Source organism: Streptomyces sp. NPDC048696, assembly GCF_043198895.1.
Lineage (GTDB): Bacteria > Actinomycetota > Actinomycetes > Streptomycetales > Streptomycetaceae > Streptomyces.
On the sequence record NZ_JBICVJ010000019.1, the window covers coordinates 1 to 115,343 of the forward strand.

General features: G+C 71.3%; 86 protein-coding genes, 1 rRNA gene and 1 other RNA gene (1 of these 88 running past the window's edge). 57 read left to right on the forward strand and 31 right to left on the reverse strand.

Annotation, left to right across the window (positions count from 1 at the left end; translation table 11 throughout):
* Positions 1-91, forward strand: a 5S ribosomal RNA gene (gene rrf, locus ACGFRG_RS30800); the annotation flags it as partial.
* A gap of 139 nt (positions 92-230) precedes the next feature.
* On the opposite strand, the gene ACGFRG_RS30805 is transcribed toward rrf, so the two are convergent.
* The 5 genes from ACGFRG_RS30805 to ACGFRG_RS30825 are packed head-to-tail and all read right to left on the reverse strand — an operon-like array spanning position 231 to position 5,702.
* Entirely contained in the window at positions 231-1,541 is a 1,311-nt protein-coding gene (locus ACGFRG_RS30805; RefSeq protein ID WP_393269195.1) for a DUF58 domain-containing protein, read from the reverse strand.
* Between the two features lie 10 nt (positions 1,542-1,551).
* Entirely contained in the window at positions 1,552-2,535 is a 984-nt protein-coding gene (locus ACGFRG_RS30810; protein WP_393269197.1) for an AAA family ATPase, read from the reverse strand.
* Positions 2,532-3,746, reverse strand: a complete 1,215-nt coding sequence (locus tag ACGFRG_RS30815) for a DUF4350 domain-containing protein (protein ID WP_361430326.1) — start codon at positions 3,744-3,746, stop codon at positions 2,532-2,534. Before ACGFRG_RS30815 ends, ACGFRG_RS30810 begins: the two co-directional genes overlap by 4 nt.
* Positions 3,743-4,459 carry a DUF4129 domain-containing protein gene (locus ACGFRG_RS30820; protein WP_393269199.1) on the reverse strand — a complete coding sequence of 239 codons (717 nt, stop codon included), beginning with the start codon at positions 4,457-4,459 and terminating at the stop codon, positions 3,743-3,745. The genes ACGFRG_RS30815 and ACGFRG_RS30820 overlap by 4 nt, the downstream gene beginning before the upstream one ends.
* 4 nt (positions 4,460-4,463) lie before the next feature.
* Entirely contained in the window at positions 4,464-5,702 is a 1,239-nt protein-coding gene (locus ACGFRG_RS30825; protein WP_361430329.1) for a glycerophosphoryl diester phosphodiesterase membrane domain-containing protein, read from the reverse strand.
* Positions 5,703-5,857: 155 nt separating this feature from the next.
* Here ACGFRG_RS30825 and mtnA point away from each other — a divergent pair, with 155 nt between their 5' ends.
* The 7 genes from mtnA (at position 5,858) to ACGFRG_RS30860 (ending at position 14,509) form a co-directional block, all read left to right on the forward strand.
* Positions 5,858-7,006 carry an S-methyl-5-thioribose-1-phosphate isomerase gene (gene mtnA, locus ACGFRG_RS30830; protein ID WP_393269202.1) on the forward strand — a complete coding sequence of 383 codons (1,149 nt, stop codon included), beginning with the start codon at positions 5,858-5,860 and terminating at the stop codon, positions 7,004-7,006.
* A gap of 4 nt (positions 7,007-7,010) precedes the next feature.
* Entirely contained in the window at positions 7,011-7,700 is a 690-nt protein-coding gene (gene mtrA, locus ACGFRG_RS30835; protein WP_188278465.1) for a two-component system response regulator MtrA, read from the forward strand.
* A gap of 1 nt (position 7,701) precedes the next feature.
* Entirely contained in the window at positions 7,702-9,750 is a 2,049-nt protein-coding gene (gene mtrB / locus ACGFRG_RS30840) for an MtrAB system histidine kinase MtrB (RefSeq protein WP_393269206.1), read from the forward strand.
* A gap of 82 nt (positions 9,751-9,832) precedes the next feature.
* On the forward strand, positions 9,833-11,635 hold the full coding sequence (locus tag ACGFRG_RS30845) for an LpqB family beta-propeller domain-containing protein (RefSeq protein ID WP_361430396.1): 1,803 nt from the start codon (positions 9,833-9,835) through the stop codon (positions 11,633-11,635).
* Between the two features lie 132 nt (positions 11,636-11,767).
* A complete protein-coding gene (locus ACGFRG_RS30850; protein ID WP_361430333.1) occupies positions 11,768-12,529 on the forward strand; it encodes a ComF family protein in 762 nt (253 codons plus the stop codon).
* Between the two features lie 313 nt (positions 12,530-12,842).
* On the forward strand, positions 12,843-13,532 hold the full coding sequence (gene hpf / locus ACGFRG_RS30855) for a ribosome hibernation-promoting factor, HPF/YfiA family (protein WP_361430335.1): 690 nt from the start codon (positions 12,843-12,845) through the stop codon (positions 13,530-13,532).
* 224 nt (positions 13,533-13,756) lie between these two features.
* A complete protein-coding gene (locus tag ACGFRG_RS30860) occupies positions 13,757-14,509 on the forward strand; it encodes a response regulator transcription factor (RefSeq protein ID WP_361430336.1) in 753 nt (250 codons plus the stop codon).
* A gap of 58 nt (positions 14,510-14,567) precedes the next feature.
* On the opposite strand, the gene ACGFRG_RS30865 is transcribed toward ACGFRG_RS30860, so the two are convergent.
* Both ACGFRG_RS30865 and ACGFRG_RS30870 read right to left on the reverse strand, forming a co-directional pair.
* Positions 14,568-15,746, reverse strand: coding sequence for a winged helix-turn-helix domain-containing protein (locus ACGFRG_RS30865; RefSeq protein WP_393269211.1), 1,179 nt, complete (start codon positions 15,744-15,746; stop codon positions 14,568-14,570).
* 217 nt (positions 15,747-15,963) lie between these two features.
* Positions 15,964-16,563, reverse strand: a complete 600-nt coding sequence (locus ACGFRG_RS30870) for a GNAT family N-acetyltransferase (protein ID WP_393269214.1) — start codon at positions 16,561-16,563, stop codon at positions 15,964-15,966.
* Positions 16,564-16,780: 217 nt separating this feature from the next.
* Between ACGFRG_RS30870 and secA the strand changes: the two genes are divergently transcribed.
* Positions 16,781-19,633: a preprotein translocase subunit SecA gene (secA, locus tag ACGFRG_RS30875; protein ID WP_393269217.1), complete on the forward strand. Its 2,853-nt coding sequence runs from the start codon at positions 16,781-16,783 to the stop codon at positions 19,631-19,633.
* A gap of 16 nt (positions 19,634-19,649) precedes the next feature.
* Here secA and ACGFRG_RS30880 read toward each other — a convergent pair whose 3' ends face one another.
* Positions 19,650-20,114: an Rv3235 family protein gene (locus ACGFRG_RS30880; protein ID WP_361430342.1), complete on the reverse strand. Its 465-nt coding sequence runs from the start codon at positions 20,112-20,114 to the stop codon at positions 19,650-19,652.
* Between the two features lie 267 nt (positions 20,115-20,381).
* Between ACGFRG_RS30880 and ACGFRG_RS30885 the strand changes: the two genes are divergently transcribed.
* Positions 20,382-20,888 carry a DUF6912 family protein gene (locus tag ACGFRG_RS30885; protein ID WP_393269220.1) on the forward strand — a complete coding sequence of 169 codons (507 nt, stop codon included), beginning with the start codon at positions 20,382-20,384 and terminating at the stop codon, positions 20,886-20,888.
* Between the two features lie 80 nt (positions 20,889-20,968).
* Positions 20,969-21,640 carry an HAD family hydrolase gene (locus ACGFRG_RS30890; RefSeq protein ID WP_393269222.1) on the forward strand — a complete coding sequence of 224 codons (672 nt, stop codon included), beginning with the start codon at positions 20,969-20,971 and terminating at the stop codon, positions 21,638-21,640.
* 170 nt (positions 21,641-21,810) lie between these two features.
* On the opposite strand, the gene ACGFRG_RS30895 is transcribed toward ACGFRG_RS30890, so the two are convergent.
* Positions 21,811-22,377, reverse strand: coding sequence for a DJ-1/PfpI family protein (locus tag ACGFRG_RS30895; protein ID WP_361430345.1), 567 nt, complete (start codon positions 22,375-22,377; stop codon positions 21,811-21,813).
* Positions 22,378-22,940: 563 nt separating this feature from the next.
* On the opposite strand from ACGFRG_RS30895, the gene ACGFRG_RS30900 reads away from it, so the two are divergent.
* Complete coding sequence (locus tag ACGFRG_RS30900) at positions 22,941-27,911, forward strand: NAD-glutamate dehydrogenase (protein WP_361430346.1); 4,971 nt, start codon at positions 22,941-22,943, stop codon at positions 27,909-27,911.
* Between the two features lie 191 nt (positions 27,912-28,102).
* On the opposite strand, the gene ACGFRG_RS30905 is transcribed toward ACGFRG_RS30900, so the two are convergent.
* The 3 genes from ACGFRG_RS30905 to ACGFRG_RS30915 all read right to left on the reverse strand — a co-directional run bounded on the left by ACGFRG_RS30905 (position 28,103) and on the right by ACGFRG_RS30915 (position 31,165).
* Positions 28,103-29,356 carry a glycosyltransferase 87 family protein gene (locus tag ACGFRG_RS30905; RefSeq protein ID WP_393269226.1) on the reverse strand — a complete coding sequence of 418 codons (1,254 nt, stop codon included), beginning with the start codon at positions 29,354-29,356 and terminating at the stop codon, positions 28,103-28,105.
* Between the two features lie 26 nt (positions 29,357-29,382).
* Complete coding sequence (locus ACGFRG_RS30910; protein WP_361430398.1) at positions 29,383-30,132, reverse strand: ABC transporter ATP-binding protein; 750 nt, start codon at positions 30,130-30,132, stop codon at positions 29,383-29,385.
* 91 nt (positions 30,133-30,223) lie between these two features.
* Positions 30,224-31,165 (reverse strand): ABC transporter permease, encoded by a 942-nt coding sequence (locus ACGFRG_RS30915; RefSeq protein ID WP_393269228.1) that lies wholly within the window; start codon positions 31,163-31,165, stop codon positions 30,224-30,226.
* Between the two features lie 201 nt (positions 31,166-31,366).
* On the opposite strand from ACGFRG_RS30915, the gene ACGFRG_RS30920 reads away from it, so the two are divergent.
* Positions 31,367-31,996, forward strand: coding sequence for a TetR/AcrR family transcriptional regulator (locus ACGFRG_RS30920; protein WP_361430349.1), 630 nt, complete (start codon positions 31,367-31,369; stop codon positions 31,994-31,996).
* A 172-nt stretch (positions 31,997-32,168) separates the two neighbouring features.
* Here the strand turns inward: ACGFRG_RS30920 and ACGFRG_RS30925 are convergent, their stop codons facing one another.
* Both ACGFRG_RS30925 and ACGFRG_RS30930 read right to left on the reverse strand, forming a co-directional pair.
* Complete coding sequence (locus tag ACGFRG_RS30925) at positions 32,169-33,788, reverse strand: hypothetical protein (RefSeq protein WP_393269232.1); 1,620 nt, start codon at positions 33,786-33,788, stop codon at positions 32,169-32,171.
* 95 nt (positions 33,789-33,883) lie between these two features.
* Positions 33,884-35,947: a glycosyltransferase family 2 protein gene (locus ACGFRG_RS30930; RefSeq protein ID WP_393269235.1), complete on the reverse strand. Its 2,064-nt coding sequence runs from the start codon at positions 35,945-35,947 to the stop codon at positions 33,884-33,886.
* A gap of 99 nt (positions 35,948-36,046) precedes the next feature.
* Between ACGFRG_RS30930 and ACGFRG_RS30935 the strand changes: the two genes are divergently transcribed.
* From ACGFRG_RS30935 to ACGFRG_RS30945, 3 genes are all read left to right on the forward strand, one after another.
* Positions 36,047-38,143 carry a CDP-glycerol glycerophosphotransferase family protein gene (locus tag ACGFRG_RS30935; protein ID WP_393269237.1) on the forward strand — a complete coding sequence of 699 codons (2,097 nt, stop codon included), beginning with the start codon at positions 36,047-36,049 and terminating at the stop codon, positions 38,141-38,143.
* Positions 38,144-38,223: 80 nt separating this feature from the next.
* Entirely contained in the window at positions 38,224-40,497 is a 2,274-nt protein-coding gene (locus ACGFRG_RS30940; RefSeq protein ID WP_393269240.1) for a glycosyltransferase family 2 protein, read from the forward strand.
* Entirely contained in the window at positions 40,485-41,096 is a 612-nt protein-coding gene (locus ACGFRG_RS30945) for a dTDP-4-dehydrorhamnose 3,5-epimerase (RefSeq protein ID WP_361430355.1), read from the forward strand. The genes ACGFRG_RS30940 and ACGFRG_RS30945 overlap by 13 nt, the downstream gene beginning before the upstream one ends.
* Before the next feature lie 29 nt (positions 41,097-41,125).
* On the opposite strand, the gene rfbD is transcribed toward ACGFRG_RS30945, so the two are convergent.
* From rfbD to ACGFRG_RS30960, 3 genes are read right to left on the reverse strand one after another with little or no spacing between them, the layout of a single operon-like run.
* Positions 41,126-41,980: a dTDP-4-dehydrorhamnose reductase gene (gene rfbD, locus ACGFRG_RS30950; RefSeq protein ID WP_393269366.1), complete on the reverse strand. Its 855-nt coding sequence runs from the start codon at positions 41,978-41,980 to the stop codon at positions 41,126-41,128.
* Positions 41,981-42,012: 32 nt separating this feature from the next.
* Entirely contained in the window at positions 42,013-43,002 is a 990-nt protein-coding gene (gene rfbB / locus ACGFRG_RS30955) for a dTDP-glucose 4,6-dehydratase (RefSeq protein ID WP_361430357.1), read from the reverse strand.
* On the reverse strand, positions 42,999-44,066 hold the full coding sequence (locus ACGFRG_RS30960; protein ID WP_361430358.1) for a glucose-1-phosphate thymidylyltransferase: 1,068 nt from the start codon (positions 44,064-44,066) through the stop codon (positions 42,999-43,001). Before ACGFRG_RS30960 ends, rfbB begins: the two co-directional genes overlap by 4 nt.
* A gap of 202 nt (positions 44,067-44,268) precedes the next feature.
* Between ACGFRG_RS30960 and ACGFRG_RS30965 the strand changes: the two genes are divergently transcribed.
* The 3 genes from ACGFRG_RS30965 to ACGFRG_RS30975 are packed head-to-tail and all read left to right on the forward strand — an operon-like array spanning position 44,269 to position 47,491.
* A complete protein-coding gene (locus tag ACGFRG_RS30965; protein ID WP_393269244.1) occupies positions 44,269-45,498 on the forward strand; it encodes a glycosyltransferase 87 family protein in 1,230 nt (409 codons plus the stop codon).
* A 30-nt stretch (positions 45,499-45,528) separates the two neighbouring features.
* The gene (locus tag ACGFRG_RS30970) at positions 45,529-47,067 is read left to right on the forward strand and encodes a methyltransferase domain-containing protein (protein ID WP_393269246.1); all 1,539 of its coding nucleotides are present in this window, start codon (positions 45,529-45,531) and stop codon (positions 47,065-47,067) included.
* Positions 47,068-47,116: 49 nt separating this feature from the next.
* Complete coding sequence (locus ACGFRG_RS30975) at positions 47,117-47,491, forward strand: EamA family transporter (RefSeq protein WP_361430362.1); 375 nt, start codon at positions 47,117-47,119, stop codon at positions 47,489-47,491.
* Here the strand turns inward: ACGFRG_RS30975 and ACGFRG_RS30980 are convergent.
* The 6 genes from ACGFRG_RS30980 to ACGFRG_RS31005 form a co-directional block, all read right to left on the reverse strand.
* On the reverse strand, positions 47,463-49,685 hold the full coding sequence (locus ACGFRG_RS30980) for a CDP-glycerol glycerophosphotransferase family protein (RefSeq protein ID WP_393269248.1): 2,223 nt from the start codon (positions 49,683-49,685) through the stop codon (positions 47,463-47,465). The two genes, ACGFRG_RS30975 and ACGFRG_RS30980, sit on opposite strands and share 29 nt — an antisense overlap.
* 68 nt (positions 49,686-49,753) lie before the next feature.
* A complete protein-coding gene (locus ACGFRG_RS30985; protein WP_393269250.1) occupies positions 49,754-51,994 on the reverse strand; it encodes a CDP-glycerol glycerophosphotransferase family protein in 2,241 nt (746 codons plus the stop codon).
* A 69-nt stretch (positions 51,995-52,063) separates the two neighbouring features.
* Positions 52,064-52,945, reverse strand: a complete 882-nt coding sequence (locus tag ACGFRG_RS30990) for a carbohydrate ABC transporter permease (RefSeq protein ID WP_361430365.1) — start codon at positions 52,943-52,945, stop codon at positions 52,064-52,066.
* A 97-nt stretch (positions 52,946-53,042) separates the two neighbouring features.
* On the reverse strand, positions 53,043-54,395 hold the full coding sequence (locus tag ACGFRG_RS30995) for a carbohydrate ABC transporter permease (RefSeq protein ID WP_393269252.1): 1,353 nt from the start codon (positions 54,393-54,395) through the stop codon (positions 53,043-53,045).
* Positions 54,396-54,402: 7 nt separating this feature from the next.
* On the reverse strand, positions 54,403-55,803 hold the full coding sequence (locus ACGFRG_RS31000) for an ABC transporter substrate-binding protein (RefSeq protein WP_393269254.1): 1,401 nt from the start codon (positions 55,801-55,803) through the stop codon (positions 54,403-54,405).
* Between the two features lie 190 nt (positions 55,804-55,993).
* Positions 55,994-59,383 (reverse strand): FHA domain-containing protein, encoded by a 3,390-nt coding sequence (locus ACGFRG_RS31005; protein ID WP_393269257.1) that lies wholly within the window; start codon positions 59,381-59,383, stop codon positions 55,994-55,996.
* 393 nt (positions 59,384-59,776) lie between these two features.
* Here ACGFRG_RS31005 and ACGFRG_RS31010 point away from each other — a divergent pair, with 393 nt between their 5' ends.
* The 4 genes from ACGFRG_RS31010 (at position 59,777) to ACGFRG_RS31025 (ending at position 65,363) form a co-directional block, all read left to right on the forward strand.
* Positions 59,777-61,456, forward strand: coding sequence for a protein kinase (locus ACGFRG_RS31010; RefSeq protein WP_393269259.1), 1,680 nt, complete (start codon positions 59,777-59,779; stop codon positions 61,454-61,456).
* Between the two features lie 164 nt (positions 61,457-61,620).
* Positions 61,621-62,853 carry a serine/threonine-protein kinase gene (locus tag ACGFRG_RS31015; protein WP_393269262.1) on the forward strand — a complete coding sequence of 411 codons (1,233 nt, stop codon included), beginning with the start codon at positions 61,621-61,623 and terminating at the stop codon, positions 62,851-62,853.
* 70 nt (positions 62,854-62,923) lie between these two features.
* Entirely contained in the window at positions 62,924-64,027 is a 1,104-nt protein-coding gene (prfB, locus tag ACGFRG_RS31020; protein ID WP_361430373.1) for a peptide chain release factor 2, read from the forward strand.
* Positions 64,028-64,322: 295 nt separating this feature from the next.
* A complete protein-coding gene (locus ACGFRG_RS31025) occupies positions 64,323-65,363 on the forward strand; it encodes a hypothetical protein (RefSeq protein WP_361430374.1) in 1,041 nt (346 codons plus the stop codon).
* A gap of 116 nt (positions 65,364-65,479) precedes the next feature.
* Here ACGFRG_RS31025 and ACGFRG_RS31030 read toward each other — a convergent pair whose 3' ends face one another.
* Positions 65,480-65,671 (reverse strand): hypothetical protein, encoded by a 192-nt coding sequence (locus ACGFRG_RS31030; RefSeq protein ID WP_361430375.1) that lies wholly within the window; start codon positions 65,669-65,671, stop codon positions 65,480-65,482.
* Between the two features lie 280 nt (positions 65,672-65,951).
* On the opposite strand from ACGFRG_RS31030, the gene ftsE reads away from it, so the two are divergent.
* From ftsE to ssrA, 5 genes are all read left to right on the forward strand, one after another.
* On the forward strand, positions 65,952-66,641 hold the full coding sequence (gene ftsE / locus ACGFRG_RS31035) for a cell division ATP-binding protein FtsE (RefSeq protein ID WP_361430376.1): 690 nt from the start codon (positions 65,952-65,954) through the stop codon (positions 66,639-66,641).
* Positions 66,642-66,689: 48 nt separating this feature from the next.
* Complete coding sequence (gene ftsX / locus ACGFRG_RS31040; RefSeq protein ID WP_361430378.1) at positions 66,690-67,607, forward strand: permease-like cell division protein FtsX; 918 nt, start codon at positions 66,690-66,692, stop codon at positions 67,605-67,607.
* A 68-nt stretch (positions 67,608-67,675) separates the two neighbouring features.
* A complete protein-coding gene (locus tag ACGFRG_RS31045; protein WP_393269268.1) occupies positions 67,676-68,857 on the forward strand; it encodes a S41 family peptidase in 1,182 nt (393 codons plus the stop codon).
* 18 nt (positions 68,858-68,875) lie between these two features.
* Positions 68,876-69,373 carry an SsrA-binding protein SmpB gene (smpB, locus tag ACGFRG_RS31050; protein WP_361430381.1) on the forward strand — a complete coding sequence of 166 codons (498 nt, stop codon included), beginning with the start codon at positions 68,876-68,878 and terminating at the stop codon, positions 69,371-69,373.
* An 83-nt stretch (positions 69,374-69,456) separates the two neighbouring features.
* Positions 69,457-69,826: a transfer-messenger RNA gene (gene ssrA, locus ACGFRG_RS31055) on the forward strand.
* Positions 69,827-69,975: 149 nt separating this feature from the next.
* Here the strand turns inward: ssrA and ACGFRG_RS31060 are convergent.
* Positions 69,976-71,292 carry an MFS transporter gene (locus ACGFRG_RS31060; RefSeq protein ID WP_393269271.1) on the reverse strand — a complete coding sequence of 439 codons (1,317 nt, stop codon included), beginning with the start codon at positions 71,290-71,292 and terminating at the stop codon, positions 69,976-69,978.
* Between the two features lie 98 nt (positions 71,293-71,390).
* Between ACGFRG_RS31060 and ACGFRG_RS31065 the strand changes: the two genes are divergently transcribed.
* The 12 genes from ACGFRG_RS31065 (at position 71,391) to ACGFRG_RS31120 (ending at position 87,314) form a co-directional block, all read left to right on the forward strand.
* Positions 71,391-72,350: a LysR family transcriptional regulator gene (locus tag ACGFRG_RS31065; RefSeq protein ID WP_361430385.1), complete on the forward strand. Its 960-nt coding sequence runs from the start codon at positions 71,391-71,393 to the stop codon at positions 72,348-72,350.
* A 279-nt stretch (positions 72,351-72,629) separates the two neighbouring features.
* Positions 72,630-73,763: a hypothetical protein gene (locus tag ACGFRG_RS31070; protein WP_393269275.1), complete on the forward strand. Its 1,134-nt coding sequence runs from the start codon at positions 72,630-72,632 to the stop codon at positions 73,761-73,763.
* Between the two features lie 35 nt (positions 73,764-73,798).
* Positions 73,799-75,928: a bifunctional polysaccharide deacetylase/glycosyltransferase family 2 protein gene (locus ACGFRG_RS31075; RefSeq protein WP_393269369.1), complete on the forward strand. Its 2,130-nt coding sequence runs from the start codon at positions 73,799-73,801 to the stop codon at positions 75,926-75,928.
* Entirely contained in the window at positions 75,925-77,127 is a 1,203-nt protein-coding gene (locus ACGFRG_RS31080) for an acyltransferase (protein ID WP_361430387.1), read from the forward strand. Before ACGFRG_RS31075 ends, ACGFRG_RS31080 begins: the two co-directional genes overlap by 4 nt.
* A gap of 316 nt (positions 77,128-77,443) precedes the next feature.
* Positions 77,444-78,775, forward strand: a complete 1,332-nt coding sequence (locus ACGFRG_RS31085) for a nitrate/nitrite transporter (protein WP_393269278.1) — start codon at positions 77,444-77,446, stop codon at positions 78,773-78,775.
* A 127-nt stretch (positions 78,776-78,902) separates the two neighbouring features.
* Positions 78,903-80,048, forward strand: coding sequence for a uroporphyrinogen-III synthase (locus tag ACGFRG_RS31090; protein ID WP_361430389.1), 1,146 nt, complete (start codon positions 78,903-78,905; stop codon positions 80,046-80,048).
* A gap of 122 nt (positions 80,049-80,170) precedes the next feature.
* Positions 80,171-80,740: an ABATE domain-containing protein gene (locus tag ACGFRG_RS31095; RefSeq protein ID WP_361430390.1), complete on the forward strand. Its 570-nt coding sequence runs from the start codon at positions 80,171-80,173 to the stop codon at positions 80,738-80,740.
* A 246-nt stretch (positions 80,741-80,986) separates the two neighbouring features.
* Positions 80,987-81,550 (forward strand): sigma-70 family RNA polymerase sigma factor, encoded by a 564-nt coding sequence (locus tag ACGFRG_RS31100; protein ID WP_101388525.1) that lies wholly within the window; start codon positions 80,987-80,989, stop codon positions 81,548-81,550.
* Complete coding sequence (locus tag ACGFRG_RS31105; RefSeq protein WP_361430392.1) at positions 81,547-82,305, forward strand: zf-HC2 domain-containing protein; 759 nt, start codon at positions 81,547-81,549, stop codon at positions 82,303-82,305. Before ACGFRG_RS31100 ends, ACGFRG_RS31105 begins: the two co-directional genes overlap by 4 nt.
* Positions 82,306-82,422: 117 nt before the next feature.
* Entirely contained in the window at positions 82,423-84,852 is a 2,430-nt protein-coding gene (locus ACGFRG_RS31110) for a UvrD-helicase domain-containing protein (protein WP_361430393.1), read from the forward strand.
* Positions 84,853-85,276: 424 nt separating this feature from the next.
* Entirely contained in the window at positions 85,277-86,692 is a 1,416-nt protein-coding gene (locus ACGFRG_RS31115; RefSeq protein WP_361430394.1) for an NAD-dependent malic enzyme, read from the forward strand.
* A gap of 340 nt (positions 86,693-87,032) precedes the next feature.
* Positions 87,033-87,314 (forward strand): HU family DNA-binding protein, encoded by a 282-nt coding sequence (locus ACGFRG_RS31120; protein WP_156726700.1) that lies wholly within the window; start codon positions 87,033-87,035, stop codon positions 87,312-87,314.
* 488 nt (positions 87,315-87,802) lie between these two features.
* Here ACGFRG_RS31120 and murA read toward each other — a convergent pair whose 3' ends face one another.
* Positions 87,803-89,143, reverse strand: coding sequence for a UDP-N-acetylglucosamine 1-carboxyvinyltransferase (gene murA / locus ACGFRG_RS31125; RefSeq protein ID WP_283143278.1), 1,341 nt, complete (start codon positions 89,141-89,143; stop codon positions 87,803-87,805).
* A gap of 228 nt (positions 89,144-89,371) precedes the next feature.
* On the opposite strand from murA, the gene ACGFRG_RS31130 reads away from it, so the two are divergent.
* From ACGFRG_RS31130 to ACGFRG_RS31155, 6 genes are all read left to right on the forward strand, one after another.
* Positions 89,372-89,932 (forward strand): YqgE/AlgH family protein, encoded by a 561-nt coding sequence (locus tag ACGFRG_RS31130; RefSeq protein WP_188273894.1) that lies wholly within the window; start codon positions 89,372-89,374, stop codon positions 89,930-89,932.
* A 30-nt stretch (positions 89,933-89,962) separates the two neighbouring features.
* The gene (locus tag ACGFRG_RS31135) at positions 89,963-90,250 is read left to right on the forward strand and encodes a DUF3039 domain-containing protein (RefSeq protein ID WP_078966510.1); all 288 of its coding nucleotides are present in this window, start codon (positions 89,963-89,965) and stop codon (positions 90,248-90,250) included.
* 106 nt (positions 90,251-90,356) lie between these two features.
* Positions 90,357-92,012 carry a beta-N-acetylhexosaminidase gene (locus tag ACGFRG_RS31140; RefSeq protein WP_361427635.1) on the forward strand — a complete coding sequence of 552 codons (1,656 nt, stop codon included), beginning with the start codon at positions 90,357-90,359 and terminating at the stop codon, positions 92,010-92,012.
* A gap of 286 nt (positions 92,013-92,298) precedes the next feature.
* A complete protein-coding gene (locus ACGFRG_RS31145; protein ID WP_361427638.1) occupies positions 92,299-93,198 on the forward strand; it encodes an FAD binding domain-containing protein in 900 nt (299 codons plus the stop codon).
* A complete protein-coding gene (locus ACGFRG_RS31150; protein ID WP_393269286.1) occupies positions 93,195-94,961 on the forward strand; it encodes a 2Fe-2S iron-sulfur cluster-binding protein in 1,767 nt (588 codons plus the stop codon). The genes ACGFRG_RS31145 and ACGFRG_RS31150 overlap by 4 nt, the downstream gene beginning before the upstream one ends.
* Positions 94,958-97,288 (forward strand): xanthine dehydrogenase family protein molybdopterin-binding subunit, encoded by a 2,331-nt coding sequence (locus tag ACGFRG_RS31155; protein WP_393269288.1) that lies wholly within the window; start codon positions 94,958-94,960, stop codon positions 97,286-97,288. Before ACGFRG_RS31150 ends, ACGFRG_RS31155 begins: the two co-directional genes overlap by 4 nt.
* Positions 97,289-97,728: 440 nt before the next feature.
* Here the strand turns inward: ACGFRG_RS31155 and ACGFRG_RS31160 are convergent, their stop codons facing one another.
* Positions 97,729-97,938: a hypothetical protein gene (locus tag ACGFRG_RS31160; RefSeq protein WP_393269291.1), complete on the reverse strand. Its 210-nt coding sequence runs from the start codon at positions 97,936-97,938 to the stop codon at positions 97,729-97,731.
* Positions 97,939-98,179: 241 nt separating this feature from the next.
* Between ACGFRG_RS31160 and ACGFRG_RS31165 the strand changes: the two genes are divergently transcribed.
* Positions 98,180-99,430: a helix-turn-helix domain-containing protein gene (locus ACGFRG_RS31165; RefSeq protein ID WP_393269294.1), complete on the forward strand. Its 1,251-nt coding sequence runs from the start codon at positions 98,180-98,182 to the stop codon at positions 99,428-99,430.
* 65 nt (positions 99,431-99,495) lie between these two features.
* Here the strand turns inward: ACGFRG_RS31165 and ACGFRG_RS31170 are convergent, their stop codons facing one another.
* Both ACGFRG_RS31170 and ACGFRG_RS31175 read right to left on the reverse strand, forming a co-directional pair.
* Entirely contained in the window at positions 99,496-100,491 is a 996-nt protein-coding gene (locus ACGFRG_RS31170; RefSeq protein WP_393269297.1) for a hypothetical protein, read from the reverse strand.
* Between the two features lie 3 nt (positions 100,492-100,494).
* The gene (locus tag ACGFRG_RS31175; protein ID WP_393269300.1) at positions 100,495-102,771 is read right to left on the reverse strand and encodes a hypothetical protein; all 2,277 of its coding nucleotides are present in this window, start codon (positions 102,769-102,771) and stop codon (positions 100,495-100,497) included.
* A 291-nt stretch (positions 102,772-103,062) separates the two neighbouring features.
* On the opposite strand from ACGFRG_RS31175, the gene ACGFRG_RS31180 reads away from it, so the two are divergent.
* The 9 genes from ACGFRG_RS31180 (at position 103,063) to ACGFRG_RS31220 (ending at position 113,481) form a co-directional block, all read left to right on the forward strand.
* Positions 103,063-103,620 (forward strand): hypothetical protein, encoded by a 558-nt coding sequence (locus ACGFRG_RS31180; RefSeq protein ID WP_393269302.1) that lies wholly within the window; start codon positions 103,063-103,065, stop codon positions 103,618-103,620.
* A gap of 57 nt (positions 103,621-103,677) precedes the next feature.
* Positions 103,678-105,285 (forward strand): hypothetical protein, encoded by a 1,608-nt coding sequence (locus ACGFRG_RS31185; protein WP_393269305.1) that lies wholly within the window; start codon positions 103,678-103,680, stop codon positions 105,283-105,285.
* Positions 105,286-105,345: 60 nt separating this feature from the next.
* Positions 105,346-106,527 (forward strand): type VII secretion-associated serine protease mycosin, encoded by a 1,182-nt coding sequence (gene mycP, locus ACGFRG_RS31190; RefSeq protein WP_393269306.1) that lies wholly within the window; start codon positions 105,346-105,348, stop codon positions 106,525-106,527.
* Positions 106,528-106,725: 198 nt separating this feature from the next.
* Positions 106,726-107,151: a hypothetical protein gene (locus tag ACGFRG_RS31195; protein ID WP_393269309.1), complete on the forward strand. Its 426-nt coding sequence runs from the start codon at positions 106,726-106,728 to the stop codon at positions 107,149-107,151.
* A gap of 62 nt (positions 107,152-107,213) precedes the next feature.
* A complete protein-coding gene (locus ACGFRG_RS31200; RefSeq protein WP_393269312.1) occupies positions 107,214-109,523 on the forward strand; it encodes a DUF6571 family protein in 2,310 nt (769 codons plus the stop codon).
* Positions 109,524-109,564: 41 nt separating this feature from the next.
* On the forward strand, positions 109,565-110,104 hold the full coding sequence (locus tag ACGFRG_RS31205; RefSeq protein WP_393269315.1) for a hypothetical protein: 540 nt from the start codon (positions 109,565-109,567) through the stop codon (positions 110,102-110,104).
* A gap of 500 nt (positions 110,105-110,604) precedes the next feature.
* Positions 110,605-112,302, forward strand: a complete 1,698-nt coding sequence (locus ACGFRG_RS31210) for a DUF6119 family protein (RefSeq protein ID WP_393269318.1) — start codon at positions 110,605-110,607, stop codon at positions 112,300-112,302.
* A 151-nt stretch (positions 112,303-112,453) separates the two neighbouring features.
* A complete protein-coding gene (locus ACGFRG_RS31215) occupies positions 112,454-112,900 on the forward strand; it encodes a GntR family transcriptional regulator (protein ID WP_393269321.1) in 447 nt (148 codons plus the stop codon).
* Between the two features lie 11 nt (positions 112,901-112,911).
* Positions 112,912-113,481 carry an HD domain-containing protein gene (locus tag ACGFRG_RS31220; protein WP_393269324.1) on the forward strand — a complete coding sequence of 190 codons (570 nt, stop codon included), beginning with the start codon at positions 112,912-112,914 and terminating at the stop codon, positions 113,479-113,481.
* On the opposite strand, the gene ACGFRG_RS31225 is transcribed toward ACGFRG_RS31220, so the two are convergent.
* Positions 113,469-113,942: an NUDIX domain-containing protein gene (locus ACGFRG_RS31225; protein ID WP_393269327.1), complete on the reverse strand. Its 474-nt coding sequence runs from the start codon at positions 113,940-113,942 to the stop codon at positions 113,469-113,471. The two genes, ACGFRG_RS31220 and ACGFRG_RS31225, sit on opposite strands and share 13 nt — an antisense overlap.
* Positions 113,942-114,709: a helix-turn-helix domain-containing protein gene (locus ACGFRG_RS31230; RefSeq protein ID WP_393269330.1), complete on the reverse strand. Its 768-nt coding sequence runs from the start codon at positions 114,707-114,709 to the stop codon at positions 113,942-113,944. The genes ACGFRG_RS31225 and ACGFRG_RS31230 overlap by 1 nt, the downstream gene beginning before the upstream one ends.
* A 520-nt stretch (positions 114,710-115,229) precedes the next feature.
* Here ACGFRG_RS31230 and ACGFRG_RS31235 point away from each other — a divergent pair.
* Positions 115,230-115,343, forward strand: partial view of a hypothetical protein gene (locus ACGFRG_RS31235; protein ID WP_393269333.1) — the 5' portion only. The gene runs 339 nt beyond the window's last position; 114 of the gene's 453 nt are visible here — the first part of the coding sequence; its start codon is at positions 115,230-115,232; its stop codon lies beyond the right edge, outside the window.

Sequence of the window (115,343 nt, forward strand, 5' to 3'; positions counted from 1 at the left end):
GCCCGGTTACATTCCGAACCCGGAAGCTAAGCCTTTCAGCGCCGATGGTACTGCAGGGGGGACCCTGTGGGAGAGTAGGACGCCGCCGAACAAATTTTAGCCTCAGTCCCCGGCCTTTATGGTCAGGGACTGAGGCATTTTTGCGTTCTGGGTCTTTGCGTCCAGGGCCCCTCCTCCTTTGGGCTGCATGGTCCGCGCTCCGCGCGGCCCTCCGCTGACAGAGCGCTCTGTCAGAGTCGCCCCGCCGCCTTCAGCTCCAGATACGCATCGGCGAGAGCCGGTGCCAGTTCGTCCGGGGTGGCGTCCACGACGGTGACGCCGTGACGCATCAGCTGTTCAGCTGTTCGGCGACGCTGTTCCTGGGTCCTGCTGGCTGAGGCGGCATCGTAAACGGCGTCCACAGTGCCACGAGCCTCCGCCATTTTCTTGATGTGGGGGTCGGCAACAGCCGCGACCACGACCGTATGGCGCTGGGTGAGCTGAGGGAGCACGGGAAGCAGCCCCTCTTCGACGGGTGCTGCGTCCAGGCTTGTCAGGAGCACGATGAGTGAGCGGCGGGGAGCGTTGGCCAGGGCTGCGGCGCTCAAGCCGCGGGCATCCGTCTCCACCAGCTCGGGTTCGAGCGGTGCGAGCGCGTTGACCAGCGCGGGCAGGAGCTCGCCGGCGGCGCGGCCCTGGACCTGGGCGCGCACACGCCGGTCGTACGCCAGGAGGTCGACGCGGTCGCCCGCGCGGGACGCGAGTGCGGCGAGGAGCAGGGGCGCGTCCATGGCGGCGTCGAGCCGGGGCACGTCTCCGACGCGGCCCGCCGACGTTCGCCCCGTGTCGAGGACGACGAGAATGTGGCGGTCGCGCTCGGGGCGCCAGGTGCGTACGGCGACGGCGTTCTGGCGGGCGGTGGCGCGCCAGTCGATGGAGCGGGTGTCGTCGCCGGGGACGTAGGGGCGCAGGCTGTCGAATTCGGTCCCTTCGCCTCGGGTCAACACGCTCGTGCGGCCGTCGAGTTCACGGAGCCGCGCCAGCCGGGACGGCAGGTGTTTGCGGCTGGTGAAGGGCGGCAGGACGCGTACGGTCCACGGGACGTGATGGCCGCCCTGCCGGGAGACGAGTCCGAGCGGGCCGTACGACCGGACGGTGATCCGCTCGGAGCGGCGGTCGCCCCGCCGGGTCGGGCGCAGACTCGTCGTGAGACGGCGGCGTTCGCCGGCCGGGACCTTCAACCTGTGCCGGGAGGCGTCCTGTTCGGCGCCGGACGGCCAGCTGCTGGGCGGCCAGGCGTCGCGAAGTTCGGCGCGCAGGGGGCGGCCCGAGGGATTGGTGATGGTGAGGACGACCTCGGCGGCGTCACCCAATCGAACTGACGTATCACCGTTTCGGGTGAATTGGAGCTTTCGCACTGGCGCGGCGAGGGCGTAGTCGCACATCATTGCGAGTGTGAGGGGGGCGTTGACCGCGAGCATTCCTGCCCAGCTCGGGGCCAGCACGCCAACGGGGAGAGAGCCGAGTGCGGCGAGCAGAGCGGTGCGTCCGGTGAGAGCCACAGTCGTCGCCTCAGCGGGGGACGGGGACGTGGGCGAGGACTGAGGTGATGACGGAGTCGGCGGTGATGCCCTCCATCTCCGCCTCGGGCCGCAGCTGGATGCGATGGCGAAGTGTGGGGAGGGCCAAGGCCTTCACGTCGTCGGGGATGACATAGTCCCGGCCCGTGAGCCAGGCCCAGGCGCGAGCGGTGGAGAGCAGAGCGGTGGCGCCTCGGGGGGAGACACCGAGGCTGAGTGAGGGGGATTCACGCGTGGCACGGCAGATATCGACGACATAGCCGGTGATCTCGGCGGAGACCGAGGTCTTGGCGACGGCAGCGCGCGCCGCTTCCAGATCGGCGGCGCCCGCCACCGGGCGGACTCCGGCGGCCCGGAGGTCGCGAGGGTTGAAGCCTTCCGCATGGCGGGCGAGGACATTGATCTCGTCCGCGCGGGAGGGGAGAGGCACCGTCAACTTCAGCAGGAAGCGGTCCAGCTGGGCTTCCGGCAGGGGATAGGTGCCCTCGTACTCGACCGGGTTCTGCGTCGCCGCGACCAGGAACGGCTCGGGGAGCGGTCGCGGCGTGCCGTCGACGGTGACCTGACGCTCTTCCATGGCCTCCAGGAGAGAAGACTGCGTCTTCGGCGGGGTGCGGTTGATCTCGTCCGCGAGCAGGAGGTTCGTGAACACCGGGCCGGCCTGGAAGGAGAACTCGGCAGTGCGGGCGTCGTAGATGAGCGAGCCCGTGACATCACTGGGCATCAGATCGGGGGTGAACTGCACGCGCTTGGTGTCGAGTTCGAGAGAGGCGGCGAGCGAGCGCACGAGGAGTGTCTTGGCGACGCCGGGAACTCCTTCGAGCAGTACGTGGCCACGGCAGAGCAGGGCCACGACCAGGCCCGTGACGGCGGAGTCCTGGCCGACCACGGCCTTGGCGATCTCGGTGCGCAGAGCCTCCAGGGAGGCGCGGGCGCTGTCCGGGTTCGCTCCGGTCACCGGGGTTCGGTCGCTCATGAGGTGCGTACCTCTCTTTCGAGGGCGTCGAGTTCGTCCGCGAGGCGGACAAGTGCGGCATCGTCGGCCGGCGCCGGGCCGAACAGCAGGACCTGAAGGTCCCGTTCGGTGGCGGGGAGCCGGGCGGAAACGGCGGGGACGAGGAGTTCGGGCGCGTGCGCCGCTGAGGCGGGCACGCCGAGGAGGGGAGCCAGCCGTATGCGGGTGGCCGAGCGCAGGGCGTCGGCCGCGCGGTCGCGGGCGTTGGCCTTGCGGTAGAGACGGGCGCGGCCCTCGGTCGCCTCGGACGCGCGGACGGCGACCGGGAGTTGCTCGGTCACCAGAGGTCCCAGGCGCCGGGCGCGCCAGACGGCGGCGAGGGCTGCCGCGAGGGCGAGTTGAAGGGTGGCCCAGAGCCAGCCGGACGGGATGAGGTCGAAGAAGCTGCGGTCGCCGCCGTCGGTGGCCGAGACATCACCGAGCGAGGGGAGGTACCAGACCAGATGGGGACGGGAGCCGAGGAGCTGGAGGGCGAGCGAGGCGTTGCCCTGCTTGTCGAGCCGGTGGTTGTAGAGGATGTCCGGGGCGCCGAGCAGGACGGTGTCACCGTTGGCGGGTGTCTCCATCCGGAGCAGGGTGGGCAGACCGTCGGCCGGGTAACAGGCGTCGCTGCCCTGGCCGTTGGCCGAGTAGCGGACGCCGCCGGTGTCGGCGCTTCCGGCGCGTACGGCCGGGGCCAGCGAGCAGGCGGGCTCGCGGGCACTCACGGAGGCCGATCCCTCCTCGTGTACGCCGGGGGCGAGTACGGGAAGGGAGGCCGACCGGGGCGACAGCAGGAGCGTGCGTCCGCCGGACTCGGCGGTGGCCGCGTGCAGTTGGCGTTGCTGGGACTCGGTGAGCAGGTCGGGGACGGTGACCAGGAGTGTGGTGTCGGGGCCGACGGCCCGGGTGGCCTCGTCGAGGGTGGTGACCACACGCGTGGAGACGCCCTGGTTCTTGAGGAGTTCGGCGACCGCGCGGCTGCCGTAGCGGTCCGCGGAACGGGGGTCGAGGCGGCCGTGCTGGTCGCCGGAGCGGACAGCGGCGAGGGCGATGCCGGCGGTGACGAGGATGACCGCGGCGAGCAGCAGCCCGCGCGTGCGCGTCCAGATCTGACGGGGTGTCGCGTCGGTGGACGTGCGGCCGGAGGAGGAGGCCGGAGGAGCGGCCGCGGAGGCCTGTGCGTCGGTCACTCCGCGGCTCCCCGAGTAGCCACCTGCGCCGCGGGAGCCTGGGTGAGGGCGCTCAGCTCCGGTTGGGTGCGTTCCAGGTCGGTGTCGAGGTCACGGAGACGGTGGTATGCGGCCTCGTTCGCCGTACGGCCTCCGTATGTGACGTCGTCGAACTCGCGGGCCGCGGCGCGGAGTCGGTCGGCGTGGCCGGGCAGCGGTCGGGCCGCCTCGGCTGCTGCCTCGTCGGCGGTACGGCCGGGGCGCGGGTCGAGGAGGGCGCGCTCCTCCAGGGAGCGGACGACGGCCCGCATCCGTTCCTGGACGGCTTGCGTCCAACGGCGGGCGGCCGCATGGGCCTCGGCGGCGGCGCGGTGCTCGGCGGCGCTGCGCGGGCGGTCCTCGAAGACCGAGCCACCGGCCGACGCGGCGCGCTGCGGGATGCCGAGCCGCCACCACAGGGCCGCGACGAGTGCCAGGACGACGAGCACGATGACGACCAGGCCGAGCGTGCCGCCTGGCGCCGCGCCCGAAGCCGCGTCGAAGAGGCCGCCGACCCACTTCCAGAAGCGGTCGAGGGCGCGTTCCAGGAGGTTCGGGTCGTTCTCGTGGTACATCGGCTTGGACAGTTCGTGCTGCGCCGCCTCGCGGGCGGGCACACGCGGAGTGTCCACCGGCGGCCCGCCGCCCCCATGGAGCAGCAGTCGCACCATGGTTGTGCCCCCCGTCGCGGACACCGCATCAGCTCCCGGGAGTCTCGTGGCCCGGCAGGTTCGCGGCGCGGGCGAGGTCGAGGTCGAGCGCCTCGCGGCGGATGCGCTGGTCGATGTAGAGCAGCGCCGCGACGCCGGCGGAGATCGGGTAGGTGATGGCCGAGCCGATGACCGCGCCGATCCCGGTGATGATCAGGAACGGCCAGCCGTAGTCGGAGGTGGCTCCGCCGAAGAGGTTGTTGGCGCCGCCGTCATCGACGATCGTGCCGATCACGGTGAACGGGATCGCGATGATCAGCGAGACGATGAAGGTCAGGAGCAGCGTCAGGAGCGTGATGCCGAAGATCCGCCACCACGCCCCGCGCACCAGCTTGGCCGACCTGCGCAGGGACTTGACGAGACCCTGCCGCTCCAGCATCAGCGCGGGGGCGGCGAGGCTGAACTGGATCATCAGCCACACGACGGCCACGAAAGCGGCCAGCCCGCCGAGCACGGCCAGGCCCACACCCGCGCCGGACCCGATGAGCAGGCCGGGAAGGATGCCGATCCCCACGATCGCACCTGCCATGAGCGGCATCAGTACGAGGAGGCCGAGCAGCGTCATCAGGCGGGGGCTCGCCTCGGCCCATGCCTCCCGCAGGGTCACGGGCCGGCCCAGCACGGAGCGGCTGACCACGACGGTGAGCACGGCCGTGACGAACAGGGTGCCGATCAGGCTGAGGACGGCGATGGGCAGCATGCCGAGCATGCTCGACCGCAGGGAGTCGAAGGCCTGGTTGAGGGCTTCGGTGCCCGTGGCGTTGGGATCGATCTCGGGTGCGGCCGGGAGCAGGTAGCGCTGGGCGAGGATGTTCCCGATCTCGGTGATCACGGCGACGGTGAGCGTCAGGCCCAGGACCGTGCGCCAGTGCGCACGCATCGTCGACACGGCGCCGTCGAGGATCTCGCCGACGCCGAGCGGGCGCAGCGGGATGACGCCGGGCTTGGCGGCCGGCGGCCGGCCCCAGCCGGAGTTCCAGCCGCCCGGAGCAGGTGGCTGCCCCCATCCGCCGCCCTGGTGGGGTCCTGGGCGGCCCGGCGGAGGCGGCGGAGGACCCTGGCCCGGTACGGCGGCCGGAGGCGACCACTGGCCCGCCGGAGGCTGGTTCCGGGACCACTGCGAGGTCGCGCGGGCCCGGTCGGAGGGCTCGGGCGGGCGGGGCGCGCCGGAGTCCTCGCCGTCGGAGGGGGCCGATCCGGGCGAAGCCCAGCCCGGAGAGTCGTTCACGGTCGTCCACCTCGTGGCTTGGTCGCGGGACCGGCTCGGGGAGCCGGCTCCTTCGGGTTGGCAGCCATCGTGCCATGCGGTCCGGGGCAGCGGACCGGGCCCGGTATCTCGCCGGCACCTTCATTTGTCGGCGGCTCACCGGGCAGACTGGGCGAATGGCTGATCAGGACGCGCGATCCACCGCAGGTGCAGAGCCGCCGGGGCTGTCCCAGCTGCGCTGGGACGAGCCGCCCGAAGGGCCGGTGCTGGTGCTCCTCGACCAGACCCGGCTCCCGGCGGAGGAGGTCGAGCTGGTCTGTACGGACGTGCCGGGGCTGGTGCGGGCGATCCAGACGCTGGCGGTGCGCGGGGCGCCGCTGCTGGGGATCGCCGGGGCCTACGGAGTGGCGCTGGCCGGGGTACGCGGCTTCGACGTGCAGGAGGCCGCGGCTCTGCTGGCGGGGGCGCGGCCCACCGCGGTGAACCTCGGGTACGGGGTGCGGCTGGCGCTCGGGGCGTACCGGGCGGCCGTCGAGAAGGGCGCGGGCCCGCAGGAGGCCGGGGCGGCGGCGCTGGCGGCCGCCCGGGCACTGCATCGGGCCGATGCGCAGGCCAGTGCCCGGATGGCGGCGCACGGGCTGGCGCTGCTCGACGAGCTGCTGCCCGGCGGCAGCCACAGCGTGCTCACGCACTGCAACACCGGGCGGCTGGTGTCGGGGGGCGAGGGCACCGCGTTCGCGGTCGCGCTGGCCGCGCACCGGGCGGGCCGGCTGCGGCGGCTGTGGGTGGACGAGACACGGCCACTGCTGCAAGGGGCCAGACTGACCGCGTACGAGGCGGCGCGCAGTGGAATGGCGTACAGCTTGCTGACTGATAATGCCGCGGGTTCACTGTTCGCGGCGGGAGAGGTGGACGCCGTTCTGATCGGGGCGGACCGGATCGCCGCCGACGGCTCGGTGGCGAACAAGGTGGGAAGCTATCCGCTCGCAGTTCTCGCCAAGTACCACCACGTGCCGTTCATCGTGGTGGCGCCCGTGACGACGGTGGATCTTCAGACGCCCGACGGGGCGGCGATCGAGGTCGAGCAGCGGCCCGGGCAAGAGGTGACGGAGCTCACCGGACCGCAGATTTCCGCGGCCGGGTGGGGGACCGGCGTCGGACTGCCCGTGGCGCCGCTCGGAACGCAGGCGTACAACCCCGCCTTCGATGTGACACCACCCGAGTTGGTGACGGCGATCGTCACCGAGGAAGGTGTGCTCTCCCCGGTGACCGGGGGCGGGCTGAGAGAGCTGTGTGCCAGGTCACGCCAGGTAACGATTAGCTAATGGGATGATGACGTTTATGAAGGGACGCGTCCTTGTCGTCGACGACGACACCGCGCTGGCCGAGATGCTCGGCATTGTGCTGCGTGGAGAAGGTTTTGAGCCGTCGTTCGTAGCGGACGGCGACAAGGCACTGGCGGCATTCCGTGAGGCCAAGCCGGACCTGGTGCTGCTGGACCTCATGCTGCCCGGACGGGACGGCATCGAGGTCTGCAGGCTGATCAGGGCTGAGTCCGGTGTGCCGATCGTCATGCTCACCGCGAAGAGCGACACCGTGGATGTGGTGGTCGGCCTGGAGTCCGGGGCGGACGACTACATCGTGAAGCCGTTCAAGCCGAAGGAGCTCGTCGCCCGTATCCGGGCGCGGCTGAGGAGGTCGGAGGAGCCGGCGCCGGAGCAGCTGGCGATCGGCGATCTGGTGATCGACGTGGCCGGTCACTCCGTGAAGCGGGACGGGCAGTCCATCGCCCTGACCCCGCTGGAGTTCGACCTGCTGGTCGCGCTGGCCCGTAAGCCGTGGCAGGTGTTCACCCGTGAGGTGCTCCTGGAGCAGGTGTGGGGGTACCGGCACGCGGCGGACACGCGGCTCGTCAACGTGCATGTCCAGCGGCTGCGCTCGAAGGTCGAGAAGGACCCGGAGCGCCCGGAGATCGTGGTGACCGTCCGTGGTGTCGGTTACAAGGCCGGACCGAGCTGACATGTCCCGCGGCGGTGCTGCTCCGAAGCCCGGGAAGCCCGGGGTCCGTGGGGGGCGGGCTGCTGGTGAGGGACGGAAGACGTCTTGGGGCGGGCGGATCCTCCAGGAGGGGACGCCCGGCAGCCCTGTGCTACGGCTTTTCGTGCGCTGGGTGCGGCGTCCGCTGCTGCCCGCGGTGCGGCTGTGGCGGCGCAACATCCAGCTGCGGGTGGTCGCTTCCACCCTGCTGATGTCGCTGGGTGTGGTTTTGCTGCTCGGGTTCGTTGTCATCGGTCAGGTGCGCAACGGACTTCTGGTCACCAAGGAGAAGGCCGCCGAGAGCCAGTCGGCGGGCGGCTTCGCCGTGGCCAAGGACAAGGCCAGTGCTCCGGCGGCGCCGGGCGGACAGGACGACGGCAGCCCGGACGGGCGGGCCGGCAGTTCGGTGACCTGGCGCAGTGAGCTGGTGACCCAGCTCGCCAGTGGCGGTCAGGGCGCGTTCTACGTGGTGGCCCTGAGCGCCGACTCCGAGGACTCGGGGTCCAGCAACCGCGGGCCGCGCGCCTCCGGCGGCGTGGACCCGGTCGCGAGCGTGCCGAAGAGCCTGCGGGACTCGGTCGACGTGGGGACGGGCGCGTACAAGACGTACGCCTCGATCAAGTACCTCGACGGGCAGGAGCCCAAGCCGGGTCTGGTCATCGGCACCCGGCTGAAGGACGTCGACGGACAGGCGTACCAGCTGTACTACCTCTTCCCGCTGGCGCAGGAGGAGAAGACGCTGAGCCTGGTCAAGGGCACCCTCGCGACCGCGGGGCTGTTCCTTGTGGTGCTGCTCGGCGCGATCGCCTGGCTGGTGGTCCGGCAGGTCGTGACACCGGTGCGGATGGCGGCGCAGATCGCCGAGCGGCTTTCGGCCGCCAAGCTCCAGGAACGGATGAAGGTCACCGGCGAGGACGACATCGCGCGGCTCGGCGAGGCCTTCAACAAGATGGCGCAGAACCTCCAGCTCAAGATCCAGCAGATGGAGGAGCTGTCGCGGATGCAGCGGCGGTTCGTCTCGGACGTCTCGCACGAGCTGCGTACACCGCTGACGACCGTACGGATGGCGGCGGACGTCATCCATGAGGCGCGGGTCGACTTCGATCCGGTGACGGCGCGGTCGGCCGAGTTGCTCGCCGGGCAGCTGGACCGGTTCGAGTCGCTGCTCGCCGATCTGCTGGAGATCAGCCGCTTCGACGCGGGCGCGGCGGCGCTGGAGGCCGAGCCGATAGACCTGCGTGATGTCGTACGACGGGTGATCGAGGGCGCCGAGCCGCTGGCCGAGCGCAAGGGCACCCGGATACGGGTGGTCGGCGACGACCAGCCGGTGGTCGCCGAGGCGGACGCCCGGCGCGTCGAGCGGGTGCTGCGCAACCTGGTCGTCAACGCCGTGGAGCACGGCGAGGGCCGGGACGTGGTGGTGCGGATGGCGACGGCCGGCGGGGCCGTGGCGGTCGCCGTGCGCGACTACGGCGTGGGTCTGAAGCCCGGCGAGGCGACCCGTGTGTTCAACCGCTTCTGGCGGGCCGACCCCGCGCGGGCCAGGACAACCGGCGGTACGGGACTGGGACTGTCGATCGCGGTCGAGGACGCGCGGCTGCACGGCGGCTGGCTGCAGGCCTGGGGCGAGCCCGGTGGCGGCTCCCAGTTCCGCCTGACGCTGCCGCGTACGGCCGACGAGCCGCTGCGCGGGTCGCCCATACCGCTGGAGCCGGAGGACTCGCGCTCGGCCCGGGAGCGGGCCCGCCAGGGCGCGGCCGCCGGGCAGGGCAACGGGCTGCGGCTGACGAGCGTGCCCGTCCAGCCGGCCGCCGACCGCTCCTCGCTGCCCGTGCCGCCCCGGCCCCCGATACCGCCCAGGACGTCGGGTCCGGCAGCCGATCCGACCGCGCTGCCCGGTGGCGGCGGGGCCCGGGTGGTGCCCCGGGTCGCGGACGGGCGCGCCGACGGCGAATCCGTACCATCGCAGGCTGCTGACGCAGCGGCTGCCCCGGCAGCCGCCGACCAGGAGGAAACGGCTCGTGGGCGCTGATCCGGGGAGGGGGCGCGGCCGTCGGCTGCGGTCCGCCGCGCTGCTGGGCTGCGGCGGTGTGCTGGTGGCGGGCTGTGCGTCGATGCCCGACAGCGGGGATGTGCACGCGGTGCAGGCCTCGCAGCGCGCCGACTCGCAGGTGCAGGTGTACGCGGTGCCGCCGCGCGAGGGGGCGGCCGCCGACGAGATCGTCGACGGCTTCCTGGAGGCGATGACCAGTGACGACCCGCAGTTCGCGACGGCCCGCAAGTATCTGACGCCGCAGGCCGCGCGCGCGTGGAAGCCGGATCTGGCCACCACGGTGCTGGCCGACGGGCCGAACCCGGAGCCGAACCGGGCCAACGACAAGGGGGACAGCGCGAGTTTCACCTTCACGGTGACCGGAAAGCCGGTGGCCGTGGTGGACAAGCAGCACGCCTACCAGCCGGCCAGGCCCAAGTCGACGTACAACGAGACGATCCATCTCGTACGCGAGAGCGGGCCCGGCGGCAAGGAGTGGCGCATCGACTCGCTGCCCGAGGGGCTGCTCCTGGGGCAGTCGGACTTCCAGCGCATCTACCGTTCCGTCAACAAGTACTACTTCGCGTCCGGTCAGGAACGGCTGCTGGTCGCCGACCCGGTGTACGTGCGTCAGCGCAACGACCCCGAGACGCAGATGAACCTGGTGACCCAGACGGTCATGGCCGTCCTTGAGGGCCCGACCAACTGGCTGCGTCCGGTGGTGAGTTCACGCTTCCCGAGCGGTACGGAGCTGAAGGACGGCACCACGGCGCTGTCGTTCGACGACCGCAACGCGCTGAAGGTGCCGCTCAACGAGCGGGCGTCCAATGTCGGCGGGGCGCAGTGCCGCAAGATGGCCGCCCAAATCCTGTTCACCCTGCGGGATCTGACGGCGACCCGGGTCAGTCAGGTGGAGCTGGACCGGGCCAACGGCTCGCAGCTCTGCGTGCTCGGCGGCGACCAGGCCGAGGACTACGCGCCGGACCGCATCTCGCCCAAGCCCGGGCAGTACTTCCTGGACACGCAGGGGCGGCTGGCGCGGATGCGGGACGCGGTGCGCGACGGTACGGACAGCACCGACGCCAGCGGCAGCGCGGACGGCGACGTGGTGACCGAGCAGGTGGCGGGGCCGCTGGGCCGGGGCGAGCAGAAGCTGCGTACGGTCGCGGTGGCGCGGGACGAGCGGCACGCGGCGGGCGTGACGTCGGACGGCCGCTCGCTGTACGTGGCGCCGATCGTGTCCGACGGCGAGCTCGTCAAGACGCTGGTCACCAGCCAGAGCAAGGACCCGGCGAAGGACGGGCTCTCGGCGCCGAGTTGGGACGGGCGCGGCGACCTGTGGGTGGCCGACCGGGACCCGGACCACTCCCGGCTGCTGCGCCTGGAGAAGGGCGCGGGCCAGCCCCAGGAGGTCGATGTCGCCGGTCTGAACGGCGCGCGCATCGAGCAGGTGCGGATGTCGGCGGACGGTGTGCGGATCGCGCTCCTGGTGGCCGAGGGCGGCCACACCACGCTGCGGATCGGCCGCGTGGAGCGGATCGGCGACCCGGAGCACCCGCAGGTCTCCGTGGTGGAACTGCGCCCCGGCGCGCCGCAGATGGAGGACGTGACGGCCGTGTCGTGGGCCGGGCGCAGCCGCCTCGTCGTGGTCGGCAAGGAGTCCGGCGGGCTCCAGCAGCAGCTGCGTTATATGCAGACCGACGGCTCGACGTCGGCCGCGGGCAATGTGCCGGGCGCCAACCGGGTGACCGAGATCGCCGCCGCGGACGACGAGCGGCTGCCGCTGGTGGCGCACTCGAAGGAGGACGGCATCGTCCGGCTGCCGCCCGGTGCGAACTGGAAGACCGCGGTCAAGACGGGCTCCTCGCCGGTCTACCCGGGCTGACGAGCGCGCCTTCCGCACCGGGAACGCGCCTTCGATGCAGGGAGAACGAACCCGCCCCGCTGTCCACAGGACGGCGGGGCGGGTTTTCCACAGGGGTGGCCGGGTCGCCCTCCTGTTGGCAGAGTGGGGGCCATGCGGGGATGGTGGCAGGAGATCTCCGAACTGGTGCTGCCTGTCGCCTGCGGTGGCTGCGGCAGCCCCCGTACGGCGCTGTGCGAGCGGTGCGCGGCGGCGCTGCTGGGCGCGCGGGCGCGGCGGGTGCGGCCGGCCCCCGAACCCGCGGGGCTGCCGGTGGTGTACGCGGCGGCCGAGTACGAGGACGCCGTACGGGCGGTGCTGCTCGCGCACAAGGAGCGCGGGGCCCTGGGGCTGGCCGGGGTACTGGGGCAGGCGCTGGCGGGCGCGGTGCGCGCGGTCGCCGGGGCGCCCCGGGACGGAACGTTGCTGCTCGTACCGGTTCCTTCGGCGCGCCGGGCGGTGCGGGCGCGCGGGCATGACGCGGCGCGGCGGATCGCCCTGGCGGCGGCGGGCGAACTGCGGCGCACGGGGACGGACGCGCGCGTGGCGGCCGTGCTGCGGCAGCGGCGCGCGGTGCGGGACCAGGCGGGGCTGAGCGCCCCGCAGCGGCTGGCGAATCTGACCGGAGCACTGGAGGTGTCGGCGGGCGGTGACAGGCTCCTGGAGGGCGGTCGGGTGGTCCTGGTGGACGACCTCATGACGACCGGGGCGTCGTTGGTGGAGGCGGCGCGTGCGGTGGCCGTCGCGGGGGCGGCGACCGTGCCCGGGGCGGTCGGGGGTGCCTCGGGGTACGCCGTTGGGGGAAGCGCGCAGCGGTCGGCGGCGGCCGCTGTCGTGGCCTCGACGCCGGCCTCGTTCGAAATAAACCGGAACTGACAGCGAACCTGCATCGTTGCAGGTAGTGAGAGGGAGGAAACACCTGAACGGAGGTACGTGCGGGTAGCGGGTGCCGACATCCGTCCGACCGAGCTATGTTCGGTTGTGAGGAATGGCGAGAGCCGGCCTCGCTGAATGCACTGCCTCGCGTCCGGGTAGGTGCCCGGCCCCGAGGTTGGTGGGGTGGCGATCTTCCCGACGGGGGAGGAGGAGGTGAAAGTCGCCCAGTCCGAGGCTCCGGTGCCACCGGAGTCTGGTGCAAGAGGGAGATGCTCCGCAGTGAAGGCGGAGTGATCCGGGAACGGAGTTCTGCGTGGACATCGTCGTCAAGGGCCGCAAGACCGAGGTGCCCGAGCGGTTCCGCAAGCACGTGGCCGAGAAGCTGAAGCTGGAGAAGATCCAGAAGCTCGACGGCAAGGTAATCAGCCTCGACGTCGAGGTGTCCAAGGAACACAACCCGCGGCAGGCCGACCGTTCCGACCGAGTGGAGATCACGCTGCACTCGCGTGGCCCCGTGATCCGGGCGGAAGCGGCGGCAGGCGACCCGTACGCAGCCCTCGACCTGGCCACCGGCAAGCTGGAGGCGCGGCTGCGCAAGCAGCACGACAAGCGTCACACCCGCCGGGGCAATGGGCGGCTGTCGGCCTCCGAAGTGGCCGACGTCGTGCCGGGCGTGGCTCAGTTGAACGGAAGCGGTGAGCCGGTGGGCGGTTCGCTGGAGGAGCGCGTTCCCACCACTCGGATGGGCTCGCTCGAAGTGCAGGGCGAAGGCCCGCTGGTGGTCCGCGAGAAGACCCACCTGGCAGCCCCGATGACGCTCGACCAGGCGCTCTACGAGATGGAGCTGGTCGGGCACGACTTCTACCTCTTCGTCGACTCCGAGACGAAGCAGCCCAGTGTCGTCTACCGACGGCACGCCTACGACTACGGCGTCATTCATCTGGAAAGTGACCCGCTCGCCGGTGAGGACGCGAGCGGCGCCGGCGGTGCGCTCGGCGGATGACCAGGTGGACGGCGCGCTGAACGGACGCGTGCGGCGCGCCGTACAACAGTGTGGTGGTGCCCCGGGAGTGCTTGTGCGCCCCCAGGGGCACCACTGTGCGACCACTGGACCACCGCTCTGTCGGCCGGGCATGAAATCATGGCGTCGCACGCCAACCGCTGCTTCGCGGAGCGAGGTTGGTGCAGCCACACCAACTCGGGCCATGGCCTTCAGGGGGAGGAACGATGGCGGACAGCTTCGGGCCGGTGCAGGACGGGTCGGCCCCGGACGGTTCTGACGGGGCTCCCACCGGCATGGAAGCGGCCGGGTCCCGCAAGGAACCGATCCGTGTCCTGGTCGTCGACGACCACGCGCTCTTCCGCCGGGGACTGGAGATCGTGCTGGCCGCGGAGGAGGACATCCAGGTCGTCGGCGAGGCGGGCGACGGCGCCGAGGCCGTGGACAAGGCGGCGGACCTGCTGCCCGACATCGTCCTGATGGATGTACGGATGCCCCGGCGCGGCGGCATCGAGGCCTGCACCTCCATCAAGGAGGTGGCCCCCAGCGCGAAGATCATCATGCTCACGATCAGCGACGAGGAAGCCGACCTCTACGACGCGATCAAGGCGGGTGCGACGGGCTACCTGCTCAAGGAGATCTCCACGGACGAGGTGGCGACCGCGATCCGGGCGGTGGCGGACGGGCAGTCCCAGATCAGCCCGTCGATGGCGTCGAAGCTGCTCACCGAGTTCAAGTCGATGATCCAGCGCACCGACGAGCGCCGGCTGGTGCCCGCGCCGCGGCTCACCGACCGTGAGCTGGAGGTGCTGAAGCTGGTGGCGACGGGGATGAACAACCGGGACATCGCCAAAGAGCTGTTCATCTCCGAGAACACCGTGAAGAACCACGTCCGCAACATCCTGGAGAAGCTCCAACTGCACTCCAGGATGGAGGCGGTGGTGTACGCGATGCGCGAGAAGATCCTGGAGATCCGCTAGCCGTCAGCGCCGCCCATCAGGGCCGGGCCGCAACCGGCCCCTCCTCATGGCGTTCCGGTCAGCCCGCCGTGACCGTCGCGACCGCCGCGGTCAGTGCACGGGCCAGCTCCGGGGTGTCGGTGCGCTCGATGCGTACGGCGTCGCAGCCCACCCAGCTCGCCGCCTCCCACAGTGCCTGGGCCATGGGTTCTATCGCCTTCGGGGACTCCAGGGAGACCTGCTTGGCCACCAGGGTGCGGCCCTCGCGGGCGGGGTCGACGCGGCCCAGCAGCCGGCCGCCCGACAGCAGGGGCATCGCGAAGTAGCCGTACACCCGCTTGGGCTTGGGCGTGTAGGCCTCCAGACGGTGGCTGAAGCCGAAGATCCGCTCGGTGCGCGCGCGGTCCCAGATGAGCGAGTCGAAGGGCGACAGCAGTGTCGTGCGATGGCGGCCGCGCGGCTCGGCGGCCAGCGCCTCCGGGTCCGCCCAGGCGGCCTTGTCCCAGCCCTGCACGGTGACCGGCACCAGACCCGACTCGGCGATCACCGCGTCCACCTGCTCGCCCTTGAGGCGGTGGTAGTCGGCGATGTCCGCGCGCGTGCCGACGCCCAGGGACTGGCCCGCCAGCCGTACGAGCCGGCGCAGGCACTCGGCGTCGTCCAGCTCGTCGTGCAGGAACGCGTCCGGGATGGCGCGCTCGGCCAGGTCGTACACCCGCTTCCAGCCGCGCCGTTCGGTGCAGACCACCTCGCCGTACATCAGCGCGCGCTCGACGGCGACCTTGGAGGCGGACCAGTCCCACCACTCGCCCTTGTTCTTGGCGCCGCCCAAGTCCGTCGCGGTCAGCGGGCCTTCGGTCTGGAGCTGCTTGATCACCTGCTCGTACGAGCCGTCCGGCAGCTCGTGGTTCCAGTGCGGGCGGGAGCGGTAGGCGCGGCGGCGGAAGGCGAAGTGCGGCCACTCCTCGACGGGCAGGATGCAGGCCGCGTGCGACCAGTACTCGAAGGCGTGGCCGTCCTTCCAGTACGCCGCGTCCACCGCCTTGCGGCCGACGGCGCCGAGGCGGGCGTAGGGAATCAGCTCGTGCGACCGGGCGAGCACGGAGATGGTGTCGAGCTGCACCGCGCCCAGGTGCCGCAGCACGCCGCGCACTCCGCCCCGGCGGTCGGGGGCGCCGAGGAATCCCTGGGCGCGCAGGGCGATGCGGCGGGCCTCGTCGGCGGAGAGTTCGGCGGTGGGGCGCGGCAGGCTGGTCATGTTCCGCACGATAGACGGCGGCACTGACAACGGGCCCTGGCGCAGGCCGCCCAGGGGGCGGAACCCCTGACTCCGCCCGCTCGCCCGCGCGCGCCAGTCCGGCCCGGCTCAGGCACGCGCGCCTGCTCTCAGCCGGTGCCCGTCCGCTCGGGCCCCGGCACGCGGGCACCCTCTGCCCCCACTCCCGCACCGCCGCGAGCGCGCACGTACGCGCGCGTCAGTCCCGCGACGGCAGGTACGCGCGCGTAGTGGGCAGGCCCAGGTCGCCGGGGAGGAGGCCGCCCACCCAGCTGTCGCGGCGGGTGCCGCCGTGGACGAGGGCGGCGCGCAGGGTGCCCTCGATGGTGAAGCCCGTCTTCTCGGCCACCGCGCGCGAGGCCGCGTTGCCGACCTCCGCGCGCCACTCCAGGCGCTCGACCCCGGCCGACTCGAAGGCCCAGCGGGCGGCCGCCAGCGAGGCCTCGGTCATATAGCCCCGCCCCCGGTGCTCCTTGGTCGCCCAGAAGCCCAGCTCGGCGACGCCCTCGCCGCGCCGCATCACGCCGACCATCGCCACCAGCGCGCCCTCGCGCGCGTTCCCCTCGCCCTGGGACGTGTCCCGCAGGCGCACCGCGAACGTGTAGTCGGAGTCGTCCCGCCAGCCGCCCGGGCCGAAGGTCTCGGTGAAGGAGGTCGCGTGTTCGCGCAGATACGGCGAGGGGACGGTGGTCCAGCGCTGGATGTCGGGGTCCTGACAGGCCGCGTACGTCTCGTCCGCGTCCTGCGGGCCGACGGGCCGCAGGATCAGGCGCTCGGTGCTGAGGGTGAGTGGGTCCATCGGCTGATTCTCCGTGCGGGGCCGGAACGGGCGCCAGGGCTTTTCACACGTTCCCGGCACTTCCGGGCACCTTCCCGGCACCTTCCGGGCCCGCTGTCCGTTGTCGTAATGGCAGACCTCCCGGCGCGGGCGGGTCCTCGCATACGATGGCCGTTGCTCAGAAGTAATCAACCGTACTCGACCGCGCCAGGCCCGACCGGCAAGGAGACCAACCCCCGTGTCCGTCCTTTCAAAGCTCATGCGTGCAGGCGAAGGCAAGATCCTGCGCAAGCTGCACCGCATCGCGGACCAGGTCAACTCCATCGAAGAGGACTTCGTAAACCTCTCCGACGCCGAGCTCCGTGCCCTCACCGACGAGTACAAGGAGCGGTACGCGAACGGGGAGAGCCTGGACGACCTGCTCCCGGAAGCCTTCGCCACCGTCCGCGAGGCCGCCAAGCGCGTCCTCGGCCAGCGTCACTACGACGTACAGATGATGGGTGGCGCGGCCCTGCACCTCGGCTATGTCGCCGAGATGAAGACCGGTGAGGGCAAGACCCTCGTCGGCACGCTGCCGGCGTACCTCAACGCGCTGTCCGGCAAGGGCGTCCACCTGATCACGGTGAACGACTACCTGGCCGAGCGCGACTCCGAGATGATGGGCCGAGTGCACCGCTTCCTCGGCCTTGAGGTCGGCTGCATCCTGGCCAACATGTCGCCCGCCGAGCGCCGCACGCAGTACGCCTGCGACATCACGTACGGAACGAACAACGAGTTCGGCTTCGACTACCTGCGCGACAACATGGCGTGGTCCCAGGACGAGCTCGTCCAGCGCGGCCACAACTTCGCGATCGTCGACGAGGTCGACTCGATCCTGGTCGACGAGGCGCGTACGCCGCTGATCATCTCCGGCCCGGCCGACCAGGCCACCAAGTGGTACGGCGACTTCGCCAAGCTGGTCACGCGCCTCACCAAGGGTGAGGCGGGCAACCCGCTCAAGGGCATCGAGGAGACCGGCGACTACGAGGTCGACGAGAAGAAGCGCACCGTCGCCATCCACGAGCCCGGCGTGGCCAAGGTGGAGGACTGGCTGGGCATCGACAACCTCTACGAGTCGGTGAACACCCCCCTCGTCGGCTACTTGAACAACGCCATCAAGGCGAAGGAACTGTTCAAGAAGGACAAGGACTACGTCGTCATGGACGGCGAAGTCATGATCGTCGACGAGCACACCGGCCGTATCCTCGCCGGCCGCCGCTACAACGAGGGCATGCACCAGGCGATCGAGGCGAAGGAAGGGGTGGACATCAAGGACGAGAACCAGACGCTCGCCACGATCACCCTGCAGAACTTCTTCCGCCTCTACAAGCGCCACGACCAGGAGGGCAACGAACAGCCCGGCCTGTCCGGCATGACCGGTACGGCGATGACCGAGGCCGCCGAGTTCCACCAGATCTACAAGCTCGGCGTCGTCCCGATCCCGACCAACCGGCCGATGGTCCGCAAGGACCAGTCCGACCTGATCTACCGCACCGAGGTCGCGAAGTTCGAGGCGGTCGTCGACGACATCGCCGAGAAGCACGAGAAGGGCCAGCCGATCCTGGTCGGCACCACCTCGGTCGAGAAGTCCGAGTACCTCTCGCAGCAGCTCTCCAAGCGCGGCATCCAGCACGAAGTGCTGAACGCCAAGCAGCACGACCGGGAGGCGACGATCGTCGCCCAGGCGGGCCGCAAGGGCGCCGTCACGGTCGCCACGAACATGGCCGGCCGAGGCACCGACATCAAGCTCGGCGGCAACCCGGACGACCTCGCCGAGGCCGAGCTGCGCCAGCAGGGCCTGGACCCGGTGGAGCACGTCGAGGAGTGGGCGCACGCGCTGCCCGCCGCCCTGGAGAAGGCCGAGCAGGCCGTCAAGGCGGAGTTCGAAGAGGTCAAGGAGCTCGGCGGCCTGTATGTGCTGGGCACCGAGCGGCACGAGTCGCGCCGTATCGACAACCAGCTGCGCGGCCGTTCCGGCCGTCAGGGCGACCCGGGCGAGTCCCGCTTCTACCTGTCGCTCGGCGACGACCTGATGCGGCTGTTCAAGGCCCAGATGGTCGAGCGCGTCATGTCGATGGCCAACGTGCCGGACGACGTGCCGATCGAGAACAAGATGGTGACGCGCGCGATCGCGTCCGCCCAGTCCCAGGTCGAGCAGCAGAACTTCGAAACGCGTAAGAACGTTCTGAAGTACGACGAGGTGCTGAACCGGCAGCGCGAGGTCATCTACGGCGAGCGCCGCCGCGTCCTGGAGGGCGAGGACCTGCACGAGCAGGTGCAGCACTTCATGGACGACACCATCGACGCGTACATCCAGGCGGAGACCGTCGAGGGCTTCGCCGAGGAGTGGGACCTGGACCGGCTGTGGGGCGCCTTCAAGCAGCTCTACCCGGTGAAGGTCACCGTGGAGGAGCTGGAGGAGGCGGCGGGCGACCGCGCGGGCATCACCGCCGAGTTCATCGCCGAGTCCATCAAGGACGACATCCACGAGCAGTACGCGGCGCGCGAGGAGCAGTTGGGCTCCGACATCATGCGTGAGCTGGAGCGGCGCGTGGTCCTCTCGGTGCTCGACCGCAAGTGGCGCGAGCACCTCTACGAGATGGACTACCTCCAGGAGGGCATCGGCCTGCGGGCGATGGCCCAGAAGGACCCGCTGGTCGAGTACCAGCGCGAGGGCTTCGACATGTTCAACGCCATGATGGACGGCATCAAGGAGGAGTCCGTCGGCTACCTGTTCAACCTGGAGGTCCAGGTCGAGCAGCAGGTCGAGGAGGTCCCGGTCGAGGACGCCGAGGTGAAGGCCTCGCTGGAGAAGGAGGACGCAGTGCCCGCCGGCGGGGTCGCGCGTCCCGAGATCCGGGCCAAGGGTCTGGACGCCCCGCAGCGCCCGGACCGGCTGCACTTCTCGGCGCCGACGGTGGACGGCGAGGGCGGGGTCGTCGAGGGCGACTTCGACAACGGCGACGAGCCGTCCCGCTCCGAGGCGGACGGGATGACCCGCGCCGAGCGCCGCAAGGCCCAGAAGGGCGCCGGCCGCCGCCGCAAGAAGTAGCCGCGAGGCTTGTGAGTCACCGGGTGGGGCCGGGCACCGCATGGGTGCCCGGCCCCACTTCCACTGCCGCGCAGCGCCAGCGCAGGTCGGCGCCCTGCTCCAGGCGGAAGGCCATGGCGCGGACGCGGTCGCCCGCGCCGATCCGGGCGAACGCCTCGATGACGCCGGCCTGCGGCACGTACTCGTCGCAGTGCCGCACCACCGGCTGGGAGGCGGCCCCCAGGGGGCTCGCCGGGGCGAGGAGCACCAGCTGCTCGTACGCCTCGCCGACGGTGTGGCCCAGCATCCAGTGCACCGGCCGGCGGCCGCTGAGCACGGCGAGCAGGCGCTCGGCGAACCAGTAGCGGGGCAGCCGCTGGCGCCGCGCGTAGGCGCCGGCGGGTCCGCCGGGCCTGGCGGGGCCGACCCGGTCGTGGCGGCCCGCGGGCCTGGCCCGGTCCGTCCGCGCCGCGCCCGCTCGTGTCCTGTCGGTCCTGTTCATCTCCGTCGCCCCCTTTGATACCGGCGAGTAGCTTTCTGTTGGGGATCTTGTACGGGGGCGGCGACGCGGGTCGCAAGGGCGGCGGGGCGGGCGCTCGGGGCCCTCGGAGATTCACCTATCTGGGTGATGAAGGGCCTCGCGGAGCCGGTGAGGGCCGGGCGTACACCTGTCGGCCCTGCGATCCCTCAGCCCCCGTACGGGCAACCCGAAGGGGGACTCCCGCACGTATCCTGAGTGCGTCTTCCGACGAGAAAAGAGCGGCCTGTCATGCGCGTGTACCTCCCCCTGACCCTCCCTGGTCTCGCGACGGCGCACACGGCGGGAGAGCTCGGCTCCGGGCCGCTGACCGCCTATGCCGTCACGCCCGGACTGCGTGAGTGGTACGTCTCGGACGACATCGAGGAGCTGGAGTACGCGGCGCTCAGCCGGGCCGCCGCGGCGTCGCTGCGGCTGCTCGCCGGGGACCCGCAGGCCGCCCGGCGCCGGGTCGTGGTCGCCCTCGACGTGCCGGACGGGGCCGCCTCGGCCGACCCGGACCGGGGCCTGGACGCGAGTGCGCTGGGCGAGGTGCGGATCGCCGGGCCGGTGCCGCTGGGCAAGGCGGCCGCGGTGCACGTGGACTCCGACGACGCGGTCGTGGACGTGGCCGCGGCGGCCGACGCGCTCGGCGCGGCGGACCAGGGCGACGACGACGCCCAGTTCGCCGTCGACGGGGCCGAGGACCACGAGCTGCTGTGGTTCGGGGTGCAGGAGATTCCCAACCTGATCGGCTGACAGCCTGACTGACCTGCGGTCTTCGCCTGCGGGAGCGGCCTGTGCGGTCCGTTGTCAGTGGGGGTGGGTACCGTTCTGGCATGGGGAAGCGCACGCATCTGGTCTGGGACTGGAACGGCACACTGCTCGACGACATCGGCGCGGTCATCGAGGCGACCAACGCCGCCTTCGCGGAGCTCGGCCTGGAGCCGATCACGCTGGAGCGGTACCGCGAGCTGTACTGCGTGCCGATCCCCCGCTTCTACCAGCGGCTGATGGGGCGGCTGCCGACCGAGGCGGAGTGGCTGGTCATGGACGAGGCCTTCCACAAGCACTACTGGCTGCGGGCGGACGCCTGCGCGCTCACCCAGGGCGCGGCCGAGCTGCTCGCCGACCGATCGGCGTCCGGGCTCGGCCAGTCGCTTCTGTCCATGGCGCCGCACGAGCATCTGGTGCCGATCGTGCGGCGGCACGGCATCACGGAGCACTTCCTGCGGGTGGACGGGCGCACCGGCCCCTCCCACGGCAGCAAGGCCGAGCACATGGTGCGGCATCTGACCGCGCTGCGGGCGGCGGACGAGGCGATATCCGCCGACCGGATCGTGGTGATCGGGGACGCGGTGGACGACGCCGTGGCCGCCGCGCACATCGGGGCCCGGGCGGTGCTGTACACCGGGGGATCGCACAGCCGCGACAGCCTCGCGGAGGCGGGGGTGCCGGTGGTGGACACCCTGGCGGAAGCGGTGGCAGTGGCGGAACGCCTGGCGGGCTGAGGCGGACGGGGACACCCCCGGACCCTCAAGGCGGCGAGCAGAGGCCACCCCAGCCCTCAAGGCGGACGCCGCCCGCAGGCACGCCCGCGAACCGGGCCGACGCCGACGGGGACCTGTGTCCGGCGCCCCGGCGGGCGTCTCGGCCCGGCCGCCCCGCCTCGCCCCGACGCCTACGTCACCGGCGCCTTCGCCCGCAGCACCGTCAGGAACTCCCGCATCCATGTGGAGTGGTCCGGCCAGGCGCGGGCGGAGACCAGGGTGCCGTCGACGACCGTCTCCGTGTCGCGGAAGGAGGCGCCGGCGGACTGCATGTCGAGTTCGAGGGCGGGATACGCGGTGACCCGGCGGCCGGTGAGGCCGCCGATGGCCGCGGTCAGGAGGGGACCATGGCAGATCTGTGCGACCGGCTTGTCCGTGTCGAAGAACGTCTTGAGGATCTTGCGGAGCTCGGGGTCGTTGCGCAGGTATTCGGGGGCCCGGCCGCCCGGGATCACCAGTGCGGCGTACTGGCCCGGGTCGACTTCGGAGAAGGCCAGGTCGGCCGGCCAGGTGTAGCCGGGCTTCTCGGTGTACGTGTCGAAGCCCGGCTCGAAGTCGTGGACCACGAACTGGAGCCGCTTGCGGGCGGGGGCGGCGATATGGACCTCGTAGCCCTCCTCGCGCAGCCGCTGGTAGGGGTACAGGACCTCCAGCGACTCCGCCGCGTCGCCGGTCACGATCAGGATCTTGGCTGCCATGGGTGCTCCCGGAGTCGACCATGCGTACGCGATGCGTACGGGAATCGTGGTGCTGTGCCACATGCTCCGCGATGCGCCGCGCGTCACGGTGCGCGCAATGCTTCGCTTGGCGCGAAATCCGCTGTCCGGCGGAGCGCCCACGGCGCTGCCCACCGTGCCGCTCCGCACACCGTGCGTACGCCGCCAACGTGCCCCTGCCCGGCCCGTTTGCCAAGAGTGCGGACTCGGCCGCCGCGTCGCTGTCCAGAGTGTCAAACTTCGGGGCCTGCTTTTGTACACATACGGCTCATGACGGGTCGGGGGGGCGGGGCGATAGCCTTGACCCGTGATCAGCGCGATATCCCGCAGGGGCACTGACGCCCCTGCCCTGCGCCCGGAGTGCCACAGTGCCCGGGCTCTCGCTGATTCCCGCTACCCGGGCCCTTCGCCGAAGATGGCCAATAACGACCCGGGCATCTCTCATCGCGGCATAACGTCGACTCCGACCGGACACCCCGCGTCGAGGCGTTGCGTCGCTTCGCATACCTACGTCACGCAACGGCGCGCGACAGGAGCCAGAGGACATGCAGACCAAGCTGGACGAAGCCAAGGCCGAGCTGCTCGCACGGGCCGCCCGGGTAGCTGAGAACAGCCCGGTGGGGGGTCCCGGCGGTCTGGGGGGCGCCCCCCAGGACCGGGCAGCCACTACCGGGTCCACGGGGGAGGAAGGTCCGGGCCAGGACGCCGTTCTCGGGTTCCTCCAGCGCTACTACCTGCACACCGCTCCGGAGGACCTGGCCGACCGCGACCCGGTCGACGTCTTCGGCGCGGCTCTCTCGCACCACCGGCTGGCCGAGATGCGCCCGCAGGGCACCGCGAACGTCCGGGTGCACACCCCGACGGTCGAGGAGAACGGCTGGACGTGCAGTCACTCGGTCGTGGAGGTCGTCACCGACGACATGCCCTTCCTGGTGGACTCGGTCACCAACGAGCTGTCCCGCCAGAGCCGCGGCATCCATGTCGTCATCCACCCCCAGGTCGTCGTCCGCCGTGATGTCACCGGCAAGCTGATCGAGATCCTGGAGACCGGCGCCCAGACCGGCGGTCTGCCGCACGACGCGCTCGTCGAGTCCTGGATCCACGTCGAGATCGACCGCGAGACCGACCGCGCCGACCTGAAGCAGATCACCGCCGATCTGCTGCGGGTGCTCTCCGACGTCCGCGAGGCCGTCGAGGACTGGGAGAAGATGCGCGACGCGGCGCTGCGCATCGCCGACGAGCTGCCCAAGGAGCCCAAGGCCGGCGACCTGCGCGACGAGGAGGTGGACGAGGCCCGGGAGCTGCTGCGCTGGCTCTCCGACGACCACTTCACCTTCCTGGGCTTCCGCGAGTACGAGCTGCGCGAGGACGACTCGCTGGCGGCCGTGCCCGGCACCGGTCTCGGCATCCTGCGCGCCGACCCGCACCACGCGGGCGACGACAGCCACCCGGTCAGCCCGTCCTTCGAGCGGCTGCCCGCCGACGCGCGCGCCAAGGCCCGCGAGCACAAGCTCCTGGTGCTCACCAAGGCCAACAGCCGCGCCACCGTGCACCGGCCGTCCTACCTCGACTACGTCGGGGTGAAGAGGTTCGACGAGGACGGCAACGTCGTCGGCGAGCGCCGCTTCCTCGGCCTGTTCTCGTCCGCCGCGTACACCGAGTCGGTGCGCCGGGTGCCGGTGGTGCGCCGCAAGGTCGACGAGGTGCTGCGGGGCGCGGGCTTCTCGCCCAACAGCCACGACGGCCGCGACCTGCTCCAGATCCTGGAGACCTACCCGCGCGACGAGCTGTTCCAGACCCCGGCCGACCAGCTGCGCGCCATCGTGACCTCCGTGCTCTACCTCCAGGAGCGGCGCCGTCTGCGCCTCTACCTGCGCCAGGACGAGTACGGGCGCTACTACTCGGCGCTGATCTACCTGCCCCGCGACCGCTACACCACGGGCGTGCGGCTGCGGCTCATCGACATCCTCAAGGAAGAACTCGGCGGCACCAGCGTCGACTTCACCGCCTGGAACACCGAGTCGATCCTCTCCCGCCTGCACTTCGTGGTGCGGGTGCCGGCCGGCACCGAGCTGCCCGACCTCACCGACGCGGACACCGAGCGCATCGAGGCCCGCCTCGTGGAGGCCGCCCGCTCCTGGGCCGACGGCTTCTCGGACGCGCTGAACGCCGAGTGCGGCGAGGAGCGCGCCGCCGAGCTGCTGCGCCGCTACGGACACGCCTTCCCCGAGGGCTACAAGGCCGACCACTCGCCGCGCGCCGCCGTCGCCGACCTGGTCCACCTGGAGCAGCTGACCCACGGCCGCAGGGACTTCGCGCTCTCGCTGTACGAGCCGGTCAACGCGGCCCCCGGCGAGCGCCGCTTCAAGATCTACCGGATCGGCGAGCAGGTCTCCCTGTCGGCCGTGCTGCCGGTGCTCCAGCGGCTCGGCGTCGAGGTCACCGACGAGCGCCCGTACGAGCTGCGCTGCGCGGACCGTACGCACGCGTGGATCTACGACTTCGGTCTGCGGCTGCCCAAGAAGATCAACGGCAACGGCGACTACCTCGCCGACGACGCCCGCGAGCGCTTCCAGGAGGCGTTCGCCGCCACCTGGACCGGGGCCGCCGAGAACGACGGCTTCAACTCCCTGGTGCTGCGCGCCGGGCTCAGCTGGCGCCAGGCGATGGTGCTGCGCGCGTACGCCAAGTACCTGCGGCAGGCCGGTTCGACCTTCAGCCAGGACTACATGGAGGACACCCTCCGCGACAACGTCCACACCACCCGGCTGCTGGTCTCGCTCTTCGAGGCGCGGATGTCGCCGGACCGCCAGCGCGCCGGCACCGAGCTCATCGACGGGCTCCTGGAGGAGCTGGACGGGGCGCTCGACCAGGTCGCCTCGCTCGACGAGGACCGCATCCTGCGCTCCTTCCTCACCGTCATCAAGGCGACGCTGCGGACGAACTACTTCCAGAAGACCGCCGAGGGCAACCCCCACGCGTACGTCTCGATGAAGTTCGACCCGCAGGCGATCCCGGATCTGCCGGCGCCCCGCCCGGCCTTCGAGATCTGGGTGTACTCGCCGCGCGTCGAGGGCGTGCACCTGCGCTTCGGCAAGGTCGCGCGCGGTGGCCTGCGCTGGTCCGACCGCCGCGAGGACTTCCGTACGGAGATCCTGGGCCTGGTCAAGGCGCAGATGGTGAAGAACACCGTCATCGTGCCGGTCGGCGCCAAGGGCGGCTTCGTCGCCAAGCAGCTCCCGGACCCGTCCGTGGACCGCGACGCGTGGCTGGCCGAGGGCATCGCCTCGTACAAGACGTTCATCTCGGCGCTGCTCGACATCACCGACAACCTGGTCGCGGGCGAGGTCGTCCCGCCGGCCGACGTGGTGCGCCACGACGAGGACGACACCTACCTGGTGGTCGCCGCCGACAAGGGCACCGCGACCTTCTCCGACATCGCCAACGAGGTGGCCGTCTCCTACGGCTTCTGGCTGGGCGACGCCTTCGCCTCCGGCGGCTCCGCCGGATACGACCACAAGGGCATGGGCATCACCGCGCGCGGTGCCTGGGAGTCCGTCGAGCGCCACTTCCGCGAGCTCGGCCACGACACCCAGACCGAGGACTTCACGGTCGTCGGCGTCGGCGACATGTCCGGTGACGTGTTCGGCAACGGCATGCTCCTGTCGGAGCACATCCGGCTGGTCGCGGCCTTCGACCACCGCCACATCTTCATCGACCCGAACCCGGACGCGGCGCCCTCCTACGCCGAGCGCCGCCGGCTGTTCGACCTGCCCCGCAGCTCCTGGGCCGACTACAACAAGGAGCTGCTGTCCGCGGGCGGCGGCATCCACCCGCGTACCGCCAAGTCGATCCTGGTCAACGCCCATATGCGCGCGGCCCTCGGCATCGAGGCGGGCGTCACCAAGCTGACCCCGGCCGACCTGATGAAGGCGATCCTCAAGGCGCCGGTGGACCTGCTGTGGAACGGCGGCATCGGTACGTATGTGAAGTCGAGCGCCGAGTCGAACGGGGACGTCGGCGACAAGGCCAACGACGCGATCCGGGTCAACGGCGAGGACCTGCGGGTCAAGGTCGTCGGCGAGGGCGGCAACCTGGGTCTGACCCAGCTCGGCCGTATCGAGTTCGACCGCAACGGCGGCAAGGTCAACACCGACGCGATCGACAACAGCGCGGGCGTGGACACCTCCGACCACGAGGTGAACATCAAGATCCTGCTCAACGGCCTGGTCGCCGACGGCGACATGACCGTCAAGCAGCGCAACAAGATCCTCGCCCAGATGACCGACGAGGTCGGCAAGCTGGTGCTGCGCAACAACTACGCGCAGAACGTGGCGCTCGCCAACGCGGTCGCGCAGTCGCCGTCGCTGCTCCACGCGCACCAGCGGTTCATGCGGCGCCTCGGCCGCGACGGGCACCTGGACCGCGGCCTTGAGTTCCTGCCGAGCGACCGCCAGATCCGCGAGCTGCTGAACAGCGGCAAGGGCCTGAGCCAGCCGGAGCTCGCCGTCCTGCTCGCGTACACCAAGATCACGGTGGCCGACGAGCTGGTCCACACGGCGCTGCCGGACGACCCGTATCTGCAGCGGCTGCTGCACGCGTACTTCCCGCAGCAGCTGCGCGAGAAGTTCCCCGAGGCCATCGACGGACACGCGCTGCGCCGCGAGATCGTCACCACGGTTCTGGTCAACGACACGGTCAACACCGGCGGTTCGACCTTCCTGCACCGCCTGCGGGAGGAGACCGGCGCGTCCCTGGAGGAGATCGTCCGGGCGCAGACCGCGGCCCGCGCGATCTTCGGCCTGAACGCGGTGTGGGACGCGGTCGAGGCCCTGGACAACAAGGTCGACGCCGGCGTCCAGACCCGGATCCGGCTGCACTCGCGCCGCCTCGTCGAGCGCGGTACGCGCTGGCTGCTGAACAACCGGCCGCAGCCGCTCCAGATCGCAGAGACCATCGCCGACTTCAGCGAGGGCGTCGAGAAGGTCTGGTCGGAGCTGGCGAAGCTGCTCAAGGGCGCGGACCTGGAGTGGTACCAGTCGATCCTGGACGAGCTGACCGCCGCCGGGGTGCCCGATGAGCTCGCCCGCCGGGTCGCCGGGTTCTCCTCGGCGTTCCCGACGCTCGACATCGTGGCGATCGCGGCGCGCACCGGCAAGCAGCCGCTGGCCGTCGCCGAGGTGTACTACGACCTCGCCGACCGGCTGCGGATCACCCAGCTGATGGACCGGATCATCGAGCTCCCGCGGGCCGACCGCTGGCAGTCGATGGCCCGCGCCTCCATCCGCGAGGACCTGTACGCGGCGCACGCGGGGCTCACCCAGGACGTGCTCTCGGTCGGCAACGGCAAGTCGTCGCCCGAGCAGCGGTTCAAGGCATGGGAGGAGAAGAACGCGGCGATCCTCGGCCGGGCCCGCACCACGCTGGAGGAGATCCAGGGCTCGGACGCGTTCGATCTGGCGAACCTGTCTGTGGCGATGCGGACGATGCGGACGTTGCTGCGGTCGCACAGCTGATACGGGCTGTACGCGCGCGTACGTGCGTGGGGGCGTTCACTTTTGTGGGCGCCCCCTTCCGCGTACGCGGATCGGTTCGTGTTCGTCTGCGGATCGTGCTGGGTTGCTCGCTCCCCCACGTTCTCGACTCCGCTCGAACAGGGGGGACCCCCACCGCGGCGGAGCCGCAAATCGACACGGCCCCGCGCCCCTCAGTGGCCTCCGGCCATCGGGCGTGCTGCCGTCGCCCTCCATAGACGTCTGCAGGACAGTAGTGCGGCCGTCAGCAGCAACGTGTTTCGCGTCGCCATCAGCGCCGTCCCCAGTGGCGTTCCCGCCATCACCTCGTCGTACAGCGTCGGGAACGCCAGGGTGCTCAGGGCCGTTGTGGGGAGCAGGAGGAGGGCTACCGGGCGCTGGGTCGTGTGGCGGGAGGTGAGGCAGACCGCCGACAGGCCGAGCAGCCAGATCAGGTACTGGGGGCTGATCACGCGGCTGGTCACGGTGAAGAGCAGGACCGCGCAGAGCGCCGCGTCGGGCGGGGTCGCCGCCGTCCAGCGCCATGCCCTGACCCGCCACAGCAGCAGCCAGCAGAACGCGGCGGCGGTGAGTGAGAGCGCCAGGGCCGCCACGCTCGACACGTACGGGCCGGTGAACTCCATGGCCCCGTAGCGGTAGACGACCTTGCCGGGCCAGTGGAGCAGCAGCCGGGCGAGCTGGAGGGCGGTGCCGCCGACGGATTCGATCTGCACGCCACGGTTCCCCTGCTGGCGCAGGAAGTCCAGGCTGTGGCTGAAGCCGAGGGCGAGCACCGCGAGCAGGGCGGCGGCCGAGGTGAGCGCCGCCGTCCACGACGCGCGCGTGGTGCGGCCGCGCGGGGTGCCGAGCAGGGTCAGCACGGGCCAGACCTTCACCAGCGCGCCGATCCCCGCGAGCGCCCCGCCGAGCCGGGGCCGGCGCCGTACACAGAGCAGGGAGCCCACCGCCAGGGCGGTCACCTGTACGTCGTAGCGGCCGTACGGCAGATGCAGCAGCAGCGGCAGGCCGCCCACCCACAGCCAGGCCCCGGCGGGGCTGCCGCCCGCGCGGGCTCCGGCCCGTACCAGCGCGAAGGCGATCAGCGCGTCGGCGGCCAGCGTCAGGGCGACGAACGCCTGGAAGAAGGTGAGGAACGGCAGCAGGGCGGGGGAGGCGATGACCGCGCCCGCGCCCGGCGGGTACTGCCAGGTGGAGTCGCCGTACGGGAAGTGGCCCGTGATCAGCTGGTCGTACCACTGGCGGTACAGGACGTAGACCTCGCCGGTGACCCCGCCGACGCCGATCGAGTCGTCGACGAGGAGGTACAGCATCAGCGCGCGCGTGGCGAGCCAGCCGGCGGCGACGGCGGCGTACCGGGTGCGGCGGCCGGCGGCGCCCGGGTCGGGGGCGGCGGACGGGGCGGGGATGCGCAGCTGCTGGATCGTCATCGATCAGCAGTTTAGGCAGATTTGCCCTATTTCTTCTTGGTGTACTCCTCGTACGCGTCGACGACCTCGTCCGCCGGGCCGTCCATGCGCAGCACCCCCGACTCCAGCCAGATCGCCCGGTCGCAGGTCTGCTTGATGGTGCCGTTGCCGTGGCTGACCAGGAAGACCGTGCCCGCCTCCGCGCGCAGCTCCTCGATCCGCTCCTGGCTGCGCCGCTGGAAGCGGGCGTCGCCCGTGGACAGGGCCTCGTCGATCAGGAGGACGTCGTGGGACTTGGCGGCGGCGATGGAGAAGCGCAGCCGGGCACCCATGCCCGAGGAGTACGTACGCATCGGGAGCGAGATGAAGTCGCCCTTCTCGTTGATCCCGGAGAACTCGACGATGTCGTCGTAGCGGTCCCGGACCTCCTCGCGGGTCATGCCCATGGCGAGGCCGCCGAGGGTGACGTTCCGCTCGCCGGTCAGGTCGTTCATCAGGGCCGCGTTGACGCCGAGCAGGGACGGCTGGCCCTGGGTGAAGATCTTGCCCTGGGCGGTGGGGAGCAGTCCCGCGATGGCCTTGAGCAGGGTCGACTTGCCGGAGCCGTTGGAGCCGATCAGGCCGATCGCCTCACCCTTGCGGGCGACGAAGCTGACGCCCTTGACGGCGTGCACCTCGCGGATGCCCGGGGTGCCCCGGCGGGAGGTGATCCGGCTGAGCGCGGAGGTGGCGCTGCCCTTGCCCTTGCTGGAGCCGCCGTTGACCTTGTAGACGATGTGGACGTTCTCGGCGATCACGGTAGGGGCGCCGAGGACGCGGGGCGCGCTCGCCTCGGCGGTGTCGGTCGCTTCGGTCGTGCCGACGGCGTCGAGCACGGTGGATGTGTTGTCAGCCACGGCCGTACTGCTCCTCTGCCTTCCAGAAGTAGATGAACCCGGCGGCCAGGGCGACGATCGCCCAGCCGCCCGCGACGGCCCAGATGTGATCCGGGAGCTGCTTGGCCTTGAAGCTGTGGATCAGCGCGAACCGCATCAGGTCGATGTAGACGGCGGCCGGGTTGTACTCCAGGACCTTCACCACGCCGTGCGGCAGCGAGCTGCGGGTCATCAGGAGCGGCAGGCTCCACATGACGCCGGAGACGTACATCCAGGTGCGCAGGATGAACGGCATCAGCTGGGAGACGTCCGGGGTCTTGGCGGCCACCCGGGCCATGGCCAGCGACAGGCCGGTGTTGAACATCGCCTGGAGGGTCAGCACCGGGATGGCCAGCAGCCAGGACGGCGACGGGTACACGCCGACGCAGACCATGATGATCGCCAGCGCGGCCATCGAGAACAGCAGCTGCTGGAGCTGCTGGAGCGCGAGCGCGATGGGCAGCGAGGCGCGCGGGAAGTGCAGGGCGCGGACGAGGCCCAGGTTGCCGCTGATCGCGCGGGTGCCCGTCATGATCGACTGGGCGGTGAAGGTCCAGATGAACACGCCGGTGACCAGGAACGGGATGTAGTCCGGGACGCCCTGCTTGGTGCCCATCAGGATGCCGAAGATGAAGTAGTAGACCGTCGCGTTGAGCAGCGGGGTCATCAGCTGCCAGATCTGGCCCAGCTTCGCCTCGCTGTACTGCGCGGTGAGCTTGGCGGTGGCGAACGCCGAGATGAAGTGGCGCCGCTCCCAGAGCTGCCGCACGTAGTCGCGCAGCGACGGGCGGGCGCCGCTGACGGTGAGGCCGTACTTGGCGGCCAGTTCGGCGCCGGTCAGGCCCTGGTCGGGGTCGGCCGGCCGGGTGTCCTGCGCGGTGGCCGGCGGGGCCGGCGGTGCTGCGGTCTGACTCACAACGATCGCTTTCGACGTGGCTTCGCGGACGGGGGGCTTCGCGGGCGACGGGCTTTGACGAGTGGTGACGACGAGCTCTTGCGGGTTCGTACGGGTTCTTACGAGTGTTACGACGGGACGGGTCCGTATCGTCGTAACGGTGAGAGTAGGACGTGATCACGTCGCAACGCAACCGTCTCGTCGTATCGCTATGCTCAAGACATGACCAACTCGGACGCCGCCGGAACGGAAACCCCACGTCGCACGCCCGCCGGAGCCGCCGTGCTCCGCTCGGACGTGACGGAGGCCATCCGCAAGGCCGTGTTCGAGGAGCTGGCGGCGGTCGGGTTCGCCCGGATGTCGATCGAGGGCATCGCCCGGCGGGCCGGGGTCGGCAAGACGGCCGTCTACCGGCGCTGGAAGTCCAAGCTGAGCCTGGTCCTCGACCTGGTGTCCGCGTTCGCCGCACAGGGGCTTCCGGTGCCCCACACGGGCTCGCTGTACGGGGACATCCGGGCGCTGCTCGCGGTGGCCTCGCTGGCCCTGCGCCACCCGGTCGCCTCGCAGGTGATCCCGGACCTGCTCGTCGAGTCCGTACGCCACCCGGAGATCGCCGACGCCATCAAGGAGGCGCTGCTCGACGGCCAGAAGGGCGTCGCGGCGGTCGTGGTGCGCGAGGCGGTCGAGCGCGGCGAACTCCCCGAGGGCGCCGACCCGGACCGCGCCCTCGACCTGATCGTCGGCCCGCTGTACTGGCGCCTCGTCGTCGTCCGCGGCGACCTCCCGAAGGGCTACCTGGACGACCTGGCGAAGTCGGCGGTGGCGGCACTGGGGGCGACGGCGCGGAAGTAACCGGCTTTGAGCGAACTTGTTCAGTTCGATGCGGTCGCGCCCCTTTGGGGGCGCGGGACTGTGACATGTGCGGCTCCGCCGCGATGGGGGTCCCCCCTGTTCGAGCGGAGTCGAGAACTTGGGGGAGCGACCAGCCACCCACGGCCCGCAGCCGAATGACCGCACTCCCCGTTCAGTACGCCACGCGACCAAGCACCTCCCCGCTGCGCGGATTGAACGCGACCACCACCGCCTCCTTGGGCAGCCGCTCCCCGGCGGTGAGCAGCAGCCAGTGCACGCCGTAGCGGCGGGCGATCCACGCGCGCGTGTCACGTGATGTCGACGGCGCCAGATACGTCGTCACGTCCGCCTTGCGCCGCAGCCGTTCGGGCTCCGCGAGCGCCGGGTCGGGCCAGACGGGGGCGACCAGGAACGGCCCGTAGCCCGGCAGCGAACGGACTACGTAGTAGTCGTCCGCGAGGACCGTGTCGCCCGGCGGGATGTGCTGCGCCGCCCAGCCGTACGTGTCCCAGCGCGGCGGCCGCTCCACGCCCCGCACGCCCAGGCCCGGCGCCAGCGCCCCGGCCTGCGCCCAGAAGAACCCCAGGCACGCCCCGGCCGCCGCGAGCGGGGCCAGCACCCGGCGGGCCGTGGACCAGGGGCGCGGCCGGGTCAGCTCGACGGCGAGCGCGACCTGGGCCGGGATGGGCGCCAGCGCGAGCAGCCGCCCGTACGTGTAGTGGCCGCTGATCCAGCCGTACAGGACGACCAGCAGGAACAGCGCCGTCATCGGCGTCAGCGGATCGCGGCGGTCGCGGCGCAGGCGCAGCAGCAGCGCGGGCGCGCCCAGCAGGGCGACCAGCCAGTAGCGCCCGGTCGGATTTTCGTACAGGGCCCTGTGCATGGAATCGATGCCGGTGTCACCGACGAGTGTGAAGATGTCGCAGTACGGCCAGCTCGCCGCCACCGCGAGCGCGGCCGCGCCCGTCAGCGCCCAGCGGGCGGCCGCCGCGCGATGCCACGCCCCGCGTCGTGCCACGGCCAGCCCGGCCATGCCGAGCACCGCGCCGATCGAGGTGATCGGATGGACGAGGACGACCACACCGGTGAGCACGCCGAGCGCGGCGTGCTCCAGCGGGCGGGCGGGCCCGGCTGCCCGCACGGACCCCGCCGGAGCGCGGGATGAACGTTCCGTCATACGGTCCGCCGCACAGCCGAGGCCGACCATGCGGCCCGTCATCGCCCAGATGTGGAAGGTCAGCCCGATGGCGAACGTGCTCGGGTACGACAGGTTGCCGGTCATCGACAGCAGCCCGAGGAACCCGCTCCACCACGTCACATCGGTGCCCCACAGCACCACCGAGAAGGCCAGCGCGAACACCGGCGCCCACGGGCGGCGCGAGAACAGCCGGGTGAAGCGGCCGAGACCGGTGATCAGGACCAGCAGGTTGAGCGGCCCCCACAGCCGTACCACCACCCGGCCCGGCAAGTCGGTGAGCCGGGCGAACAGCCCCTGGACCAGCGAGTACGGCGAGTAGTACGGGCTGCCCGCGCCCGGCAGGTCGGCCATCGGGTGGGCGGGGTGCAGCAGATCCGCCCGCAACCGTTCGACCACGGCGGCGTGCGTCCCGAAGTCGCAGCACATCGGCACCCGCCAGGCCGCCGCCGACACCACCACCCAGAACAGCCCGCCGAGGACGACGTACGGCGTGATGCGCAGGTCCCGCCCGCCCGGCGGCTCGTCGGCGGGCCGGGCGGAGGCGCGCCGGGGCGCCGGGAGGCGGACGGGGCCGCTGGGAGGAAACGTGCGCACAGATCATCGGTTCCGTGGGGGTGCGCTTCTGTCCCGGCATCCCGCGCCGATCACCCGATCAGCAGTCGGTCGGAAGTCGGTCAGCAGTCGGTGGGTCAGGAGCCGGTCGGTCGGCACTCGGCACGTTCGAGGGCCAGGAATCCGGACGCGTCCGCCCGCACGCTCAGGTCCCCGGGGTAGTGCCCGGGGGCGAGGTCCAGCGCCGCCGGGACCGCGTGCCGACTGCCGTCGGGGTGGACCAGCCGGACCTCCCAGCGGTCCGCGTCCGGCGCCGGTACGCCCCGGGGGAGGACATGCGGCGCACGCGGCACACCGGTGAGATCGGACAGGGCGACCCGCACGGCGAACCGGCCCCCGTCCCGGTCCATCCGCACGGCGTACGTGCACTCCGCCCCCGACCGCCCATGACGCACAGTCAGCTGAGTCGGATGCGGCCCCGCTCCCCACAGCCGCCCCCCGAGCTCGACCGCATCCGTATCCGCATCCGTATCCGCGTCCACATCCCCGTCCTTGTCCGCGTCCACGAGCCCGTGCGTGTCGACCACCGCCCCGTGCCGCCGAACCGACACCACCAGCCGACCCTCCCGCGCCCCGATCAACAGCCGCCGCCCGTCCGGCACTTCCTGTACCAGGACCGGGTCCCCGCACTGCTCCAGCGGGCGCAGCGCGGCCCGCCGTACCGTCCCGGCGCCGCCCCCGGCACCGGCGAGCACCACGCCCACCAGCCACTCGCCGTCGCCGAGGCGGGCCGGGTCGAGGGTGAGCTCGAAGCCCGCGCGGGCCCGGCCGACCGGCTCCGGGGACGCGTTGTCAGTGGTGGGTGGCAAGCTGATTGCACGGACCGGGAAGCGGCGCAGTCGGCGGCCGCCGCGCTCCTGGCCCAGCGCGAGCAGCAACCTGCCGGGGCCGGCGTTGCGTACATACGCGAAGCCGGTGAGCCGCAGGGTCTTGTCCGGCCGCCGCTGAACTCCCGACAGCCGGGCCACCACCGGCAGTTCGCCGCGTCGCACCCGCGCGGCGCGCCCGGCGAGTGGCCCCACTCCCGGATACGTCACCCGGCCCGCCCGCACCGGGAAGACGCCCACCCCGTTGGCCTGCTCGAAGGCCAGCACCTCGACCAGCTCGTCGAGCCGGTTCTCGCGTACGAGCTGCCACTTGACCCGCAGGTCGGGGGAGAGGCAGCGGGTGGCGTCCGTGCCCGCGCGCTCCAGGAAGGCCCGCGCGCCGGTCATGAACGCCTCCCGGTAGGCCGGGCCGCCCAGCGGCAGGCCCTGGAGGAAGTAACCGAAGTCGTCCCCCAGACAGGAGGTGTCATAGCGGCGGCGCTGCCCGGGCAGGGCCCCGGCCAGGAAGCGGCTGACGTCCTCGCAGCCCGCGATCCGGTCCCGCACGCCCTGCGGGTCCGTGCGCCGCTGGGTGATCGAGCCCTCGCGCACCCGCCAGTAGTAGACGTGCTCGCTGACGACGTCGACGGCGTCGGCCAGGAAGTGCGCCGGGATCACCACCGGCGTGTCCTCGTACAGCCTGCCCACCGGAAAGGAGAAGGCGTGGCGGTCCCAGAACGAACGGCGGAACACCTTGTTCCAGGCGACCCGGTCGGTGAGCAGCCGGGGGTCGCGGGTGATGTGGGTGCGCGGCCGGTCGGCGGTCAGCCAGCGGTACTGCCAGGCCTGCCGGCGGCCCCCGGCGTCCAGGCGCCACACGTTGCCGGAGGCGAAGTCCGAGCCGGACGCGTCGAGGGAGGCGGTGAGGCGGGCATACGCGTCGGGCGCGAGCACGTCGTCGCTGTCGGCGAAGGCGAGATAGTCGGTGCCGGGGGCGGTGTGCGCGACGCCCGTGTTGCGGGCGGCGCTCAGTCCGGCGTGCGGTTGGCGCAGCCAGCGGAAGCGGGCGTCGCGGCGGGTGAACTCCTCGGCGATGCGCGGGCTGTCGTCCGTGGAGCCGTCGTCGACCACCACCACGTCGAGGGCGCCCATGGTCTGCGCGGCCAGCGACGCCAGGCACTCCTCCAGATACGCGGCCACGTTGTGGACGGGCACGACCACGCTCAGCCTCGGCGCGGCGGCTGTGGCGGCGGGCGGGTTCGTCGCGGCGGGCGTCCCGGCGGGCGGCTTCGGGGAGGCGAGCGCCTTCGGGGGAACGGCGTGCGGTGGGTTCACGCCAGGTCAACCCGGCCTCACCGTACTGGTTACCGATGCTGACCCGATCGGGTGAGAGGGCGTACGCGGCGGCGTGACCGGTGGTTACGCTCGGCTGCCATGTCGCGCTCGCGCCCCCTCTTCAGCGTCGTCGTTCCCGTCCACCGCGTGCGGGGCTTCCTGCGCGAGACCCTGGAGTCCGTGCTCGGCCAGTCGTACGGGGGCCTGGAGCTGATCGTCGTCGACGACCGCTCGCCCGACGGCTGCGGCGTGATCACCGCCGAGTGCGCCGAGGCCGACGCGCGTGTGGTGCCCCTGGCCCTGTCCGCCCACCGGGGTCCGGGCCCGGCCCGCAACGCCGGGGCGGCGCACGCCTGCGGGGAGTATCTGCTCTTCCTGGACGGCGACGACCTGCTTCTGCCCGGCGCGCTCCAGGCGCTCGCCGAGCGGCTGCGGGACGGCGGAGGCGCCCTGGACGTGCTGCGGTTCGGGCACGAGCGGAGCGACTGGCGGGAGCGGGTCACGCCGGGCGGCCCGCCGTTCCCGGACGCGCCGAGTCCGCCGGTCGCCTGGGACCGGCTGCTGCGGCGCACGTTCTGGCTCCGGCACGGACTCGCGTTCACCGACGGGCCGTACGAGGAGATCGTCCCGGTCGTACGGGCCGAGCGGCTGGTCGCCGAGGGGCGCGCGGCCTCGCTGGACCGGGTCTGCGTGCGGGTACGGGAGCGGCGCGCCGGGGGCTTCGCAGCCACGCCCGAGCGCGGGCACTTCCGTGTCCTGGAGGCCTACGCGCCGCTGCTCGCCGCCGACCCCGGGCTGCGCCCGACGGCCGCCGCGCATCTGCGGGCCGTCCGGGACGACCCGGGCCGGATCCGCCCCGCCGACCGCCGGGCCTTCCACCGCGCGGCCGACCACCTCCTCGGCGGCGCCCTCGGCCCGTATGCCGTTCATCGCGTACAGCTCGCAATCGATCAACAGAAGGGAAAGGCGTGGGAGTTGGCGGGGCGGGCGAGGAAGAGTGCGCGCGGCCGGATTCTCCGTACCGCCTATCGCGTCGAGCTCTGCCGTCCGCTCGATCCGGATCTCGTCGTCCACGGCGCGTACTGGAACCGGGGGGTGGCCTGCAATCCGGCCGCCGTCCATGCCAAGGCGCGCGAGCTCGCCCCGCAGCTGAGGCATCTGTGGGTGGTGGGGGCCCGCCACGCCGGGCGGCTGCCGCCCGGGACCGAGCATGTCGTGGCGGGGTCGCGGGCGTACTGGCGGGCGATGGCGACGGCCGCGTACCTGGTGAACAACTCCAGCTTTCCCGGCGGCTTCACCAAACGGCCCGGGCAGGTCTACCTCCAGACGCATCACGGCACCCCGCTGAAGTCGATGGGCCTCGACCAGCGGCGCTACCCGGCCCTCGCGGCCACCATGGACTTCGACAAGATCCTCGCCCATGTCGACCAGTGGGACTTCAGCCTCTCCGCCAACCCGCACTCCACCGAGATCTGGGAGCGGGTCTACCCGTCCTCCTCGTACACGCATCTCGACCTCGGATATCCGCGCAACGACCGCTACTTCACCGCGACGTCGGACGAGATCGCCGGGATCCGCGCCTCGCTCGGCATCGAGCCCGGCCGCCGGGCGATCCTGTACGCGCCGACCCACCGCGACCGGCGGACCGACGGCTTCGCGTCCCCGCTGGACCTGGCCGCGTTCGTACGGGAGCTCGGGGACGAGTACGTCGTGCTGGTGCGGGCGCACTACTTCCACGGCACCTCGGCCGCCCTGCCCGAGCACCCGGGGCTGCTCGACGTCACCGGGCACCCCCGCGTCGAGGACCTGTGCCTGGCGGCGGACGCGCTGATCACCGACTACTCGTCGCTGATGTTCGACTACGCCTGCCTGGACCGCCCCATCGTCGTGCACGCCCCCGACTGGGCCGCCTACCGGGCCACCCGGGGCACCTACTTCGACCTGCTCTCGGGAAGCCCCGGCGAGACCCCCGGCGCGCTCGCCACCAGCGACGACGAGCTGATCGGGCTGTTCCGCGAGGGCGGGTGGGACACGGACGCGACGGACAAGCTGCGCGCCGCCTTCCGGGCGCGTTTTTGCCCGTACGACGACGGGCGCGCGGCGGAACGGGTGGTGCGCCGCGTCTTCCTGGGCGAGGAGATGCCCCTCTCCCCGGAGGCACGGCCGCCCGCGCCGTCACCCGGATGGACGGGCTGAGGTGACCGGCCCCGGTCTGGGGGGTTGAGCACCCGTGGGGCGGGAAGCGCCCCGCTCGCCGGCAGGAAGGTGCTCCCCGTATGACGCCCCGCCTCAGCGTCGTCGTCCCCGTCCACAACGTCGAGGAGTATCTGGGCGCGTGTCTGGAGTCGCTGGCCCGGCAGAGTCTCGAAGACCTCGACGTGGTCCTGGTGGACGACGGCTCCACGGACGCCAGCGCCGCCGTCGCCCGTGAGTTCGCCGCGCGGGACGACCGGTTCACCGTGGTCGGCAGGGAGAACGGCGGCCTCGGCGCCGCCCGCAACACGGGCGTACGGCACAGCGCGCCCGGCAGCGCGTACCTCGCCTTCGTCGACAGCGACGACGTACTGCCCTCGCGCGCCTTCGAGTCGCTGGTCGCCTCGCTCGACAAGTCCGGCTCCGACTTCGCGTCCGGCAATGTGCTGCGCCTGGGCGCCGGCGGACGGCTGCGCCAGCATCCGCTGTTCACCGAGCCGATGCGCTCGACGCGCCGCGCCACCCATGTGACCAGGCACTGGCCGCTGCTGCTCGACCGGATCGCCTGCAACAAGGTGTTCCGCCGGGAGTTCTGGGACGCGCACTCCTTCGCGTTCCCGGAGGGCGTGCTCTACGAGGACATCCCGGTGATCCTGCCCGCGCACTTCGCCGCCCGCTCGGTCGACGTGCTCCAGGACGCCGTCTACTACTGGCGTTTCCGGGACAGTTCGATCACCAACAAGCGGGCCGTCGTGCGCGGGGTGGCGGACCGGACGGCGGCGGTCCTCGGCGTGAGCCGGGGGCTCGCGGGGACGCCCGGGCACAAGAAACGTTACGACGAGTCCGTGCTGCGCGAGGACCTCTGGTACTTCATGCAGGTCCTGCCCGACGGCGACCCGGCGTATCAGGAGGCGTTCCTGCGCTGCGCGCGGGAGTTCACCGATCAGGTGGATCCCGAGGTGCTCGCCGGGCTGCCGCCGCACCACCGGGTGAAGTGGCATCTGGCCCGCGAGAAGCGGCTCGAAGAGCTCGTCGCGCTGTTGGAGTTCGAGCGCCGCAGCCCCCGTACGCACCGGGTGCGCGGGCTGCGGCGGCGCAGCGCCGACTACCCGGCCCTCACCGCCCCCGTCCCGCGCGACGTCCTCGCCCTCGCGCCCGCCGACCTGCCGCTGGAGGCCCGTCTGACCGGCGCCGACTGGCACGAGGGCAGGCTCAGGCTGACCGGGTACGGATACGTCCGCAACATCCCGGCGCAGGTGCGGCGGCACGCGCTGAAGGCGGCCTGGCTGCGCACGCCCGACCGGCGCGCGCTGCCGCTGCGCCTGCGCCGTGTCAACGACCCGTCCATCACCGCCCGTTCGGGTCAGGAGCTGCACCGCTACGACTGGGCGGGCTTCGAGATCACCGTCGATCCGGCGCGGCTGCTCACCGAGTCGGCCGCCACCACCTGGAAGCTCGTCCTCGGCGTGCTCGGTCACGGGGTGGCGCGCCGGGGCGGCGTCGCGGACGCGGGCGCGCACCTCGGGGTGCACTACCTCGACGAGCACACCCGGATCGTCCCGGTCTTCGCGAGCGGCCGGTTCCAGCTGACCGCCGAGCGCGTCCACACCTGGCTGACCGGCCACGACAGCCACGACGGCCGCCTCACGCTCACCGGCGGGACCAGGACCCGGGCGGTGGCGCTGCGGCTCGGGCACTGGCATTCGGACGCGGCGATCCAGGTCCCGCTGGCCCGCGACGGCGAGCGGTTCACCGCCGAGGTGCCGCTCGAAGAGCTCGCCCAGGTGCGCGGCCGGGGCCCGGTCAGAGCGCCGCACGGCGAAGCGCGGCCCGCCGACTCCTACAGCGTCCAGCTGGTCAAACCGGACGGCAAACGGCTCGCCGTCGCCGCGCCCCCGGGGCTGGCGCTCGGCCGCCACGCGCTGCCCGGCGGCCGCGAACTGGCCGTCACCGTGAGCGCCTGGGGCAACGCGGTCGTCGCCGACCAGCTGCCGCACGCCTACGCCGAGTGCGTCACCTGGACCGACAACTCGCTGGTCGTCGAGGGATGTTACGGCGGCGGCTCCGGTCTGCCGCTGCGGCTGTGCCACACCGGCACCGACGAGGAGGTCGAGCTGCCGGCGCGGCACGCCGGGGACCGGCTGCGGGTCGAGTCGGCGTACGAGGCGCTGACGCTGCTCGCGGACGGCACCTGGCAGCTGTACCTCGGCGATGGTCCGGTCCGGGTCCCGGCCGCCGCGCACCCGGGTCTGCCCGCCGCCCGCCGGATCGGCGGCCGGGACTTCTCGGTCGAGCGCCGCAGCCACGACCAGCTGGTCCTCGTCGTGTCCAAGGGGGCCTCGGCATGCGCGAGTTGAGCATCGAGGGCGCCTGGGTCAGCGAGCCGCAGGTTTTCCTGGACAGCCGGGGCAGCTTCCACGAGTGGTTCAAGGAGGGCGACTTCCACTCCGCGACCGGCCACGCCCTCGGCCTCGCGCAGGCCAACTGCTCGGTCTCCGCGCGCGGCACCCTGCGCGGCGTCCACTTCGCCGATGTGCCGCCCGGCCAGGCGAAGTACGTGAAGTGCGTACGGGGAGCGGTCCTCGACGTCGTCGTCGACCTGCGCACCGGATCGCCGACCTTCAAGCGCTGGGAGCCGGTCCTGCTCGACGACCGCGACCACCGCTCGGTCCACCTCGCCGAGGGCCTGGGGCACGCCTTCATGGCGCTGACCGAGGGCGCCACGGTGGTCTACCTCTGCTCCGCCGGGTACGCGCCCACCCGCGAGCACGGCATCCACCCGCTCGACCCCGACCTCGCCATCGAGTGGCCGACCCATCTCACCCCGCTGCTCTCGCCCAAGGACGCGGGGGCGCCGAGCCTGGCTCAGGCGCTGGAGCGGGGCCTGCTGCCGTCGCACGAGGCCTGTACGGCCTGGTACGCGCGGCAGCGGGCCCTGATCCCGGCCCAGCAGTGACGTTCGGCCCGGCCACTCGGCAGTGACGTTCAGGCGGCCGAGCCGGCGCGTTCGGCCGCCAGCAGCGCGGGCATTGCCTCGGCGAGCGCCGCCCGCCAGTGCCTGATCGGCGCGAGGCCCGCCTCGCGCCAGCGGTCATGGCCCAGGACGCTGTACGCGGGGCGCGGCGCCGGGCGGGCGAAGGCCGCGCTCGTGGTGGGCCGCACTCGCGCCGGGTCCGCGCCGAGCAGCCGGAACGTCTCGCGGGCCAGCTCGCACCAGGTGCCGTGGCCGCTGCTGGTGCCGTGCCAGTACCCGGCGGGCGCGGCGCCCGCGAGCGCCGCCTCGCCGAGCCGCACCAGCCGGTCGGCGAGGTCGGCCGTCCAGGTGGGCTGGCCGCGCTGGTCGTCGACCACGTCCAGATGCTCGCGCGCCGACTCAAGCCGGATCATGGTCCGTACGAAGTTGGCGCCGCCCGCCCCGTACAGCCAGGCCGTGCGCACCACATGGCCGGAGTGCGGCAGCAGCGCGCGCACCGCCCGCTCGCCCGCCAGCTTGGTCCGCCCGTACGCGGTGCGCGGGCCCGGCGGCGCCGACTCCGGATACGGGGTGGTGGCGTCGCCCGCGAAGACGTAGTCGGTGGAGACGTGCAGCAGCAGCGCGCCCGTCTCGGCGCAGGCGCGCGCCAGGTGTTCCGCGCCCCCGCCGTTGATCCGCAGCGCCTGCGGCTCGCGGGTCTCGGCGTCGTCGACGGCCGTCCAGGCGGCGCAGTTGACCACCACGGCGGGGCGGGCCGCCGCCACCGCGTCCCGTACCGCCGCCGCGTCCGTGAGATCGAGCGCCGAGCGGTCGGCCGCGTGGGTGGGGCGGCCCGCGAGCCGGGCCACCACGTCCCGGCCGAGCATCCCGCCCGCGCCCGTGACCAGCCAACTCCCGCTCACAGGGCGGCCTTCGCGCGCAGCGGCTCCCACCAGGCGCGGTTGTCGCGGTACCAGGCGACGGTCTCGGCGAGCCCTTCGGCGAAGTCGCGGCGGGGCGCGTAGCCGAGCTCGGCGCGGATCTTGGCGCAGTCGACCGAGTAGCGCCGGTCGTGGCCCTTGCGGTCCTCGACGTATTCGACCCGGTCCCAGTCCGCCCCGCACGCCGTGAGCAGCAGTGCGGTCAGCTCCTTGTTGGTGAGCTCGGTGCCGCCGCCGATGTTGTAGATCTCGCCGGGGCGCCCGCCGGTGCGCACCAGCTCGACGCCCTGGACGTGGTCGTCGATGTGCAGCCAGTCGCGGACGTTCAGCCCGTCCCCGAACAGCGGCACCGCGGCGCCGTCGAGCAGCCGGGTGATGAAGAGCGGGATCACCTTCTCCGGGAACTGGTGGTGCCCGTAGTTGTTGGAGCAGCGCGTCACCCGCACGTCCAGGCCGTGGGTGCGGTGGTAGGAGAGCGCCACCAGGTCGGCGGACGCCTTGGAGGCCGCGTACGGGGAGCTGGGCCGCAGCGGGTGCTCCTCCGGCCAGGAGCCGGACGCGATCGAGCCGTACACCTCGTCCGTGGAGACCTGCACGAACGGGCCGAGCCGGTGGCGCAGGGCCGCGTCGAGCAGCGTCTGGGTGCCGAGCACGTTGGTCGTCACGAACTCGGCGGCGCCCAGGATCGAGCGGTCGACGTGCGACTCGGCGGCGAAGTGCACCAGCTGGTCGTGCTCGCCGACCAGCTTGTCCACCAGGCGGGCGTCGCGGATGTCGCCCTCGACGAAGGCGAAGCCGGGGTGGCGGCGCACCGCGTCGAGGTTGGCCGGGCAGCCGGCATAGGTGAGCTTGTCGAGGACCGTCACGGCGACGCCGCCGGGCCCGGCCGGGCCGAGCAACGTACGGACGTAGTGCGAGCCGATGAACCCGGCGCCGCCGGTGACGAGGATGCGGGTCGAGTTCGTCATGCCGAGATCTGCACCTTGCTGTGGTCACCGAGGACGAGCCGGTGGGCGGCGGGGATGTGCGGGGCCGGGGTGATCTCCACGTCGCGGCCGATGAGGGACGCCTCGATCCGGCCGACGCCGTGCAGGGACGAGCCGCTGAGGACGATCGAGTACTCGATCTCGCTGTCGGTCACCCGGCAGTTCTCGGCGATCGAGGTGGACGGGCCGATGTAGGAGTTCTCCACCACCGTGCGCGGCCCGATGATCGCCGGGCCGACGATCCGGGAGCCGCGCACGGTCGCGCCCTCGCCGATCCGCACCCGGCCGATGATCTCGGTGGCCTCGTCGACCGAGCCCTCGTCCTTCGGGGTCAGCAGTTCCAGGACCGAGCGGTTGACCTCCAGCATGTCCTCCACGTTCCCGGTGTCCTTCCAGTAGCCGGAGATCACCGTCGAACTGACCGTCAGGCGCTGGTCGATGAGCCACTGGAGGGCGTGGGTGATCTCCAGCTCGCCGCGCTCGGACGGGTTGATCGCCCGTACGGCCCGGTGCACGGCCGGGGTGAAGAGATAGACGCCGACCAGCGCGAGATCGCTCTTGGGGTGCGGCGGCTTCTCCTCCAGGCGGGCCACCCGGCCGTCGGTGTCCAGCTCGGCGACCCCGAACGAGCGCGGGTCGGGCACCTTGGTGAGCAGGATCTGCGCGTCGGGCCGCTCGGCCCGGAACTCGTCCACCAGATCGGTGATCCCGCCGACCACGAAGTTGTCGCCCAGATACATCACGAAGTCCTCGTCGCCCAGGAACTCCCGGGCGATGAGCACCGCGTGGGCCAGGCCCAGGGGGGCGTGCTGCGGGATGTAGGTGACGCGCAGCCCGAACCGCGAGCCGTCGCCGACGGCGGCCCGGATCTCCCCGGCGGTGTCCCCGACGATGATGCCGACGTCCGTGATCCCGGCGGCCGCGATCGACTCCAGGCCGTAGAAGAGCACCGGCTTGTTGGCGACCGGCACCAGCTGTTTGGCCGAGGTGTGGGTGATCGGCCGCAGCCGGGTGCCGGCGCCGCCGGAGAGTACGAGTGCTTTCACTTCAGACCACCGGATTCCGAGAGGCGAGGGACAGGTAGTGAACGACCGCTGAAGCCGGGGATTACGCCTGGTGGTGAACCATACGGGTGATTCACCGCATGCTGCTTTTGCCCAAGATCCGCAGGCGGAGCAACTGCTCCGGGGTGAAAGTGCTTTGATCGCTCCGGCGCGTACCGTCCGGTGGTTGATACGTTCGGCCGCCATGAGCGTGCAGACATTCGGGATGAACTGGGACGTACGGCGGGGCAGGGTCCTGGTCGCGGCCGTCGCCGCGGTCGGGTTTCTCGGCAAAATGGTGCTCGCCGCGAACACCCGGGGGCCCGCCGACGTCTACTTCTTCTCGCAGTTCGCGCGGCACATCGAGAAAGTCGGGCCGATCCGCATCTACGCCCATCCGATGCGCGGGCTGCCGATCTACAACCATCCGCCGCTGGCCGGCTGGATGCTCCTGGGACTCGACCGGATCGCCCGGCTCGGCATCGAGTTCGGCACCCTCATTCGTACGCCCGCGTGTCTGGCGGACTTCGCCGCCGCGCTGCTGGTCTTCGAGATCGTACGCAGGCGCCGCACCGTGCGGACGGCCGTCGCGTGCGGAATCGGCGTGACGCTCTCGCCGGTTCTCGTGCCCGCCTCCGGATATCACGGGAACACCGATTCGGTGGCCGTGACGCTGGCGCTGGCCGCCGCCTGGCTGCTCGCGGACCGCAGGTCGCCGCTGGCCGCCGGGGTGTGCGCGGCGGTGGCCGTGAGCATCAAGTTCGTGCCGGTGGTGGCGCTGCCCGCGCTCGCGGTGGCGGCCTGGCGCGGCGGGCGGCGGGAGTTCGCGCGTTTCTCGGCGGGGCTCACCTCGGTGCTGCTGGTGCTGTGGGGGCCGGTGCTGCTCACTGTGCCGGGTGCGCTGCGGGCCAACGTCCTGGAGTACAAGGGCGGCAACTTCCGGCTGTGGGGGATCGTGAAGTTCGCCGAGTGGCTGGGCTTCACCAACGAGTCGATCGCGGTGCTGCGCGGCCCCGGCCACTTCGTGGTGGTCCTGATCTGTGTGGCGGCGGGCGTCTGGCCGGCCTGGCGCCGCCCGGACCGGCTGCCGCTCGCGGTCGCGGTCACCCTGAGCGTGCTGCTGCTGCTCAGCACGGCCTCCGGCGTGCAGTACCTGGCCTGGCCGGTCGCCGCGCTCTTCGCCGTCGGCTTCTGCGAGGGCCTGGCCTACAGCGTGCTCGCCGGGGTGCTCGCGTCCTGGGTCTACACGATCCAGAAGCCCACCCGCTGGACGTACGACCAGCAGGTGCTGGGGGCGTACGCCTGGGCGGCGCTGCTCCTCGGGATCGCCTCCGGGTACCGGGCGATCTTCGCCGACCGGACAGCGCGGCCCGGCGAGGCGGCCGTCCACGCCCCGGCGCCGCGCGCCGAGCAGACCCCCACCTCCGTCAACTGACCGCCCCCGCAAAGGTTCCTGGAGACGCCCGTGCAGGAAATCCCCGCCCCCGCCCGCAGCCCCCGGATCGGCATCCTCGTCGTCGCGTACAACGCCGAGACCACGCTGGAGAAGACCCTCGACCGCATTCCGGTCGGCTTCCGCTCCCGTATCGAGGACATCCTCATCCTCGACGACGCCAGCCATGACGGCACCTTCACCGCGGGCTGCCGCTGGTCGCAGGCGGAGGGAATGCCGAGAACCGTCGTCATGCGGCACACCAAGAACCTCGGATACGGCGGGAACCAGAAAGCGGGATACGCGCTCGCGGCGGAACGCGGGCTCGACATCGTCGTCCTGCTGCACGGCGACGGGCAGTACGCCCCCGAATTGCTGCCCGAGATGGTCGCGCCTCTCGTGAACGGCGAGGCCGACGCCGTGTTCGGCTCCCGCATGATGCACCGGGGCGGGGCGCTGCGCGGCGGAATGCCGCTCTACAAATGGCTGGGCAACCGCGTTCTCACCCGCCTGGAGAACTCCCTCCTCGGCTCCCGGCTCACCGAATTCCACTCCGGCTACCGCGCCTACAGCATGGCCGCGCTGCACAAGCTCCCGATCGAGCGCAACACCGACGCGTTCGACTTCGACACCCAGATCATCGTCCAGCTCCTCGACGCGGGAATGCGGATCAAGGAGATCCCCATTCCCACCTACTACGGCGATGAGATCTGTTACGTGAACGGTCTGAAATACGCCAAGGACGTGGTGAAGGACGTCCTCGAATACCGGCTCGCGGTCAAGGGGTTCGGCACCTGCCCGTGGATCCCCAAGCCCGACGGATACGCCTTCAAGGAGGGCGACGGCTCCTCGCACTCCTTCATCCTGGAGCGCATGCGGGGCCTGCCGGCGGGCCGCGTCCTGGACCTCGGCTGCTCCGGCGGGCTTTTCGCCGAGCGCCTTGAGGCCATGGGCCACGAGGTGACGGGCGTCGACTGCGTCGAGGTGGCGGGCGTGCGCGAGAAGTGCTCGCGGTTCTTCCTCGCCGACCTGGAGGAGGGGCTGCCGCAGAGCGTCGGACGCGGTTACGACTATGTGGTGGCCGGGGACGTGGTCGAACACCTCTCCCGGCCCGAGCGCGTGCTCGCCGAGATCGCCCAGGTGCTGCGCCCGGGCGGCCAAGTGCTGCTCTCCGTACCGAACTTCGGCCACTGGTACGCGCGCCTGCGCGTCGTCCTCGGGGTGTTCGGATACGACCGGCGCGGCATCCTCGACGAGACGCATCTGCGCTTCTTCACCCGGGCCAGCCTGCGCCGCACGGTCCGCGACGCGGGGTACGACGTCCTGCATCTGACCTCGACGGGCGCGCCCTTCTGGGCCCTGCTCGGCGGACGCGGCCTCAAGGGGGCGCTCGCCGCCGTGCTCGGCGGGCTCTCGCGGCTGCTGACCCGGCTGCGGCCCACCCTGTTCGGCTATCAGCACGTCGCCGTTCTCACGCCGCACGCGGCCGAGACGATCATCGCCGGGGAGCACGTCGATGTACAGGACATCATCAACCGTCAGTACACCCCCGCCGACCGCGTGGGCGTCTGAGCCCGGTCCGGTGGCACCCGCAACCGAAGCCCCGGTCAGGAGACCGCTGTTGAACCTGTCCAGCCTCGCCCTGCTGCTGTTCGCGGTGTTCTCGTCGGCGGGCGGCCAGATCATGCTCAAGCACGGCATGCGCACGGCGGCCGCCGCCGTGGAGCGGGGCGGCGGCTCGATCGCGCTGCGGGCCGCCGCCAGCCCCTGGATCGTGGTCGGCCTGGTCGTCTTCGCCGTCTCGGCCGTCGCCTGGATGTCGACCCTGGCCCGGGTACCGCTGTCCGTCGCCTATCCGTTCAACGCGCTCGGCTATCTGCTGATCGTCCTGGCCGGCTCCACGGTGCTGCACGAGCGGACGTCGGTGTGGACGTGGGCGGGCTCGCTGCTCGTGGTGATCGGGCTCGTCACGGTGATGGCCGGCCAGCAGCGGTGATCCGCCGGGCGCCGCTCTGACCGGGCAGCGGCGCCACCGCGCGCCGGGCGGGCTCCATGGGCACCGGTGCGCCGGTCTCCTCGCCGAGGAAGACCGTGCGCACCACCCGCTCGGCGGCGTGCCCGTCGTCGTACGCGCAGAACCGCTCCCGGAAGGCGGCCCGCAGCACGGCGTTGGCCTCGCTGTCCCACCTCCCGTCCCGGAAGCACGCGATGAGCTCGTCGGTGCTGGTGGTGACCGCTCCGGGGGTGTCGCCGGGGCGGCCCGACAGCAGGTCGAAGCAGACGCCCCGGACCGCGCGGTAGACCTCCCAGTCGGGGGCGTGCACCACGATCGGGCGGTCCAGGTTGGCGTAGTCGAACATCACCGAGGAGTAGTCGGTGACCAGCGCGTCCGCCGCCAGGCACAGGTCCTCGACGCGCGGGTGGCCCGAGACGTCGAGCAGCCCGGGGTGCTCGGGCAGGGCGGCGCAGGCGTAGAAGTAGTGGGCGCGCACGAGGAGCACGGTGTCCGGGCCGAGCGCGTCGGCGACCCGGACCAGGTCGAGCGCGCTGTGGAAGCCGCGCTCGTAGTCACGGTGGGTCGGCGCGTACAGGATCGCACGGCGGCCCGGCGCGATGCCGAGGTCGCGGCGGACGGCGGCGGTGTCCTCGGCGGTGGCCGTCGCGTACACGTCGTTGCGCGGATATCCCGTCTCCAGGTGGCGCACCGCGCTCGGGTAGGCGCGCGACCAGGTCTCGGTGGTGTGCGCGTTGGCGGAGAGCGAGAAGTCCCAGCGGTCCACCCGGGCCAGGAACCGGCGGAAGCTGAAGCCCTTGGCGGCGGCCGGGTGGGCCAGCTGGTCCAGGCCCATGCGCTTGAGCGGGGTGCCGTGATGGGTCTGGAGGTGGATCTGGCCGGGCCGCTTGACCAGGTGGTCGGGGAAGTTGACGTTGTTGACGAAGTACGTGGCACGGGCCATGAGCCGCCAGTACGCGCGTGTGTCCGGCACCACGAACGCGTGCCCGGCGGCGGCCTCCGGCTTCGAGACCACCCAGACGCCCTTGATGTGCGGGGCGAGCCGGGCGGCCGCGCTGTGGACGGCCGCCGGATTGCAGGAGACGCCCCGGTTCCAGTACGCGGCGTACACCGCGAGCCGCGGGTCGAGGGGGAGCAGCCGCTGGAGGCGGTAGTAGTGGCGAAATGCCGTGCGCAGTACGGACTTTCGCACGCCCCGCACCCGCGAGCGCAGCCTCCGGCGGCCCGCCAGCGCCCCGTCCAGGGCGGCCAGCGCCAAGGGGCGGCCCTCGGTGAACAGGCGGGTGCGCAGCCCGGCGCGGCCGCCCGGGGTGCGGTGTCCGGCCGGGCGGTGGGCCCGGCAGAACGCGGCCGCCGCCCGCACATACGCCGCCCGGCCCCGGCGCCCGCCCGGGTACAGCTTGAGCAACTCCCGTACCGCCAGGGCGTACAGCGGTTCCCGCAGCTTGTCGGCGACGGGCCGCTCGGCCGACTCGGTGAGCAGCCGGGCGTACTCGGCGACGATGTCACGGCGGTCGACGCGGGGCCGCGCGAGCGCCCGCTGCCCCCGGTGGTCCACGCACGGCGTCGCCAGGCACGCCACCGTCTCGGCCGCCATCAGCGTCGTCAGCGCGCACCTCGCCTCGGCCCGTTCGCCGGAGCCGAACGACAGGCCCTCGGCCCGCCAGAACGTGCGGCGCACCGCCCGGTTCCAGCTCACCGGGGCCGTATCCAGCAGGCCCGGCCGTTCGGCCGCCGTGGTCACCGCGTCCCCGGCCGCCCGCAGCACGTCCAGGGAGCGGCTGGGTTCGGGGGTGCCGAGGAACGGTGTGCGCAGATGCCCGAACAGCAGCACATCCGGGTCCCCGGCCTCCTTCAGCCGGTCCGCGAGCGCGGCGAGCGCGCCCGGCAGCTGGACGATCCCCGGCTCCAGGAAGAGCAGGTAGTCGCCCCGGGCCTGCCCGGCCCCCGCGTCCCGGCGCTCCCCGGCGCTCACCGTCAGCGGCAGGTGCACCGCGCGCACCCGGCGGTCGGCGGCGGCCAGTTCGTCGAGCAGCCGTCCCGAGCCGTCCGCCGAGCCGTCGTCGACGCCGATGACCTCGACGTCTTCGTACGACTGGCCGAGCACCGACTCCAGGCACTCCCGCAGCAGTCCGCGGACCTCGTGGACGGGCACGATGACGGTGAAACGGGGCAAGGAGGGACCTCTTTCGGGACCGGGGGGACCGGGGGAGGGGGGACGGAGGCGGACGGAGGCGGACGGGGTCAGACCAGGCCCGCGAGTTCGCGCTGGGCGGCGGCCGAGCGCAGGACGGCCGAGGGGGCCGGGCGGCGGTCCTCGACGGGGACGAACGCGGGCAGGTTGGCGCTCTGGCCGAGGAAGACCCGGCGCACCACCCGCTCGGCGGCGTGCCCGTCGTCGTACGGACAGAAGCGGGCCCGGAACGCGGCCCGCAGCTGCGCCGAGCGGGAGCCGCGCCAGTGGCCGGTGGAGAAGATGTCGATCAGCTCGTCCTCGGTCCTCGCGACCGCGCCCGGCGGGAAGGCGCGCAGGTCGAAGTAGGTGCCGCGGGCCGCCTGGTAGGCCTCCCAGTCGTCGGCGTGGACGACGATCGGGCGGTCCAGGTTGGCGTAGTCGAACATCAGGGACGAGTAGTCGGTGAGCAGCGCGTCGGCGGCCAGGCAGAGCTGTTCGACCGACGGGTGGGCGCTGACGTCGATGACCCGGGGATGGGTGTCCTCGCCGGTCAGCGGGGCGCCGTAGGAGAAGTGGGCGCGGGTGAGCAGGACGAAGCCGGGGCCGAGCCGACGGGCCACGCGCTCCAGGTCGAGCGGGAGGTGCTGGCTGCGCCGGTAGTCGCGCGGGGTCGGGGCGTACAGGACGGCGGTGGCGTCGGCGGGGATGCCGATCAGCTCGCGCAGCCGGGCCACGTCGGCGGCGTTCGCCTGGTGGAAGACGTCGTTGCGCGGATAGCCGTATTCGAGCGTGGTGTAGCCCGAGGGGTAGGTGCGCTCCCAGGTGAGGGTGGAGTGCACATTGGCGGAGAGGCTGTAGTCCCACTGGTCGGCGCGGGCGACGAGGGCGGCGAAGTCGGTGCCGCGGGCGGCGGCCGGGCGGTCCATCAGGTCCAGGCCCATCGTCTTCAGCGGGGTGCCGTGGTGGGTCTGGAGCAGCACCTGGCCGTCCCGCTTGACCAGCCGGTGGTCGAAGTCGGTGTTGTTCACCAGGTACTTGGCGCGGGCCAGCGCCGTCCAGTACGCGAAGGTGGCGGGCCGCAGCTTGCGGGTGGCGGGCGGCACGGTGTGCAGATGCTCGGGCGCGGCGATCCAGGAGGTCCGCACCCGGGGCACCAGCTCGCGCACCTTCGCCTCGATGGCCGCCGGGTTGCAGGAGTAGCCCCGGTGTCCGTATGCGGCGAAGACCGCCTCCTCCCGCAGCGGCAGGCGCAGTTGGACGCGGTAGTGCAGCCGCAGCACGGCGGCGCGCAGCAGTCGTCCGAGCGCCGGGGTGTGCCGCACCACGCGGGCGCGCAGCGCACGCAGCGCCCCCAGGCTGCGATACGTACGGTGGGCGCCGAGCCGCACGAGGCCGTGCCGCACCCGTACGCGCAGGGTGCGCGGGCCCCCGCCGGGGGAGCGGTGGCGGCGGTACTGGGCGCGGGCGCGGCGGAAGAACTCGGCCCGGCTGCCGCGCGGCAGCCGCACCCGGGTGGTGAACACGGTCAGGACGTGGTCGGCCATCTTCCGGAAGATCAGCGGCCGCCAGCAGGCCAGCTCCGGGCGGGAGTCGATGAACGCGAAGACCCGGTCGTACTGGTCGAACAGATCGAAGTGGCGGCGGCTGGTGGTGGACAGGATGCTGCCCTGGCGGCGCTGGTGGTAGTGGACGCAGACCCGGTCCAGGGTGGTGAGGGAGCCCGCGGCCATCAGCGCCGGATACGTCCACGGCGCGTCCTCGTAGAAGCCGGGCGCGAAGCGGAAGCCCTGCTCCTCGACGAACTCGCGCCGGTACGCCTTGTTCCACACCACGCTGAGCAGCTTGAGCAGCCCCGGCCGGTCGGCGAGCGTGAAGGTGTCGGGCCCGGTCTCGGCGAGCTGGGCGGCCGACTTGTTGCGGACCCGCTCGCCGGACCAGTACGTGCGCGCGTAGTCGTAGACCAGCACGTCCGGGTCGCCGGTCTCCTTGAGCCGGTCGGCGATGGCCTGGAGGGCGCCCGGGGTGAGGGTGTCGTCGCCGTCGAGGAAGACGACGTAGTCGCCGGTGGCGTGGGCGAGTCCGGTGTTGCGGGCGGGGCCGAGACCGGTGTTGACGTCCAGGTGGACGGCGGTGACGCGCCGGTCGCGGGCGGCGATCTCGTCGATGATCGCCCCGCACGCGTCCGGTGAGCAGTCGTCCACCGCGATCAGTTCCAGGTCGTCGTAGCACTGGCTGAGCACCGAGCTCAGGCAGTCGTGGAGATACGCCTGGACCTTGTACACGGGAACGATCACGCTGAACCGGGGCATGGCCCGTAGAACGGCGAATGCCGCGAGCGGGTTACGGCGCTCGCGGCAGACGGGGGAAAGCCGCGGCGGCTATTTGACGGCGCCCGCCATCACCCCGGAGACGAACTGGCGCTGGAAGGCGAAGAAGACGGCCAGCGGGATGACCATCGAGACGAAGGCGCCGGGCGCGAGGACGTCGATGTTGTTGCCGAACTGCCGTACCTGCTGCTGGAGGGCGACCGTGATCGGCGGGTGCTTGGAGTCCGCGAAGATCAGCGCGACCAGCATGTCGTTCCAGACCCACAGGAACTGGAAGATGCCGAGCGAGGCGATCGCCGGGCCGCCCAGCGGCAGCACGACCCGGGTGAACAGCCGTATCTCGCCCGCCCCGTCGAGCCGGGCGGCCTCCAGGAGCTCGCGCGGGATCTCCGCGAAGAAGTTCCGCAGCAGGAAGATCGCGAACGGCAGTCCGAAGGCGACGTGGAAGGTGATGACGCCGACCGTAGTCTCGAAGATCCCGATTTTGCCGAAGAGCTTGGCGACCGGTACGAGGGCGATCTGGACCGGGACGACGAGCAGGCTCACCACGACCATGAACCACCAGTCGCGGCCGGGGAACTCCATCCAGGCGAAGGCGTATCCGGCGAGCGAGCCGATCACGACGACCAGGACGGTGGCCGGGACGGTGATGATCACCGTGGAGAGCAGCGAGTCGGTGACGGTCTTGTTGTCGAGCAGGGTGGAGTAGTTGTGGAAGGTGAGCTGGGAGGGGTGGCTGAAGATCTTCCACCAGCCGCTGGAGGCGATGTCGGTGGGGCCGCGCAGCGAGGAGAGCAGCAGCCCGACGGTCGGCATCAGCCAGAACAGCCCGACCAGGATGAGGAAGACCCGCACCGCCCCGCCACCCGCCCGGGAGGCGATCCTGGCGGGCAGGGACTGCTTGGCCCGGACGATCCCGTCGACGACAGTCATCGCCGCGCCTCCCGCCGCATCCGCCGAATGCTGCTGTGCTGTCCCGGGGGCCGACCCCCGGACCCCCGGCCGAAGGCCGCTGTCGCGCGGGCGTTCGTCATCGCCGCGCCTCCCGCCGCATCCGCCGAATGTTGAAGAGCATCACCGGCAGGACCAGGATCAGCAGCAGTACGGCGATGGCGCTGCCGATGCCGAGGTCCGCGTCCGTGCCGAACGAGGAGCGGTAGAGCTGGAGCGCCAGCACATTGGCGTCGGCCTGGCTGGAGCCCGGTGCGATGATGAAGATCAGGTCGAAGATCTTCAGTACGTTGATCACCAGCGTGACCAGGACGACCGCGAGCACGGGCGCGAGCAGCGGCACCGTCACGCGCCGGAAGACCTGCCACTCGTTCGCGCCGTCCACCCGCGCCGCCTCCAGCAGCTCGCGCGGCAGCCCCGCGAGCCCGGCCGCGATCAGCACCATCGCGAAACCGGCCCACATCCAGATGTACGAGCCGATGATGGCCGGGGTGACGAGGTTCGGGCCGAGCCAGTTGACGCCGTTGTACGGCTCGTGGAAGTTGCTCTGCGGAAGCCGCAGCCGGGCCCCGTCCGCCTTCGCGGGGAGCGTGAACGTACCGTCCGCGCGGGCGGTGGCCGTGGCGACGACCGAACCGTCCCGGACCGCCTCGATCTTGAGCCCCTTGAGGCCGAGCTCCTTGGGGTCGACGGTGTTCGGGGTGCCGCCGCCTCCCTTGGTGAAGTCCAGCCAGGCCGTGCCCGTGATCTCGCCGCTCTCCGGCTTCGCCGCCTTCGCGGGCTTCGCCGAGGACGGCATCTTGTCGGCGGCGACCCCGACCAGCGGCAGCAGCGCGCTCTGCCCGGTGTGGACCGCGTCCTTGGTCACGAACGAGCCGCCGCCGCCCGGCTCCAGGGGCGCGGAGGGCAGCGGATGGGCGCGCGGGAACCCGGCGGACTCCGCGAACGTGTCGTGCACGCCCACCCAGACCGCGTTGGCGACCCCCCGGTCCGGGTCCTGCTCGTACACCAGCCGGAAGATGATCCCGGCGGCGAGCATCGAGATCACCATCGGCATGAAGACGATCAGCTTGAACGCCGTTCCCCAGCGCACCCGTTCGGTGAGCACGGCGAAGATCAGCCCGAGCGCGGTGGCGACGGTGGGCGCGACGACGACCCAGATCGCGTTGTTCCTGACCGCCGTACGGATGCTGTCGTCGGTGAAGAGCGTCTTGTAGTTGTCGAACCCGGCGAAGCCGTTGCCGGACTGGTCGAAGAACGAGCGGTAGACCGAGTAGCCGATCGGATACACCACGAGCGCGCCGAGCAGCACGAGCGCGGGCAGCAGGAAGGCGGCGGCGAGGTACTTGCGCGTCCCGGTCACGCTGCGGCGCGGACGCGGGGCGGCGGGCGGCACCGGGGCGGCGGCCCCGGCGGCGGGCGCGGTGGTCATCGCCGGATCAGTTCTTGTACGCCGCGGCTGCGTCGGCCTCCAGTTTGGCCTGGGCGCCGCCGACGTCCTTGGGGTTCTTCAGGAAGTCCTGGAGGTCCTTCCACTCGCCCTTGCCCGGCGTCCCGCCGAAGGACTGCGGCGCCTGGTCCGACATGTCGAACCGGACGTCGTCCCCGGCCCCGACGAGCGCCTTGGCGATGTCGCGCTGCACGTCGTTGGGGTAGGCGCCCGGGTCGGTGGCCTTGTTGGGCGAGATATAGCCGCCCGCCGCCGCCCAGATCTTCGCGGCGTCCGGGGAGGCCAGCCAGGTGAGCAGCGCCTGGGCGCCCTTGGTGTCCTTGAGCGCCACGGCCGCGTCGCCGCCGGTGACGACCGGTGCCTTGGCGCCGACGGCCGGGAACGGGAACACCTTGGCGTCGGTGCCGATCTTCGCCGAGGTCTGCGCGATGTTGACGCTCACGAAGTCGCCCTCGAAGACCATGCCCGCCTTGGGCTGGTCGCCGCCGGTGAAGGTCTGGGTGACGGAGGCCGGGAACTCGGTCTGCAGCGCGCCGGTCGTGCCGCCCGCGATCAGATCCGGCTTGCCGAACAGCTGGCCGAGGGTGGTCAGCGCGTCCTTGACGGACGGGTCGGTCCACTTGATCCGGTGCTTGGCCAACTGGTCGTACCTCTCCGGGCCCGCCTGGGAGAGGTAGATGTTCTCGAACCAGTCGGTGAGCGTCCAGCCGTCGGCGGCGCCGACCGAGACCGGGGTGACGCCGGAGGCCGAGATGGTGTCGGCGGTGGTGAGGAAGTCCTTCCAGGTCTTGGGCACTTGGGCGCCCGCGGTCTCGAAGACCTTGGCGTTGTACCAGACCAGGGACTTGTTGGCGGCCTTGAAGTAGACCCCGTACTGCGTGCCGTCGACCGCGCCCAGGTCGCGCCACACCTTGGCGTAGTTCTTGTCGAGCTGCGCCTTGGCGTCCGCGCCGACGGGCTTGAGCCACTTCTTCTGCGCGGCCTGCTGGATGGCGCCGACCTGCGGGAGCATGGCGACGTCGGGCGGACTGCCGCCGGCGATCTTGGTGCCGAGGAAGTTGACGATGGGGTCCTGGGCGGGCACGAAGGTGACGGTGGCCCCGGTCCTGCTCTCGAACTCCTTGAGCACCTTCAGGAAGTTGGCCTGCTCGGGCCCGGTCCAGACGGCGGCGACCTCGATCTTCTGCCCGTCGAGCCGGGGCAGTTGGACGCTTGCGGCGGGAGCGCCGCTCTTGGAGGGCGTGGCCGTGCCGCCGTCCTTCTTGCTGTCGCTGCTGCACGCGGTGGCGACGAGGGCGAGCGCGCCGACGGCCGCCACCCCTGCGAGCTTCCGCCCCGTCCGCACGGCCTGCCCTGTACGCCTCGCCCGCCCTGCCCGACCCGTACGCATGAGCTGTCCGCCTCTCGCCGCCGAGGTCGTCCCGTCCGGACAGTCCTACGCCGGGCACGGGGGCCCCGCAATACCGCGATCGCCCCCAACAAGCCGATCGTGATGGGCTCGTGACGTGACGTCAGGGGGGTGTGGCGGGGGTGATTGGCGGGTAACGCGCGGGGGCGTGCGCGGGTGGCGCGGGGTGGGGTCAGAGCGCCTGCGGCGGGGACGCGTGGACCAGCCGCGCGGCCCGGTCCAGCGCGCTGGCGAGCAGCGCCAGGTCCGTCGGCCCGTTGCCGAGCTCGCGCACCGGCCGGCGGGCCGGAGGGTCGCCCATCCGCTCCCACTCAAGGGGCACGACCGTCGGCCGCAGCGTCGCCGTACGCGGTATCCGGCCCGTGACCCGCCCGCCCTGGAAGGGTGTGACCACCCCGTCCGCGCCGAACAGCCGCCCCCGCCCCGGCGACGGCTCGTCCGGCGAGGGGGCGAGCGGCGGCGCGTCGAGCCGCACCACCTGCCGTACCCTGCGCGCCAGCTCCGTGTCCGCCGTGCGCTCGGGGCGGGCGGAGGTCGCGACCAGATGCACGCCCAGCCGCTCCCCGTCCCGCGCCACCGCCTCAAGAGCCCGCACCACGGACCCCGCGGCGGGCCGCCCCGGGCTGCCGAGCGCGGGCGCCACCAGCGCGTCCAGGTCGTCGACGAGGACGACGAGACGCGCCAGCGGCGGCGGCCCCGCCTCCGTACGCGTACGGGCCAGCGGGCGCAGCCGCAGCGTGCTGGTGGACGGCCCGTCGACATCGCCGCGCTGCTCACCGGCGGACGGCGGCCGGGGGGCCACCACCCGCCCGGCCGCCTCCTGCCCGTCCGAGGCGGCCTTCGCCACCCACTCGGCGAAGCCGACACCGTTCAGCAGCTCGGCGCGCCGCTTCAGCTCCGCCCCGAGCGCCTGTGCGAACTCGCGCATACGGACCGGGTCGGAGGCCACCAAGTAGGTGGAGACATGCGGGAGTTCGGTGCAGGCGCGCAGGCCGTCGCCGCGCTCCCCGCCCGCCCCGTCGACCAGGATCATCCCCAGCCGGTCCGGCCGCGCCCCGGCCGCCAGCGACGCGGCGACCGCGCGCAGCAGCTCCGTACGGCCGCTGCCCGGCGGTCCCTCGACCAGCAGATGCGGCCCGTCGTCGCAGGAGAGGTCGACGCCGACCGGGCCGCGCGGGCCGGTGCCGAGCACGGCCGCGCCGTCCGGCGCCGACTCCCAACGGGCCATCAGGGACGCGGGTGTGGCCCGCGCCAGGCCCAGCTCGTCGAGCAGCCGGGACGAGGGCGGCAGGGCGACCGCGGGCCGCGCGACCACCGCCGCCGCGTCGCCCGCGCGCAGCGGGGCGAGCGCCCGCGCGAACCGCTCCGCCCACGCCGCCGAGACCGCGTCGACCACCGCCACCGTGCCGTGCCCCGCCGGACGCCCGCCCGCCGTGCGCACCAGCCGCAGCGCGGTGGCCACGTCGCCGCTCAGCAGCGCCGCCGCCCCGCACTCGCGGAACGCCAGCGACACCGCGCACGCCGACTCGTACGTCGCCTCCACCGGGGACGTCGGCGAGGCGGGCGGCGCCTCGGCGAGACAGAGCAGATGGATCCCGGCCGCGCCCCCGGCCGACGCCAGACGGGCGGTCGTCTCGCGCAGCACCGAGGAGCCGGGGTCGCCGTCGACGATCACCACGGTGTACGGACCCGAGTAGCGGCGGGTGGCGTCGGCGACGGCGGACGCCTCGGCCGAGGCCCAGGTCGGCCCGAGCGGGCTGTCGTCGAGGCGCCGCACGAGCTCGGTCGTACGGGCGGTGGCCTGCTCCCGGTCGTACGCGAGCAGCAGACGGCAGTCCTGGCCGTGCCCGGGCCGCACATGCGGGAGCCAGCCCAGCCAGCCCCACTCGGCGGTCCGCGTCTGGAGGCTGCGGCCCCGTTCCGTACTGATGAGGACGATCTCCAGGTCGCCCGGTGAGTGCAGCGCGGCCAGCTGGGCCACGACCGCGCGCGCCAGACCGTTCAGCCGGGGCCGGGGTCCCGCCAGGCCCAGCGAGCCGGCCTCGCGCAGCCCCACGGTGACCGGCACGGCCGCGAGCTCGCCCCGGTCCGCCGTGCCGACCCGGACCGCAAGTGCCTCCTGGTGCCCGGGCCGCCGCTCCCACAGCCGGGGCCCGGGGCCGAGCGCGGTCAGCAGCAGCGCGGCGAGGTCGGGCCATCGCTCGGGCGCGGGGGCGACACCGGTGGGCGCGGCCTCGGGCGGCACGGGAGCGGGCTCGTACGGGGCCTCTCCCCGGCCCCCGGCCAGCCGCCGGGCCCAGGCGCCGAGCCCGCCGCGCCGCCGGGGCACGCCGTCGTCGGCGCGCGCGTGCTGCACCTCGTCCGGCACGCGCGTGCCGCGCGCGGGCGTCCCGGTCCGACGGCTGCCCCCGCCCTGCGGGTCGCTCACCTCTGGGTACGGCTCGGCGCCGGGCTCCTGACGCCCACTCACCTCTGGGTACGGCTCGCCTGCCCCGGGGCCGTACCCGCTGCCGGGCTGCTCCGGAACCGCCTCTTCCTCGCCGTACCAGCCGCGCCCGTCGCCCGCGTGGCCCTGACCGTACGACGTGGAGCCGGTGGGCGCATGCGGACGGCCGCCGTCGGCCGCGTACGGATCACCGCCTCCGGGACCGTGAGCACCGCCGGGACCGTAAGCACCGCCGGGACCGTACGGATGACCGCTTCCCGGGCCGTAGGCTCCTGTCCCCGTCCCCGTCCCATGGGTCGTCGGCCCGTACCCCGAACCGGGAGGCGAGGCCGGACCCGGCTCCGCCGAGGCGCGCTGGCCCGGGACGCGCCCGGTCTCCGGGGCGCGGGGAACCTGCCCGTACACCTCGCCCCCGCCCACAGCCTCCTCGGACGCGGCCCCCGGCACCGCCACCCGGACATGTCCCTCCCCGTCCGGCACCGTCGCCAGCGCGTCCGGGGACGGGGTGCCGGGGCTCAGGCGCAGGGCCGACTCGCCCAGGCGCAGCAGCGCGCCCGCGGGCAGCCGGACCGGGTGTGGGCCGACGGGGGCGCCGTCCACGCGCGTGCCGTTCGTCGAGCCCAGGTCGGCCACCGCCACCCGGCCGTCCTCGCCGACCGTCACCGCGCAGTGCAGCCGGGACACGTCCGGGTCGTCCAGCGGCACGTCCGCGTCGGCCGAGCGGCCGATGCGGATCTGGCCGCCGTGCAGCAGATGGACACCGCCCGCGTCGGGACCGGCGACCACGCAGAGCCGGGCCTGGGCGGCCTCGCCGTGCTCCGAGGCGTACGCCGCGTACGAGGCGGAGGCCGCGGGGGACGAGGAGGGGGAGGACAGCGCGAGCACCGCGCCGTCGACCAGCGGAGGCTCGCCGAGCACGCGGCGCTGCGGATCCAGCCGCTCGCGCCCCGCGTACAGCACCACCGCGCTGGAGATCTCGGAGCCCGACGCGGCCGTGGCGAGGCCGGAGGCGACGGCCGCGAGCGTGGTCCCCGCGGGCGCGGTCACGAGCACGTCGCAGGCGCGCGCCGCAGCGTGGCCGCTGCGCGGCGCGAGGACGGTCAGCCGGATCTGCATCGCCTCGGCGGTCCCTTCTGCGCGGGGTGCCGGGCCAGGAGGGAGCCGCCCTTGTGATTCCCCCCACCAGGCACACATGTCGTGCTGAGGGCATCCTCGCACCTGCCACTGACAACACGCCCGTCACCCACCTTCAAGTGATCTTGAATGGTCGGCTCTCGACGCAAATGTGGCCGCAAAGTGGCTGGTTGCGGACCCCGCCGGAATCGACCGCGCCGCTTCGGTACGGCCGTTCGGCAACCTTCCGTGCGACGGTGACGTCTTTCCTTCGAACAGCCGGAACGTGTGAGCCCGCCCGGGCACAGCCGTCGGCACTACAGTGGGCCGCCTGGGGCACCCGCCCGGGAGGCCCCGGAACAGCCAGCTCAGCCAGACCAGCAGGGAGCGCATGACGTGCGGCCGGTAGGCAGCAAGTACTTGCTTGAGGAGCCGCTCGGACGCGGCGCCACGGGCACGGTCTGGCGCGCCCGCCAGAGAGAGGCCGCGGGCGCCGAGGCGGCCGTGGCCGGCCAGCCCGGCGAGACCGTCGCGATCAAGGTCCTCAAGGAGGAGCTGGCGAACGACGCCGACGTCGTGATGCGGTTCCTGCGCGAGCGCTCGGTGCTGCTGCGCCTGACGCACCCGAACATCGTGCGCACCCGCGACCTCGTCGTCGAGGGCGACCTCCTGGCCCTGGTCATGGACCTGGTCGACGGCCCCGACCTGCACCGCTACCTGCGCGAGAACGGCCCGCTCACCCCGGTCGCCGCGTCCCTGCTCACCGCGCAGATCGCCGACGCGCTCGCCGCCAGCCACACCGACGGCGTCGTCCACCGCGACCTGAAGCCCGCCAACGTGCTCCTGGACGAGCGCGACGGCGCGATGCACCCGATGCTCACCGACTTCGGCATCGCGCGCCTGGCGGACTCCCCGGGCCTGACCCGTACGCACGAGTTCGTCGGCACGCCCGCGTACGTGGCGCCGGAGTCCGCCGAGGGCCGCCCGCAGACCTCCGCCGTCGACATCTACGGCGCCGGGATCCTGCTGTACGAGCTGATCACCGGGCGGCCGCCGTTCGCGGGCGGGACCGCTCTTGAGGTGCTGCACCGCCACCTCAGCGAGGAGCCGCGCCGCCCCACCACCGTGCCCGGCCCGCTGTGGACGGTCATCGAGCGCTGTCTGCGCAAGAACCCGGACGAGCGGCCCAGCGCCGAGAACCTCGCGCGCGGACTGCGCGTCGTCGCGGCCGGGATCGGGGTCCACTCGACCCCGGCGCAGGTCGAGGCGGCCGACGGGGTGGGCGCGCTGCTCGCCCCCGACCCGGCGCCCGCGCCGGTGCCCGAGACCCCGGGCGCGGCCGACCCCACCCAGGTCCTGCCGAACACCACGCGCGCGTACGACCCGGCCGCGCCGACCTCGGTGCTGCCGAACACGGGCGCGGCGGACCCCACGGCGGTCCTGCCGGGCCGGGGCGCCGCCGATCCGACCGCGCTCATGCCGCCCGTACCGCCGGGGCAGCCCGGGGCGCAGGGCCAGGCGTACCACCCGCAGCAGCCCGAGCAGCCGCACCCCTGGCAGTCTCAGCTCCAGGCGGCCCGCGACCGCAACGAGCAGACGCAGGTCGGGTATCTGGACCCCGCCGAGGACCCGCTGCGCCGCCGCCCGCACCGCCAGCAGCAGCCACCGCAGCCCCAGCAGCAGCGCCCGCCGCAGGGCCACCAGCCCCGGCAGCAGCAGTACGCCCCGCAGCAGCAGCCGTACCGCCAGCCGCCGCAGCCGTACGCCCAGCCGCCGCAGCCCCAGCACCAGCAGTACGCGCCCCCGCAGCCGCAGCAGCCCCAGGCTCCCGCGCCGCGCGAGCCCCGCGAGCCGCGCCGCCGCAGCGCGAACCCGATGCACATCCCCGGGCTCGGCTGCCTCAAGGGCTGCCTGTTCACGTTCATCCTGCTCTTCGTGGCCGGCTGGCTGGTCTGGGAGCTGACCCCGCTCCAGGACTGGGTGGCCCAGGGCAAGAGCTACTGGCAGGCGATCGGCGACGCGATCTCCAAGGTCTCGGGCTGGATCGGCGAACTGGGCGGCAAGTCGGGCGGCTGAGAAGGGCGCCCGCAAAACCCCTCGTAAAGCGGTTGTCGCGTGGCCCGGAACGCCCACTTCGTGGATTTGTCGACTTCCAGGGGGTGATTTCCCGCTCGGAAGTGAAGGTTGGCGTCCCGGCCGCGTAGCCTCGGCGTGCACAGCCAGCCGCTGAGGGAGCAGTCTTGGCACGGAATATCGGCAGCCGGTACACCGCCCACCAGATCCTGGGGCGGGGCAGCGCCGGCACGGTGTGGCTAGGCGAGGGGCCGGACGGGCCCGTCGCCATCAAGCTGCTGCGCGAAGACCTGGCCGCCGACCAGGAGCTGGTCGGCCGCTTCGTGCAGGAGCGCACCGCGCTGCTCGGCCTCGACCACCCCAACGTCGTGGGCGTCCGCGACCTCGTCGTCGACGGCAACGACCTCGCCCTGGTCATGGACCTGGTGCGCGGCACGGACGTACGCACCCGGCTCGACCGCGAGCGGCGCCTGGCCCCCGAGGCGGCGGTGGCGATCGTCGCGGACGTCGCCGACGGCCTGGCCGCCGCGCACGCGGCCGGAGTCGTCCACCGCGACGTGAAGCCCGAGAACATCCTCCTGGACATGCAGGGCCCGCTCGGCCCCGGCGGCGCGCACCCGGCCCTGCTCACCGACTTCGGCGTGGCCAAGCTGATCGACACCCCGCGCCGCACCAAGGCGACGCGCATCATCGGCACCCCGGACTACCTCGCCCCCGAGATCGTCGAGGGCCTGCCGCCGAGGGCGGCGGTCGACATCTACGCCCTGGCGACGGTCCTGTACGAACTGCTCGCGGGCTTCACGCCGTTCGGCGGCGGCCACCCGGGCGCGGTCCTGCGCCGCCACGTCACCGAGACGGTCGTGCCGCTGCCCGGCATCCCGGACGAGCTGTGGCAGCTGATCGTCCAGTGCCTGGCCAAGGCCCCCGCCTCGCGCCTGCGCGCCTCGGAGCTCTCCGTCCGGCTGCGCGACCTGCTCCCCCTGGTCGCGGGCATGCCCCCGCTGGACGTGGACGAGCCGGGGTCCGAGGAGCCGGAGGAGCCCCCGTACGAGGAGCCCGCGCCGCCGTCCGGATCGCCCCGCCGGGGCGCCGTGCCGCTGGTGCCGGGCGCGCCCCTGGACTCCAACCGGGACACCCACACGAGCATGCGCGTGCCCGGCCCCGACGAGCTGGCGGGCGGCCCGCTGGGCACGGCCCGCGCCCCCCGCCCGGCCGGAACGCCCCGCCCGGGCTCGGCCCGCCACCGCGCGGACCAGCTGCGCAGACGCCGTATCGTCCTGGGCGCCTCGGCGGCCGCGCTGGCGGCGGCTCTGGGCATCGGCGCCTGGCTGGCCGTCTCCGGCGGCGGCGACGACAAGCCCCCGCAGGACTCCAAGCACTCGACGCCCGCGACGCCGTAGACACCGGGCTCCCGCGCTGTGCCGGGGCACAGGGGGAAACGTCCTTGCGCGCAGCCGTTACGCTGGACCCGTGGCAGTCGTCGATGTATCCGAAGAGCTGAAGTCCCTCTCCTCGACCATGGGGTCGATCGAGGCCGTCCTGGACCTCGACAAGCTGAGGGCAGACATTGCCGTGCTTGAGGAGCAGGCCGCCGCGCCGTCCCTGTGGGACGACCCGGACGCCGCCCAGAAGATCACGAGCAAGCTTTCGCACCTCCAGGCCGAGGTCCGCAAGACGGAGAGCCTGCGCGGCCGCATCGACGACCTCGCGGTGCTGTTCGAGCTCGCCCAGGAGATGGACGACGCGGACACCCTCGCCGAGGCGGAGACCGAGCTGGTCTCCGTGCGCAAGGCGCTGGACGAGATGGAGGTCCGCACCCTCCTGTCCGGCGAGTACGCCGAGCGCGAGGCCCTCGTCAACATCCGGGCCGAGGCCGGCGGCGTCGACGCCTCCGACTTCGCCGAGCGCCTGCAGCGCATGTACCTGCGCTGGGCCGAGCGCCACGGCTACCCGACCGAGGTGTACGAGACCTCGTACGCGGAAGAGGCCGGCATCAAGTCGACCACCTTCGTGGTGAAGGCGCCGTACGCGTACGGCACGCTCTCCGTCGAGCAGGGCACCCACCGCCTGGTGCGCATCTCGCCCTTCGACAACCAGGGCCGCCGCCAGACCTCGTTCGCGGGCGTCGAGGTGCTGCCGGTCGTGGAGTCCAGCGACCACGTCGAGATCGACGAGTCCGAGCTGCGCATCGACGTGTACCGCGCCTCCGGCCCCGGCGGCCAGGGCGTCAACACCACCGACTCGGCCGTGCGCATCACGCACCTGCCGACCGGCATCGTGGTGTCCTGCCAGAACGAGCGCTCGCAGATCCAGAACAAGGCCAGCGCCATGAACGTCCTGCAGGCCAAGCTCCTTGAGCGCCGCCGCCAGGAGGAGCAGGCGAAGATGGACGCGCTCAAGGACGGCGGCAGCTCCTGGGGCAACCAGATGCGCTCGTACGTCCTGCACCCGTACCAGATGGTCAAGGACCTGCGGACGGAGTTCGAGGTCGGCAACCCGCAGGCCGTCCTGGACGGCGAGATCGACGGGTTCCTGGAAGCGGGAATTCGCTGGCGCAAGCAGCAGGAGAAGTAACCGGCGGGAAAGACCGCCGCGTTTTTGAGGCTTTGTCGACAAGGGAACTGCCGCTCACTGAGCGGCAGTTCCCTTGTTTCGTCACAGTTGCAACCCCATGTACCGGACAACTGGTGACATGTGCGACAACGGTCCCTAAACGACCTTGACGTGATTCTTAGGTGTGCGGAAAGGTGGCGCGCGGCATGCGTATATCCGGGGCGCGTGTGACGGGGGCGACGCAAGCGGCCTCCCTCGGTCCCGCGGCCCCCGGGCGCTGCCCCATGACGATTCAGCTACTGGGGGTAGCAGACATATGACGAAGAAGACGCGGCTGCGTGTCGCGCGGATAGCCGCCGGCGCGGTGATCGCCGCCGGCGCGTCCCTGACCGCTGCGGGGGCGGCCTCGGCCGTCGGTGTCGATGTGAACATCGGTGGCCTCAGCGCCAAGGCCGAGGTCAACAAGAGCGGCGTCGGCGTCGGCGTCCAGGGCGAGTCCGACGGCGGCACCGGCACGGTCGGCGGCATCGGCGGTGTCGACACCGGCGGTTCGTCCAGCACGGGCGGCTCGACCGGCGGTTCGTCCAGCACCGGCGGCTCGTCGACCACGGGTGGCTCGTCCACCGGTGGCACCTCGTCCACGGGCGGCTCGTCGAGCACCGGCGGTTCGTCCACCACGGGCGGCAGCACCACGACCGACGGCGGTTCGTCCAGCACGGGCGGCTCGTCCGCGACCGGCGGCTCGTCCTCGACCGGTGGCTCGTCGAGCACCGGCGGCACGTCCACGACCGGCGGCAGCACCACCGACGGCGGTTCGTCCAGCACGGGCGGCTCGACCGGCGGTTCGTCCAGCACCGGCGGCTCGTCGACCACGGGTGGCTCGTCCACCGGTGGCACCTCGTCCACGGGCGGCTCGTCGAGCACCGGCGGCACCTCGTCGACCGGCGGTTCGTCCAGCACGGGCGGCACGTCGTCCACGGGTGGCTCGACCGGCGGCTCGTCCACCGGCGGCTCCTCCACCACGGGCGGCTCGTCCGCGACCGGTGGCTCCTCCACCGGCGGTTCCGCCACCTCCGGCGGCTCCTCCGCGACCGGCGGCACCGGCGGCTCCAGCACTGGTGGCTCCACCTCCGGCGGCACCTGCACCGTCTCCCTGGACGGCGCCAGCTGCCCGGACAACACCACCCCCGACAGCGGTGGCTCCAAGCCGGTCGAGCAGGGCAAGGCCAAGGACGAGCTCGCCGAGACCGGTGCGGGCGAGACCACGTTCCTGCTGGTCGGCGCCGCGACGATGATCGCCGGTGGCATCGGCTTCCGGATCATGCCGCGCCTGGTCGGCGGCCGTAACGTCGCGTAAGCGACACGGACGGTAATCGGCACACAGTGCGAAAGCGGGGCCCGGGGCGCTCTCCAGCACCCCGGGCCCCGCTCACGTACACGCGCGTCCACGTAGACGTAGACGCGTAAAGCTCGCTACACGGTCTGGTGGGCCAGCAGGGCCACCGCCGCCACCAGCAGCACGAGCAGCGTCACCAGAGCCACCGGGCTCAGGCCGCCCCACGGGCCTTCCTGCTGGAGCCGCTCCCGGTTGGCCCGGCACACGGGGCAGCGGCCCTCGCTGACGGGCGCCGCGCAGTTCGCGCACACCAATCGGTCATAGGTCATGCGCTTTCCTCCTCCCGCGCGGCGGAGCCGCTGTATGCACGTACTGCTCCGCACAACGCTCAGGGAAACGCAACCGTTCCCTCTACCACTGTGCCAGCTCCCGCGCGTTTCGGCGCGCCCCGCCCGATTCTGCACCCGCAGGGGAGCCCGGGGAGGCCCCGAAGCGTCCCGTCAACGGGACATAAGGCGCATCCCCGGAACTTCCTCGGACGGTGCCTGCGCGGCCGAGGCCGGTTCGCGTAGTGTCACGCACACCTATTCCCGGCGACCGTGGTGCACCGTGATCCGATTCGACAACGTCTCCAAGACCTATCCCAAGCAGAGCCACCCCGCTCTGCGGGACGTCTCCCTCGACATCGAGAAGGGTGAGTTCGTCTTCCTCGTCGGTTCGTCCGGCTCCGGGAAGTCGACCTTCCTGCGACTCATCCTGCGTGAGGAGCGCGCCAGCACGGGGCAGGTGCACGTGCTCGGCAAGGACCTGGCCCGGCTCTCCAACTGGAAGGTGCCGCACATGCGGCGCCAGCTGGGGACCGTCTTCCAGGACTTCCGGCTGCTCCCGAACAAGACGGTCGCCGAGAACGTGGCCTTCGCCCAGGAGGTCATCGGGAAGCCGCGCGGCGAGATCCGCAAGGCCGTGCCCCAGGTGCTCGACCTGGTCGGGCTCGGCGGCAAGGAGGACCGGCGCCCCGGCGAGCTCTCCGGTGGTGAGCAGCAGCGCGTCGCCATCGCCCGCGCCTTCGTCAACCGGCCGATGCTCCTGATCGCGGACGAGCCGACCGGCAACCTGGACCCGCAGACCTCGGTGGGCATCATGAAGCTCCTGGACCGGATCAACCGGACCGGCACCACCGTGATCATGGCGACCCACGACCAGAACATCGTCGACCAGATGCGCAAGCGTGTTATCGAGCTCGAAAAGGGCCGTCTCGTACGTGACCAGGCGCGCGGCGTCTACGGCTACCAGCACTGATGCGCTGAGCATCGAGCCCGAAAGCACGGAAAGGCTTAACCAGTCGCCATGCGCGCGCAGTTCGTACTCTCGGAGATCGGCGTCGGTCTCCGCCGCAATCTGACCATGACGTTCGCCGTCATCGTCTCCGTGGCCCTGTCCCTGGCCCTGTTCGGCGGTTCGCTGCTGATGCGGGACCAGGTCAACAACATGAAGGGCTACTGGTACGACAAGGTCAACGTCTCGATCTTCCTCTGCAACAAGGCGGACGCCGAGCAGGTCGCCAAGTGCTCCAAGGGCGCCGTCACCGCCCAGCAGAAGAAGGACATCGAGGGCGACCTGAAGAAGCTGGACATCGTCCAGACCGTCACGTACGAGTCGGCGGACGAGGCGTTCAAGCACTACAAGGAGCAGTTCGGCGACTCCCCGATGGCCGGCTCGATCACGCCGGACCAGATGCAGGAGTCGTTCCGGGTCAAGCTCAAGGACCCGGAGAAGTTCAAGGTGGTCGCCACCGCCTTCGCCGGACGCGACGGCGTGCAGTCGGTGCAGGACCAGAAGGGCATCCTGGAGAACCTGTTCGGGCTGCTCAACGGCATGAACGTGGCCGCCGTGCTGGTCATGGCGGTGATGCTGGTCGTGGCGCTGATGCTGATCGTCAACACGGTCCGGGTGTCCGCGTTCAGCAGACGGCGCGAGACCGGCATCATGCGCCTGGTCGGTGCTTCGAGCTTCTACATCCAGGCACCGTTCATCATGGAGGCCGCCTTCGCCGGAGTGCTCGGCGGCATCGCCGCCTCCGGGATGCTGCTCGTCGGCCGCTACTTCATGATCGACCACGGCCTCGACCTGTCCCACAAGCTGAATCTGATCAACTTCATCGGCTGGGACGCGGTCCTGGCCAAGCTGCCGCTGGTCCTCGCGGCGAGCGTCCTGATGCCCGCTCTCGCGGCCTTCTTCGCGCTCCGTAAGTACCTCAAGGTGTGACAAGCGCCCCGGGCGCCGTAGGGGCAACAGCCCCTGCGGCGCCCTCGCGTTGTCCTAGACTCGACGCCATGTCAGGTCCGGACCGCTGTCCCCGGCCCCGCGGAGTCCGCCGCGGGGCGACTCTGACCTTGGTCTTCGTCTCGGTCCTCGCGACCGCCGCCGTGACCGGCTCGCTGCCCCGGGCCGACGGGCGCGGCACCCCGCTGCACGCCCGCCCCGCCTCGGCCGAGGCCCCCACCGGCGACCGCGGCCAGGACGTGGCCCGGGCCGCCGCCGAGGCGCTGGCCGACGGCAAGTCCGCGTCGGCGGCGGCCGCCGAGGTGGTCAGCCGCAGCGGCGACCGGTGGGGCGCGGTGTACGACCCGAGCGCGTTCGAGCAGTTCGAGGACGCCCTCGACGGCCGGTACACCGGCGTCGGCCTGTGGGCCCGGCGCACCGGCGACGGCCGCGTCGAGGTGACCCGGGTCCAGCCCGGCGGACCGGCCGCCCGCGCCGGGATCGAGGCGGGGGACCGCCTCCGTACGATCGACGGCCGCGCGGTCGACCAGCGGCCGGTCACCGAGGTCGTCTCGCTGCTGCGCGGCGACGGGGCCGCCGCCGGCAGCCGGGTCGTGCTCGGCCTGGAGCGGGCCGGGCGCGACTGGGCCCAGTCACTGCGCCGGGCTCTGCTGACCACCGAGGCCGTGACGGTGAGCGAGCTGCCCGGCGGGGACGTGATGATCAAGGTGGCGGCGTTCACCAAGGGCTCGGGCGCCCGGGTGCGCTCGGCGGTCCGCGAGGCCCCCGAGGGCGCGGGCATCCTCCTCGACCTGCGCGGCAACACCGGCGGCCTGGTCGCGGAGGCCGCCTCGGCCGCCTCCGCCTTCCTCGACGGCGGCCTGGTCGCCACGTACGACGTGCGCGGCAGCCAGCGCGCCCTGTACGCGGACCCGGCGCGCGGCGCCGACACCGCGAAGCCCCTGGTCGTCCTGGTCGACGGCGGCACGATGAGCGCGGCCGAGCTGCTGACCGGGGCCCTGCAGGACCGGGGCCGCGCGGTCACCGTCGGCTCGCGCACCTTCGGCAAGGGCTCGGTCCAGATGCCGACCGACCTGCCGGACGGCTCGGTCGCCGAGCTGACCGTCGGCCACTACCGCACCCCGGCGGGCCACAGCGTGGACGGGAAGGGGATCACCCCGGACGTACCGGTCACCGAGCGGGCCAAGGAGCGGGCCGAGACAGTATTGAGTGGCCTCGGGGGCCGGTCGTAGTGCGAAAATGGCCGCACTATGGCTAAGGCAAAAGACAAGGACAAGGGCAGCGGGCGCAAGCTCGTCGCGCAGAACAAGAAGGCGCGGCACGACTACCTCATCATCGACACCTACGAGTGCGGTCTGGTGCTCACCGGCACCGAGGTGAAGTCGCTGCGCCAGGGGCGGGCCTCGCTGGTCGACGGTTTCGTGCAGATCGACGGGCACGAGGCGTGGCTGCACAACGTGCACATCCCGGAGTACGCGCAGGGCACCTGGACCAACCACAGCGCCCGCCGCAAGCGGAAGCTGCTGCTGCACCGGGCCGAGATCGACAAGCTGGAGTCGAAGTCGTCGGAGACGGGTCACACGATCGTGCCCCTCGCCGTCTACTTCAAGGAGGGCCGGGCGAAGGTCGAGATCGCCCTGGCGAAGGGCAAGAAGGAGTACGACAAGCGCCAGACGCTGCGGGAGAAGCAGGACACCCGCGAGACGAACCGCGCCATCGCGGCGGCCAAGCGGCGGCAGCGGGCGTAAATGTCCTGGCGGGCCGCGGGCCGCGTCGCGTACCATGGCTTCAGCGCCGCCCCCCGGGGCGGAGCACATTGTTAACAAAACATGGGGATGATCGGTTTCGACAGCGGATGTCGAAGCAGGGGAAGCGTGTCGAGGAAGCGGCAATGATCTCGTAAACCATATGTCGCAACCAATAATCGCCAACACCAAGCGCGATTCCTTCGCCCTCGCTGCCTAAGTAGCGACTTGCGAAGTGTCAGCCCGGGGGTGATCCCGACCCGGATCCTGGCATCATCAAGGGATCTAAACTTCTGAGCCCGGTCACGGGGCCCAGGAGGAAATCAAACAGTGACTGAGCCCGTCGGAGACTTGTTCGCGTGATCTCCGGGGCTGAGAAAATCGCAGCGAACTGCACACGGAGAAGCCCTGATTCCGCACCGTTGGACGCGGGTTCGATTCCCGCCATCTCCACGAGACGGATGGGCGGATTGTGCTCGCCGACCACGCGAGCAGGATCCGTCTCGTTCCACCTCTGGGGGCATGGCCCCCAGACCCCGTCATCCCATGTGAGGCAAAGGCCCGGCTGCATCAAGCAGCCGGGCCTTTGTCGTACGTACGCGCCCTCACCCGCGCCGCGCCGGGCCCGCCGCGCACGTGAGTGTCGCGAGGGCCGCCGCGCAGGCCGGGGCGAGGTAGGCCGTCGTCGTGCCGGTGTGGTCGGCGAGCCAGCCGCCCGTGGCGGAGCCCGCCGCTATGCCGCCCAGGATCGCGGTGACCGCGAGGGTCATCCCCTCGTTCAACCGGCCCTCGGGCGTGAGCCGCTGGACCAGGGTCATCCCGGTGACCATGGTCGGCGCGGTCGCCGCGCCCGCGAGCAGCAGGGCGCCGGCCAGCACGACGAGCGAACCGGTACCGGCCGCGAGCAGCGGCAGGCACATCAGCGCCGTCATCGCGGCCGTGCAGGCGAGCAGCCGCCGGGACACCGCACGCGCGGGGCGGACCGACCCGTACACCAGGCCCGCCACGCACGACCCGGCCGCCTGGAGCGCCAGCACCGCGCCCCCGGCCGAGCCGTGTCCGAGCCGGTCGGCGTAGGCGAGCGTGACCACCTCCATCGCGCCGAACACCGCGCCGGTGGCGAGGAAGACGGCGAGCAGCGCGGGCAGCCCGGGGGAGCGCAGCGGGGAGGGCGCGCGGCCGGCGCGCGCGGCCACCGGCGGTTCGGTGGAGCGCTGGGCCGCGAAGATCAGCATGCCGGTCATCAGCAGGACCACTCCGGTGAGCGTGCCCGCCTCCGGGAACAGCGCGGTGCACAGGAACGCGGCCGCCACCGGGCCGAGCATGAAGCACAGCTCGTCCACGGCCTGTTCGAAGGAGTTGGCGGTGTGCTGGGCCGCCGGGTCGCCCCGGTGGACGTGCGCCCAGCGCGCCCGGGACATCCCGCCGGTGTTGGGAGTGGTGGCGGTGGCGGCGTACGCGGCGAACAGGGTCCAGTCGGGCGCGTCCAGGCGTACACAGAGCAGCAGGGCCAGCGAGCCGAGCGCGGCGATCGCGGTGGCGGGCACGGCGACCCGGGCCTGGCCGAGCCGGTCGACCAGCCGGGCCGTCCAGGGCGCGACGATCGCGGTGGCGGCGAGGCCGGTGGCGGTGACGGCCCCGGCCAGGGCGTACGAGCCGCGCGACCCGGCGATCATGATCACGGCGCTGACGCTGAACATGCCCATCGGGAGCCGGGCGACGAGGTTGCCGAGCGTGAAGGCACGGGCGCCGGGGACGGCGAAGAGGCGACGGTAGGGGTCGGCCCGGCGGACGCGTGTCCGGGGGCGGCTCTTCTCGTACGGGCGCTTCTCCCCGTACTCCCGGTACGAGACCGGCTCGGTGTACGGAACCGGCTCGGCGAGGACGAGCGTGGAGCCCGACATGGTCATCAGTTGCGGCATGGGAAGAGCCTCGCCGCAGGGGTGTTGGGGCGTCCAACACCTGATCCGGGCCCATTCACGCACTTCTGTTGTCAACGGCTCTGCGGTTGACTTGGCGGGTGCCCCAGGACATCGACCCCCGACTGCTGCGCGCGTTCACCGCGACCGCCGAGGAACTGCACTTCACCCGCGCCGCCGCCCGGCTCTTCGTCGCCCAGCAGGCGCTCAGCCGGGACATCCGGCGGCTCGAACGGGAGCTGGGCGCCGAGCTGTTCGTGCGGACCACGCGCGCGGTGGAGCTCACCGCCGACGGCACGCGGCTGCTGCCGCACGCCCGGCGGGTGCTCGCCGCCCACGACGAACTCCGCGCCGCCTGGGCCGCGGATGCCCGCCCGCTGATCGTCGACATCGGCGCGCCGGTCGGCACCGGCCACCGGGTGCTGACCCGGGCCCGGGAGGCGGCGCCCGGCTCCGAGTTCGTCGTGCGGTATCTGACCGGGCTCACCGGGGCGGCGGCCGACATCCTGGCGGGCCGGGTCGACGTCTCGTTCGGCCGGGTCGCGGGCCTGGAGCCGTCGGTGCTCGCGGGTCTGGCCCATCAGCCGGTGCGCTACGAGCGGATGGCGGTGCTGCTGCCCGACGACCACCGGCTCGCGGGCCTGGCGGAGGTGCCGGTCGACACGCTGAAGGGCGAGACGCTGTACGCGGGCGTGGGTAATCCGGCCACCGCCGAGTGGACCGACCTGGCGGCGCGGCTGTTCGCCGGGCGCGGGGTGGAACTGGCCCCGCCGTTCCCGGAGATCTCCGGCGAGGAGGAGTTCGCCCGGGTGGTGCGCGGGCGCGGCTGGTCGGTACTGGCCAGTATGGACTTCGTCGCGATACCCGGGATGACGCTCCGTCCGCTGACCGCTCCCGTACCGCTGTCACCGGTGTCGCTGGTGTGGCGCAAGGGGCTGCGGCACCCGGGTCTGGAGGCGCTCCGGGAGGTCGCCAACCGTATGCAAACGGCAAATGGTTGGCTGGAAATCCCCCAGAAAAGTTGGCTTCCTGACGTCGATCTGTCGCTCATGTCCCAGTGATGCCGATCTGGTGCCTTCCACAGGATGAACAGCACTTGGCGTACGAACACGGGTGACACTGGGGTGCGCTACATTCATCCCCCGGGTGCGGTGTGGTAGTGGGGGCGCGCGGAGCGGATGTGGTCCGGTCCTGCTGCGATGCCCGCCGAGTCGTGCGCGCAACCCGCGAATCATCCAGGTGGGAAGTGCGTACGCAAAGTGGACAATTGGCGAAATGAAGCCCCTCCGGGGCAGCAGCCCGGAGACCGGTTCGAGAAGCCCCGTGGCCCGCTCGACGACATGACCATGGAACTGAGCGTCCCCAAGGGCCAGTTCGGCGCCCCGGCGACGGAGCCGAAGCCGACACCGACGGCCGACCCGGGCCCGGCGACCAAGCCGGTGCCCATGGCGAAGCCCGTACCGACGGCTGACCGGGAACCGGCGACGAAGCCGGTGCCGACGGTCGACCGGGAAGCGACGACGAGGCTGGTGCCGTTGGCGAAGCCGACGGCGGTCGCGAACAAGGCATCCGTGACGCAGCCGGTGCGGGTCCCGAACCAGGGCGCCGTCACGCAGCCGGTCCGGGTCACGGACCAGACCCCGACTACCCGGCCGGTGCCGGTGCAAAACCAGGCGCCCGCGACGAGGCCGACGCCGGTCGCGAACCCGGCATCCGCGACGCGGCCGGTGCCGCTCGCGAACCCGGCCCCCGCGACGCAGCCGCTGTCGATGTCGAAGACGAGCCACGGCCCGGCGACGGAGCCGATACCTACGGTGCGGAACGTTCCGTTCGCGAATCAGGCGCCGGTTGCGAATCCAGCTCCGGTTGCGAACCCGGCGCCGTTCGCGAACCCGGCTCCGTTCGGCGATCCGGCTTCCGCCTCGAACCCGGCCCCCTTCGCCGATCCGGCTCCCGTCCCCAACCTCGGGCCCATCCAGGCCGCCGAGGCCGACGGACCCGTGTTCGTCGACGAGAGCGGACGCCGGGGCAAGAACCTGCGCCGGCTCGGCTGGCTCTTCGGCCTGGCCTGCGCCTGCTACGCCGTGATGCTCGTCGCCAGCCTGCTCGGCGGCAGCTCCCGCGCGCCCTGGCTCGGCATACCGGGCCCGGCCGCCAAGGACAAGAGACCCGCGACCGTCAAGGTCACGCCCGCCCCCACTGATTCCGCCGCCACCCACCCGGACGTCCCCGGAGCCACCCCGCACGCCTCCGCCAAGGGCAGGACACACCCGAAGCCCGGCGCTTCCAAGGCCACCCCCAAGCCCGGCAAGTCCGGCCGCCCCGGCAAGTCCACGGCCACCCCGCACCCCGGCGCCTCGCAGACCGCGAAGCCGACGGGTGGCCACTCGGCAGGTCCGGGCCTCCCCACCGGTCCCACCGGCAGGCCCACAGGTCTGTCGTGGCCGACTCCGTACACTGGAGCCAGCACGTGAACGCCCGCCGTACCCCTGGACGTCGCAGACTGCCGATGCGCTATCTGCTGCCCCTGCTCTTCCTCGTCGCGCTCTTCGCGATGCTGATGCTGCGCGGCTACGTCCACAACGAGATCCTCGCCGACCACCGAATACGTCCGGACGCGGCCACCGACCAGGTGCCCGACCGCATCCTGGACGGCGGCCCGGTCATCGACGCGCGCGGCCCCGGCAAGCCGACGAGCCTCGACATCCCCAAGCACAAGCTCGTGCTCACCTTCGACGACGGCCCGGACCCCACCTGGACCCCGAAGGTGCTCGACGCGCTGAAGAAGTACCACGCGCACGGCGTCTTCTTCGTGACCGGCGCCAACGCGGCCCGCTACCCGGACCTGATCAAGCGGATGGTCGACGAGGGCCACGAGGTCGGCCTGCACACCTTCAACCACCCCGACCTCTCCTACCAGTCGCACGCCCGTATCGACTGGGAGCTCGCGCAGAACCAGCTCGCCCTCGAAGGCGCCGCGGGCATCCGCACCTCGCTCTTCCGGCCGCCCTACTCGTCGTTCGCGGACGCGATCGACGACAAGAACTGGCCGGTGATCAAGTACGTCGGCAGCATGGGCTATATCACCGCCCTCGACTCCACCGACAGCGAGGACTGGCAGCGCCCGGGCATCGACACGATCATCAAGAACGCGACGCCGAAGCACGGCAAGGGCGCCATCGTCCTGATGCACGACTCCGGCGGCAACCGCTCGCAGACCGTGGCCGCGCTGGACACCTTCCTGCCCAAGCTCCAGGGCAAGGGCTACACGTTCGTGAACCTCACCGAGGCGCTGAACGCCCCGAGCGCGCACACCCCTGTGACCGGCATGGACCTGTGGAAGGGCAAGGCGTTCGTCTTCGCCGTCCAGGCCGCCGAGCACACCACCGACGTCCTGGTGGGCGGACTCGCCGTGATCGGCGTGCTGGTCTTCGCCCGGTTCGGCCTGATGCTGATCCTGTCGTTCCTGCACGCCCGCAAGGTCCGTAAGCGCGGCTTCCGCTGGGGCCCGGAGGTCACCGAGCCGGTCTCGGTGATCGTCCCCGCGTACAACGAGCGCGAGTGCATCGCCAACACCGTGCGCTCGCTGATGGCGAGCGACCACCCCATCGAGGTCCTGGTCGTCGACGACGGCTCCACCGACGGCACCGCGGACATCGTCGAGGCGATGCGACTGCCGAACGTCCGGGTGATCCGCCAGCCCAACGGCGGCAAGCCGTCCGCGCTCAACAACGGCATCCGGCACGCCCGTTACGACATCGTCGTGATGATGGACGGCGACACCGTCTTCGAGCCGAACACCGTACGCGAACTGGTGCAGCCGTTCGGCGACCCCAAGGTCGGCGCGGTCGCGGGCAACGCCAAGGTCGGCAACCGCGACTCGCTCATCGGCGCCTGGCAGCACATCGAGTACGTGATGGGCTTCAACCTGGACCGCCGGATGTACGACGTGCTCGGCTGCATGCCGACCATCCCCGGCGCGGTCGGCGCCTTCCGCCGCACCGCCCTGGAGCGGGTCGGCGGCATCAGCGAGGACACCCTCGCCGAGGACACCGACGTCACGATGGCCATGCACCGCGACGGCTGGCGCGTGGTGTACGCGGAGAACGCCCGCGCCTGGACCGAGGCCCCGGAGACCGTCCAGCAGCTCTGGTCCCAGCGCTACCGCTGGTCGTACGGAACGATGCAGGCGATCTGGAAGCACCGCCGCGCGGTCTTCGAGCGCGGCCCGTCCGGCCGTTTCGGCCGCGTGGGCCTGCCGCTGGTGTCCCTGTTCATGGTCCTGGCCCCGCTGCTCGCCCCGCTGATCGACGTCTTCCTCCTCTACGGCATCGTCTTCGGCCCGACCCAGAAGACGATCCTGGCGTGGCTCGGCGTGCTGCTGATCCAACTGGTCTGCGCGGCCTACGCGTTCCGCCTGGACCGCGAACGCCTGACCCACCTGGTCTCGCTCCCGCTCCAGCAGATCCTCTACCGCCAGCTGATGTACGTGGTGCTCCTCCAGTCCTGGATCACCGCCCTCACCGGCGGCCGCCTGCGCTGGCAGAAGCTGCGGCGCACGGGCGTCGTCGAGGCGCCCGGAGCGCAGCCCAAGCAGCGCCGCGCCGCCGAGACCCAGGACCGGAGGCCCGTCGCATGACCGTGCCCGTACCCCAGCCGTACATCGAGGTGCCCGAGGCCGTGGCGGCGCCGGCCGGGGCGAAGCCCAAGGCGGCGTCCGGCCGGGACCGCTATCTGGACCTGCTGCGCTCGCTCGCGCTTGTCCGGGTGGTCGTCTACCACCTGTTCGGCCTCGCCTGGCTGTCCATCGTCTTCCCGTCCATGGGCGTGATGTTCGCGCTCGCCGGATCGCTCATGGCGCGCTCGCTGAGCCGGCCCGCCTGGAGCGTCATCCGCGGCCGGCTGCGGCGTCTGCTGCCGCCCATGTGGGCGTTCGGCGCGATCGCCCTGACCGGGATGTTCGCGGCGGGCTGGAAGCCGGACAAGGCGCAGGGCCTGTGGTGGTGGGCCAAGCTGTTCAACTACGTGGTGCCGTTCGGCACTCCGCCGTTCCCGTGGTCGGTCGGCCACAAGGACGGCCTCCTTGAGCAGACCTGGGCCGTCCAGGCGGCCGAGCCGCTCTGGTACCTGCGGGCCTACCTGTGGTTCGTGCTGGCCTCGCCGCTGCTGCTCAAGCTGTTCCGCAAGGTGCCCTGGGCGGTGCTCGCCGCCCCGCTCGCGCTGACGGCGGTCCTCGGTACGGGCCTGGTCACCATCCCCGGCGACACCGGCTCGGTGATCACCGACTTCGTCACGTACGCGGCCTGCTGGGTGCTCGGCTTCGCGCACCACGACGGCCTGATCCAGCGGATGCCGCGCTATCTGCTGGTGTCCTGCTCGGCGATGGTGATGGCGTTCGGCCTGTGGTGGGCCTCCGGGCATCCGACCAAGGACGGCTGGGACCTCAACGACATCCCGCTCGCCCAGGCCACCTGGTCCTTCGGCTTCTGCGCGATCCTGCTGGCGTACTCCCCGTCCTGGCGGGAACTGCCCGGCAGACTCGCCCGCTACGACCGGCTCGTGACGCTCTCCAACAACCGGGCCGTCACGATCTACCTCTGGCACAACTTCCTGATCGCCCTGGCGGTCCCGATCCTCGACCAGCTGTGGAACATCCCGTACCTCGGCACCCACTTCGACAGCTTCTTCACCCAGACCTACGACGAGTGGATGTTCGTCCTGGTGTGGCCGCTGATCGGCGTGATGATCCTGTCGACGGGCTGGATCGAGGACGTGGCCGCCAAGCGCAGCCCCAGACTGTGGCCGGACGGCCGCTCCCGGGGACGGAAGCGGCGCTGAGCGCCTGAGAGACGAGGAGGGGCCCGGACGCGATGTCCGGGCCCCTCTTCTCGCTTGGTCGACGGGGCCCGCTCCGGCCCCCCTCCGTTCGACTGCGGATCGCGCCGTCCGCCACGCCCCCACCCCCCGCCCTACAGTCGGTCGCACCCTCACCGCACTCCCCGTCCCCTCGTGAACACAAGGTTGCCCGGCGGTCACGCGGCGGCACGGGGGTGAAACCCCACGTCCCTACCGTCGGGTGTCCGGAAACGAACCCTGCACACGCACCCCGCGCAGCGCATGGCATCACGGCGACACGATCGATCATGGAGGCGTCATGAGTGGCCGTTGGATCCAACAGTGGGATCCGGAGGACGAGGTCTTCTGGCGGGAGACCGGGGAGCGGACCGCCCGCCGCAACCTGCTCTTCTCCGTCTTCTCGGAGCACATCGGGTTCTCCATCTGGTCCATGTGGTCGGTCATGGTCCTGTTCATGGGGCCCGCCTACCACGTCGACCCGGCCGGGAAGTTCTTCCTGATCTCGACCGCCACCGCCGTCGGCGCGGTCGTACGGATCCCGTACACCTTCGCCGTCGCCCGGTTCGGCGGCCGGAACTGGACCATTTTCAGCGCGCTTTCGCTGCTCGTGCCCACCGTCGCCGCGTACGCCGTGATGAAGCCCGGGACCTCGTACGGGACCTTCATGGCCGTCGCCGCGCTCGCGGGCATCGGCGGCGGGAACTTCGCCTCCTCGATGACCAACATCAACGCGTTCTTCCCGCTGCGGAAGAAGGGGTGGGCCCTCGGGCTCAACGCCGGGGGCGGGAACATCGGGGTGCCCGTGGTGCAGCTGATCGGGCTGCTCGTCATCGGGACCGCCGGGGCCACGCATCCGCGCATCGTGCTCGCTGTGTACGTGCCGCTCATCGTGGCCGCCGCCATCGGCGCCGCGCTGAAGATGGACAACCTCGCGCCCGTGAGGAACGACACCGGGGCCGCCCTGGAGGCCGTGCGGGACAAGCACACCTGGATCATGTCGCTGCTCTACATCGGCACCTTCGGGTCGTTCATCGGGTACAGCTTCGCCTTCGGTCTTGTGCTCCAGACGCAGTTCGGGCGCACCCCGCTCCAGGCCGCCTCGCTCACCTTCATCGGGCCGCTGCTCGGCTCGGTCGTCCGGCCCGTCGGCGGCTCGCTCGCCGACCGGGTCGGCGGGGCGCGGATCACGCTGTGGAACTTCGCCGCGATGGCGGTCGCGACCGGGGTCGTGGTCTACGCGTCGGTCGAGAAGTCGCTCGGCGTCTTCCTCGTCGGCTTCATCTCCCTGTTCGTCCTCAGCGGGCTCGGCAACGGCTCCACGTACAAGATGATCCCGGCGATCTTCCAGGCCCGTGCGGTGTCCAAGGGCATGGTGGGCGAGGACGCCGCCGCGTACGGGCGGCGGCTCTCCGGGGCGGCCATGGGCCTGATCGGGGCGGTCGGCGCGCTCGGCGGCCTCGGCATCAACCTCGCCTTCCGCCAGTCCTTCCTGTCCAACGGCACCGGGACCGCCGCGTTCGTCTCGTTCCTCGCCTTCTACGCGGTCTGCTCCACCGTCACCTGGGCGGTATACCTTCGCTTCCCCGTCGCGAAAGCCACCGAGTCGGAGGCGGTGTACGCCGGGGTGTAATGGAACACACGGACCGCGTCGCACCACCCCTCGCCGTAACACCGGGGACATGCGCGTGAACCGGGCCTGTCATGGGGGGTTGACAGGCTCGGAACGACCCGCCGCACCACCCCACTGGAGAGCCGCCATGGTCGACACACCTCACGGGCCCCGGCCCCTCGCAGGGTTCACGGTCGGAGTCACCGCCGCCCGCCGCGCCGATGAGCTCGGGGCGCTGCTCCAGCGGCGCGGCGCGGCCGTCGTCCACGGGCCCGCCCTGCGCATCGTGCCGCTCGCCAACGACAGCGAGTTGCTGTCGGCCACCAAGGAACTGATCGACGAGCCACCGCACATCGTGGTCGCCACCACCGCGATCGGCTTCCGGGGCTGGGTGGAGGCGGCCGACGGCTGGGGCCTGGGCGAGCCGCTGCTCGCCCGGCTGCGCGGCACCGAACTCCTCGCCCGGGGCCCCAAGGCCAAGGGCGCGATACGGGCCGCCGGGCTCACCGAGGAGTGGTCGCCGTCGTCCGACTCCATGGCCGAGGTCCTGGACCGGCTGCTCGGCCACGGCGTGGAGGGCCGCCGGATCGCGATCCAGCTGCACGGCGAACCGCTGCCCGGCTTCGTGGAGGCGCTGCGGGAGGCGGGCGCCCAGGTCGTCGGCGTACCGGTCTACCGGTGGCTGCCGCCCGAGGACATCGGGCCGCTCGACCGGCTGCTCGACCTCACCGTGGCGCGCGGGCTCGACGCGCTCACCTTCACCAGCGCGCCCGCCGCCGCCTCGCTGTTCTCCCGGGCCGAGGAGCGCGGGATGCTCCCCGAACTCCTCCGCGCGCTCGACCGGGACGTGCTGGCCGCCTGCGTCGGGCCGGTCACCGCGCTGCCGCTGCAGGCCCGGGGGATCAAGACGGTCGCGCCCGAGCGGTTCCGGCTCGGTCCGCTGGTGCAGCTGCTCTGCTGTGAACTTCCCGCGCGCTCGCGGGCGTTGCCCGTCGCCGGGCGCCGGGTGGAGATCCGGGGGCACGCGGTCCTGGTCGACGGCGACCTGCGGCCGGTGCCGCCCGCCGGGATGGCCCTGCTGCGCACCCTCGCCCAGCGGCCCGGCTGGGTCGTCTCCCGCGCCGACCTGCTGCGGGCGCTGCCCGGCTCGGGCACCGACGAGCACGCCGTGGAGACCGCGATGACCCGGCTGCGCACCGCCCTGGGCGCGCCCAAGCTCATCCAGACCGTGGTCAAGCGCGGCTACCGGCTGGCCCTGGACCCGGAGTCGGACGCAAAGTACGCAGATGCGTAGGAGCGGGGACGAGTAGCGGACGAGCCGAGCCGCCGGGTCCCGGCAGAAGGGGTTCCGGCGCCGCCCCGTGGCGGGCACTCTGGGGGAGAGCACTCACCGGTAACCCCCCTAGGCGGTGACGCATGTTGCGGTTCGACTCCGGGCGGATCTGTCTGGATCTGGTGGCGACCGGGGCGTACGACAGCGATCAGCTCGACAGCGCCGGGCGGCTCGGACAGTGGCTTCTGGGCACCGGTCTGGTGCCCGCCGGGACCCCGCTCGCCCAGGCCGACGGCGGCTGGCTGGTGCGGTTCGTCGAACTGCGCGACCAGATCGGGCAGTTGGTGTACGCCGAGCTGACCGGGCGGGGCGGCAGCGCCGTCGCGGCCCTGGAGCGGGTCAACGCCCTCGCCGCCGCCGCACCCCCGGGCGTACGTGCGATCCGGGGCGCCGACGGACGCCTGGTGCGCACCTTCAGCGGCGCCCCCGACTGCACGGCGCTGCTCGCCGTGGTCGCCCGGGACGCCGTCGAACTGCTCACCGATCCCCGGGACCGGTCCCGGCTGCGCCAGTGCGAGGGCGACAACTGCTTCCGGCTCTATCTGGACACCTCGCGCGGGCGGCGCCGGCGCTGGTGCTCCAGCGAGGTCTGCGGCAACCGGGAGCGGGTGGCCCGCCACCGCCGCCGGGCGGCGGTCGCCGCCACCTCGTGACCCGAGTGAAAACCCGCCGCGGGCTACCTCGGGTAAGCCCGCCGAGTAACACGCGTAAGCCCGTCACCTCGGAAAACGCTTAAAGCGACCTATGTGACGACCTATGTACCGCCTTTAAACCTCGCTCGTCCCACCCGCGCCAAAAAACTTCTCCGGGCGTTGAATGGGATCAGCCGGAGCTCCGTATGGAGGGACAGGAGCCCGCCCGCATTCGCGGCCGGGCAGGGTCTCGACCGGGAGGTTCTGGTGCGCAAGGATGCCGCCGTGGCCGATGACCGTCCGCAGGGCGCCCGGCACCGCTCCGTTCCGGACGAGGAGCTGATGCGGGCGCTCTACCGTGAGCACGCGGGCCCGCTGCTCGCGTATGTGCTCCGTCTCGTCGCAGGCGATCGCCAGCGAGCCGAGGACGTCGTGCAGGAGACGCTCATCCGTGCCTGGAAGAACGCCGGTCAGCTCAACAGAGCCACCGGTTCGGTCCGCCCCTGGCTGGTGACGGTCGCACGGCGCATCGTCATCGACGGCCACCGCAGCCGGCAGGCCCGGCCGCAGGAGGTCGATCCGTCGCCGCTGGAGGTCATGCCCGCGGAGGACGAGATCGACAAGGCGCTGTGGCTGATGACGCTCTCGGACGCGCTCGACGACCTGACGCCCGCCCATCGGGAGGCGCTGGTCGAGACGTACTTCAAAGGACGTACGGTCAATGAAGCGGCCGAGGTGCTGGGCGTACCGAGCGGGACCGTCAGGTCCCGGGTGTTCTACGCCCTGCGGTCCATGAAACTCGCGTTGGAGGAACGGGGGGTGACGGCATGACCACGCCGGAGTACCAGTCCGAACACGAGGCGGTCGCGGCGTACGCGCTCGGCATCCTCGACGACGCCGAGGCCACGGCCTTCGAAGCCCACCTGGCGGGCTGCGAGCTGTGCGCGGCCGAGTTGGAGCAGATGGCCGGGATGGAGCCCCTGCTGGCCACCCTGAAGGAGTTCCCGGGGCCCGCCGAGCGCCCGCTGCGCCCGGCTCCGCCCAGCATGAGCGAGCGCCTGATCAGCGAGGTCGCGATCGTCCGGGCCAAGCGCCGGCGCCGCACCCAGTACCTGGTCGCGGCCGCGGCCGTGCTCGCCGTCGGCGGCCCGGCGGTCGCGGTGGTGGCCACGTCCGGGGACGGCGGCTCCACCTCGATCAGCGCCGAGCCGCACCCGACGAGCCCCGCCGAGGACGCGTTCTTCCACCACATGAGCCAGAAGGTGGCGGCGACCGACGCGACGACCGGCGTCAGCGCGACCGTGGGCACCGAGCCGAAGGCGTGGGGCACCCACACCGTGCTTGAGCTGAAGAACGTCAAGGGCCCGCTCAAGTGCAGCCTCATCGCGATCGGCAAGAACGGCGACCAGGAGACCGTCACCACCTGGGCGGTGCCCAAGTGGGGTTACGGGATCAAGGACAGCCCGCACAAGGAGGCGGAGTACCCGCTGTATGTGCACGGCGGTACCGCCATGAACCGGGACCAGATCGATCATTTCGAGGTCAAGACGCTCGACGGCAAGGCTCTGGTGGACGTGCCCGCCTGAGCCTTCGGCCGCGATGTGACCTGATCCGTGACGATCAGCGGCTGGTCACCGCCTGACAGACCCGCCCCCTTCGCGTACGGTTGACGGCTGCCCAATGCACGTCAGAAGGGGGCCTCGGTGGCCGCGCAGGAAGCCGCTGTCGACTCGGTCAGAGATCGCGAGATCGGAGTCGAACAGGAACACCTGGACAAGGTGTACCGCCGCCTTGAGGAGAAGATCCACGAGGCGGAGTTCCTGATGAACGACGCCGCCAAACGCGGCCAGGTGGGCACGCCCGGCGCGCTCGCCGAGCGGGACGCCCAGGTCTTCAGGGCCGGGATCCACCTCAACCGCCTGAACAACGAATTCGAGGACTTCCTCTTCGGCCGGATCGACCTGCTGCTCGGCAAGGACGGCAAGAAGGGCCCGGACGGGGCGTACACGGCCGTGGAGCCCGCCGAGGGGGCCGTGCGCGAGGAGGCGGGCGGCAAGTACGCCGACATCGCCGAGACGCTGCACATCGGCCGCATCGGCGTCCTCGACTCGGACTACGCGCCGCTGGTCATCGACTGGCGGGCGCCCGCCGCCGCGCCGTTCTACCGCTCCACGCCGGTCGACCCGGGCCGGGTCGTGCGCCGCCGCGTCATCCGCTCCAAGGGCCGCAAGGTGCTCGGCGTCGAGGACGACCTGATGCGCCCGGAGCTGACCGCCACGCTGGACGGCACCGAGCTCGCGGTGATCGGCGACGGCGCCCTGATGGCCGCGCTCGGCCAGGCCCGCAGCCACACCATGCGGGACATCGTCGCCTCCATCCAGGCCGAGCAGGACCTGGTGATCCGGGCGCCCGCCGCCTCCGTCACGTACGTGGAGGGCGGCCCCGGCACCGGCAAGACGGCGGTCGCGCTGCACCGCGCCGCGTATCTGCTCTACCAGGACCGCCGCCGGTACGCGGGCGGCATCCTGATCGTCTCGCCGACCCCGCTGCTCGTGGCGTACACCGAGGGCGTGCTGCCCTCGCTCGGCGAGGAAGGGCAGGTGGCGATCCGCGCGGTCGGCAACCTGGTCGACGGCGCCGAGGCCACCGCGTACGACGACCCGGCGACGGCCAGGATCAAGGGCTCGTCCCGGATGCTCCACGTGCTGCGCAAGGCGGCCCGGGGAGCGCTGGAGACGGGCGAGCCGGGACGCAGCCGCACCCGGCGGGGCAGACCGTCCCAGGGTGCCGCCGCGGCGACGGCGGACGCGGGACAGCTCGCCTTCGGCGAGGAGCCCCCGGCCGACGACAGGGCCGAGAAGGCGGCCGTCACGCCCACCCTGCTGCGCGTGGTCGCCTTCGGCCGCCGCGTGGAGCTGGAGGCGGAGGAGCTGCGGCGGATCCGGCACGCCGTGCTCGGCGGCACCGCGCCGGTCAACCTGCTGCGCCCGCGCGCCCGCAAGCTGCTGCTCGACGCGCTGTGGGCCCGCTCCGGCGCGGCCGGGCGGCACACGGACCCCGAGCTCGCCGCCGAGCTGCGGTCCTCGTTCGACGACGACATCACCTCCGAGGACAGCTTCACCGCGTTCCTGGACGCCTGGTGGCCCGAGCTCACCCCGCGCGGGGTGCTCGCCGCGATGGGCGACGAGCGGCGCCTGGGCCGCTGGGCCCGGCGGGTGCTCACGCCCGGCGAGACCCGGCGCCTGGCGCGCTCGCTGTCCCGGCTCGACGCCTCGGGCCACGGCCCGCTCTCGGTGCACGACGTGGCGCTCCTGGACGAGCTCCAGACGCTGCTCGGCACCCCGGCCCGGCCCCGCAAGAAGCGCGAGTACGACCCGCTGGACGCGCTCACCGGCCTTGAGGAGCTGATGCCGCAGCGCGAGGAGACCCAGCGCGAGCGCGCGGAGCGCCTGGCCCAGGAGCGCACCGAGTACGCGCACGTCATCGTCGACGAGGCGCAGGACCTCACGCCGATGCAGTGGCGGATGGTGGGCCGCCGGGGCCGCACGGCCACCTGGACGGTCGTGGGCGACCCGGCCCAGTCGTCCTGGTCCGACCCGGACGAGGCGGCCGCCGCGCGCGACGAGGCGCTGGGCTCGCGCCCGCGCCGCCGCTTCGAGCTGACCGTGAACTACCGCAACCCGGCCGAGATCGCCGAACTGGCCGCCCGCGTCCTGGCGTTGGCGATGCCGGGCATGAAGTCCCCGGCCGCGGTGCGCTCCACGGGGGTCGAGCCGCGCTTCACCGTCGCGGGGGACGATCTCGCGCGGTCGGTACGGGAGGAGGCGGCCCGGTTGCTCGACCAGGTCGACGGCACGGTGGGCGTCGTCGTCGCGATGCGCCGGCGCGAGCAGGCGGCGCGCTGGCTGGCGGATCTGGGCGAGCGCGTGGTGGCGCTGGGCAGCCTGGAGGCGAAGGGCCTGGAGTACGACGCCACGGTCGTCGTCTCCCCGGCCGAGATCGCGGACGAGTCGCCCGCCGGTCTTCGCGTGCTGTACGTGGCGCTGACCCGGGCCACCCAGCAGCTCACGGTCGTCGCGGGCGAGCGCGACGAGCCGGACGCGAACGGGGTGCCGGACCTGCTGCGGGACTGAGCGGGCCGGGACCGGGGGGCCGACCCGGTACTGAATCCGGGTCAACTCGCGATGCTTGAATCACTTGCCGGGGTGGTTTGTTAGCCTGGGTACGGCACCGGCTCGATCCAAGCCCCCGGGCCCAACCTTAGTCGCCTAGAGCGACCACTTGCCGCGAGGCGAGCATGGCGGGTCGGTGTCTTCAACGTGGCGACAGGCCCACGTCATCTTCCGATGACGTGGGCCTGTTCTGCTTTCGGTGGTCCTCGGCGGGCCTTTCGGGGCTTCCGCCGGACGATCGAATCTCGTATGGTGGAAACTGTTTTCCGCAGAACAGACCGCGTTACCGGCTACCCACCGGTAGGTGCGAACATCGGATGGCGTTGCCCGGCAACAGCCGGCGCGGCGCTAGCAACGAAGCTAGGGAAAGCAGAGGAACCCGGTCATGGCAACGGCGCCCAGCGTCTCGTACTCGATGACGGTCCGGCTGGAGGTGCCCGCGAGCGGAACGGCGGTCTCCCAGCTCACCACGGCCGTGGAGTCCTCCGGCGGTTCCGTCACCGGCCTCGACGTGACCGCCTCCGGCCACGAGAAGCTGCGGATCGACGTCACCATCGCGGCCACCTCCACCGCGCACGCCGACGAGATCGTCGAGAAGCTGCGCGGGATCGAGGGCGTCACCCTCGGCAAGGTCTCCGACCGTACGTTCCTGATGCACCTCGGCGGCAAGATCGAGATGGCGTCCAAGCACCCCATCCGCAACCGTGACGACCTCTCGATGATCTACACCCCGGGTGTCGCCCGGGTGTGCATGGCGATCGCCGAGAACCCCGAGGACGCCCGCCGCCTCACCATCAAGCGCAACACCGTCGCGGTCGTCACCGACGGCTCCGCGGTGCTCGGCCTCGGCAACATCGGCCCGATGGCCGCCATGCCGGTCATGGAGGGCAAGGCGGCCCTCTTCAAGCGCTTCGCCGACATCGACGCCTGGCCGATCTGCCTGGACACCCAGGACACCGACGCCATCGTCGAGATCGTCAAGGCCATCGCCCCCGGCTTCGCGGGCATCAACCTCGAAGACATCTCGGCCCCCCGCTGCTTCGAGATCGAGGCGCGGCTGCGCGAGGCCCTGGACATCCCGGTCTTCCACGACGACCAGCACGGCACCGCGATCGTGGTGCTGGCCGCGCTGACCAACGCGCTGCGCGTGGTCGGCAAGGGCATCGGGGACGTACGGGTCGTCATGTCCGGCGCGGGCGCGGCCGGTACGGCCATCCTCAAGCTGCTCGTCGCGGCCGGTGTGAAGAACGCGGTCGTCGCCGACATCCAGGGCGTCGTCCACTCGGGCCGCGCGGACCTGGCCGGACCCGAGGCGGGCAGCGACATGGCGGCGCTGCGCTGGATCGCCGAGAACACCAACCCGGAGGGCCTGACGGGCACGCTGAAGGAGGCCGTGGTCGGCGCCGACGTGTTCATCGGCGTCTCCGCCCCCAACGTCCTGAACGGCGACGACGTGGCCGCGATGGCCGACGACGCCATCGTGTTCGCGCTCGCGAACCCGGACCCGGAGGTCGACCCGGGCCTGGCCCGCCAGACCGCGGCCGTCGTGGCCACCGGCCGCTCGGACTTCCCGAACCAGATCAACAACGTGCTGGTCTTCCCCGGCGTCTTCCGCGGCCTCCTGGACGCCCAGTCCCGTACGGTCAACACGGACATGATGCTGGCCGCCGCGACCGCGCTGGCGGACGTGGTGACCGAGGACGAGCTGAACCCGAACTACATCATCCCGTCGGTCTTCAACGACAAGGTCGCGGGCGCGGTCGCGGGAGCGGTGCGCACGGCGGCCCAGGCCGCCTTCTGAGCGTCCGGCGCGTCGCGGGATGCGGGGTTGTGGGGCCGCCCGTAGGGTGGCGGACCATGACCCCGCATCCGCTCCGGCGGTTCCACTCAGTCTCCGCAGAGTCGACGGAGCGTCACCAACAGCAGGCTGTGGCGCTTTTCGTGTGACTCCGGAGGGTGCCGGATTGGCTTTCCCGCCACAGGTGGGGGCAGGATGCTCCCCCAAGGACTTCGTCCAGGGGGAACCCCCAAGGACGCGAGCGTCGTGAGAACGGACCCGGGTCCGGGGACTGACCGAGGACCCTGGCAGCATCGGCTTCGATCTCACGCCTCACAGGCAAGAAGAACACGGGAGTAAGAACATGAACCGCAGTGAGCTGGTGGCCGCGCTGGCCGACCGCGCCGAGGTGACCCGCAAGGACGCCGACGCCGTTCTGGCCGCGTTCGCCGAGACCGTCGGCGAGATCGTCGCCAAGGGCGACGAGAAGGTCACCATCCCCGGCTTCCTGACCTTCGAGCGCACCCACCGTGCCGCTCGCACCGCGCGCAACCCGCAGACCGGCGAGCCGATCGACATCCCGGCCGGCTTCAGCGTGAAGGTCTCCGCGGGCTCGAAGCTCAAGGAAGCCGCGAAGGGCAAGTAAGCGTTCCTCTTCGAGGTCGCTTAGCTGAACGACGAAGGGCGGCCACCCCCGTGGAGGGGGGTGGCCGCCCTTCGGCGTACGCGCGGCGCGGTGGCTGGTCGCGGGTGTTCGTCTGCGGGCCGGTGGGGGCTGGTCGCGCAGTTCCCCGCGCCCCTGGGGAGGCGATCGTCCGTCCGCGGACCGTGCTGGCTTGCCCGCGCAGTTCCCCGCGCCCCTTGGATGGGCCCTTCGGGCCCTCCTTCAGGGGCGCGGGGCTGTGACATTTGCGGCTCCGCCGCGTGGGCGCGACCAGCCCAAGACGGCCCGCAGACGCAGCGCGGGGTGCAGGGGCCGCAGGCCCCGCCAGGGGTATGGGGGCGGAGCCCCCGAGGGGGTGCGGGGGCGCAGCCCCGCCGGGGGTCGGGGGCGTACGCCCCCGGGAAACACCTCCGCCCCCTCCCGCCCCCGGAGGGTTTAGGGAAGGGGCGGGGTGGGGTGGCTGCTCGCGGTTAGCTCAGCGCGCCGTTCGGGAGTTCTACCTTCGCTCCCAGCTCGACCAGCTTCTCCATGAAGTTCTCGTAACCGCGGTTGATCAGGTCGATGCCGTGGACCCGCGACGTGCCCTGCGCGGCCAGCGCGGCGATCAGGTACGAGAACCCGCCCCGGAGGTCCGGGATCACCAGATCGGCGCCCTGGAGCTTCGTGGGGCCGCTCACGACCGCGGAGTGCAGGAAGTTGCGCTGCCCGAAGCGGCAGTCCGAGCCGCCCAGGCACTCCCGGTACAGCTGGATGTGCGCGCCCATCTGGTTGAGCGCCGAGGTGAAGCCGAGCCGCGACTCGTACACCGTCTCGTGGACGATCGACAGGCCCGTGGCCTGCGTCAGGGCCACGACCAGCGGCTGCTGCCAGTCGGTCTGGAAGCCGGGGTGCACGTCCGTCTCCAGCGCGATCGACTTGAGCGAGCCGCCGGGGTGCCAGAACCGGATGCCCTCGTCGTCGATCTCGAAGGCGCCGCCGACCTTCCGGTACGTGTTCAGGAAGGTCATCATCGACCGCTGCTGCGCGCCGCGGACGTAGATGTTGCCCTCGGTCGCGAGCGCCGCGGACGCCCAGGAGGCGGCCTCCAGGCGGTCCGAGAGCGCGCGGTGGGTGTAGCCGCCGAGCTTGTCGACACCGGTGATCCGGATGGTCCGGTCGGTGTCCATGGCGATGATCGCGCCCATCTTCTGCAGCACGCAGATGAGGTCCTCGATCTCCGGCTCCACGGCGGCGTTGGAGAGCTCGGTCACACCCTCGGCCAGGACGGCCGTGAGGAGCACCTGCTCGGTCGCGCCCACCGACGGGTACGGCAGCCGGATCTTGGTGCCGCGCAGCCGCTGCGGGGCCTCCAGGTACTGCCCGTCCGCCCGCTTCTCGATGGTCGCGCCGAACTGCCGCAGCACCTCGAAGTGGAAGTCGATCGGCCGGCCGCCGATGTCGCAGCCGCCGAGCCCCGGGATGAAGGCGTGGCCGAGACGGTGCAGCAGCGGGCCGCAGAGCAGGATCGGGATCCGGGAGGACCCCGCGTGCGCGTCGATGTCGGCGACGTTCGCGCTTTCGACATGCGACGGGTCGAGAATCAGCTCGCCGGGCTCCTCGCCGGGGCGGACCGTCACCCCGTGCAGCTGCAGCAGGCCGCGTACGACGCGTACGTCGCGGATGTCGGGCACATTGCGCAGCCGGCTCGGACCGCTGCCGAGCAGGGCGGCGACCATCGCCTTCGGCACGAGGTTCTTCGCGCCGCGGACGCGGATCTCGCCCTCCAGCGGGGTTCCGCCGTGGACAAGCAGTACATCGTCTGTGCCGGTCATGAATCTCGCGTTCCGGAGTCGTCGGGCAGGGGGCCAGAGAAAAGGGTAAGGGGCCTGGACCCATGTCCCGTAAGGGCGAGGGGGCTTCGCAACCGTAATGAATTTGCCACAACACGCTCCGCTCAAGCGAGTTCGCGCAGCGTCACCGCACACCATGGCCGAAACCGGTCGCGCCCCATTGCTGCCGTGCGCTCCCCGCCGGAGCCGAAGATGCGGGATCATGTCCGCATGACCGAGGTGTCCTCGCTCACAGGGCGGCTGCTCGTCGCCACCCCCGCCCTCGCGGATCCGAACTTCGACCGCGCGGTGGTGCTGCTCCTCGACCACGACGAGGAGGGCTCCCTCGGCGTTGTCCTGAACCGCCCGACCCCGGTCACCGTCGGCGACATCCTGGAGCCGTGGGCCTCGCTCGCGGGCGAGCCCGGGGTGGTCTTCCAGGGCGGCCCGGTCTCCCTGGACTCGGCCCTCGGCGTCGCCGTCATCCCCGGTGACGAGGGGCCGCTCGGCTGGCGCCGGGTGTACGGGGCGATCGGCCTGGTCGACCTGGAGGCGCCCCCGGAACTGCTCGCGGCCGCGCTCGGCTCGCTGCGGATCTTCGCCGGTTACTCGGGCTGGGGCCCGGGCCAGCTGGAGGACGAGCTGAGCGACGGCGCCTGGTACGTGGTGGAGTCCGAGCCGGGCGACGTCTCCTCGCCCGAGCCGGAGTCGCTGTGGCGCGCGGTACTGCGCCGCCAGCGCAGCGAACTGGCGATGGTGGCGACGTACCCGGACGACCCTTCGCTCAACTGATGCCCTCGCGCGCCAGTACGCTAGGAACTTATGAGCACTCTTGAGCCCGAGCGCGGGGCAGGTACGGGGACCCTCGTAGAGCCGACGCCGCAGGTGTCGAACGGCGACGGCGACCACGAGCGCTTCGCCCACTACGTCCAGAAGGACAAGATCATGGCGAGCGCGCTCGACGGGACCCCCGTTGTCGCGCTCTGCGGCAAGGTCTGGGTACCGGGCCGTGACCCGAAGAAGTACCCGGTCTGCCCGATGTGCAAGGAGATCTACGAGTCCATGGGCGCCGGTGGCGACAAGGACAAGGGCGGCAAGGACAAGAAGTAGGTCCTGCCTGACACGTAGGCCCTGACCGGTCCGACGGACGGCCCCCGGGGGCGCGCTGCGAGGTGCGCCCCCGGGGGCCGTGCGCGTTGCGTCTACGGTGTGGCGCATGGCGATGACTCCTGCGGATGTGGATGCGGCTGCGGCTCTGATCCCGGCACCGGTCTCCGTCGACGGCCCGTGGCGCTGCGCCTTCGTCCTGGCGCCGGACACGGCGCTCGCGGCGGGCCCCGGCACCGAGGGCGTGGCTCGCTGGCTGCGCTCCACGGTGGGCGCCGCGCTCGCGCGCGAGCTGCCGCCGGGCGAGGCGGGCACGCCGGGCGGCATCACCCTGCGCGTCGACCCCGCCCTCGCCCCCGAGGCGTACCGGCTCACCGTCACGTCGTCCGTCGAGATCGTGGGCGGTAGCGCGGCCGGGGTGTTCTGGGGCGCGCAGACCTTGCGTCAGCTGCTCGGGCCCGACGCGTACCGCAAGGCGTGTGCGGATCCGGGCGCCTGGCGCGGCATCACGCAGCAAGTCATCGAGGACGCGCCCCGGTTCGGCTGGCGCGGCCTCATGCTCGACGTCTCACGCCACTTCATGCCCAAGGACGGCGTGCTGCGTTACCTCGATCTGCTCGCCGCGCACAAGCTCAACGTCTTCCACTTCCACCTCACCGACGACCAGGGCTGGCGCATCGAGATCAAGCGCTTCCCGAAGCTGACCGAGGTGGGCGCCTGGCGTGCGCGGACCAAATACGGCCATCGCGCCTCGCAGTTGTGGGACGAGGAGCCGCACGGCGGCTACTACACCCAGGACGACATCCGCGAGATCGTCGCGTACGCCGCCGAGCGGCATATCCGCGTGGTTCCGGAAATCGACATCCCGGGCCACTCGCAGGCGGCCATCGCCGCATACCCCGAACTGGGCAACACCGACGTCATCGACACCACCCGCCTCTCCGTCTGGGACACCTGGGGCGTCAATCCCAACGTACTCGCCCCCACCGACAACACCCTCCGCTTCTACGAGGGCGTACTGGAAGAAGTCCTGGAGCTCTTCCCCGCCGCCACGTCGCCGTTCGTCCACATCGGCGGCGACGAGTGCCCCAAGGACCAGTGGAAGGCGTCCCCGGCCGCGCAGGCGCGCATCAAGGAGCTCGGGCTCGCGGACGAGGACGCGCTCCAGTCCTGGTTCATCCGCCACTTCGACCGCTGGCTGGCCGACCGGGGTCGCCGGCTCATCGGCTGGGACGAGATCCTGGAAGGCGGCCTGGCGCCGGGAGCCGCCGTCTCGTCCTGGCGCGGGTACGCGGGCGGCATCGAGGCCGCGCGGGCGGGCCACGACGTCGTCATGTGCCCCGAGCAGCAGGTGTACTTGGACCACCGGCAGGCGGACGGGCCCGACGAGCCGATGCCCATCGGATACGTACGCACGCTGGAGGACGTCTACCGCTTCGAGCCGGTGCCGCCGCAGCTGACCGGGGAACAGGCGGCGCACGTGCTCGGCGCCCAGGCCAATGTGTGGACCGAGGTGATGCGGGACCAGGCGCGCGTGGACTACCAGGTGTTCCCCCGGCTCGCCGCCTTCGCCGAGGTGGCCTGGTCGGCGCTGCCGCCGCCCGAAGAGCGCGATTTCGCCGCGTTCGAACGGCGAATGGAGGCGCATTACGGACGACTTGCCGCGCTGGGCGTCGACTTCCGCCCGCCCGGCGGCCCGTTGCCGCGGCACAGGCGCCCGGGGGTGATCGGACGTCCGATCGACGGGTCGCCCCCAAACGTGTGAGCCGGGGCGCAAGACGGGGGCCCGCCGCCCGGGTCCCTGGAACCGTGGCCGGTGACCGTCCCGTGCGGATAAGTCGTACAACACCTGCGAATTCGGACCATTCCCCTTGTGGGGGACGGATCTGTCCTTCGCGGACCCTCGCGTCGGTCGGCTCGGAAGATGTGCCAGAGTTGCCACGTCCGGGCTGTGAGCACGTACGGTACGGCCAGCACGCAGCCACACAGCCGCACGCCAGACACTGGCGGGACAGTCGGGACAGCCGGGAGACCGGGAAGGGGCAGCTGGGTTGACCACGCACGCACCGCAGCAGGCGCAGTCGGTGACACTGCCGGCCTCGCTCGACGAGGCCGTGGCGGCGCTCGCAGCCATGCCCGCCGCCGTGCCCGTCGCGGGCGGCACCGATCTGATGGCGGCCGTCAACCGGGGTCTGCTGCGCCCCGCCGGCCTCGTCGGGCTCGGCCGGATCAACGAGATCCGCGGCTGGCAGTACCAGGACGGCCACGCGCTGCTCGGCGCCGGACTCACGCACGCCCGGATGGGCCGCCCGGACTTCGCGGCGCTGATCCCGGCGCTCGCGGCCGCCGCGCGCGCCGCCGGCCCCCCGCAGATCCGCAACGCGGGCACCCTCGGCGGCAACATCGCCTCGGCCGCGCCCACCGGTGACGCGCTGCCCGTGCTGGCCGCGCTGGAGGCCACCCTGATCATCGCGGGCCCCGAGGGCGCCCGCCGCGAGATCCCGGTCTCGCACCTGCTGGCCGGGCGCGACATGCTCGCCCCCGCCGAGCTCATCGGCTACGTCAGCGTGCCGCTGCTGCACGCCCCGCAGGTCTTCCTCAAGGCGACCGGCCGCACCGGCCCGGGCCGCGCCACGGCCTCCGTCGCGGTCGTCCTGGACCCGGCCCGGCGCGGGGTGCGCTGCGCGGTCGGCGCGATCGCCCCGATGCCGCTGCGGCCGCTGGAGGCCGAGCGCTGGATCGCCTCGCTGATCGACTGGGACGGGGAGCGCGCGGCACCGGCCCCGGAGGCGCTGAACGCCTTCGGCGAGTACGTGGCCGCCGCCTGCATCCCGGACCCGGCCCCCGCGGCCGACGGCACCCCGGGCCCGGCGCTGTCGCCCGCCGTACTGCATCTGCGGCGCACGGTCGCCGCGCTGGCCCGACGAGCACTGGGGAGGGCGCTGTCGTGAGCGACAACCACGAGCGTGAGCACGAGCGCGGTACGGGCGGCTGGCAGCCGGTCCCGCAGGGCGGCGAGTACGACGACGGCGCCACCGCCTTCGTCCAGCTGCCCGCCGACCTCGACGCGCTGCTCGGCGGCGACCCGCTGGCCGCGCCCGGCCACGGCTATGTGCCGCCGATGATCGTGCCGTTGACGCCCGCCGCCGCGACCGACCCGGCCGCGACCGGCACCTGGAGCATCCCGACGCCGCTGCCCGAGCCGGACCGGGGCGAGGGGCAGGTGCGCTCGGTGCAGTGGCCCGACCCGGCCGCCGTGCCCGCGCCCCCGCAGCCCGAGCCCGACCCGCTGGGCGACCCGCTGCGGGACCGGCACGCCACCGGCCAGTGGACGTTCCAGGACGACTCGGCGCTGACCGGCCAGTGGACGATCCCGGTCGCCCAGGGCGAACTGCCGGACGAATCCGGCGAATTCAGTACATCCTCGCTCATCGAGCAGTGGGGCACGACGCCGCCCGCGACCCTGCCCGGCGGCGCGCCCGCGCCCTGGGCGACCCAGCATCCCGAGCCGGAGCCCGTGCCGGAGGCGCCCGCCGCCGCCGAGCTGCCGGCGGAGCTCGACGCTCCCGTACGGGACGAGCACGACGCGCACACGGCCTCCTGGCCCGTGCCCGGCCCCGGCTCGACCCTGGGCGGCGCCGAGCCCGCCCCGTGGTCGGCCGCGTTCACGCCGGACGTGGACGTACGCGAGCCGGAGCCGCACGAGCTGATGGCGCACGACCCGATGGCGCACGAGCCGGAGCTGCGTGAGCCGGACGTGCACGTGCTGCCGGACGCGGTGGAGGACGTGCACGGCCACGCGCGCGAGGACGTGCACGCGGAGGTCCGCGAGGAGTCGGCCACGGCAGCGGACGCGACGGTCGTCGACGAGCCGCGGCCCGACCCTGCTCCCGCCCCCGCCCCCGTCCCCGTCGCCGAGCCCGTCCACGCCCCCGAGCCGCAGGTCCACCAGCCCGTGCCGCAGCCCGTGGCCGCAGGCGGCCCGCTGCCGGAGCCCGAGCACGTACCGGACCCGCTGCCCGAGCCCGTACGGGAGCCGCAGCCGGAGCCCGAGACCGAGCAGGACCCGGCCCCCGACCTGCCCCCCGCCGCCGACCTGGAGCACCCGCGCGCCTCGTACGTGCTGCGCGTGAACGGTTCCGACCGGCCGGTCACCGAGGCGTGGGTCGGTGAGTCGCTGCTCTACGTGCTGCGCGAGCGCCTGGGCCTCGCCGGGGCCAAGGACGGCTGCTCGCAGGGCGAGTGCGGCGCGTGCAACGTGCAGGTGGACGGCCGTCTGGTCGCCTCCTGCCTGGTGCCCGCGGCGACCGCCGCCGGGTCCGAGGTGCGTACGGTCGAGGGCCTCGCCGTCGACGGCGAGCCGTCCGACGTGCAGCGCGCGCTCGCCGAGTGCGGGGCCGTGCAGTGCGGCTTCTGCATCCCGGGCATGGCCATGACCGTCCACGACCTCCTTGAGGGCAACCACGCCCCCACCGAGCTGGAGACCCGGCAGGCGCTCTGCGGCAACCTCTGCCGCTGCTCCGGCTACCGGGGCGTGCTCGACGCCGTACGCGAGGTGGCGGCCGGGCGCACGGCGCAGGCGGCCGCCGCGAACGAGGCGGCCGGGCCCGACGAGAGCGCCGGGTTCCCGGACGAGGCGCGCATCCCGCATCAGGCAGGCCCCGGGGCCGGCGGCGTCCAGCCCCCGCACACGCACGACGGAGGCATGGCGTGAGCAACGACGCAGCCACCGCGACGACCGCGGCGGTCGACGGGGCGGGCACCGGCCCGGAGCGGCAGCCCACCCCCGGGCGCGGGATCGGCGCCTCGCTGCGCCCGACCGACGCACGCGCCAAGACCGAGGGCACCTTCCCGTACGCGGCCGACCTGTGGGCCGAGGGCCTGCTGTGGGCGGCGGTCCTGCGCTCCCCGCACGCCTCCGCTCGTATCGTCTCGATCGACACCTCGGCGGCGACCGAGATGCCGGGCGTCAGGGCCGTGGTGACCCACGCCGACGTGCCCGGCGACGCGGCGCACGGCCGCGGCGTCGCGGACCGCCCGGTCTTCGCCGCCGACGTCGTACGCCACCACGGCGAGCCCATCGCGGCCGTCGCCGCCGACCACCCCGACACGGCCCGGCTGGCCGCGGCGGCGATCGCGGTCGAGTACGAGGTCCTGGAGCCGGTCACCGACCCGGAGAAGGCGTTCGCGGCCGAACCGCTGCACCCCGACGGCAACCTGATCCGCCACATCCCGCTCCAGTACGGCGACCCGGACGTCACCGGCGAGGTCGTGGTGGAGGGCCTGTACCGGATCGGCCGCCAGGACCCGGCCCCGATCGGCGCCGAGGCGGGCCTCGCGGTGCCGCGCCCCGACGGCGGCGTGGAGATCTACACCGCGTCCACCGACCCGCACGCCGACCGCGACCTGGCGGCGGCGTGCTTCGGCCTGGACCCGGAGCGCGTGAAGATCGTGGTGACGGGCGTCCCCGGCGCCACCGGCGACCGCGAGGACCTCGGCTTCCAACTCCCGCTCGGCCTGCTCGCGTTGCGCACCGGCTGCCCGGTGAAGCTGACGGCGACCCGCGAGGAGTCCTTCCTCGGCCACTCCCACCGCCACCCGACGCTGCTGCGCTACCGCCACCACGCGGACACGGAAGGCCGCTTGGTGAAGGTGGAGGCGCAAATCCTGCTGGACGCGGGCGCGTACGCGCAGGCGTCGTCGGAGTCGTTGGCGGCGGCAGTGGCATTCGCCTGCGGCCCCTATGTCGTCCCCCACGCCTTCGTCGAGGGCTGGGCGGTCCGTACGAACAACCCGCCCTCCGGACACGTCCGGGGCGAGGGCGCGATGCAGGTGTGCGCCGCGTACGAGGGCCAGATGGACAAGCTCGCGGCGAAGCTGGGCATCGAGCCGGCCGAGCTGCGCATGCGCAACGTCCTGGCGACGGGCGACCTGCTCCCGACGGGCCAGACGGTGACGTGCCCGGCCCCCGTGGCCGAACTCCTCGCCGCCGTACGGGACTTCCCCCTCCCCACCCTCCCCAAGGACGACCCCGAGGACGACTGGCTGCTGCCGGGCGGCCCCGAGGGCGCGGGCGAGCCGGGCGCGGTGCGCCGGGGCGTCGGCTACGCGCTGGGCATGGTCCACATGCTGGGGGCGGAGGGCACGGACGAGGTGTCGACGGCCACGGTCAAGGTGCAGGACGGCGTGGCCACGGTGATCTGCGCGGCGGTCGACACCGGCCAGGGCTTCGCGACGCTGGCCCGCCAGATCGTCCAGGAGACGCTGGGCATCGAGGAGGTCCACGTAGCACCGGTGGACACCGACCAGCCCCCCGCGGGCGCGGCGACGCACGGCCGCCACACGTGGGTGTCGGGCGGAGCGGTGGAACGAGCGGCGAAGATGGTCCGCACGCAACTCCTCCAGCCCCTGGCGCACAAGTTCGGCATGTCCACGGAACTCCTCCAGATCGCCGACGGCAAGATCACGTCCTACGACGGCGTCCTGTCGACCACGGTCACCGAGGCGATGGACGGCAAGGAGCTCTGGGCCACGGCCCAGTGCCGCCCGCACCCCACCGAGCCCCTGGACGAGACGGGCCAGGGCGACGCGTTCGTGGGCCTCGCGTTCTGCGCGATCCGCGCGGTGGTGGACGTGGACATCGAGCTGGGCTCGGTACGGGTGGTGGAGCTGGCGGTGGCCCAGGACGTGGGCCGCGTACTGAACCCCGCCCAGCTGACGGCCCGTATCGAGGCGGGCGTCACCCAGGGAGTGGGCGCGGCCCTCACGGAGAACCTCCGCACGGCCCGCGGCCTGGTCCGCCACCCCGACCTGACCGGCTACGCCCTCCCCACGGCCCTGGACGCCCCCGACATCCGCATCGTGAAGCTGGTGGAGGAACGCGACGTGGTGGCCCCCTTCGGCGCGAAGGCGGCCAGCGCGGTACCGGTGGTGACGTCCCCGGCGGCGATCGCCTCAGCGGTCCGCGCGGCGACGGGGCGGCCGGTGAACCGGCTGCCTATTCGGCCGCAGGCTGCGGTGGTTGTGGGGGCGGGCGGGTAGGGGCCCACAGGCCACGGGCCGTCGCGCGCCGTCGGGCGGGCGGGATGGCCGTCTCCAACGCGTCGCGATCACCTCAGCGCCGTTCGTGGCCCGGGCGGCACCGAGCGCAGTGGCATGGCGGCCACTCGGAGGTGTACAGCGGTACGAGGGGAGCGGCGGCCGGGATCACCCGCGTCGGCCCCCAGGTCCGGCCGCCATCGCGTGACACCCGCAACGTCAGCTCGGCATACGGCACCGGCGCCGCGACCCAGGTCACCGCAGCCAGCCTCTCCGGTCCCACTCGACACCCGAGTACTCGTGGGAGTGCGGCCCGCTGTGACGGTCTGTCAGGGTGCAGTTGCGGGCCGGGTTCCCGGGCGCTGCCGCCCAGCACAACCCCAGTCCGGACGGCTTCCCGTCCTCCATCGCGGGCCTCTGCCCCACGCTCGGATCGGTGGCGTTCACCGGCCCACCACCGCCCCGTGGATGACCAGCGGCCCCACGTCGATGCCGTGGACGGCCAGGACCAGCGCCCGCCGCCGCTCCCGCGCCTTCTCCTCCCGCTCGTACGCGGCCAGATACGGGCGCACAAGCACCGCGTCCTCACCCCGCAGCACCGGCACCCGCAGACCCACCCGCCCACGCGGCAGGGGCAGCGTCGGCGTATCCACGATCGGCGTGACGGCGCGTGTGCCCGGTGCCCGATGGTGCCCCGGGGCGGATGGCGTAATCCGCAGCAAGAGCGCACCGAGTCTCGCGATGACTTGTGTCATGTCGTCAACCTCCGGGGCTGATGGCCACGCCCCCGGGACGACTACCACGATCGCGGGGGCCTTGTCTCCGCAAGACCCTTGCGCTGAAAGCCCGTTGCTCCCATCCCGCGGCCCTATAGAGCCGTCCTATATTTGAGCCATGGGAGAGACTCCCGGGAACCTGTGGTCCCACCCGCAGCTGGCAGCGGCGGTCGCCCGCGAAGACTGGGGCGCCGTCTTTCGCACGTACCGGAAGCTCACCGGCTTGAGCCAGACCAAGCTCGGGGAACGCGTCGGTCTCGTTCAGCCGGATGTCTCCGACATCGAACGCGGGCACCGCCGCGTGACCTCCTTTGAAGTACAGCAGCGGATCGTGACCGGACTCGGAGTCCCACAGGATCTTCAATCCGCCGGAGCGAAGTGCGATGCCTCGCCAGTCGTCTCGCTCTCGCTCCCCGGAACAGGGCTCGACGAGGACCTACTGGCTCGGGTAACCAGCGTGGCCGATACGTCGCACCGCGTGGACGCCCCCACCCTCGATTGGCTCGACCGCCTGCTGGCCGAGCACCGTCGTGCCGAAGACCTCATCGGCTCACGACCGCTTGTCCGCGTGATGCGTCAGCAACTCCGAACGGTTGTGGATCTGTACGCGGGCGCGCGCGGCTCCTTGGCCGACCGCGTCGTACGCCTGGCGGCGGAACACGCACAGTTCCTGGCGTGGATGGCGCAGGATCAAGCGCAGACGGCCGCCGCACTGGCCTGGTACGACCGCTCACACGAATGGGCATTGGAAGCCGGAGACGCCAACATGGCCGCCACGACGCTCAGCATGAAGGCGCACATGGCATGGTCCGGTGGCCGTGGCACCCGGTGCGTACGGCTCGCGGAGGCCGCCCGCTGGTCGGCCCCCGGCACGTCCCTCGGGGTGCAAGGCATGGCCGCACAGATGGCCGCCAGAGGACACGCGCTCGACGGCGAGGCCGACCATGCCCACCGCCTTCTCGACGAAGCACAGGGACTCATCAGCCGGGCGTCCGAGCATCCCGAGGGCGAACCGGTGTGGATGTACTTCTACGACGAGACCTGGTTCACCTTGCAACGCGGCATGGCCGCACTCCACCTGCGCGACTGGCGCGCGGCCGTGGACCACATCACGGCGGGCCTTGACGCGCTGCCGGACGAGTACAGGCGGGACAAGACGTGGTACCGAGCCTGCCTCGCGCACGCGCTCGCCGGGGCGGGCGAGTCGACGCAATCCACATACGTAGCTGTGTCGAGTGTCCCCGACGCCGCCGCAGTCGGGCGTCCGCACGCGTGGAACGAGTTGCACACCACGGCCGCCGTCTTGATGCGTCGGAGAGCGAACGAAGGGCACCAGCTGGTCGCCGCGCTCCGTGAGTACGACGACTGATGTACCCCGTGAGCGGACACGCCTTGAACGATCGGCCCCCGTTCCCCGGGCTGGCGGGCGGCTGCTCAGTGGCTCGCCGTCGAGCAGTGCAGCGCCCGTGCCACCGCCCGCGCGAACCGGTCGTGGAGTTCCGCCTCGGGCAGCAGCCCGGCGGCCTTCCGCTGTGCGGGATCCCAGTGGTACGTGTTGTTGTCGACGGTGACGAATGTGTCCCCCGATGTGCCCCCCGCCGGGCAGCTCAGCCGGGACGCGCCGCGTGCTGACAGGCTGCGGCCCAGCAGCGGGTCCCGCACGACCGCGAAGCGGGTGTACGGCCCCTGCTTGTCGTCGGCGAAGGAGAGATCGCAGGTCCAGGCCGTACCCATGTCCCCGGTCACCTGGACGCGGGTCGCCTGCCCCCGGTCGCCCTTCACCTCGGGGATCGAGAAACCGGGCAGCGCGCACAGCCGGGTGAAGTCGGCCCCGAAAGCGCGCGGGGCGGCAAGCCGAGCAGGGGCGCCCTTCGAGTCGCCGCAGCCCGAGCGGGCGGCGACGGACTCGGCTGCCGCGGTAAGCAGCCGCACCATCGCCTCCTCGTCCGCCGAGCCGCCGGAGACGGACAGCAGGACGGCCGCCCTGACATCTGAACGGTCGCTCGGGACCCCGGCAGGAACCGGGCAGGCGGCCGGCAGCAGCGCCCAGCCGCCGTGCCGGTCGGCGCCCCCGCCGATTCGTCCAGTGAAGAGCCGCTGGGCCGCCGAGACATTCCAGTCGCCCATCGCGAAAGGAAACTGAGCGGGCTCTGCGGCGAGCTGCACGGTGAGGGACGAGTCGCCCCCGACCGCCAGACCGGACTTCTTCACCGTGCAGCCGGTGTCCGTACCGCTGCCGGAGAGCCGTCCGGGCCCGTCGAGCACCCGCTGCACATCGGACGCCTCAAGCCACCCCGCGCACAGCTTGTCCGGCCCGAAGGCATTGGTGTCGAAGCCCGTGTAGAGCCCGCCGATCAGCAGGGCGACGGTCAGCACGGCACCGGCAGCCCACTTCATTTTGGTGGAACCGGGCCACAGCCGGAAGGCCACGCGCTACTCCCAACCCAGGTAGGCGGCGGCGTCCGCCCGCGACGCGACGTAGGACTGCTTCGCCTCCCGCCTCATGGCCTGCCAGGCATCCCAGGCCGGGTCGCCCTTCTTGTTCGTCTCGTCGTTGATGTCCACATGGTGCGCCGCAGCCCACTGGTCGATGTAGGTGTACGTACCGGTGACCCCGGACGAGTACTGGTGCGTGTTCATCTCCTGCGCCTTGGACTGGGCTGTGGAGATGACGTCCTTCGACCATTCGTAGGTCCCCGCGTCGATCAGGCGTTGTGTCGCGTCGCCCAGGTAGGGGAGTCCGGTCACGGGGGCTCCCGCGAAGTGGTACGCGTAGCGGGCCATGTCGTTGGCTGCCTGAATCTTGCCGCCGCGTTCGTCGAAGATGACGTCGGATCCGATCGAGTTCATCGCGCCCATCACGGAACCCATCTCACTCGCGGGATTCTTCCAGCGCTCGTGGCCCTCGCCGCTGGAGTGCGGCGCGCTGGCCAACTGGTCCACGCTGTACTGCTGTTGTGTGTCGTACAGGAGCGAGAAGGTCTGCGAGTCCGACGAGGCCCCGCGCATGACACGCATCAGTGTGCCCTTGCCGACGGTGATCCCCGCGTCGTCACCCTGGGCCCAGATCGTGCCCAGGCCGTCCGGACTGCCGTACTTCGAGCCGCTCTCGGCGAGGATGTGATGAGTGTCCTGGACGTAGTCGGCGAGTGCACGTCCCACATGCTTCTGCATGTCGGGGTCGATCTTTTCGCCGCCGAGACCTGAGTCGAGTGTCGTCAGCATGTTCTGCATCACCCGTGCCTGCGCCGGGGTGTGCGGCCCGGGGGCGCCGCCGCGATCGCCCTCGTGCAGCGGTGGATGCCCCGTGGTGGCCGCTTCCAGCGCCGCGCCCAATCCGGCACGGCTGTGGGGGTTGTCGAACGTCGCCGTTCCATGGCCGCCGACGATCTCGTGAACGGGCCAGTGCCGGGCGCCGTCTCCGGCGCCCACGAGGTACTTGAGGTGGTCGTTGCCGATGTGGTCCGGCCCCGCGCCGTTGCCGGCAGGGTCCAGGAACGCCGTGGCGGCGCTCGGGTTCTGGCGCATGACATTGAGTAAGGTATCGACCGGATCCGGTTCGATGCCCTTGTAGTCGGCGCCCCAGACCTTGAAGACGTTCGGGTCCTTCTTTTCGGCATCGATCATCTTGTCGCCGACGGCGTACAGGAACTGGTCGTCGTACTTCGCGTCGGCGTGGTCCATCAGAGTCGCCAGTACCTGGTACCCGTGCAGCGGGCGCAGTTTGTCGCCGTAGTTGTGCGTGCCCGTCTTGTCCAGGCCGTCCATGAACTGCCGATAGAACGTGCCGTCCTTGCTCTCCACCCACTTCTGGTACGTCGGGGAACCAGGGGGAAACTTGGATACGCTGCCGGGCACGTCGGTGGCGACGGCAAACGAGTCCGCCATGGCCTTCTCCAGTGCGAGGTAGTCGTCCCGGCGGCCCTTGTCGGAGCCGTACGCCCATTCGTTGATCTGTTTGGTGAACTTGATGGTGCCGTCGGGGCCAAGGCCGGCGAGCAGAGTCTGGCTGAATACCTTGTCGTGGGAGTTGTCCCGCATCAGGGATTCGAAGCGCGCCATCTCCTCCGGCGACAGCTTCTTGCCGTTGTTGACCTGGTGCGCGAGGTCGAGGGCCGCTTCGGCGTCGTAGTGCTCGATGTCGCCGCTCGCCTTGCCGTTGAAGCCGTTGAGCTCGCCGTCGCTGAAGTCGACGTCCACCACCACGGCTTCGAGGGCGGTCTTCAGCCCCTCGTCCGCGTCCGCGACGGCCGTGACGGCATCATTGATGTGCTGGCTCCACGCCGCTTCGGTGCTTCGCAGGTCCGGGTCGTGGCGCAGCGCATTGGCGTCGGCGGCGGAGACCTTGCTGAAGTCGAAACTGGCGACGCCCGCTTCCGAGACCTTCATCCCGGCGTCGATCGCCTCCTGCCGGGCGTGCTCCAGCTTCTTCTTCAGGTCGACGAAGTGGGCGTACGCCTCGCGCAGTAGGGAGGCGACAGCCTTGGCCTCCACCTGGGCCGAGGCGTACTCATGCCGGGTCGTGGCGAAGTTCGGCCGGGAGTGCAGTGAGGCCTGGCCGGTCCATGTGCCGTCCAGGCTGACGTTCTGGATCCGGTCCCGGTAGCGGCCCTCCAGCTTCTTGAACTCGCCCGCCATCTCGTCCCACTTGTCGGCGACGGTGTTCAACTGCGTGAAGTCGACCTTCATGACCTGCTCGTACGTCAGCAACGCGTCCCCCCGGACACTGGTTGTGAGGCACCTGTGGCGGTTGCGAGTGCCGGGAACCTCGGGAAGCCCGGTCGTTCTCGTGTCGGCACTGTAATTGAGCGCGGATCAGGCCGAGCCTCGCTGTTGATCTCCACAGAGGGTTTCGGCCATGGGGGTTGGGCCCGCCCGGCGGGGTCGGAAGTCAGCAGTCGGCTGAATGGCAAAAGCAGAGGGAGGAGTTCAGTCTGTCAGTGGTGCTGACTACAGTTGCTTCTACAGCGGTACGGGGAACGGGGAAACGGGGAGGCGGCTGTGGCGCAGAACGGTGGGGACGGCGGGGACATCGCGCCGGGGGTGACCGCGCTGGCGCCGGCGCTTGCGCTGATGCCGGGCATCAGCGCGGCGGCGGGCGCCGCCGTGGTGGCCGCGGCGGACCTGGCCCGCGAGGCCGAGTCGATGATGACGTTCAAGAAGCGGGTCGACGGGCTGCTCACCGAGCTGAACGAGTCGGAGGCCGCGTCGACCAAGATCGGCGCCGACCGCCTCGCCAAGTCGGAGCTGGGCCCGGACGACTTCAAGGAGAGCGCCTTCCTGTACGGCGCGTACGAGGTCGTCCACGAGCGGATCGGCCAGCTCTCCAAGGCGCTGGGCATGCAGATCGAGGGCCTGTGCATCGCCGTACTGGCGGCGGAGAACGGCTACGACGGCGTGGACGCCGACGTCCGTGACCGGATGCGCGCGATCAGCGGTGAGCTGCAGAAGCAGTACGAGACGTACGGGCCGGGGCCGTCCGGGGCGTCGACGCCGGGCGCGTCGCCGCAGCCGGCGCGGCCCGCGCCGGACAAGGGCGCGACGGGCGGCACGATCTGATGTACGCCGCGTATGTGACGGGGGACGACGGGAGTCGGGGAATGGCGGTGCGACGAGATGGCTGAGAACAAGGACCAGGGGAGTGCGGGCGGTCCGGACACGCCGGAGGCGCCGAAGGCGCTGCTGGTGGAGCGTACGGACTTCGAGGCCAAGTCCCACCAGGAGCTGTGGGGCATGGTCCAGGGGATGAAGGGCGACTCCGCGGACGGCCTGGCCAAGAAGCTGGCCAAGGCGTCCACGGCGATCACGAAGATCGGCGACGACCTCAAGCTGCACATGAGCCGCGTGGTCTGGCAGGGCGAGGGCGCGAAGGCGTTCACGGACTGGGGCCACGACGCGGCCATGGCCACCCTTGAACTCGGCAAGTACAGCCAGGACGCCTCCGGTTGGCTCGCCTCGGTCTCCCACGCCATCACCCAGGCGAAGTCGGCGGTCCCGGCGTACGACCCGGCCCTCAAGCAGCAGGCCACCGACACCCACAACGAGTTCATCGCGGCCCACCACGACCCCGACAGCCAGCAGGAGGCGCGCGACGCGTCGACCAAGCTGGCCGGGCTCAACCAGAAGATGGAGGGCCAGCGGCAGGACGCGATCCGCGAGCTGAAGCGGCTCTCGGATGTGTATGTGCAGTCGGGTGAGCAGGTCGCCGCGCTCCGCCCGCCGGTGTTTCCGCCGCCGCCGGCGGCGTTTGTGCCGGAGGACGACGGCCGCCAGGGGATGCAGCACGTTCAGGGCGCCCAGACATCCTCTGCCCGAGGAAGCCGGACTTCTGCTGCGCAGACCGGCGGTCACTTCTCGGCTCCCTCGGCGACGACGAGTAACACTAGGACGGCGCCACACACCGTGGCCCCGATCGGGTTGCCGACTCCAACTCATGTGTCTGAGCGGCCTGTTGGTACGAACATCGACGGCGTTAATACACTGCCGCCCCCCACTCATGTCGCTCCCGCCGGGCCTGTTGTCACGCCCACCCCGTCGCCTGTCGGCAAGCCGGACGTCGGACCGATGCCGCCCATCGGGATCCCGCCCACATTCACCGGAAGCGGGAAGAACGGGCTGCCGCAGCCCGGCGTGCTGGGCGGACGGCAGGCGACGGGTGGTCTCCGCGGACCCTCTCTCCCGGGGCGGAGCACCGTGGGCGGTCTGCCTCCGAGCGCGCTGCCGCGCGAGACCGGCATCGTCGGGGGCCGCCCCGTACCGCCCGGCCAGGGTCGGCCGACGAGCGGCATCCCCCGCAGCACCGTCATCGGCGAAGAGGGCCGGCAAGGCATTCCGGGGACGCAGGGCAGCGCTCAGGGCCGTCCGCCGATGGCCCACGGTCCGGGTGGCCACATGGGCGGCGGTGGCGGAAGTCGGGCCGGTTTCTCCGGCGGACGTCGGCTGGCGGGTGAGCCCGGCGGCATCGTCGGTGGTCGCCCCACCGAGCCCGGCGCCCGGAGCGGTCGCCCGTTCACGGAGGGCGGCTCGGGTCTCGTACGCAATGGCGCTGCCGAAGGCGAACCGCGAGCCGGTCGGTCCGCAGGCCGGGGGATGATTCCGCCCGGCATGCACGGCGCCGCCGGGCGTCGGGACGAGCGCGAAGGCGAGCGGCCGGACTACCTCACCGAGGACGAGGAGACCTGGCAGCAGAGCGACCGCCGTATTGTGCCGCCTGTAATCGACTGACCTCCGCGAAGGAAGCGCATGCCTACCAGCAGCCATCGAGCAATGAGGCACGGCCGTGCCGTGTCCGTCGTCCTTGGGGCACTGCTGGTGGGCGTTGCCGCCACGCCCGCGTATGCGGACACGGTCCGCGAACGGCAGTGGCATCTGGACGCCATGCAGGCGGAAGAGATGTGGAAGACCAGCACGGGCAAGGGGGTCACCGTCGCAGTCATCGACACCGGCGTCGATGACACTTTGCCCGACCTCCAAGGCCAGGTGCTGCCCGGGTTCGACCTCTCCGCGCAGCAGGGCGACGCTCATACCGACTACAAGGGGCACGGAACCGCCATGGCCTCCTTGATTGCCGGGACCGGCAAGAGGTCGGACGGGAACGGTGCCTATGGTTTGGCACCCGGCGTGAAGATTCTCCCGATTCGCGTGCCACCGTCGGATGAAGGGTCGAAGCTGAGGGACGTCTCCAAGTTCGTCCAGAAGCTGAGCGAAGCGATTCGCTCAGCGGCAGACCATGGCGCCAAGGTCATCAATATTTCGATGGGCGCAGAGGAAGGGTCGGACGAGCTCACCAACGCGGTGAAATATGCCTCGGCCAAGGGGTCCTTGGTCTTCGCCGCTGCTGGCAACAGCGGGGACAAGGGCAATCGCATTGAATACCCGGGAGCAACGCCTGGCGTAGTGGGCGTGTCGGCCGTCGACAAGAAGATCGAGGCGACCAAGGAGTCAGAACACGGCCCGCAGGTCGATCTCGCGGCTCCGGGCGAAGAGATGGTCAGCGCGTGTACGGGTGGTACGGAGATCTGCTCCGGGCATGGCACAAGCGGGGCCACCGCCCTGGCCTCCGCCTCCGCCGCCCTGATCTGGTCCAAATACCCCCAGTGGACCAACAACCAGGTCCTCCGCGTCATGCTCAACACCGCAGGCGGCCCCAAGAACGGGGACAAGCGCAGCGACTACATCGGGTACGGGGTCGTCCGCCCCCGTATCGCGCTGAAGACCCCCGGCGACCCCGGCCCGGCGAACGAGTGGCCGCTGCCCGACCTCGCGGCGGCCAACTCGCCCTCGCCGCAGGCGTCCACCTCTCCGTCCGCCTCCCCCTCGGGCAAGCCCGCGCCCGCCACGGCCGCGTCGGACTCCGGGTCGGGCGGCGGAAGCAACACCGGCCTCTGGGTCGGCGTGGGCGCGGCGGGGATCGTGGTCGCGGCGGTGGCCGTACTGCTCGTACGGTCGCGACGCCGTACGGCATAAGCAGCCGGGGACGTCACGGCCACGGGCAACAGCCGTCGGCGACCGGTCAACCCGCCACCCCCGTCCCAGCCATTCAGGTGGGACGAAACGGCCATGAACCCCCATAGCCGGACCGTGTGCTGGCGCGAACCCCTGCCCCTCCCTACCGTATGGAAACGGTAAAGACCTGTCCTGGAGGTCGGCGAGCGGGGGACCCGTATGTCGTTCGAGGAAGAGTGGCGTCAGGCGCACGCCAATGCGGCTGCGAACGCCGCAACGCGTCTGGACAGCGCCGGTGACCGGCAGCGCGACGGCCGCGCCGCCGACCTGAGCGTGCGGCGCGACGACCTGGGCGTGGTCGGCGGGGACGCGTACAAGCTCCACGACAGCCTCAAGCGCGACGGCCACCACGCCCACGAGTCCACCCACACCGCGGCCACCGCCCTCACCACCCGTAACTTCGCGTGCGGCGCGGAGCTGGCGAAAGTCCGCGACAAATGGGACGGCCAGCTCAGGACGCTCCGCGACGCGTGCGCGCAGATCTCCAACCACCTCGACTACTCGATGGCCGCGCACGCCAAGGACGACGAGCACATCGGCGGCGAACTGCTCGCGGTGTCGCGGATCAACGCGTACTTGAAGTAACGCGTACTTGAAGTAGCGGGAGCGCAAAAGGCCTTCAGGAACTCGGGAATTCACGTACGCACATGCTCACTTACGAAGACGTCACCCACGCCCCCGTCGACCAGCTCAAGACCGCCATCGACGACTGGTCCGACATGGCCACCCGGCTCAAGACCCTCGCCGAGGAGGCCCGTAAGGGCATGAAGGCGCATGCCGACAAGGCGGACTGGGCTGGAGTGAACGCGGGTGTCAGTCGGCAGTTCATCGGCAAGACGGCCAAGGAGTTCGAGGACGCGGCGGCGCAGGCCAAGGGGATTCATGCCGTACTGGCCGACGGATACGAGGCGTTCAAGCGGGCCAGGGACCAGTTACGGACCATCGTCGACGGGTCGGAGAAGGCGGGCATCGTCGTCGACGCCCGTGGACACGTCACCACCCGCTACTCAGTCTCCGGCGAGTACGCCGCCCAGCACGCTGAGCCGGGCGTCTCCATCGATGTGAGGCGGCAGGACAACGACGCCGTCGCGCAATGGCAGCGCCGTATCAAGGCGATCGTGGAGGAGTGCGGCGAGGCGGACGAGTCGTTACGGCGGGCGCTGGCGGCGAACGGCGGGGGAGAGTACGATTTCGCCGCGCCGAAGTTCAGCGGGCTGGAGGACGAGAAGGCGGCTCGGGCCGTCGAACTGGCCCGGAAAGCCACGGGAGTCGGGGGCGTGACGCGCAACGCCGAGGCCCTTCGTCAGCTCCAGGAGCTCGTGCACGGCAACGCGAAGGATCCGGAGTTCGCCACGGCGTTCTACCGTCGGCTGGGCGCGGACGGAACGCTTGAGCTCTACACGAAGATGTCGCTGGACGCGACGGGCCTCGGCGCGGCTGGGCGGGACCGGGTCGCGATGGTGCACGGCCTTCAGGACGACATGGGCGAGATGCTCGGCGTCGCCACGGACCCCAGGACGCGCGATCACCTGTCCGGCACATGGACCCTCGACATGATGCGGGCCGGGCGCAAACGGTTGGACATCCCGGGGGTCACGAGCATCGGCGCGAAGGTGTACGGGTACCAGGCGCTGGGTGCGTTGTTGCGCCACGGCCGGTACGACAAGGAATTCCTGGTCCCGATCGGGCGCGACATGGTCGGGATGGAGCACGAGGACCCGGGGATCTGGGAAGGGAACGTGCCCGCGGCCCAGGCGAAGGCCTTCAACCTGGACAAGGACGGCGGCCGGGGCTTCGACCCGATGACCGGCCTGATGCAGGCCATGAGCCACAACCCGCAGGCGTCCGCGGCCTTCTTCAACGAGCCCGTACGCGAGGACAGCAACGGGGACGGGATCGTCACCACCGACGACCAGCCGGTCTCCGGTGACCAGGGCCGTCCCCAGGGGATGGTCGACTACGCCCTCGACCGCAAGCCCACGGCGGACTGGTTCGACACGTCCCCCACCGACGGCCCCCTCCCGACCCCGCTCCAGACCGCCACCGGCAACGCCCTGGAGGCGGCGGTCACGGGCCGGGCGCCGGGGGACACCCATGCGAGCCCGGTGGAGCACACCGAGGCGATGGCGAAAGTGATGGAACGGGTGGTCGCGAAGGTCGGCAGCGACCCCGGACTCCTGGACGACACCGAGGACGGCCTCCCCGGCCAACTGGCGGGCATGGCGGGGAACTTCGGGAACATGGCGGCGGAGTACATGCCGGACCTCCAGGCGGCGGCGGAGGACGGGGCGCATCAGGCCAAGGTGGTGGGGGTGCAGGCGCATTTCGAGAAGGGTGTGATGGCGCACTTCCTCGGTGCGGTGGCGCAGGATCCGGACGCGTACGGATCGATCACCAACGCGCAGCAGGCGTACACCACGTTGCTCGTGCGTGACGTGTTCGCGCACCCGGAGAATCACGGGGCCAATGTGGGGGCGGCCGTGATCAACGCGGTTCATCCGGGTGGCCAGATCGCCGGAATGATGGCTCAGGCACGGGTCGAGGCGATCTTCGACAAGCACTCGGCGGACGACGCCGAGTTCAATGAAGCGCTTCAGAACAAGGCCGACTGGGTCAACAGGGTTGTGGATTCAGTCGGCGGCAAGTACATCGAATTGCTTCCGGTCGGCGGGGATGCCGTGGAGTGGCTGAAGGAAGACATTACGAACTCCGTAGTGGACAGTGCCAAGGAGGACTCTTCGGCGGAAGCCGCCCAGGAGGCCGCCGATGCGTATTCCAGGGCTGAGTCGGACGCGAAGAAGTCCGCGGCGGCCGCAGTGGGCGATGCCGGTAAGAGTGCTGGACTTCATGCGCTGGATGTTCGGGAGTACCAGGGACTGGCGTCTTCCCAGACTGGTGATGCCTTCGCGGACGGTCGCGATCATGCGGCGAATGGCAGCAAGCGGAGCACGAAGTGATCAGGCGTACGAGCCGAATCCCGGCCGTCTCGATAGCCGGCTTGCTCCTGCTCAGTGGCTGCTCGGGCAAGGAGGGGAAGTCCGTACCGAGTCTTCCGGAGAACATCTGCTGGGGAGCATTCGACAGCAGCTCTGTCGCTCCCCTGCTGCCGACCGGCAGGCAGGCGCAAGTGGTGATGTCCGAGGAACCGGGCTTCGATATCTTCAAGTACCGTTACCAAGCGAACGCCTCGTGCGATGTCAAGGTCGACGGGAAATCGGGTTTCTACGCGTTTGCCAGACGGCAGATCAGAGGGAAGGGTGCCGACTGGAATTACGGGGGGTTCTCCACCATCCGTATTCCGATCGGCGATGAGGGATTCATCTGGAAGTCGACCGCCGCCTCCGTCTTCCGGTGTGAGCGCCCCGACCTGCCAACCGGCTGGGATGCCGCTGTCGGCAGGCTGGAAAGGAACGTCGTATTGCGGCTGGTCGCGGCGACGGCGCCCGACAACGGGCAGACCCGAGCCGCCCTCACGGCCCTCATGCGGCGATACGTCGACTTCGCCAAACGCGAGCTGAAATGCGCGAACGGGGCGTGACCCGTTCATGGAGGCCGTGACCGGAATCGAACCGGCGTTACTCGCTTTGCAGGTTTGTCCTGGGCGATCAGGGCATGATGCGAACCCGTTCATTGTCGTTCAATCTCATACGGCCGTCCCCTTCATAAGGGCAGAGTGAACAGCCTTGGACGGCCGCGTACGGCCATGAACGAGACGGGAACTGAGACGGGCGCGGCTCACTAGAGCCGAGCGCTTGCCTAGTCCGCCGCCCAGGTACATGCTGACGAGTAGGCGGAGCAACGAGCCTAGAGCCGGATAGTGCCCAGCGGTCGCGAGGGCGTGCGCTGCTCCGCCCATCTATGTACCGCAGGCTGAGAACTGGTGCGTCTCGCAACACTGCTCACGGTCGGGCAGGCAATCCCGGGCGGTGTCATGCGAACTTTTGTTCGTCTATGGGTGTGTGATGACGGGAACTGTTCCCTCAGTGGCCACTGTGTGGTACAAAAATCCCCTTCCGTCGCTGGGGGATGGTGTGAGCCATGACTGCTAACGCTTCAACTCTCCGCTTCAATTGTTTCCTCTTGCGGGAGGGGATCGAATCGTACGAGGAGGCTTTTCGGCCGCAATACCGGCCGGGAAAGTCGAACGGTATGAGGAAGCTCGCTGATGCGCCTTTGGCCCCTGAAGGGTGCGTGGCCTACCTTAGAGATATGTCGGAGAAGCAGCCGGCGTGGGCCAAGCTTCTCGCCCCTGTTTTCCAAGAGCTTGAGGCAGTTCTAAACTACTCAAATCGATTGGTCATTTTTCTCCCGGTGGCCGACCGAGTGTTTGCTATCTGTTTTGGTTACGGAAGTTCCACGCTCGAATGGGCATGGGTCGAAGCGAATTTTGGCCTGAAGTTCGCGGCTCGCCGATTCGATAGTCAGGCGATGAATGGGGTTGGCAGTCGCAGAATTGATGCTTCTTCCCGTTCGCAATGGGTGCAGATACCGGCTAACACGCGAATCAGTGAATTTGAGATTGAGCTAGACGGCGAGTTCACGAAGAAACTTGTTGGAAGGCTTGATGCGGGCTTGGATTTCCCTGACTTGGGAGCCGTGGTAGCAACAGACTCGGTATCATTTAAAGTTGACACGGACTTGAATAAGGTTCGCGAAATATTGAGTAAAATGCTGGCAACCGCAGAAAGCGGTACAGCTCATAAGGATCTAGCCTTCATTGACTCGCTTGAACCGCTGCGGGTCAAGAGTGAGATCGTGAAGGATCTAGAGAAGCTCTTGGTGGATGAAGTTTTTGGTGAGCGCGCCCGGAAGTCGCAAGGGCAGCCACTGGCGCAGCTTGCCGTTAGTAGGCTGGATGTGCACGTACTATCGTTCGCCCCGCCGGACGATGTTTCTGTAGAGAACGTGCACGATTTCCTCGCCTATAGGGGCGGTCTAGAGGAAATCTTCGAGGTGATGAGCCTCGACGCGCTACGGTCCGCTCTGTTCTCATTCCCCGGCAAGTTTGGGGTTTCCTGCCTGGGCGATATTAAAATACTGGCTCGCGACGAGAATGGGGAGGCGGTGAGCCCGGCTAAGCCGCTGAAGCATTGGCTGGTATTTGAGGCGGGAGATCAGGACAGGCGATATCTTCTGACGCTGGGTAAATGGTATGCGCTGGCGGAGAGATACACGGAAAAGCTTGACCATGATCTGTCGCTCCTTGAGGACGTGACAGACGCTCTGCAGCTGATACCTTGGGATGACTGGGGTCCGCAAAAAAATTGGGAGAAGCACTACAATCGCAAAGCGGTAGAAGGTCGCAGGGATCTGATCTGCCTCGACAGGGAAAAGCTGTATAGCGAAGACGGTGACGAGATCGAGGCGTGTGACTTGCTGCACGTCGATGGGTATTTTGTGCATGTTAAGCCTTACTCGGGGAGTCAGACTCTGAGCCACCTATTCTCGCAGGGGTTCGTGTCGGCGCAGACCATAATTGTCGACAGTAAGTATCGCAGTGATTTCATTGAGGTGGTAAGGTCCGCTAATCCTGACCTCGTTGAGGCTGCGTCTCAAATGCCTCCCAAGTTCGTCACGTATGCGGTTGCCTTCGACGGGAGTCAGCGAATACCGCAGGATCTGCCAACTTTCAGTAAAGTGAATCTGCGGAGCTTCAGTAAGCGCGTGAAGATGCTCGGTTCGGTTCCGACAATCGCCCGCATACAGATGACTTTCAAGCGAGAAAAGAAGAAGTAGAGTCACGGCCACTGGGGCGACTGTCTCTGGACACGCCCCCGGGCCCTGGTGCTGCACTCGTTGAGTAGTCGGTGTTACGCCTCCATCCCGCGTGCGGCGTGGCCGTGCGACCCTTGGCAGCGAGCCATGGAGCGACGCGAGAGGAGTCGAGGTGCCGGAGGCCAGTCCGCGAGGAACCTACCTGGTGATTGCGGAGACGCTGCGACACGAGATTCAGGCCGAGGAGGGTGGGGACACCTTGCCGTCGGAAGCCGACCTGATGGGCTCGCACGGCGTCTCCCGGAACACGATCCGCCGCGCGCTCAAGGTTCTCGAAGCTGATGGGGTTGTCGAGTCCGCCCCCGGTATCGGATGGCGCGTGGTTCGGGGAGGTGACCGGCGGTCGCTCGCGGAGCGCATGGCGGACGTGATCAAAGAGGACTCACTCTCGGTGGGAGACACGTACCCGTCCGAAGCGAAGCTGTGTGAGCGGTTCGGAGCATCCCGGACCGCTGTGCGCCGTGTTCTTGCCCAGATGGAGGGAAACGGCTTGCTCGCGACCGTGCACGGCAAGGGGCGGACCGTGCTTGCCCTCCAGGTTTCCGCCGTCCGGCCGTAGCCTTGGCCGTCATGGGACTCACTGAGTGGGCGTACACGCTCTCCGAATCGCTGCTTTCTGATCCGCTTCCGCGCCGGTGGGCGCACTCACTCGGGGTCGCCAAGCGTGCTCGTTCCCTGAGCCCGATCCTGGGTGACGACGCGGAGGTGTTGGAAGCGGCGGCCGTGCTGCATGACATCGGCTACTCGCCAGCCATCGCGATCACGGGCTTCCACCCCTTGGACGGCGCGCGGTTCCTCAGAGAACAGGAAGATGCGGACGAACGGCTTGTTCGTCTCGTGGCGCATCACTCGTGCGCCTTGCTGGAGGCGGAGGAACGTGGACTTCGTCAGGAACTTGAGGGCGAGTTCGAGCTAGAGCGTCCCGACCTGGTCGACGCCTTGCTCTACTGCGACATGACGACGACGCCGGACGGGACGCAGACGACGCCGGCTGAGCGGCTCGATGAGATCGTGCAGCGATATGGCCCGGACACGATCGTCGGACGGTTCATCCAGCGCGCGGCCCCCGAGATCCATGCAGCGTCGAAGCGCGTCGGGGATCGGATGGCGGAAGCCTCCGTTGGCGGTCAGCCGATGTAGGGTTCCGGCCGCGCGTCATCAAGGCCGTGCCTGATGCGCAGCATCATCGAAGGGTGGATGTCGAGTCCGTCAAGGTCCGCCGGATCAATCCAGCGGACCTCTTTCGACTCGCTACTTGTGCGTAGCGAACCGCCGACTGGGTGTGTTCGGAAGCAGATGGAGAACTGTTGCCGGACCTCGCCGTCGTCGTACGCCAACACGTGCTCGGGGTCGGTGTAGAGCCCGACGATGTTGTCTACCTCAACATCGATACCGGTCTCTTCCCGTACCTCGCGAACGACCGTGTCCGCGATGCGCTCGCCGATGTCGTGCCCACCACCAGGCAGGGCCCAAAGGTCGTTGTCGGTCTTGTGGATGAGTAACAGCCGCCCCGCATCGTCCCGGACAACGGCTGTCACCGACGGGACAACCGAGTTGGCCAAAGGGGCGTGCGGGTCACGGAAGTAGTCAATCCGGCTCATCAGTGTGTGCCTTCCCAACCAGTAGGTGACGAGACCGGACGGGCCGCCTGCCAGACCTTCTCAACGCTCTCAGCGTAGGCGTCGAAGAGTTCACCGCCGGGGACGCGCCGCAGGTGGAGCACGGGCGCCATGTAGGCGCCGACCCCGTAGAGGTGGCCATTCGTCAGCATCTCGTCATCGGCCCGGTAGATCGAGTTGTAGAGCGTGGTGCCGTGCAAGCGGAACTCGACGCCTGGGAGTCCGAAGAGCGGGGCGTAGTTGATGAGGGCGTTGCGAATCTTGCCTGCCATCGCGGCACCGATCCCTTCGTCCTCGCCCCTCACGGCCACGGCCGGCGAGTCGGGTTCCCCCAGCATGAAGCGGATGGGTACTCCGTCGGCGGCCTTCTCCTTCACGATGCGGTGAAACGTCGCGTCCTCGGTGAGCCAGAATCCCGAGTACACCAGTAGGTCAAACTGCCGGGTGGCTTTGGAGTACAGGTTCGTCCAAAGGGTCTGCATCACTACGGACCGGTGCGGATACAGCCTGATCAACTCGGCGTTGCCGGTGGCGGTCACTTCGGCCGACGTTCGTTCGTCCGGCCAGAGGTACGACACTTCGCACTTCAGGAGTGACGCGGTCGCGTACTGGAATCGTCGATAGGGCTTCCGCTCCGGGTCGTTGATCCAGCGCTCTACCGTCTTGGCCGAGACCCCGAGACGTTCGCCTACCTCATCAAGGGTCAGGCCCAAGTCGACGATCGCGCCGCGTAATCGCTCGTTCGCCACGTCCAACCTCCGCATGTGCGGGACGACTTGGTACGACTTCACGCTAGCCAAGAACGACCTGAGTCGTACAGGTGCGAAGTCGAACGTCGCCGTCGGCGCCGCCACTCTGTAGGTACATCGAGCGCGAGGGGCGCGCGAACTCCAAACAGCCGAAGGGCTTGACGGGGCGAACCTCTCTCTGCAAGATGAGGAACACGTAATACATGTTCCTCTCGATCGAGCCGCTTCGGCGGACCGACCGAGCGCACGGCAAGGGGCCCGGGACAGAGCGGGCCGAGGTTTCCCGGCGCCTTGTCAGCCGGAGGGTTCGAGACCGAAAGGTCACGTCTCCATACACCTTCGCCGGGTTGGCGGCTCAGCCGTCGGCCCGTAAGGAGACCTGTGCACCACCTCTGATCTTCCGCAGCTCAGCACTGCGGCCGGTTGCCTCCTCCGCCTGTCCGGGCGCCCTGCGGGGTGGCCGTACGGGCGGGGTTGAGGGGAGCCGGACCATCCGATCCGAGACCCCGTGGGGGAAGTCATGATCGCAACGCTGATCGCTGTTCTTGGCACGCTCGCCGGCGCCGTTGTCGCCGGGATGATGCAGCACTTGAGCACGGCGCGCACGGAGCGGGCCGCGAAGGATGAGCGGCGC

What these genes read in the sequence shown, in the direction of transcription:
- ACGFRG_RS30990 (WP_361430365.1), bottom strand. Translation starts at nt 52,945, where the DNA reads ATGACTGTCGTCGACGGGATCGTCCGGGCCAAGCAGTCCCTGCCCGCC.
- ACGFRG_RS31045 (WP_393269268.1), top strand. Translation starts at nt 67,676, where the DNA reads ATGTCAGGTCCGGACCGCTGTCCCCGGCCCCGCGGAGTCCGCCGCGGG.
- ACGFRG_RS31105 (WP_361430392.1), top strand. Translation starts at nt 81,547, where the DNA reads ATGACCACGCCGGAGTACCAGTCCGAACACGAGGCGGTCGCGGCGTAC.
- ACGFRG_RS31140 (WP_361427635.1), top strand. Translation starts at nt 90,357, where the DNA reads ATGGCGATGACTCCTGCGGATGTGGATGCGGCTGCGGCTCTGATCCCG.
- ACGFRG_RS30885 (WP_393269220.1), top strand. Translation starts at nt 20,382, where the DNA reads ATGCGCGTGTACCTCCCCCTGACCCTCCCTGGTCTCGCGACGGCGCAC.
- ACGFRG_RS30810 (WP_393269197.1), bottom strand. Translation starts at nt 2,535, where the DNA reads ATGAGCGACCGAACCCCGGTGACCGGAGCGAACCCGGACAGCGCCCGC.
- ACGFRG_RS30965 (WP_393269244.1), top strand. Translation starts at nt 44,269, where the DNA reads ATGAGCGTGCAGACATTCGGGATGAACTGGGACGTACGGCGGGGCAGG.
- ACGFRG_RS30920 (WP_361430349.1), top strand. Translation starts at nt 31,367, where the DNA reads ATGACCAACTCGGACGCCGCCGGAACGGAAACCCCACGTCGCACGCCC.
- ACGFRG_RS30845 (WP_361430396.1), top strand. Translation starts at nt 9,833, where the DNA reads ATGCCCGACAGCGGGGATGTGCACGCGGTGCAGGCCTCGCAGCGCGCC.
- ACGFRG_RS31210 (WP_393269318.1), top strand. Translation starts at nt 110,605, where the DNA reads ATGACTGCTAACGCTTCAACTCTCCGCTTCAATTGTTTCCTCTTGCGG.
- ACGFRG_RS31185 (WP_393269305.1), top strand. Translation starts at nt 103,678, where the DNA reads ATGGCTGAGAACAAGGACCAGGGGAGTGCGGGCGGTCCGGACACGCCG.
- murA (WP_283143278.1), bottom strand. Translation starts at nt 89,143, where the DNA reads ATGACCGGCACAGACGATGTACTGCTTGTCCACGGCGGAACCCCGCTG.
- ACGFRG_RS31060 (WP_393269271.1), bottom strand. Translation starts at nt 71,292, where the DNA reads ATGCCGCAACTGATGACCATGTCGGGCTCCACGCTCGTCCTCGCCGAG.
- mtnA (WP_393269202.1), top strand. Translation starts at nt 5,858, where the DNA reads ATGGCTGATCAGGACGCGCGATCCACCGCAGGTGCAGAGCCGCCGGGG.
- ACGFRG_RS30865 (WP_393269211.1), bottom strand. Translation starts at nt 15,746, where the DNA reads ATGACCAGCCTGCCGCGCCCCACCGCCGAACTCTCCGCCGACGAGGCC.
- ACGFRG_RS31025 (WP_361430374.1), top strand. Translation starts at nt 64,323, where the DNA reads ATGACGAAGAAGACGCGGCTGCGTGTCGCGCGGATAGCCGCCGGCGCG.
- ACGFRG_RS30890 (WP_393269222.1), top strand. Translation starts at nt 20,969, where the DNA reads ATGGGGAAGCGCACGCATCTGGTCTGGGACTGGAACGGCACACTGCTC.
- ACGFRG_RS30850 (WP_361430333.1), top strand. Translation starts at nt 11,768, where the DNA reads ATGCGGGGATGGTGGCAGGAGATCTCCGAACTGGTGCTGCCTGTCGCC.
- ACGFRG_RS31085 (WP_393269278.1), top strand. Translation starts at nt 77,444, where the DNA reads ATGAGTGGCCGTTGGATCCAACAGTGGGATCCGGAGGACGAGGTCTTC.
- mtrA (WP_188278465.1), top strand. Translation starts at nt 7,011, where the DNA reads ATGATGACGTTTATGAAGGGACGCGTCCTTGTCGTCGACGACGACACC.
- ACGFRG_RS31165 (WP_393269294.1), top strand. Translation starts at nt 98,180, where the DNA reads ATGGGAGAGACTCCCGGGAACCTGTGGTCCCACCCGCAGCTGGCAGCG.
- ACGFRG_RS31095 (WP_361430390.1), top strand. Translation starts at nt 80,171, where the DNA reads ATGTTGCGGTTCGACTCCGGGCGGATCTGTCTGGATCTGGTGGCGACC.
- ACGFRG_RS30860 (WP_361430336.1), top strand. Translation starts at nt 13,757, where the DNA reads ATGGCGGACAGCTTCGGGCCGGTGCAGGACGGGTCGGCCCCGGACGGT.
- ACGFRG_RS31195 (WP_393269309.1), top strand. Translation starts at nt 106,726, where the DNA reads ATGTCGTTCGAGGAAGAGTGGCGTCAGGCGCACGCCAATGCGGCTGCG.
- ACGFRG_RS31005 (WP_393269257.1), bottom strand. Translation starts at nt 59,383, where the DNA reads ATGCAGATCCGGCTGACCGTCCTCGCGCCGCGCAGCGGCCACGCTGCG.
- ACGFRG_RS31135 (WP_078966510.1), top strand. Translation starts at nt 89,963, where the DNA reads ATGAGCACTCTTGAGCCCGAGCGCGGGGCAGGTACGGGGACCCTCGTA.
- ACGFRG_RS31115 (WP_361430394.1), top strand. Translation starts at nt 85,277, where the DNA reads ATGGCAACGGCGCCCAGCGTCTCGTACTCGATGACGGTCCGGCTGGAG.
- ACGFRG_RS31070 (WP_393269275.1), top strand. Translation starts at nt 72,630, where the DNA reads ATGACCATGGAACTGAGCGTCCCCAAGGGCCAGTTCGGCGCCCCGGCG.
- ACGFRG_RS31075 (WP_393269369.1), top strand. Translation starts at nt 73,799, where the DNA reads ATGCGCTATCTGCTGCCCCTGCTCTTCCTCGTCGCGCTCTTCGCGATG.
- ACGFRG_RS30995 (WP_393269252.1), bottom strand. Translation starts at nt 54,395, where the DNA reads ATGACCACCGCGCCCGCCGCCGGGGCCGCCGCCCCGGTGCCGCCCGCC.
- ACGFRG_RS30905 (WP_393269226.1), bottom strand. Translation starts at nt 29,356, where the DNA reads ATGACGATCCAGCAGCTGCGCATCCCCGCCCCGTCCGCCGCCCCCGAC.
- ACGFRG_RS31130 (WP_188273894.1), top strand. Translation starts at nt 89,372, where the DNA reads ATGACCGAGGTGTCCTCGCTCACAGGGCGGCTGCTCGTCGCCACCCCC.
- smpB (WP_361430381.1), top strand. Translation starts at nt 68,876, where the DNA reads ATGGCTAAGGCAAAAGACAAGGACAAGGGCAGCGGGCGCAAGCTCGTC.
- ACGFRG_RS31080 (WP_361430387.1), top strand. Translation starts at nt 75,925, where the DNA reads ATGACCGTGCCCGTACCCCAGCCGTACATCGAGGTGCCCGAGGCCGTG.
- ACGFRG_RS30935 (WP_393269237.1), top strand. Translation starts at nt 36,047, where the DNA reads ATGTCGCGCTCGCGCCCCCTCTTCAGCGTCGTCGTTCCCGTCCACCGC.
- mtrB (WP_393269206.1), top strand. Translation starts at nt 7,702, where the DNA reads ATGTCCCGCGGCGGTGCTGCTCCGAAGCCCGGGAAGCCCGGGGTCCGT.
- rfbB (WP_361430357.1), bottom strand. Translation starts at nt 43,002, where the DNA reads ATGACGAACTCGACCCGCATCCTCGTCACCGGCGGCGCCGGGTTCATC.
- ACGFRG_RS31200 (WP_393269312.1), top strand. Translation starts at nt 107,214, where the DNA reads ATGCTCACTTACGAAGACGTCACCCACGCCCCCGTCGACCAGCTCAAG.
- ACGFRG_RS30985 (WP_393269250.1), bottom strand. Translation starts at nt 51,994, where the DNA reads ATGCCCCGGTTCAGCGTGATCGTTCCCGTGTACAAGGTCCAGGCGTAT.
- ftsX (WP_361430378.1), top strand. Translation starts at nt 66,690, where the DNA reads ATGCGCGCGCAGTTCGTACTCTCGGAGATCGGCGTCGGTCTCCGCCGC.
- ACGFRG_RS30880 (WP_361430342.1), bottom strand. Translation starts at nt 20,114, where the DNA reads ATGAACAGGACCGACAGGACACGAGCGGGCGCGGCGCGGACGGACCGG.
- ACGFRG_RS30945 (WP_361430355.1), top strand. Translation starts at nt 40,485, where the DNA reads ATGCGCGAGTTGAGCATCGAGGGCGCCTGGGTCAGCGAGCCGCAGGTT.
- ACGFRG_RS31220 (WP_393269324.1), top strand. Translation starts at nt 112,912, where the DNA reads ATGGGACTCACTGAGTGGGCGTACACGCTCTCCGAATCGCTGCTTTCT.
- rfbD (WP_393269366.1), bottom strand. Translation starts at nt 41,980, where the DNA reads ATGCTCGGCCGGGACGTGGTGGCCCGGCTCGCGGGCCGCCCCACCCAC.
- ACGFRG_RS30900 (WP_361430346.1), top strand. Translation starts at nt 22,941, where the DNA reads ATGCAGACCAAGCTGGACGAAGCCAAGGCCGAGCTGCTCGCACGGGCC.
- ACGFRG_RS30870 (WP_393269214.1), bottom strand. Translation starts at nt 16,563, where the DNA reads ATGGACCCACTCACCCTCAGCACCGAGCGCCTGATCCTGCGGCCCGTC.
- ACGFRG_RS30940 (WP_393269240.1), top strand. Translation starts at nt 38,224, where the DNA reads ATGACGCCCCGCCTCAGCGTCGTCGTCCCCGTCCACAACGTCGAGGAG.
- ACGFRG_RS31000 (WP_393269254.1), bottom strand. Translation starts at nt 55,803, where the DNA reads ATGCGTACGGGTCGGGCAGGGCGGGCGAGGCGTACAGGGCAGGCCGTG.
- ACGFRG_RS31090 (WP_361430389.1), top strand. Translation starts at nt 78,903, where the DNA reads ATGGTCGACACACCTCACGGGCCCCGGCCCCTCGCAGGGTTCACGGTC.
- ACGFRG_RS30895 (WP_361430345.1), bottom strand. Translation starts at nt 22,377, where the DNA reads ATGGCAGCCAAGATCCTGATCGTGACCGGCGACGCGGCGGAGTCGCTG.
- ACGFRG_RS31120 (WP_156726700.1), top strand. Translation starts at nt 87,033, where the DNA reads ATGAACCGCAGTGAGCTGGTGGCCGCGCTGGCCGACCGCGCCGAGGTG.
- ACGFRG_RS31030 (WP_361430375.1), bottom strand. Translation starts at nt 65,671, where the DNA reads ATGACCTATGACCGATTGGTGTGCGCGAACTGCGCGGCGCCCGTCAGC.
- ACGFRG_RS31225 (WP_393269327.1), bottom strand. Translation starts at nt 113,942, where the DNA reads ATGAGCCGGATTGACTACTTCCGTGACCCGCACGCCCCTTTGGCCAAC.